At 72.6% G+C, this 112,900-nt stretch carries 100 protein-coding genes and 1 pseudogene (1 of these 101 cut by a window edge); 47 read left to right on the top strand and 54 right to left on the bottom strand.

The window, feature by feature from the left end; genetic code table 11:
* Positions 1-231: 231 nt before the first annotated feature.
* From ACFV88_RS21255 to ACFV88_RS21265, 3 genes are all read left to right on the top strand, one after another.
* Positions 232-2,454, top strand: a complete 2,223-nt coding sequence (locus ACFV88_RS21255) for an alpha-N-acetylglucosaminidase (RefSeq protein ID WP_385493248.1) — start codon at positions 232-234, stop codon at positions 2,452-2,454.
* A gap of 159 nt (positions 2,455-2,613) precedes the next feature.
* Complete coding sequence (locus ACFV88_RS21260; protein WP_385493249.1) at positions 2,614-4,059, top strand: glyceraldehyde-3-phosphate dehydrogenase; 1,446 nt, start codon at positions 2,614-2,616, stop codon at positions 4,057-4,059.
* 352 nt (positions 4,060-4,411) lie between these two features.
* Positions 4,412-5,206 carry a hypothetical protein gene (locus tag ACFV88_RS21265; protein WP_385493250.1) on the top strand — a complete coding sequence of 265 codons (795 nt, stop codon included), beginning with the start codon at positions 4,412-4,414 and terminating at the stop codon, positions 5,204-5,206.
* 84 nt (positions 5,207-5,290) lie between these two features.
* Here ACFV88_RS21265 and ACFV88_RS21270 read toward each other — a convergent pair whose 3' ends face one another.
* Together ACFV88_RS21270 and ACFV88_RS21275 are read right to left on the bottom strand one after the other, a co-directional pair.
* On the bottom strand, positions 5,291-6,934 hold the full coding sequence (locus ACFV88_RS21270) for an AMP-binding protein (RefSeq protein ID WP_385493251.1): 1,644 nt from the start codon (positions 6,932-6,934) through the stop codon (positions 5,291-5,293).
* The gene (locus tag ACFV88_RS21275) at positions 6,931-8,607 is read right to left on the bottom strand and encodes an AMP-binding protein (RefSeq protein WP_385493252.1); all 1,677 of its coding nucleotides are present in this window, start codon (positions 8,605-8,607) and stop codon (positions 6,931-6,933) included. The genes ACFV88_RS21270 and ACFV88_RS21275 overlap by 4 nt, the downstream gene beginning before the upstream one ends.
* 175 nt (positions 8,608-8,782) lie before the next feature.
* On the opposite strand from ACFV88_RS21275, the gene ACFV88_RS21280 reads away from it, so the two are divergent.
* Positions 8,783-9,643 (top strand): response regulator transcription factor, encoded by an 861-nt coding sequence (locus ACFV88_RS21280; protein ID WP_385493253.1) that lies wholly within the window; start codon positions 8,783-8,785, stop codon positions 9,641-9,643.
* A gap of 22 nt (positions 9,644-9,665) precedes the next feature.
* Here ACFV88_RS21280 and ACFV88_RS21285 read toward each other — a convergent pair whose 3' ends face one another.
* Positions 9,666-10,931: a winged helix DNA-binding domain-containing protein gene (locus tag ACFV88_RS21285; RefSeq protein WP_385493254.1), complete on the bottom strand. Its 1,266-nt coding sequence runs from the start codon at positions 10,929-10,931 to the stop codon at positions 9,666-9,668.
* 253 nt (positions 10,932-11,184) lie between these two features.
* Here ACFV88_RS21285 and ACFV88_RS21290 point away from each other — a divergent pair, with 253 nt between their 5' ends.
* Both ACFV88_RS21290 and ACFV88_RS21295 read left to right on the top strand, forming a co-directional pair.
* Positions 11,185-12,267, top strand: coding sequence for an FAD-dependent oxidoreductase (locus tag ACFV88_RS21290; protein WP_385493255.1), 1,083 nt, complete (start codon positions 11,185-11,187; stop codon positions 12,265-12,267).
* A gap of 58 nt (positions 12,268-12,325) precedes the next feature.
* Complete coding sequence (locus ACFV88_RS21295; RefSeq protein WP_385493256.1) at positions 12,326-12,997, top strand: DsbA family oxidoreductase; 672 nt, start codon at positions 12,326-12,328, stop codon at positions 12,995-12,997.
* A gap of 128 nt (positions 12,998-13,125) precedes the next feature.
* Here ACFV88_RS21295 and ACFV88_RS21300 read toward each other — a convergent pair whose 3' ends face one another.
* Both ACFV88_RS21300 and ACFV88_RS21305 read right to left on the bottom strand, forming a co-directional pair.
* Positions 13,126-13,317, bottom strand: a complete 192-nt coding sequence (locus ACFV88_RS21300; protein ID WP_385493258.1) for a hypothetical protein — start codon at positions 13,315-13,317, stop codon at positions 13,126-13,128.
* A 103-nt stretch (positions 13,318-13,420) separates the two neighbouring features.
* Entirely contained in the window at positions 13,421-13,942 is a 522-nt protein-coding gene (locus ACFV88_RS21305; protein ID WP_385493259.1) for a winged helix-turn-helix transcriptional regulator, read from the bottom strand.
* 24 nt (positions 13,943-13,966) lie between these two features.
* Between ACFV88_RS21305 and ACFV88_RS21310 the strand changes: the two genes are divergently transcribed.
* Complete coding sequence (locus ACFV88_RS21310; RefSeq protein ID WP_385493260.1) at positions 13,967-14,275, top strand: hypothetical protein; 309 nt, start codon at positions 13,967-13,969, stop codon at positions 14,273-14,275.
* On the opposite strand, the gene ACFV88_RS21315 is transcribed toward ACFV88_RS21310, so the two are convergent.
* Positions 14,260-16,644 carry an ATP-binding cassette domain-containing protein gene (locus ACFV88_RS21315; RefSeq protein ID WP_385493261.1) on the bottom strand — a complete coding sequence of 795 codons (2,385 nt, stop codon included), beginning with the start codon at positions 16,642-16,644 and terminating at the stop codon, positions 14,260-14,262. The two genes, ACFV88_RS21310 and ACFV88_RS21315, sit on opposite strands and share 16 nt — an antisense overlap.
* Positions 16,645-16,800: 156 nt before the next feature.
* Here ACFV88_RS21315 and ACFV88_RS21320 point away from each other — a divergent pair, with 156 nt between their 5' ends.
* Positions 16,801-17,559 (top strand): TioE family transcriptional regulator, encoded by a 759-nt coding sequence (locus ACFV88_RS21320; RefSeq protein WP_385493263.1) that lies wholly within the window; start codon positions 16,801-16,803, stop codon positions 17,557-17,559.
* A gap of 75 nt (positions 17,560-17,634) precedes the next feature.
* Here the strand turns inward: ACFV88_RS21320 and ACFV88_RS21325 are convergent, their stop codons facing one another.
* Positions 17,635-18,396 (bottom strand): helix-turn-helix domain-containing protein, encoded by a 762-nt coding sequence (locus tag ACFV88_RS21325; RefSeq protein ID WP_385493264.1) that lies wholly within the window; start codon positions 18,394-18,396, stop codon positions 17,635-17,637.
* A gap of 166 nt (positions 18,397-18,562) precedes the next feature.
* On the opposite strand from ACFV88_RS21325, the gene ACFV88_RS21330 reads away from it, so the two are divergent.
* From ACFV88_RS21330 to ACFV88_RS21350, 5 genes are all read left to right on the top strand, one after another.
* Positions 18,563-19,603 carry an ABC transporter substrate-binding protein gene (locus tag ACFV88_RS21330; protein ID WP_385493265.1) on the top strand — a complete coding sequence of 347 codons (1,041 nt, stop codon included), beginning with the start codon at positions 18,563-18,565 and terminating at the stop codon, positions 19,601-19,603.
* A 94-nt stretch (positions 19,604-19,697) separates the two neighbouring features.
* Positions 19,698-20,786 (top strand): FecCD family ABC transporter permease, encoded by a 1,089-nt coding sequence (locus ACFV88_RS21335; RefSeq protein WP_385493266.1) that lies wholly within the window; start codon positions 19,698-19,700, stop codon positions 20,784-20,786.
* Positions 20,783-21,910: a FecCD family ABC transporter permease gene (locus tag ACFV88_RS21340; RefSeq protein WP_385493267.1), complete on the top strand. Its 1,128-nt coding sequence runs from the start codon at positions 20,783-20,785 to the stop codon at positions 21,908-21,910. The genes ACFV88_RS21335 and ACFV88_RS21340 overlap by 4 nt, the downstream gene beginning before the upstream one ends.
* A gap of 23 nt (positions 21,911-21,933) precedes the next feature.
* Entirely contained in the window at positions 21,934-22,884 is a 951-nt protein-coding gene (locus tag ACFV88_RS21345) for an ABC transporter ATP-binding protein (RefSeq protein ID WP_385493268.1), read from the top strand.
* Between the two features lie 6 nt (positions 22,885-22,890).
* Complete coding sequence (locus ACFV88_RS21350) at positions 22,891-24,756, top strand: SIP domain-containing protein (protein ID WP_385493269.1); 1,866 nt, start codon at positions 22,891-22,893, stop codon at positions 24,754-24,756.
* 85 nt (positions 24,757-24,841) lie between these two features.
* Here ACFV88_RS21350 and ACFV88_RS21355 read toward each other — a convergent pair whose 3' ends face one another.
* The gene (locus tag ACFV88_RS21355; protein WP_385493271.1) at positions 24,842-25,483 is read right to left on the bottom strand and encodes an NAD(P)-dependent oxidoreductase; all 642 of its coding nucleotides are present in this window, start codon (positions 25,481-25,483) and stop codon (positions 24,842-24,844) included.
* A gap of 164 nt (positions 25,484-25,647) precedes the next feature.
* On the opposite strand from ACFV88_RS21355, the gene ACFV88_RS21360 reads away from it, so the two are divergent.
* Entirely contained in the window at positions 25,648-26,565 is a 918-nt protein-coding gene (locus ACFV88_RS21360) for a helix-turn-helix domain-containing protein (RefSeq protein WP_385493272.1), read from the top strand.
* Here the strand turns inward: ACFV88_RS21360 and ACFV88_RS21365 are convergent.
* The 6 genes from ACFV88_RS21365 to ACFV88_RS21390 form a co-directional block, all read right to left on the bottom strand.
* Positions 26,556-27,314 carry an ABC transporter ATP-binding protein gene (locus tag ACFV88_RS21365; RefSeq protein WP_385493273.1) on the bottom strand — a complete coding sequence of 253 codons (759 nt, stop codon included), beginning with the start codon at positions 27,312-27,314 and terminating at the stop codon, positions 26,556-26,558. The two genes, ACFV88_RS21360 and ACFV88_RS21365, sit on opposite strands and share 10 nt — an antisense overlap.
* The gene (locus ACFV88_RS21370) at positions 27,311-28,351 is read right to left on the bottom strand and encodes an iron chelate uptake ABC transporter family permease subunit (protein WP_385493274.1); all 1,041 of its coding nucleotides are present in this window, start codon (positions 28,349-28,351) and stop codon (positions 27,311-27,313) included. Before ACFV88_RS21370 ends, ACFV88_RS21365 begins: the two co-directional genes overlap by 4 nt.
* Positions 28,344-29,306, bottom strand: a complete 963-nt coding sequence (locus ACFV88_RS21375) for an ABC transporter permease (protein WP_385493275.1) — start codon at positions 29,304-29,306, stop codon at positions 28,344-28,346. Before ACFV88_RS21375 ends, ACFV88_RS21370 begins: the two co-directional genes overlap by 8 nt.
* Before the next feature lie 80 nt (positions 29,307-29,386).
* Complete coding sequence (locus ACFV88_RS21380; RefSeq protein ID WP_385493440.1) at positions 29,387-30,367, bottom strand: ABC transporter substrate-binding protein; 981 nt, start codon at positions 30,365-30,367, stop codon at positions 29,387-29,389.
* Positions 30,368-30,581: 214 nt separating this feature from the next.
* Positions 30,582-30,983 carry a hypothetical protein gene (locus tag ACFV88_RS21385; protein WP_385493276.1) on the bottom strand — a complete coding sequence of 134 codons (402 nt, stop codon included), beginning with the start codon at positions 30,981-30,983 and terminating at the stop codon, positions 30,582-30,584.
* A gap of 123 nt (positions 30,984-31,106) precedes the next feature.
* A complete protein-coding gene (locus tag ACFV88_RS21390; RefSeq protein WP_385493277.1) occupies positions 31,107-31,949 on the bottom strand; it encodes an aldo/keto reductase in 843 nt (280 codons plus the stop codon).
* Positions 31,950-32,117: 168 nt separating this feature from the next.
* Between ACFV88_RS21390 and ACFV88_RS21395 the strand changes: the two genes are divergently transcribed.
* Entirely contained in the window at positions 32,118-32,939 is an 822-nt protein-coding gene (locus ACFV88_RS21395) for an NmrA family NAD(P)-binding protein (RefSeq protein ID WP_385493279.1), read from the top strand.
* 81 nt (positions 32,940-33,020) lie between these two features.
* On the opposite strand, the gene ACFV88_RS21400 is transcribed toward ACFV88_RS21395, so the two are convergent.
* Positions 33,021-33,485 (bottom strand): MarR family winged helix-turn-helix transcriptional regulator, encoded by a 465-nt coding sequence (locus ACFV88_RS21400; protein ID WP_385493280.1) that lies wholly within the window; start codon positions 33,483-33,485, stop codon positions 33,021-33,023.
* A gap of 143 nt (positions 33,486-33,628) precedes the next feature.
* Between ACFV88_RS21400 and ACFV88_RS21405 the strand changes: the two genes are divergently transcribed.
* The 3 genes from ACFV88_RS21405 (at position 33,629) to ACFV88_RS21415 (ending at position 36,392) form a co-directional block, all read left to right on the top strand.
* On the top strand, positions 33,629-34,990 hold the full coding sequence (locus tag ACFV88_RS21405) for an MFS transporter (RefSeq protein ID WP_385493281.1): 1,362 nt from the start codon (positions 33,629-33,631) through the stop codon (positions 34,988-34,990).
* Between the two features lie 54 nt (positions 34,991-35,044).
* Entirely contained in the window at positions 35,045-35,692 is a 648-nt protein-coding gene (locus ACFV88_RS21410; protein WP_385493282.1) for a nitroreductase family protein, read from the top strand.
* Positions 35,693-35,780: 88 nt separating this feature from the next.
* Positions 35,781-36,392 (top strand): disulfide bond formation protein DsbA, encoded by a 612-nt coding sequence (locus ACFV88_RS21415; protein WP_385493283.1) that lies wholly within the window; start codon positions 35,781-35,783, stop codon positions 36,390-36,392.
* A gap of 16 nt (positions 36,393-36,408) precedes the next feature.
* Here ACFV88_RS21415 and ACFV88_RS21420 read toward each other — a convergent pair whose 3' ends face one another.
* Entirely contained in the window at positions 36,409-38,112 is a 1,704-nt protein-coding gene (locus ACFV88_RS21420; protein WP_385493441.1) for a bifunctional serine/threonine-protein kinase/glutamate ABC transporter substrate-binding protein, read from the bottom strand.
* 272 nt (positions 38,113-38,384) lie between these two features.
* On the opposite strand from ACFV88_RS21420, the gene ACFV88_RS21425 reads away from it, so the two are divergent.
* Positions 38,385-38,819, top strand: a complete 435-nt coding sequence (locus ACFV88_RS21425; RefSeq protein ID WP_385493284.1) for a cold-shock protein — start codon at positions 38,385-38,387, stop codon at positions 38,817-38,819.
* Positions 38,820-38,896: 77 nt separating this feature from the next.
* Here the strand turns inward: ACFV88_RS21425 and ACFV88_RS21430 are convergent, their stop codons facing one another.
* The 7 genes from ACFV88_RS21430 to ACFV88_RS21460 all read right to left on the bottom strand — a co-directional run bounded on the left by ACFV88_RS21430 (position 38,897) and on the right by ACFV88_RS21460 (position 43,750).
* On the bottom strand, positions 38,897-40,006 hold the full coding sequence (locus ACFV88_RS21430) for a WD40 repeat domain-containing protein (protein WP_385493285.1): 1,110 nt from the start codon (positions 40,004-40,006) through the stop codon (positions 38,897-38,899).
* 160 nt (positions 40,007-40,166) lie between these two features.
* The gene (locus ACFV88_RS21435; RefSeq protein WP_385493286.1) at positions 40,167-40,814 is read right to left on the bottom strand and encodes an isochorismatase family protein; all 648 of its coding nucleotides are present in this window, start codon (positions 40,812-40,814) and stop codon (positions 40,167-40,169) included.
* Positions 40,815-41,022: 208 nt separating this feature from the next.
* On the bottom strand, positions 41,023-41,481 hold the full coding sequence (locus ACFV88_RS21440; protein ID WP_385493287.1) for a MarR family winged helix-turn-helix transcriptional regulator: 459 nt from the start codon (positions 41,479-41,481) through the stop codon (positions 41,023-41,025).
* 83 nt (positions 41,482-41,564) lie between these two features.
* Positions 41,565-41,939, bottom strand: a complete 375-nt coding sequence (locus ACFV88_RS21445; protein ID WP_385493288.1) for a 6-carboxytetrahydropterin synthase — start codon at positions 41,937-41,939, stop codon at positions 41,565-41,567.
* Between the two features lie 260 nt (positions 41,940-42,199).
* On the bottom strand, positions 42,200-43,033 hold the full coding sequence (locus ACFV88_RS21450) for a hypothetical protein (protein WP_385493289.1): 834 nt from the start codon (positions 43,031-43,033) through the stop codon (positions 42,200-42,202).
* Positions 43,026-43,559 (bottom strand): RNA polymerase sigma factor, encoded by a 534-nt coding sequence (locus tag ACFV88_RS21455; RefSeq protein WP_385493290.1) that lies wholly within the window; start codon positions 43,557-43,559, stop codon positions 43,026-43,028. Before ACFV88_RS21455 ends, ACFV88_RS21450 begins: the two co-directional genes overlap by 8 nt.
* Positions 43,560-43,600: 41 nt before the next feature.
* On the bottom strand, positions 43,601-43,750 hold the full coding sequence (locus ACFV88_RS21460) for a hypothetical protein (RefSeq protein ID WP_385493291.1): 150 nt from the start codon (positions 43,748-43,750) through the stop codon (positions 43,601-43,603).
* Between the two features lie 428 nt (positions 43,751-44,178).
* Between ACFV88_RS21460 and ACFV88_RS21465 the strand changes: the two are divergent.
* Both ACFV88_RS21465 and ACFV88_RS21470 read left to right on the top strand, forming a co-directional pair.
* Positions 44,179-44,595: pseudogene (locus tag ACFV88_RS21465) on the top strand (DUF1062 domain-containing protein); the annotation flags it as partial.
* 108 nt (positions 44,596-44,703) lie between these two features.
* Positions 44,704-45,996: an erythromycin esterase family protein gene (locus ACFV88_RS21470; protein WP_385493292.1), complete on the top strand. Its 1,293-nt coding sequence runs from the start codon at positions 44,704-44,706 to the stop codon at positions 45,994-45,996.
* Positions 45,997-46,045: 49 nt separating this feature from the next.
* Here the strand turns inward: ACFV88_RS21470 and ACFV88_RS21475 are convergent, their stop codons facing one another.
* Positions 46,046-47,725: an SIP domain-containing protein gene (locus ACFV88_RS21475; RefSeq protein ID WP_385493293.1), complete on the bottom strand. Its 1,680-nt coding sequence runs from the start codon at positions 47,723-47,725 to the stop codon at positions 46,046-46,048.
* Between the two features lie 646 nt (positions 47,726-48,371).
* On the opposite strand from ACFV88_RS21475, the gene ACFV88_RS21480 reads away from it, so the two are divergent.
* Both ACFV88_RS21480 and ACFV88_RS21485 read left to right on the top strand, forming a co-directional pair.
* Positions 48,372-50,057, top strand: coding sequence for an ATP-binding cassette domain-containing protein (locus tag ACFV88_RS21480; protein WP_385493295.1), 1,686 nt, complete (start codon positions 48,372-48,374; stop codon positions 50,055-50,057).
* Positions 50,047-51,741, top strand: a complete 1,695-nt coding sequence (locus tag ACFV88_RS21485; protein ID WP_385493296.1) for an ABC transporter ATP-binding protein — start codon at positions 50,047-50,049, stop codon at positions 51,739-51,741. The genes ACFV88_RS21480 and ACFV88_RS21485 overlap by 11 nt, the downstream gene beginning before the upstream one ends.
* Positions 51,742-51,820: 79 nt before the next feature.
* On the opposite strand, the gene ACFV88_RS21490 is transcribed toward ACFV88_RS21485, so the two are convergent.
* The 4 genes from ACFV88_RS21490 to ACFV88_RS21505 are packed head-to-tail and all read right to left on the bottom strand — an operon-like array spanning position 51,821 to position 55,885.
* Positions 51,821-52,873, bottom strand: a complete 1,053-nt coding sequence (locus ACFV88_RS21490; RefSeq protein ID WP_385493297.1) for an ABC transporter substrate-binding protein — start codon at positions 52,871-52,873, stop codon at positions 51,821-51,823.
* Positions 52,870-53,736: an ABC transporter ATP-binding protein gene (locus ACFV88_RS21495; RefSeq protein ID WP_385493298.1), complete on the bottom strand. Its 867-nt coding sequence runs from the start codon at positions 53,734-53,736 to the stop codon at positions 52,870-52,872. The genes ACFV88_RS21490 and ACFV88_RS21495 overlap by 4 nt, the downstream gene beginning before the upstream one ends.
* Positions 53,733-54,833 (bottom strand): FecCD family ABC transporter permease, encoded by a 1,101-nt coding sequence (locus ACFV88_RS21500; RefSeq protein WP_385493299.1) that lies wholly within the window; start codon positions 54,831-54,833, stop codon positions 53,733-53,735. Before ACFV88_RS21500 ends, ACFV88_RS21495 begins: the two co-directional genes overlap by 4 nt.
* A 5-nt stretch (positions 54,834-54,838) precedes the next feature.
* Complete coding sequence (locus ACFV88_RS21505; RefSeq protein ID WP_385493300.1) at positions 54,839-55,885, bottom strand: FecCD family ABC transporter permease; 1,047 nt, start codon at positions 55,883-55,885, stop codon at positions 54,839-54,841.
* 156 nt (positions 55,886-56,041) lie between these two features.
* On the opposite strand from ACFV88_RS21505, the gene ACFV88_RS21510 reads away from it, so the two are divergent.
* Complete coding sequence (locus ACFV88_RS21510) at positions 56,042-56,800, top strand: AraC family transcriptional regulator (protein ID WP_385493301.1); 759 nt, start codon at positions 56,042-56,044, stop codon at positions 56,798-56,800.
* A 202-nt stretch (positions 56,801-57,002) separates the two neighbouring features.
* Here ACFV88_RS21510 and ACFV88_RS21515 read toward each other — a convergent pair whose 3' ends face one another.
* Positions 57,003-57,995, bottom strand: coding sequence for an ABC transporter substrate-binding protein (locus tag ACFV88_RS21515; protein ID WP_385493302.1), 993 nt, complete (start codon positions 57,993-57,995; stop codon positions 57,003-57,005).
* Between the two features lie 208 nt (positions 57,996-58,203).
* Entirely contained in the window at positions 58,204-58,824 is a 621-nt protein-coding gene (locus ACFV88_RS21520) for a TetR/AcrR family transcriptional regulator (RefSeq protein ID WP_385493303.1), read from the bottom strand.
* Between the two features lie 247 nt (positions 58,825-59,071).
* Between ACFV88_RS21520 and ACFV88_RS21525 the strand changes: the two genes are divergently transcribed.
* From ACFV88_RS21525 to ACFV88_RS21540, 4 genes are all read left to right on the top strand, one after another.
* Positions 59,072-62,329: a cytochrome P450 gene (locus ACFV88_RS21525; RefSeq protein WP_385493305.1), complete on the top strand. Its 3,258-nt coding sequence runs from the start codon at positions 59,072-59,074 to the stop codon at positions 62,327-62,329.
* A 555-nt stretch (positions 62,330-62,884) separates the two neighbouring features.
* Positions 62,885-63,223, top strand: a complete 339-nt coding sequence (locus ACFV88_RS21530) for an RNHCP domain-containing protein (RefSeq protein WP_385493442.1) — start codon at positions 62,885-62,887, stop codon at positions 63,221-63,223.
* Between the two features lie 41 nt (positions 63,224-63,264).
* Positions 63,265-63,714 carry an RNHCP domain-containing protein gene (locus ACFV88_RS21535; protein WP_385493307.1) on the top strand — a complete coding sequence of 150 codons (450 nt, stop codon included), beginning with the start codon at positions 63,265-63,267 and terminating at the stop codon, positions 63,712-63,714.
* Between the two features lie 280 nt (positions 63,715-63,994).
* A complete protein-coding gene (locus ACFV88_RS21540) occupies positions 63,995-65,602 on the top strand; it encodes a M48 family metalloprotease (RefSeq protein ID WP_385493308.1) in 1,608 nt (535 codons plus the stop codon).
* A 20-nt stretch (positions 65,603-65,622) separates the two neighbouring features.
* Here ACFV88_RS21540 and ACFV88_RS21545 read toward each other — a convergent pair whose 3' ends face one another.
* The 12 genes from ACFV88_RS21545 to kdpF (ACFV88_RS21600) all read right to left on the bottom strand — a co-directional run bounded on the left by ACFV88_RS21545 (position 65,623) and on the right by kdpF (ACFV88_RS21600) (position 79,099).
* Entirely contained in the window at positions 65,623-66,312 is a 690-nt protein-coding gene (locus ACFV88_RS21545; protein ID WP_385493309.1) for a response regulator, read from the bottom strand.
* Positions 66,309-67,439 carry a sensor histidine kinase gene (locus tag ACFV88_RS21550; RefSeq protein ID WP_385493310.1) on the bottom strand — a complete coding sequence of 377 codons (1,131 nt, stop codon included), beginning with the start codon at positions 67,437-67,439 and terminating at the stop codon, positions 66,309-66,311. The genes ACFV88_RS21545 and ACFV88_RS21550 overlap by 4 nt, the downstream gene beginning before the upstream one ends.
* A 129-nt stretch (positions 67,440-67,568) precedes the next feature.
* The gene (locus ACFV88_RS21555; protein ID WP_385493311.1) at positions 67,569-68,021 is read right to left on the bottom strand and encodes a cupin domain-containing protein; all 453 of its coding nucleotides are present in this window, start codon (positions 68,019-68,021) and stop codon (positions 67,569-67,571) included.
* 194 nt (positions 68,022-68,215) lie between these two features.
* On the bottom strand, positions 68,216-70,741 hold the full coding sequence (locus ACFV88_RS21560; protein ID WP_385493313.1) for a DUF4118 domain-containing protein: 2,526 nt from the start codon (positions 70,739-70,741) through the stop codon (positions 68,216-68,218).
* A gap of 10 nt (positions 70,742-70,751) precedes the next feature.
* Entirely contained in the window at positions 70,752-71,435 is a 684-nt protein-coding gene (locus ACFV88_RS21565; protein ID WP_385493314.1) for a response regulator, read from the bottom strand.
* A gap of 85 nt (positions 71,436-71,520) precedes the next feature.
* The gene (locus ACFV88_RS21570; RefSeq protein WP_385493315.1) at positions 71,521-72,186 is read right to left on the bottom strand and encodes a potassium-transporting ATPase subunit C; all 666 of its coding nucleotides are present in this window, start codon (positions 72,184-72,186) and stop codon (positions 71,521-71,523) included.
* A 5-nt stretch (positions 72,187-72,191) separates the two neighbouring features.
* Complete coding sequence (gene kdpB / locus ACFV88_RS21575) at positions 72,192-74,345, bottom strand: potassium-transporting ATPase subunit KdpB (RefSeq protein ID WP_385493316.1); 2,154 nt, start codon at positions 74,343-74,345, stop codon at positions 72,192-72,194.
* Complete coding sequence (gene kdpA, locus ACFV88_RS21580) at positions 74,345-76,006, bottom strand: potassium-transporting ATPase subunit KdpA (RefSeq protein ID WP_385493317.1); 1,662 nt, start codon at positions 76,004-76,006, stop codon at positions 74,345-74,347. Before kdpA ends, kdpB begins: the two co-directional genes overlap by 1 nt.
* Before the next feature lie 8 nt (positions 76,007-76,014).
* Complete coding sequence (gene kdpF, locus ACFV88_RS21585; RefSeq protein ID WP_385493318.1) at positions 76,015-76,104, bottom strand: K(+)-transporting ATPase subunit F; 90 nt, start codon at positions 76,102-76,104, stop codon at positions 76,015-76,017.
* Positions 76,101-76,331, bottom strand: coding sequence for a hypothetical protein (locus ACFV88_RS21590; protein ID WP_385493319.1), 231 nt, complete (start codon positions 76,329-76,331; stop codon positions 76,101-76,103). Before ACFV88_RS21590 ends, kdpF (ACFV88_RS21585) begins: the two co-directional genes overlap by 4 nt.
* 37 nt (positions 76,332-76,368) lie before the next feature.
* A complete protein-coding gene (locus ACFV88_RS21595) occupies positions 76,369-78,981 on the bottom strand; it encodes an ATP-binding protein (protein ID WP_385493320.1) in 2,613 nt (870 codons plus the stop codon).
* 28 nt (positions 78,982-79,009) lie between these two features.
* A complete protein-coding gene (gene kdpF, locus ACFV88_RS21600; protein WP_385493321.1) occupies positions 79,010-79,099 on the bottom strand; it encodes a K(+)-transporting ATPase subunit F in 90 nt (29 codons plus the stop codon).
* A 308-nt stretch (positions 79,100-79,407) separates the two neighbouring features.
* Here kdpF (ACFV88_RS21600) and ACFV88_RS21605 point away from each other — a divergent pair, with 308 nt between their 5' ends.
* From ACFV88_RS21605 to ACFV88_RS21625, 5 genes are all read left to right on the top strand, one after another.
* Entirely contained in the window at positions 79,408-80,253 is an 846-nt protein-coding gene (locus tag ACFV88_RS21605) for a polysaccharide deacetylase family protein (RefSeq protein WP_385493322.1), read from the top strand.
* A gap of 53 nt (positions 80,254-80,306) precedes the next feature.
* Positions 80,307-80,747, top strand: coding sequence for an SRPBCC family protein (locus ACFV88_RS21610; RefSeq protein ID WP_385493323.1), 441 nt, complete (start codon positions 80,307-80,309; stop codon positions 80,745-80,747).
* A gap of 41 nt (positions 80,748-80,788) precedes the next feature.
* Entirely contained in the window at positions 80,789-81,673 is an 885-nt protein-coding gene (locus ACFV88_RS21615) for a hypothetical protein (RefSeq protein ID WP_385493325.1), read from the top strand.
* A 172-nt stretch (positions 81,674-81,845) separates the two neighbouring features.
* Positions 81,846-83,642: a PucR family transcriptional regulator gene (locus tag ACFV88_RS21620; protein WP_385493326.1), complete on the top strand. Its 1,797-nt coding sequence runs from the start codon at positions 81,846-81,848 to the stop codon at positions 83,640-83,642.
* A gap of 152 nt (positions 83,643-83,794) precedes the next feature.
* Positions 83,795-84,607 (top strand): hypothetical protein, encoded by an 813-nt coding sequence (locus ACFV88_RS21625; RefSeq protein WP_385493327.1) that lies wholly within the window; start codon positions 83,795-83,797, stop codon positions 84,605-84,607.
* A 43-nt stretch (positions 84,608-84,650) separates the two neighbouring features.
* Here the strand turns inward: ACFV88_RS21625 and ACFV88_RS21630 are convergent, their stop codons facing one another.
* Positions 84,651-85,514, bottom strand: a complete 864-nt coding sequence (locus ACFV88_RS21630; protein WP_385493328.1) for an FCD domain-containing protein — start codon at positions 85,512-85,514, stop codon at positions 84,651-84,653.
* A gap of 144 nt (positions 85,515-85,658) precedes the next feature.
* On the opposite strand from ACFV88_RS21630, the gene ACFV88_RS21635 reads away from it, so the two are divergent.
* On the top strand, positions 85,659-86,591 hold the full coding sequence (locus ACFV88_RS21635; protein WP_385493329.1) for a (2Fe-2S)-binding protein: 933 nt from the start codon (positions 85,659-85,661) through the stop codon (positions 86,589-86,591).
* A 187-nt stretch (positions 86,592-86,778) separates the two neighbouring features.
* Positions 86,779-87,834, top strand: coding sequence for a DUF2637 domain-containing protein (locus ACFV88_RS21640; protein WP_385493330.1), 1,056 nt, complete (start codon positions 86,779-86,781; stop codon positions 87,832-87,834).
* A 107-nt stretch (positions 87,835-87,941) separates the two neighbouring features.
* Here ACFV88_RS21640 and ACFV88_RS21645 read toward each other — a convergent pair whose 3' ends face one another.
* Positions 87,942-88,361, bottom strand: a complete 420-nt coding sequence (locus tag ACFV88_RS21645; RefSeq protein WP_385493332.1) for an ATP-binding protein — start codon at positions 88,359-88,361, stop codon at positions 87,942-87,944.
* A gap of 240 nt (positions 88,362-88,601) precedes the next feature.
* Between ACFV88_RS21645 and ACFV88_RS21650 the strand changes: the two genes are divergently transcribed.
* The 3 genes from ACFV88_RS21650 (at position 88,602) to ACFV88_RS21660 (ending at position 91,387) form a co-directional block, all read left to right on the top strand.
* A complete protein-coding gene (locus ACFV88_RS21650) occupies positions 88,602-89,435 on the top strand; it encodes a hypothetical protein (protein ID WP_385493333.1) in 834 nt (277 codons plus the stop codon).
* Positions 89,436-89,535: 100 nt separating this feature from the next.
* The gene (locus tag ACFV88_RS21655; protein WP_385493334.1) at positions 89,536-90,363 is read left to right on the top strand and encodes a hypothetical protein; all 828 of its coding nucleotides are present in this window, start codon (positions 89,536-89,538) and stop codon (positions 90,361-90,363) included.
* A gap of 184 nt (positions 90,364-90,547) precedes the next feature.
* A complete protein-coding gene (locus ACFV88_RS21660) occupies positions 90,548-91,387 on the top strand; it encodes a hypothetical protein (RefSeq protein ID WP_385493335.1) in 840 nt (279 codons plus the stop codon).
* A gap of 37 nt (positions 91,388-91,424) precedes the next feature.
* Here ACFV88_RS21660 and ACFV88_RS21665 read toward each other — a convergent pair whose 3' ends face one another.
* Together ACFV88_RS21665 and ACFV88_RS21670 are read right to left on the bottom strand one after the other, a co-directional pair.
* Complete coding sequence (locus ACFV88_RS21665; RefSeq protein WP_385493336.1) at positions 91,425-93,167, bottom strand: pyruvate dehydrogenase; 1,743 nt, start codon at positions 93,165-93,167, stop codon at positions 91,425-91,427.
* 133 nt (positions 93,168-93,300) lie between these two features.
* Positions 93,301-94,488, bottom strand: a complete 1,188-nt coding sequence (locus ACFV88_RS21670; protein WP_385493337.1) for a protein phosphatase 2C domain-containing protein — start codon at positions 94,486-94,488, stop codon at positions 93,301-93,303.
* 980 nt (positions 94,489-95,468) lie between these two features.
* Here ACFV88_RS21670 and ACFV88_RS21675 point away from each other — a divergent pair.
* Both ACFV88_RS21675 and ACFV88_RS21680 read left to right on the top strand, forming a co-directional pair.
* A complete protein-coding gene (locus ACFV88_RS21675; RefSeq protein WP_385493339.1) occupies positions 95,469-96,473 on the top strand; it encodes a helix-turn-helix domain-containing protein in 1,005 nt (334 codons plus the stop codon).
* 36 nt (positions 96,474-96,509) lie between these two features.
* Positions 96,510-96,992, top strand: coding sequence for a DUF456 domain-containing protein (locus ACFV88_RS21680; RefSeq protein WP_385493340.1), 483 nt, complete (start codon positions 96,510-96,512; stop codon positions 96,990-96,992).
* Positions 96,993-97,073: 81 nt separating this feature from the next.
* Here the strand turns inward: ACFV88_RS21680 and ACFV88_RS21685 are convergent, their stop codons facing one another.
* The 3 genes from ACFV88_RS21685 to rsgA all read right to left on the bottom strand — a co-directional run bounded on the left by ACFV88_RS21685 (position 97,074) and on the right by rsgA (position 100,265).
* Positions 97,074-97,598 (bottom strand): methylated-DNA--[protein]-cysteine S-methyltransferase, encoded by a 525-nt coding sequence (locus ACFV88_RS21685; RefSeq protein ID WP_385493341.1) that lies wholly within the window; start codon positions 97,596-97,598, stop codon positions 97,074-97,076.
* A 5-nt stretch (positions 97,599-97,603) separates the two neighbouring features.
* Positions 97,604-99,040, bottom strand: a complete 1,437-nt coding sequence (locus ACFV88_RS21690; protein ID WP_385493443.1) for a DNA-3-methyladenine glycosylase 2 family protein — start codon at positions 99,038-99,040, stop codon at positions 97,604-97,606.
* A 127-nt stretch (positions 99,041-99,167) separates the two neighbouring features.
* Positions 99,168-100,265, bottom strand: coding sequence for a ribosome small subunit-dependent GTPase A (gene rsgA / locus ACFV88_RS21695; RefSeq protein ID WP_385493342.1), 1,098 nt, complete (start codon positions 100,263-100,265; stop codon positions 99,168-99,170).
* Between the two features lie 445 nt (positions 100,266-100,710).
* On the opposite strand from rsgA, the gene ACFV88_RS21700 reads away from it, so the two are divergent.
* Positions 100,711-101,259, top strand: coding sequence for a hypothetical protein (locus tag ACFV88_RS21700; protein WP_385493343.1), 549 nt, complete (start codon positions 100,711-100,713; stop codon positions 101,257-101,259).
* A gap of 48 nt (positions 101,260-101,307) precedes the next feature.
* On the opposite strand, the gene ACFV88_RS21705 is transcribed toward ACFV88_RS21700, so the two are convergent.
* The gene (locus ACFV88_RS21705) at positions 101,308-102,675 is read right to left on the bottom strand and encodes a radical SAM protein (RefSeq protein WP_385493344.1); all 1,368 of its coding nucleotides are present in this window, start codon (positions 102,673-102,675) and stop codon (positions 101,308-101,310) included.
* Between the two features lie 216 nt (positions 102,676-102,891).
* Complete coding sequence (locus ACFV88_RS21710) at positions 102,892-104,436, bottom strand: carboxylesterase/lipase family protein (protein ID WP_385493346.1); 1,545 nt, start codon at positions 104,434-104,436, stop codon at positions 102,892-102,894.
* A gap of 191 nt (positions 104,437-104,627) precedes the next feature.
* Here ACFV88_RS21710 and ACFV88_RS21715 point away from each other — a divergent pair, with 191 nt between their 5' ends.
* A complete protein-coding gene (locus ACFV88_RS21715; RefSeq protein WP_385493347.1) occupies positions 104,628-105,020 on the top strand; it encodes a VOC family protein in 393 nt (130 codons plus the stop codon).
* A gap of 96 nt (positions 105,021-105,116) precedes the next feature.
* Here the strand turns inward: ACFV88_RS21715 and ACFV88_RS21720 are convergent, their stop codons facing one another.
* The 3 genes from ACFV88_RS21720 to ACFV88_RS21730 all read right to left on the bottom strand — a co-directional run bounded on the left by ACFV88_RS21720 (position 105,117) and on the right by ACFV88_RS21730 (position 108,449).
* A complete protein-coding gene (locus tag ACFV88_RS21720) occupies positions 105,117-105,800 on the bottom strand; it encodes a helix-turn-helix domain-containing protein (RefSeq protein ID WP_385493348.1) in 684 nt (227 codons plus the stop codon).
* Between the two features lie 10 nt (positions 105,801-105,810).
* Complete coding sequence (locus ACFV88_RS21725) at positions 105,811-106,806, bottom strand: AraC family transcriptional regulator (RefSeq protein ID WP_385493349.1); 996 nt, start codon at positions 106,804-106,806, stop codon at positions 105,811-105,813.
* Between the two features lie 161 nt (positions 106,807-106,967).
* Positions 106,968-108,449: a YihY/virulence factor BrkB family protein gene (locus ACFV88_RS21730; RefSeq protein ID WP_385493350.1), complete on the bottom strand. Its 1,482-nt coding sequence runs from the start codon at positions 108,447-108,449 to the stop codon at positions 106,968-106,970.
* Between the two features lie 17 nt (positions 108,450-108,466).
* Here ACFV88_RS21730 and ACFV88_RS21735 point away from each other — a divergent pair, with 17 nt between their 5' ends.
* From ACFV88_RS21735 to ACFV88_RS21755, 5 genes are all read left to right on the top strand, one after another.
* Entirely contained in the window at positions 108,467-110,128 is a 1,662-nt protein-coding gene (locus tag ACFV88_RS21735) for an acyl-CoA dehydrogenase family protein (protein ID WP_385493352.1), read from the top strand.
* Between the two features lie 242 nt (positions 110,129-110,370).
* The gene (locus tag ACFV88_RS21740; protein WP_385493444.1) at positions 110,371-111,726 is read left to right on the top strand and encodes a GAF domain-containing protein; all 1,356 of its coding nucleotides are present in this window, start codon (positions 110,371-110,373) and stop codon (positions 111,724-111,726) included.
* Between the two features lie 58 nt (positions 111,727-111,784).
* The gene (locus tag ACFV88_RS21745; RefSeq protein ID WP_385493353.1) at positions 111,785-112,354 is read left to right on the top strand and encodes a GNAT family N-acetyltransferase; all 570 of its coding nucleotides are present in this window, start codon (positions 111,785-111,787) and stop codon (positions 112,352-112,354) included.
* 115 nt (positions 112,355-112,469) lie between these two features.
* Positions 112,470-112,553: a putative leader peptide gene (locus tag ACFV88_RS21750; protein ID WP_353961789.1), complete on the top strand. Its 84-nt coding sequence runs from the start codon at positions 112,470-112,472 to the stop codon at positions 112,551-112,553.
* Positions 112,554-112,755: 202 nt separating this feature from the next.
* Positions 112,756-112,900: the start of a nitrite/sulfite reductase gene (locus ACFV88_RS21755; protein ID WP_385493354.1), read on the top strand. Its footprint extends 1,565 nt past the window's final position; only the first 145 of its 1,710 coding nucleotides appear in the window; its start codon is at positions 112,756-112,758; its stop codon lies beyond the right edge, outside the window.

Genomic DNA, 112,900 nt, shown 5'->3' on the forward strand with positions numbered 1-112,900 from the left:
CCACCCCCCAGGTCATGCCCTCGACAGGGGGACACAGTCATACCGGGCCCGGAGGCCAGCGGTCCCGTTGCAGGACCGCGAAAAAGATAACGGGGGGGGGACGGCCGCTCCGCGTCTTCACGACACGATCAGTCACACAAAACCGTATGGTCCTCCTATATGGGGGTGCACCGGCTAAACATGGTCCCGCCGTCTCGGACCGCCCGCCGGGCCCCACCCCTTGGAGGCGCCATGCCGCTGCCCCGCCGCACCCTGCTCGCCGCCGTCGCCGGGTCGGCGGGCGCATCCGTGGCCGCCCGGGCCAACGCCGCCCCTGCGGCGCACCGACCGGCCGACACCGATAACGCCGGGGCCGCCGGGGCCGCCGCACGCGCGGCCCGACGCCTGCTCCCCCGGCATGCGGACCAACTCCGCTTCCGGTCGGCGCCCGGGACGTCCGACGCCTTCACCGTGTCCGGCGCCCGGGGCCGGATCGTCCTCACCGGCAACACCCCCGCGGTCCAACTCACCGCGCTCCGCTGGTACCTGAAGCACACCGCGCACGCCAACGTGACCTGGGCCGGCGAACAACTCGCCCTGCCCGCCACCCTCCCCGCGCCCGCCGCCGAGACGGTGCGCACCGCCCGGGTACCCCACCGCTTCGCCCTCAACGACACCAACGACGGCTACACCGGCGCGTACCGCACCTGGGCCTCCTGGGAACGCGAGGTGGACGTGCTCGCCCTGCACGGCTACAACCGGGTGTTCGTCCAAGTGGGCGCCGAGGCGGTGCACCACCGGGTCTTCCAGGCGTTCGGCTACGACGAGGAGGAGGTACGGCGCTGGGTCCCGGGTCCGGCGCACCAGCCCTGGTGGCTGCTCCAGAACCTCTCCGGGTTCCCGGCGCCCCCGTCCGGCCGGTTGATCGCGGCACGTGCGGCGCTGGGTCGGCGGATCTGTGGACGGCTCCGCGAACTGGGCATGACCCCCGTACTGCCGGGCTGGTTCGGCATGGTTCCCCCGGGGTTCGCGGACCGCAACGCCGGCGCCCGCACGGTCCCCCAGGGCGAGTGGTACGGCTTCGACCGGCCGGACTGGCTCGACCCGCGCGGCGAGGTGTTCGACCGGGTCGCCGCGGCGTACTACGACGTCCAGCGGGAGGCGTTCGGCGCGACCACGCTGTACAAGATGGACCTGTTGCACGAGGGCGGCAGCGCGGGGGACGTCCCGGTGAAGGACGCGGCCCGGGCCGTGGAAGGGGCGCTGCGCAGGGCGCACCCGACGGCGGTGTGGGTGACCCTGGGCTGGCGGACGAACCCGCCGCGGGAGCTCGTCGAAGCCGTCGACCGGGAGCGGATGGTGGTCCTCGACGGCATCGCCGACCGTGCTGCCTCGGCCGACGACCGGGAGGGCGACTGGCTCGGCACGCCGTACGCCTACGGTTCGATCTGGAACTTCGGCGGGCACACCGCGCTCGGTGCGAACGCCCGGGAGTGGGCGCGCGCGTTCCCGGAGCGCCGGGCGCGGCCGGGGAACGCGCTGCGCGGCATCGCATTGCTGCCGGAGGCCGCCGACAACAACCCCGCCGCCTTCGAGTTGTTCTCCGAACTCGCCTGGTCGGAGGGGCCGCTCGACCTCGCCGACTGGTTCGCGCGCTGGGCGCACGCCCGCTACGGCGCACGGGACGCGCACGCGGCGGCGGCCTGGGACCGGCTGCGCAGGACGGCGTACGGGACGACGCGCGAGGACGGCTGGAGCGAGGGTGCCGACGGGCTGTTCGGTGCCCGTCCCGCACTGACCGCGGTGCGGGCGGCCCGCTGGTCCCCCAAGTCGGTCCGCTACGACCCGGCGGAGTTCGAGCCCGCGCTCGACGAACTCCTCTCGGTCAGCCCGCGGCTGCGGTCCTCGTCGGCGTACCGGCACGATCTGCTGGACGTGGCGCGCCAGGCGCTCTCCAACCGCGGCCGGGTCCTGCTGCCCCGCGTCAAGGCCGCCTACGACACCGGGGACGCCAGCCGGTTCCGCCGGCTGACCGCCCACTGGCTGGACCTGATGGACGTGCTGGAACGGCTCCTGGCGACGGACGGCGCCCATCTGCTGGGGCGCTATCTCGCGGACGCCCGTTCGTGGGGCGCCGACGCCGCGGAGCGGGAGCGCCTGGCCTACGACGCGCTGTCGCTGCTCACCGTGTGGGGGACCCGCAAGGGGGCCGACGCGGGACTGCGCGACTACGGCAACCGGGAGTGGGCCGGTCTCGTGGGCGGGCTGTACCGACGTCGTTGGTCGCGGTACTTCGAGACGCTGGGCGAGGCGCTGCGCACCGGCGGTGCGCCGGAGCGGATCGACTGGTTCGCCGTGGAGGACGCCTGGACCCGCGCACCCGGGCGGCTCGCCACGACCCCGCGCGGCAAGACCCACACGGTGGCGATCGAGGTCCGCAGCCTACTGCGCGCACAAGCGTCATCGATGACCTGACAGTACATATCGCTATCAATCAACACAAAAAGGTCACAATTCATGCGCTCTCCGGCGGATCGTGACCCTAGTCACGGCACTTCACCCCCCGATATGGCTTGATCGATCAAAGCCCGGCAGGGTTACATATGAGCGCCGCCTAGCTCGAAAGATAAATCTGTGACTGTCAACGAGGACTCGTTCACCAACTGGAAGACCCGCGAGGAGATCGCGGAGTCGATGATTCCGATGATCGGGAGGATGCACCGGGAGCGGGACGTCACGATCCTGCTGCACAGCCGCTCGCTGGTGAACAAGTCGGTGGTCAGCATCCTCAAGACCCACCGCTTCACCCGGCAGATCACGGGCGAAGAGCTCTCGGTCACCGAGACGATGCCGTTCCTGCGGGCGCTCACCACGCTCGACCTCGGGCCCTCCCAGATCGACCTCGGCATGCTGGCCGCGACGTACCAGACCGATGACCGCGGCCTGTCGGTGGAGGAGTTCACCGCGGAGGCGGTGGCCGGCGCCACCGGCGCCAACAAGATCGAGCGCAGCGCGCCGCGCGATGTCGTGCTCTACGGTTTCGGCCGCATCGGTCGACTGCTGGCCCGGCTGCTGGTGGAGAAGGCCGGTTCGGGCAACGGTCTGCGGCTGCGCGCCATCGTGGTCCGCAAGGGCGCCGGCCAGGACATCGTCAAGCGCGCCTCGCTGCTGCGCCGCGACTCGATCCACGGACAGTTCCAGGGCACGATCACCGTCGACGAGGCGAACGGCACGATCATCGCCAACGGCAACGAGATCAGGGTGATCTACTCCGACGACCCGACCACGGTCGACTACACGGAGTACGGCATCAAGGACGCCATCCTCATCGACAACACCGGCCGGTGGCGCGACCGCGAGGGGCTGTCCAAGCACCTGCGGCCCGGCATCGCCAAGGTCGTGCTGACCGCCCCCGGCAAGGGCGACGTCCTCAACGTCGTGCACGGCGTGAACCACGACATGATCAAGCCGGACGAGCAGATCCTGTCCTGCGCCTCCTGCACCACCAATGCCATCGTGCCGCCGCTGAAGGCGATGGCGGACGAGTTCGGCGTGCTGCGCGGCCACGTGGAGACCGTCCACTCGTTCACCAACGACCAGAACCTGCTGGACAACTACCACGCGTCCGACCGTCGCGGCCGGTCCGCGCCGCTCAACATGGTCATCACCGAGACCGGTGCCGCCTCCGCCGTCGCCAAGGCGCTGCCCGACCTCGACGCGACCATCACCGGCAGCTCGATCCGGGTCCCCGTGCCGAACGTCTCCATCGCGATCCTCAGCCTGCGGCTCGGCCGGGAGACCACCCGCGAGGAGGTCCTCGACCACCTCCGCGACGTGTCGCTGACCTCGCCGCTCAAGCGCCAGATCGACTTCACCAACGCGCCCGACGCGGTCTCCAGCGACTTCATCGGTTCGCGTCACGCCTCGATCGTGGACGCCGGGGCCACCAGGGCCGACGGCGACAACGCGATCCTCTACCTCTGGTACGACAACGAGTTCGGTTACTCGTGCCAAGTCATCCGGGTGGTCCAGCACGTCTCCGGCGTGGAGTACCCGACCTTCCCCGCTCCGGCGGCCTAGACCGCGGGTCCCCGACCAGGTTCCCGCTGGACGGGGTGGTAGGACGCTGTGCGGCGTCCTACCACCCCGTCCCCTTTTTTTCGTCATGAGGACGTCGGGTTCGCCCTCGCCCCACGGACCACAGGGCTCACGGGCCCGTCCGCCTCAGCTGCGCCGTCCGGCGTACCGAGGCGTACACCGGCGCAGTCGATAGGCCGCTGGCATAAGCAGAACGGCTGCGCGAGCGGGGGCGGTTGGAGGACGATGGGCGTGCTGTCGAGGCGCCGTCCACGAGCCGTCCGGGCCCGGTCCCGCCCCCGGTGCGGCCCGACGGCGCCGTTCACGGACCACCGAGCCCAGTCCTGGAGAGGTCATGTCCGAGAGCGTGCCGGTGCGGTGCCCGGTCTGCCGCCGCGATCACCAGTTCACCCCGACCTCCTACCCCTGTCCGTGCGGACAACCCGTCGCCCCGACGGTGGCCGCGCACGGGACGCCCGAGAACGTGACCGACCGTGCCTGGTCCGCGGACTGGGTGACGGTGCCCTGCACCTCCTGCGGGCGGGCGGACCCCTGGCCGCGGCCCGAACTGGGCTGTAGCTGCGGAGCGGTGTTACGGGTGCCGCTCGCCGCACCCGAGGACGGGGCACCGGACGGTGGTGCGGCGGCGGGTGGCACTGCACCCGGCGCGCCCCGGCCGACCGCCCGCAAGGGCGGGGAACCCGCCGGGCGCACCGGATCGCCCGCGTTCCCCGCGCACATCCCGCTGCCCGCGACCGCGTCCGTGCCCCGGCCCGCGTTTCGCCCCACGGTGATCCGCACCCCCCGGGACGCCGTCACGGTCACCGCGCTGTACCTGCGCTGGCTGGGGTACGGGGAGATCCGCCGGGCCGAACAATCCCTGGCCTCCGGAGTGGGGCTGGCTGCGGACGGACTCGTCGTCGCGGTCGAGCCGACCATCCGGGTGACCTCCCTCAAGGACGTGGAGTGCCTGTGGCTGGTCTCCCTCACCGGGGCGGAGCGCTGCGCGTACTTCGCCCTCGCCGGCTACGAGGACGGGGTGCGCGAAGGGGCCGACGCCCTGGGCGTACCGCTGTTCGTGGTGGACCTCGCGGGGATGCCCCAGCCGGTCAACGGCGTCGCCGAGGAACTGGTGTCCACCGGCGCGTGACCCGGCGCACCACCGCCGCACCCGTCCTCCCCCGTTCCCCGAGGAGGGTCCGGGCCCCGCGCCGACACGGGGCCCGGACGTGTGTCAGTCCGCGTAGCGCTCGCGGAGTTCGATCTTGCGGACCTTGCCGCTGACCGTCATGGGGAAGGCGTCGAGGATGCGCAGCCGGCTCGGGATCTTGTAGTGGGCGAGCCGCTCGTGGCAGTACGCGCGCAACTCGTCCAGGGTGAGGGGGTCGTCCTGGTCCCGCGGGATCACGCAGGCGAGTACCTCCTCGCCGTACCGCTCGTCGGGGACGCCGACGACCTGGATGTCCGCGATCTTCGGATGCCGGTGGAGGAACTCCTCGATCTCCCGCGGGTAGATGTTCTCGCCACCGCGGATGATCATGTCCTTGATGCGGCCGACGATCCGCACGTACCCGTCCGGCCCCATGACCGCGAGGTCCCCCGTGTGCATCCACCGCCCCGGGTCGATGACCTCCGCGGTGCGCGCGGCGTCGTCCCAGTACCCGAGCATCACGCTGTACCCCCGGGTGCACAGTTCCCCGGCCTCGCCGCGCGGCAGGGTCACTCCGCTCACCGGGTCGACGACCTTGACCTCGATGTGCGGCAACGCCCGGCCGACGGTGCCGGTGCGCCGTTCGAGGTCGTCGTCGCTGCGGGTCTGCGTGGAGACGGGTGAGGTCTCGGTCATCCCGTAACAGATCGACACCCCGGCCATGTTCATCTCGGCGACGACCCGCTTCATCACCTCCACGGGGCACGGCGAGCCGGCCATGATCCCGGTGCGCAGCGAGGAGAGGTCGTACAGCGCGAAGTCCGCGAGGTTCAGCTCGGCGATGAACATCGTGGGCACCCCGTAGAGCGAGGTGCAGCGCTCCCGTTCGACGGCCTGGAGGGTGGCCACCGGATCGAAGGAGGGCGCCGGGATGACCACGCAGGCGCCGTGGGTGGTGGCCGCGAGGTTGCCCAGCACCATGCCGAAGCAATGGTAGAAGGGGACGGGCAGACAGATGCGGTCCTGCTCGTCGTAGCCGACCGTACGGCCCACCCAGTAGCCGTTGTTGAGGATGTTGTGGTGCGAGAGGGTGGCGCCCTTGGGGAAGCCGGTGGTCCCCGAGGTGTACTGGATGTTGACCGGGTCGTCGCAGCTCAACTCCGCCGCCCGGGCGCGCAGCCGGTCCTGGAGGTCCGGATGCCCGGCGGTCAGCAGGTCCTCCCAGGAGGCTTCGCCGATGAAGACCGCCTGCCGCAGCTCCGGGCAGCGCTCGCGGACCTGTGTGACCAACTCCCGGTAGTCGCTGGTCCGGTGGCCCGTCGAAGCCACCAGCACCGACACCCCGGCCTGACGCAGCACGTACTCCAACTCGTGCGCGCGGTAGGCGGGGTTGATGTTCACCATGACCGCGCCGATCCGGGCCGTGGCGTACTGGACGAGCAGCCACTCGGGGCAGTTGACCGCCCAGATGCCCACCCGGTCGCCCTTGAGGACGCCCCGGGCGAGCAGTCCGCGGGCCACCCGGTCCACCTCGGCCGCGAAGCCCGCGTACGTCCAGCGCCGGCCCGAGGGGACGTCGACCAGTGCCTCCCGGTCCGGGAAGGCGGCCACGGTCCGGTCCAGGTTCTCGCCGATGGTGTCCCCGAGCAGCGGGGTCGTACTGGTGCCGTGCGCGTAGGAGGGCGGGGGCCCGCCGGTGGTGTCCCGGTCGGGGGCGGGGGTGGTCATCGGAAGTCCTCCTCCCGGTACTCCGCGGTGGAGCCCTTCGCGGTGGCCTCCCGCAGGGCGACGCGGCGGATCTTGCCGGACACCGTCTTGGGCAGCTCCGCGAACTCCAGCCGGCGCACCCGCTTGTAGGGGGCGAGGACCGCCCGGGAGTGCGCGAACAGCAGGGCCGCGGTGTCGGGTCCCGGCGCGAACCCCTCGGCGAGCACCACGTACGCCTTGGGGACGGCGAGCCGCAGCGGGTCGGGCGCCGGGACGACCGCCGCCTCGGCGACCGCTTCGTGTTCCAACAGCGCGCTCTCCAGCTCGAAGGGGCTGATCTTGTAGTCGGACGCCTTGAAGACGTCGTCGCTGCGACCCACGTAGGTGAGGTGGCCCTCGGCGTCGACGGAGCCGATGTCCCCGGTGCGGTAGTAGCCGCCGGCCATGGCCGCGGCGGTGCGCTCCGGGTCGCCGTGGTAACCCGCCATGATCCCGACGGGCCGGTCGGCGAGGTCGACGGCGATCTCCCCCTCGGTGGCCCCGGGTTCACCGGTCGCCGGGTCCAGCAGGACGATCCGGTATCCGGGGCCGGGCCGGCCCATGGACCCCGGTTTGACGGGCTGACCGGGGCTGTTGGCCACCTGTACGGCGGTCTCGGTCTGCCCGAACCCGTCGCGGATGGTGACCCCCCAGGCCCGCCGCACCCGCTCGATGACCTCCGGGTTCAACGGCTCCCCCGCGGCGACCACCTCGCGCGGCGGGGTCCGCAGCGCGCCCAGGTCCGCCTGGATGAGCATGCGCCACACCGTGGGCGGCGCGCAGAAGGTGGTGACCCCCGCGGCGTCCATCTCGGCCAGCAGACGGGCCGCGTCGAAGCGCGCGTAGTGGTGGACGAACACGGTCGCCTCGGCGTTCCACGGGGCGAAGAGGTTGGACCAGGCGTGCTTGGCCCACCCGGGCGAGGAGATGTTCAGATGGACGTCACCGGGGCGCAGCCCGATCCAGTACATGGTCGTCAGATGGCCCACCGGGTACGAGACGTGGGTGTGTTCGACGAGTTTGGGGCGGGCCGTCGTCCCCGAGGTGAAGTACAGCATCAGCGGGTCGTCGGCCAGCGTCTCCCCGTCGGGGACGAAGTCCGCGGGCGCCGCCCGGCCGTCCCCGTACGACGACCAGCCCGGCACCGGGTCGCCGACCGCGATCCGGGTGAACGCGCCGGGTACGTCGGTGAACTTCGCGGTGTCGTCCGATCGGGCGATCACATGGCGGACCCGCCCCCGGGCCACCCGGTCCGCCAGGTCCGCGGGGCCCAGCAGCACGGTGGCGGGGATGACCACGGCGCGCAGCTTCATCGCGGCGAGCGCGACCTCCCACAACTCCGTCTGGTTGCCGAGCATGACGAGGACCCGGTCACCGGCGGCCACCCCCTGGGACCGCAGCCAGTTGGCGGTCCGGGCGGAGCGGCGGGCCATCTCGGCGAAGGTGGTCCGCTCGTGGCTGCCGTCCTCCTGGACCAGGTGCAGGGCGACCCGGTCGTTGTCCCGGGCGATCACATCGAACCAGTCGAGGGCCCAGTTGAAGCGTCGCGGCCGGGGCCAGCGGAAGCCTTCACGGGCGGCGGCCAGGTCCGTGCGGTGCCGCAACAGGAAGTCCCGCGCGGCACGGAACTCCCCGGTGGCGCTGGTCGGGGTCATCCGGCCTCCTCGGTCACGGTTCTCGGGCGTCACGGACGTGCTGGCTCGCCGCGGGCTCCACCGCTGCGTGCGGACCCCTGCCTACCATCGTGGAATCCGTGATACAGGTCTCACTACCCCCGAACGGGGGTAGCGGCGGGCTACGCGCGTGAACGGCTGAGCGGGAGGCGGACCGGTGACGTCGGAGAGGGCGGATGCGGCCGAGATCGGGGCGGCGTTGCTGAGGCTGCGTCGGACGACCGGGCTACCGGTGGCGTTCGGCGGGCTGATCGAGGCGGGCGGGCGGCAGGTCCGCATCCAGCAGCTCTCGGGGACGTCGACGGCCTCGCTGCGGGCACTGGTGGTCTCGCTGGGCAACGGCCTGGGCGGCAAGGCACTGGCCAGGTCCCACCCGTGCGCGGTGACCGACTACCGCTCCTCCCGGCAGATCAGCCACGAGTACGACGAGCCGGTCCGGGTGGAGGGGTTGCGGTCGGTGCTGGCGGTGCCGATCGTGGTGCGGCGCCGGGTGCGGGGCGTGCTCTACGGGGCGTTGCGGGCCGCCCAGCCGTTGGGCGACCGCACGCTCGGAGCGGCGGTCGCGGCGGCGCGCGACGTGGAACAGGCGCTGGTGGTGCGGGACGAGGCCCGGGCGCTGCTGGCCTCGGCGGAACCCCGAACGGGTGACGAGGGCGCCAGGGCGGCGGCGTGGGAGCAGGTCAGGGAGGCGCACGGCGCCTTGCGCGCGCTGGCACCGCGCATCGGTGATCCCGTGCTGCGCGCCGAACTGCTCGCCGCGTGCGGACTGCTCGCCGGTGCGCCGGGCGCCGCCGCCACCAAGACCCCCGCGGCGAGCGCCCCGGTGACGTTGACTCCGCGGGAGGTGGACGTGCTCACCTGCGTGGCGTCGGGGGTGACCAACGCGGTCGCCGGGGAACGTCTCGGGCTGCGACCGGAGACGGTGAAGGCGTACCTGCGTTCGGCGATGCGCAAGCTCGGGGCGGCCACCCGGCTGGAGGCGGTGGTCGAGGCGCGGCGGGCCGGGCTGCTGCCCTGAGGCCCGCGCCCCGGGCGGGGCGTCACGGGTGTCGTACGGCCCCGAAGCGCACGTCCTGGTCGGCGGAGGGGTCGGCGAGCAGCCCGAGCAGGCGTGCCCCCTCCGCGAGCACGCCCGCGCGCTGCGTTTCGGTCAGCGGGGCGAAGGGTTCGACGGTGAGCACCGCCGCGGCCCCCGTCTCCTCCAGCTTCCACACGCCCGCCACCAGTCCGTCGACCATCAGCACGCAGTACGCGTGGTTGCCCCGCCAGGTGAGGCCCTTGACCTCGGCGGGCACCAGTCGGGTGCGGTCGGCGTGCGAGAGCAGCAGGTTGTCGTACTCGGGCAGCAGCCGGGGCGGGGCCTCGGTGTCCTCGTCGGGGCGGGGGGCGTCGGGCAGGTCGAAGAGTTCGGTTCCCCGTGCGTCGCGGAAGGTCAGCAACGCGGGCCGGAGCCGTTCGAAGGCGTCCCGCAGTCGGGTCACCCCGGCCCAGGTCTGCATGTCCTTGACCGAGGCGGGCCCGAAGGCGGCGAGGTAGCGGCGGACGACCTCCTCGACCGGCGCGGGCTCGGCGGCACGGCCGAGCCACTGCTCGACGGTGGTGAGCGCGACCCGGCCGCTGCGGCGCCACAGGCCGCGCGGGGTGACCTGGACGAGTGACAGTCGGCAGCGCGCGGCGATCGTGAGCGCCAAGGGGTCGGCGTCCGGCCAGTGCACCCGTAGTTCCGCGCGCAGTTGGGCCGGTGTGCGGGGCTCCGTCTCGACGAGTTCCCGGCTCAGTGCGGTCAACCGGTCGAGGTCGACCCCCACGAGCCCCTTGCGGAAGGCGGCCAGTTCCCGGTCGAGGGCGCCCTGGGCGAAGGGTCGCAGCGCGAGCGCGTCGGCCGCGGTGTGGGTGTGGACGGTCGAGCGCAGGGTGACCATCCGGACGGCCGCGCGGTCGGCCATCAGGGCGGACAGTTCCCCGGGGTCGAAGCCGTCGATCCGGGCGGCGAGGCCGTAGTAGGGCGGCTTGACGTTCTGGGCCTGGAGACCGAGGAGGTGGGACAGGGCGTCGGCGGTGCCGAGGGTGTCGGGGGCGGCCGGGGTCAGGAGGTGCTGACGGGCGAGGGTGGCCCGGTTGAGCGCGCGCTCGCTCAGCACGGGTGCGTCCACCGTGCGGCGGCGGCCGGTGGGGCGGGGGCGTCGGGCCGCTCCGGACGCCGTCGCGGGTGCGCTGCCGCGGTCCGTGCCGGCGGGTGCCCGTCGGGGTGTGCCCGCCGCGCCGCCCCGGACGCTCGCTGCGCCGCTGTTCCTCGTCGTCGTCATGGCGGCACGTTAACGCGACTTGCGGACAGCTACTGTCCTAGAGGGGGCGCCTCGCCGTGCGGCGGCCGTGCGGTGGCCGGTTGCCGACCCGCCGGGACGACGCCGAAGGGTCAGCACCGGAATAAAACTCAACACTCGTAGAGTTTTCTCGATGCCGTAGGGAGGAACCCGGCCCCGGAGCCCTCGGGCCCCCTCCCGACGGCACGCAGCCCCTCTCCGAGCGACCACCCTCGAACCCCGTACTGGAGATCCCATGTCCCCCAGAGTCGTGATCATCGGCGGCGGATACGGCGGCAGCGCCGCGGCCAAGGCGCTGGACGACGTCACCGATGTGACCCTCGTCGAGTCCAAGGACGCCTTCCTGCACAACGTGGGCGCCCTGCGCGCCGCGGTCGACGCCGATTTCGCGCCGCGGATCTTCCTGCCGTACGACAAGCTCCTGAGCAGGGGACGCATCGTGCGGGACCGTGCCGTGCGCGTCGAGCCCGGGAAGGTCGCACTGGCCTCCGGTGCGACCCTGGACGCCGACTACCTCGTCCTGGCCACCGGCTCCGGCTACCCCTTCCCGGCCAAGAGCGACCTGGACGACTCCTCCGCCACCCTGGCGAAGTTCGGCGCCACCCGGGCACAGCTCGCGCAGGCGGACCGGGTGCTGCTCCTCGGGGCGGGGCCCGTCGGCCTGGAGTTCGCCGGTGAGATCAAGGCGAAGTGGCCGGGGAAGCAGGTCGTCCTCATCGACCCGGCACCGGCCCTCCTCAGCGGCTACTCCGAACCGTTCCGCGCGGAGATCCTGCGCCAGCTCGACGAGCTCGGCATCGAGCTGCTGCTCGGGGACTCGCTCGCCCAGGAACCGCCGACCCCGGCCGGCACGGCGAAGGAGTTCACCGTCACCACCCGGGCGGGCACCGAGGTGACCGCCCAGACCTGGTTCCGGACCCACGGGGTCACCCCCGCCACCGGGTACCTCGCCGGGGCGCTCGCCGACGCACGGCTCGTCGGCGGCCAGGTGGAGGTGACGCCCACCCTCCAGGTGAAGGGCCAGCGCACGGTCTTCGCCCTCGGTGACATCACCGACGTGGCCGAGCCCAAGCGGGCCGGCGCCGCCATGCGGCACGCCGAGGTGATCGCGGAGAACATCACCTCCCTGATCGAGGGCGGTACGGACCTGACACGCTACGAACCCGGTCCGCCCGTCCTCCTCCTGCCGCTCGGCCCGGACGGCGGCGCGACCGAAATGCCCGGCGGGGAACTGCTGGGACCCGGGACGACCGCCCAGTACAAGGGCGCGGACCTGATGCTCGGCCGCTTCTCCGAGACCTTCGGGCTCGGGAAGTGAGAACGACGCACACGACGCACACGAAGTACACGAGAACATGAGAGACCCGAGGAACACGATGAGCACGCACCCCCGCCCGTCCGACGCAACGATCACCGTCGAGGTCTACGCCGACCTCGTCTGCCCCTGGTGCTACATCGGCAAGCGCCGTCTGGACCGGGCGCTGGACTCCTTCCCGGGGGCCGACGACGTCCGGGTCGTCCACCGGGCGTTCCAGCTCGACCCCGGTGCCCCGCGCAGCGGCACCCTGGCGCGCGACTACCTCGGTGAGCGGTTGGGGCCGCGGGCCGAAGCCGTCCTGACCCACACCACGCGGGTGGCCGCGGACGAGGGCATCACGATGGACTTCGACCGCGCGCTGATCGGCAACACCTTCGACGCCCACCGGGTGCTGTGGCTGGCCGGGACCGAAGGGGCCGAGGCGGCGGTCAAGGAACGTCTGTTCGCGGCCTACTTCACCGACGGCCGCGACATCACCCGGCCCGAGGTGCTCGCCGCGGTGGCCGCACCGGACCTGGACGCCGAGCGGGTGCTCGGCATGTTGGCGGGCCCCGAGGGCGTACCGGAGGTGACGGCGCAGCTCGACGCGGCGCGGGCGAGCGGAATCCGTTCGGTGCCGACCCTCGTCATCGACGGCCGGCACGCGGTGGAGGGGGCGCAGGAGAGCTCCGCGCTGCTCGCCGCGCTGACGCGGGCCCGTGCGGAGGCCGGCACCGGTTCGCCGCGGTGACCGGTTTCGACGGGTACGGCCCCGCCCGCGCAGATCGTGCCGGGCGGGGCCGTTCGACCCGTGCGTCACACGGTGGGCCCTGGCTGGTGGGACGGCCCGGGGACGCGATGCCGACCGGTCGGCTCCACTCAGCCGAACGGGGAGAACGCGCGCTCCTCCCTCTCTGCCTGGGAGCGCCGCAGTCCGCTCCAGTCCAAGGCCTGCCGCGCCGTGCGCTGGGCCTCCTCGGCGGCCTTCCGGGTCTCTAACAGGACGTCACCACGTTCCTGAACCAAGCGCTCGTAGATCGGTGGATGGCCGGATGTCTCTGCGGTGTTCATGACGCCGATCTTCCCCCGTCCGTCGGAAATCCGTTAGGGCGGCCCCCTGACTCGCCCCTGACGACGGGAGGACCGTCCGGGTTGCGCGGGTGTTGACCTGATTTCACGGTGGGCCGGGCCGGCTCCTGGCAACGGGTCGCGATCCGCTCGACCCGGCCGGCAGCTCCTTCGCCTCGTCCGCCCGTCGTGCGCGCAGCGCCTGGACGTTGGCCCCGGTGCTGTACAGCTCGACGAGCAGGGGTCGCAGGGCCCTTCCCGCGGGGGTGAGGTGGTAGCGGGTGCGGACGGGGAACCCGAGCAGCCGGTCCTGGACCAGGAGCTCCCGCTCGCCGAGCACCCGCAGTCGTTCGGCGAGCACCTTGGGGCTGATGCTGGGTAACCGGTCGCGCAGGTCACCGAAGGAGTGCGGACCGTGCATCAGCTCGCGCAGGATGAGCGTGGTCCAGCGGCCCGCGATCGCGGCGAGGGCCACCTCGACCGGACAGTCCGCTTCCGGGGCCTCGGTGCGACCTCGTTCGTCCGGGACCAATTCCTCGTCCCAGTCCCCGTCCCCGTCCCTGTCCCGGGGCCGTGCGGGCCGGTCCGCCGAGGGGGGTCGGGCGTGGGTTTCCGTTTGGTGAGCCACGCCGGGCCCGGGTTCACTGTCGACATGAGCATCGAGTCGAACACCCGTTGGATTCATGTCTCCACTGTCCCCCTGGCCGCCGTCCCGGAGCAACACCCCGCGGCCTTCGCCGAGTCCTCGAACACGGGGAGCCCCGGGGCGACGGCCGACTTCCCGGACCCGGGGCTGCCGAGGCCCGTACGGGTGCAGCACCCGTACGCGGTCGACGACACCGTCCCGCTGGTCGTGGGCGGTCGATGGCGCCCCCTCATCGACGATCCGTTCGCAACGGCCGGGCGGGCCCCGGAACCGGGGTGGTCGAGCACGCCGGCGCGGTCTCAGCCGGCGACGTAGTCCGCGAGGTGCGCGCCGGTGAGGGTGGAGCGGGCGGCCACCAGCGCGGCCGGGGTGCCCTCGAAGACGATCCTGCCGCCGTCATGGCCGGCGCCGGGGCCGAGGTCGATGATCCAGTCGGCGTGCGCCATCACGGCCTGGTGGTGCTCGACGACGATGACCGACCTGCCCGAGTCGACCAACCGGTCGAGCAGGCCCAGCAGTTGTTCGACATCGGCGAGGTGCAGTCCGCTGGTCGGTTCGTCGAGTACGTAGACCCGGTCCCGGGCCGTGCCCGACATGTGGGTGGCCAGCTTGAGGCGCTGCCGCTCGCCGCCGGACAGGGTGGTGAGCGGCTGGCCGAGGCTGAGGTAGCCCAGACCCACGTCGGCGAGCCGGGTGAGGACCGCCCGGGCGGCCGGCGTGCGGGCCTCGCCCGCGCCGAAGAACTCCTCGGCCTCGACCACCGACATCGCGAACACCTCGCTGATGTCGCGACCGCCGAGGCGGTGCCTCAGCACCGACGGCGGGAACCGCTTCCCCTCGCAGTCCTCGCAGGTGGTGGCGACCCCGGCCATGATCGCCAGGTCGGTGTAGATGAGGCCGGCGCCCTTGCAACCGGGGCAGGCGCCCTCGGAGTTGGGGCTGAAGAGCGCCGGCTTCACCCCGTTGGCCCTGGCGAAGGACCTGCGGATCGGGTCGAGCATGCCGGTGTAGGTCGCCGGGTTGCTGCGCCGGGAGCCCTTGATGGGCCCCTGGTCCACCGTCACCACCCCGTCCCGACCGGCCACCGAGCCGCTGATCAGCGAACTCTTGCCGGAGCCCGCGACTCCGGTGACCACCGTGAGCACTCCGAGCGGGATGTCGACGTCGACGTCACGCAGGTTGTGGGAGTTCGCGCCGCGCACCTCCAGCACCCCACGGGGCGTGCGCACCGACGGCTTCACCGAGGCCCGGTCGTCCAGGTGTCGTCCCGTCAGCGTGCCGCTGGTGCGCAGTTGCGCGACGGTGCCCTCGAAGACCACTTCGCCGCCCGCCGCACCGGCCCCCGGTCCGACGTCGACCACGTGGTCGGCGATCAGGATCGTCTCCGGCTTGTGCTCCACGACCAGAACGGTGTTGCCCTTGTTCCGCAGTCGGACGAGCAGGTCGTTCATCCGCTGGACGTCGTGCGGGTGCAGACCGACGGTGGGCTCGTCGAAGACGTAGGTGACCTCGGTGAGCGCGGAACCGAGGTGGCGCACCATCTTGGTGCGCTGGGCCTCGCCGCCCGAGAGGGTGCTCGACGCCCGGTCGAGCGAGAGGTAGCCCAGCCCGATCCCGACGAAGGAGTCGAGCGTCCCGCCGAGCACCTTCAACAGGGTCGCGACCGACGGCTCGTCGATGCCGCGGACCCAGGCGGCCAGGTCGCTGATCTGTAGGGCGCAGGCGTCGGCGATGTTGATGCCGTCGATCTTCGACGAACGGGTGGTCTCGCTGAGCCGGGTGCCGTGGCAGGCGGGGCAGACGGAGAACGCCACCGCGCGGTCCACGAAGGCGCGGACGTGGGGTTGCAGCGTCTCCTTGTCCTTGGTGAGGAACGACTTGCGCACCCGTGGGAGCAACCCCTCGTAGGTGGTGTTGAGCCCGTTCACCTTGACCTTGACCGGGTCGCGGTGGAGGAAGTCGTGGAGTTCGTCGGCGGTGTAGTCGCGGATCGGCCGGTGCGGGTCGAGGAAGCCGGATTCGGTGAACGACCGGACCACCCAGCTGTCCGGCTTCCAGCCGGGGACGGTGATCGCGCCGTCGGCGAGCGACAGCGCGTCGTCGTAGAGCTCGGCGGGGTCGATGTCGGTGACGGTGCCCAGGCCCTCGCAGCGCAGACACATGCCGCCGACGACGCTGAAGCCCTTCTCGGTCTTCTTCCCGTTCACCACCACGGTGCCGGTCGCCTCGGCGGAGGCGATGTTGAAGGCGAACGCCCGCTGGGAGCCGATGTGCGGCTCGGCGAGCCGACTGAACAGGATGCGCAGCAGGGCGCCCGCGTCGGTGGCGGTGCCGATCGTGGAGCGGGGGCTGGAACCCATCGGCTGTTGGTCGACGATGATCGCGGTCGTCAGTCCGTCGAGGTGGTCGACGTCGGGCCGGCCCAGGGTCGGCATGAAGCCCTGGACGAAGGCGCTGTAGGTCTCGTTGATCAGCCGTTGCGACTCCGCGGCGATCGTGTGGAACACCAGGGAGCTCTTGCCCGAGCCGGACACCCCGGTGAACACCGTCAGTCGGCGCTTCGGGATCTCCACGGTGACGTTCTTGAGGTTGTTCTCACGTGCGCCCTGCACGCGGATCAGGTCGTGGCTGTCCGCGATGTGCAACGCGGGCGGCTGTGGGTCGATCCTCGTGCCGACCGTCATGGTCCCTCCCCGGTGAGTCGCGCGGTGCGCCCCGCTCGTACGGGGGGGGCGGCGCGGTCCTGATCTGCCCTGTTCGTGACTTCAAGCGTAGACCTGCAAGAACGGTTGATACTTGGCGGAGAAAGACGCTGGAAGGGTCCGTGAGAGTCTCAAACCATGGACTATCTACGCCCGTCCGACCTGGCCCGTGAACACGGGATCTCGACCCAGGCGGTCCGCAACTACGAGCGGGACGGATTCCTCCCGCCGGCCGCCCGCACCCCGACCGGGTACCGGATCTACACGGCGGTGCACGCCGCGGCCCTCCGCGCCCATCTGGCACTCGTCGCGGCACACGGTCACACCGTGGCCGGGCAGATCATGCGGTCGCTCAACGCGGGTGACCTGGACGCCGCGCTGACGGCCGTGGACCGCGGTCACGCCCAACTGCTCCGCGACCGGGCGACGCTGGACGCGGTCGGCGCGGCGGTGGAGCACCTGACCTCCGCCCCCGGCGCCGCTCCGCCCGCGCCCGCGCACCGCGAGCCCTTCAGCATCGGTGCGCTCGCCCACCGACTGGGGGTCACCGCGGCGACCCTGCGCAACTGGGAGGCGGTGGGCGTCCTGGCCCCCGACCGCGAGCCGATCACCGGGAACCGCACGTACGGCGCCCCCGACGTCCGGGACGCCGAACTCGCCCACCTCCTCAGACGGGGCGGCTACCCGTTGGACCACATCGCCACCGTGGTCCACCAGGTCCGAACGGCCGGCGGCACCCAGGCGCTGTCGGCCGCCCTCGACGACTGGCGGGGCCGGCTCACCGGCCGGGGCGTCTCGATGCTCCACGCGGCCACCCGGCTCGCCCGGTACGTGGCCCTCCTCGACCTCGCCCCGGCAGGAAGCCTCGCCCCAGCCACCGGCCCGGCGACGGACTGAACCGGGCGGCCCGCAGCGGCGGTCGGCGTCGGCGATCGCCGCGGTGTTCGCGTTCGGGGACGCGCCGCCCGGCCCTCACCGTGCGGTGTACTCGGTGGGGCTCATGTCGTAGAAGTCGCGGAAGGCGCGGGCGAAGCTGCTGGGGTCCTCGTAGCCCACCCGTTGGCTCACCGAGACCACCGAGGAGCCCGCGCGCAGCAGCCGGGCCGCGGCGTACATCCGGCTCCTGGTGCGCCACTGCCCGAACGTCAACCCGGTCTCCGCGACGAAGGCCCGTTCCAGGCTGCGACCGCTGGTCCGCACCTCGCGCGCCCAGTCGAGGATGCGCCGGTCGTCACCCGGGTTGAACAGCAGGGCGCCCGCCACGGCCGCGGCGCCGGGACTGGTCGGCAGCGGCAGGTCGTCGGGGGCCAGCACGCGGCGTTCGAGGATCGACAGCACCTGCCGCTGGATGTTCGCGGACGGCTGGATGATCGTGCTCTGGCTCTGGTGGAGGGCGAGGAAGTAGATCTTCTCGTCGTTGCGGATCGACACGACCGTGATGTCCGTGAGCACGGTCGCGATCTCGTCCACCGAGATGGAGAGCGGGAACAGCACGGAGTTCGCCCGGACCTCCAGCGCGTGTCGGGTGCCCGCGGGCAACCAGATGACCTCGCCCTCGGTGATCTCGACGGTGCTCTCCCCGCACTGTACGAGGGTGCTGCCCCTGATCTGCCACAGCGCCATGTGCTCGTCGTGGTGGACCTGCTCGGGGATGTCGACGCCCGGGATGTGCAAGGGGAAGTCGAGCGAGGAGAGGCTCGCGTGACCTCCCGTCTCCCTCCTGCGCACCGTCACCCGTTCACCCCGCTTGTCAGGATCCGCATCGAGGTTGTCGCTTTTCGCACTGGAGCCATCACATAGGTAAGGCTAACCATAGTTGGCAGCCCCCGCCGTCCTGTCCGGCCGGCCGTCGCACCCATCCGACCCGGGGCACCCGCACGTGAAAGGCCCCATGAAAGTCATGCGCACGCCCCGTACCCGCACCTCCCGCCTGATCGGCGCCGTCATCGCCGGCCTGGTCCTGGTCACGGGGTGCGCGACCCCGGACGACCGGGGCGCCGACCGGGCCCCCGAGAGCGCGGGCGCCGCCGCCGTCCTCCCCGCCGCCGAAGGCGCGACCACGTACCCGCTCGCCCTGAAGACGCCGTTCGGTGACACCTCGCTCGACCGGCGCCCCGAACGCATCGCGATCGTCACCGCGAACACCCTCGACACCGATGCACTGATCGCACTCGGCGGCACGCCCGTCTTCGCGCCCTCGACCGTCGACCGCAACCCCTGGCTCGATGACGACGCCGTCACCGGCATCGCGAAGCTCTGGGACGCCGAAGCGGGTACGGAGGTGTCGGCCGAGTCGGTGGCCGCCGCCTCGCCCGACCTCATCGTCGCCCTCGCCGCCTACGAAACCTTCGACCAGGCGCGGTTCGACAAGCTCAGCGCCATCGCCCCCGTGCTCTACGCACCCCAGGGCGAACTGACCTGGCAGGAGCTCACCCGGAAACTGGGCGACACCCTGGATCTGAGCGACGCGGCCGTCAAGGCCGTCGAGACGGCGGAGCGGAGCGTGGCGAAGACCCGCGCCGAACACCCCGAGTTCCAGGGCAAGAGCGCCACGCACATCATCGTCTACGACGAGAAGTACGGCCCGTACTACGCCAGCTCCCCCGGCTCCGACACCGCCCACCTCTTCGAACAGCTGGGCTTCGTGCTGCCCGGTGCCGCCGCGAAGTTCGCCAAGGACGGCACGATCAGCGACGAACTCGTCGGGCTCATCGACGCCGACTTCCTGCTGCTCAGCACCTCCGCCAGCCCCGCGTACTTCGTTGACGCGCCCCTGGTCAAGGCGGTCCCCGCGGTGGCTGACGGACGTGCCGTGATCAACCCGCAGGACAAGGAAGCGGGCACCAACCACTTCGCCTGGGGCCTCAACGTGCAGAGCGTGCTGAGCGTGCCCTGGCTGATCGACCAGCTCGCCGAGTTCGGTGGAAAGGCGATCCGTTGAGGCAGGCCGTGGCGGGAGGCCGCTCCACGGTGACCGACCTCCCCGGAAGCCGCGGCACCGGTTCCGCGGCCCCTCGTCCGGCGGTTCCCCCCGCATGACGACCGTCCACCGGCCCGCCCCCCGCACCGCCGCCGGCCGGGCCCGGGCCCACCCGCCCCATGCCCCGCTGCGCCCCGGGCCCCGGGCCGACACCTCCCGCCGCGCCCCCGGTCTCGTACTGCTCCTGCTGGTCCTGACGGTGACGGTGCTGGCGAGCCTGGCCCTCGGCGCCAATCCCCTCTCCGTGGAACAGGTGTGGCGGGGGCTTCGGCACCGCGACGGGTCGGAGGCATCGGTCGTCGTCTGGTCCCTCCGGGTCCCGCGCACGGTCGCCGGCATCGCGGCGGGCGCGGCGCTGGGAGTGGCGGGAGCGGCGATCCAGGCGCTGACCCGCAATCCGCTGGCCGACCCCGGCATCCTGGGCGTCAACGCGGGTGCGGGGTTCGCCGTCACCCTCGGGGTGGGACTCTTCGGGCTTTCCGGGATCACCGGGTACGTCTGGTTCGCGTTCCTGGGGGCGGCGGCCGGAACGGTCCTGGTGTACCTGATCGGCTCGGCCGGACGGGGCACCGCCTCGCCCGTGACCCTCGTGTTGGCGGGAGTCGCGCTGGGCGCGGTGCTGAACGGGTTCAGCACCTTCCTAACCCTGATCGACCCGGAGACCTTCCGTTCGATCCGCAACTGGGGGCTCGGCTCCCTCGCTCGCACCGGCCTGGACGACACGGCCGCGGTCGCCCCGTTCCTCGTCCTCGGCCTGCTGATCGCGGTGGTGGTCTCGGGTGCGCTGAACTCGATGGCCCTCGGCGACGACCTCGCGGTCTCGCTGGGGGCGAAGGTGCTGCGCACCCGGGTGCTGGGCGTCCTCGCGGTCACCCTGTTGGCCGGCGGCGCAACGGCGTTGACCGGGGGCATCGCCTTCGTGGGTCTGATGGTGCCGCACGTGGTGCGGTGGTTCGTCGGACCCGACCAGCGGTGGATCACCGTGTACTGCGCACTGGCCGGCCCGGCCCTGGTGCTCGCCGCGGACGTCCTCGGGCGGGTGATCGCCCGCCCCGGGGAGATCGAGGCCGGCATCCTCACCGCGGTGATCGGCGCGCCCGCGCTGATCGCCCTGGTACGGCGTCGGAAGGCGAGCGGGCTGTGAACAGGGACACCGTACGGGAACCCGCCGGAACGACCCGGGGGGCCGGCGTGCGCGGCCCGGGACGCGTGGACTTCGGGTACGCGAGCCGGAGCGTGCGGTGCCGGTGGTTCTCGGCGCGCCTGGGGGTGCGGCAGACCGCGGTGACCGCGACCCTGTTCCTCGTCGCGCTGGTGCTGGCCGTGGTGGCGCTGCGCTTCGGCGACTACGAGTTGACGATCGGCGAGGTCGTCGCCGCGCTCACCGGTTCCGGTGCGGAGTTCCCCCGGACCGTCGTGGTGCAGTGGCGGTTGCCGGTGGTCACCGCGGCCCTCGTGTTCGGTGCCCTGCTGGGCGTCGGCGGGGCGGTCTTCCAGTCGCTGACCCGCAACCCGCTGGGCTCCCCGGACGTCATCGGTTTCGACGCCGGCTCCTACACCGCCGTGCTCCTGTCCCTCCTGGTGTTCGGCGGCGGGGCCTACTGGTCCGTCGCCGGCGCTGCGGTGGCGGGCGGACTGGCCACCGCCTTCCTGGTGTACGTACTGGCCCACCGGCGCGGGGTGCAGGGCTTCCGACTGATCATCGTGGGCATCGGCGTGTCGGCGCTGCTCGGCTCGGTCAACGCCTATCTGATCTCCCGGGCCGACCTCACCGACGCCATGACCGTCGGGTTCTGGGGCGCCGGGTCCCTCACCCGCGTGACGTGGAACGGCATGGCCCTCTCGCTGGCCGTCACCGTACTGATCGTGCTGGCCGCGGCCCTCCTCGCCCCGTCGCTGCGCCACCTGGAGCTCGGCGACGACGCGGCCGTCACCCAGGGCATCCGGGTCGGAGCCGTCCGACCGGCCCTGCTGGTGGTCGGCGTCGCGACGACGGCACTGGTGACCGCCGCCGCCGGACCGATCGGCTTCGTCGCCCTGGTCGCCCCGCAGTTGGCCCGGCGGCTCACCCGCTCGCCCGGAGTGCGGCTGCTCCCGGCAGCCGCGATGGGGGCGGCCCTGTTGAGCGCGGCCCACGTCCTGGCGCTGCTCGTGGCCCGGTCCTACCGGCCCGTCCCGGTCGGTCTGATCACCGTGTGCCTGGGCGGGCTGTACCTGATCCGCCTCCTGGTCCACGAGTCCCGGCGTCAGTACGGCGCGCCCCGATGACCCCACCCCAAGAGAACGAGCACATGCCCCCCACACCCGACCGTGAACGCCCCGCCGGTCCCGCCGGCCCCGCCGGTACGGCCCTGACCCGGTCCAGGGTCCTCGTCGACGAGGCGACGATCGGCTACGACAAGGCGGTGGTCTCCGAGCGCCTCTCGGTGCGGATCCCGGACGGGTCGTTCACCGCGATCATCGGTCCGAACGGCTGCGGCAAGTCCACCCTGCTGCGCACCCTCGCCCGGGTGTTGACGCCCTCGACGGGGCGCGTGCTGCTGGACGGGAAGGCGATCAGCACCTACCGGTCCAAGGAGGTCGCCCGTCGGATGGGCCTGCTGCCGCAGACCTCCCTGGTGCCCGACGGAATCCGGGTCGCGGACCTCGTCGCCCGGGGCCGCGCACCCCACCAGGGCCTGGTGCAGCACTGGCGCCGGTCCGACGAGGAGGCCGTCGAAGCGGCACTGCGGGCGACCCGGCTGACCGAACTGTCGGGGCGGTTGGTCGACGAGTTGTCGGGCGGGCAGCGCCAGCGGGTGTGGGTGGCGATGCTCCTCGCCCAGCAGACGCCGATCGTGCTGCTGGACGAGCCGACCACGTTCCTGGACATCGCCCACCAGTACGAGCTGATGGAGCTGTTCCGCACCTTCCACGACGAGGGCAAGACGATCGTGGCGGTGCTGCACGACCTCAACCAGGCCGCCCGCTACGCCGACCACCTCGTCGTCCTGCGTGCCGGCGGCGTCGTCACCACCGGCACCCCGGACGAGGTCATCACCGAGGAGCTGGTCGAGCGGATCTTCGGACTGCGCTGCCTCGTCGTTCCCGACCCCGTCACCGGCACCCCGACGGTGGTGCCGCTCGACCCGCGCACGGCGCCCCTCCGCCCGACCGGACCCGCCGGACCCGCAGCAGTGGACGGACCGGGCCCGGTTCCGTCCCGCGGCACCACCGCCGCCGACACCCGTCCAGAGAAGTGAGAACCCGTGGCACAGAGCCTGAGGCAGCTAGAGGTCTTCCCCATCACCACCCGTACCCTGGACGTCCTGCGCGTGACGGACGTGACGCCCGGGATGCGCCGGGTCACCCTGGGCGGCCCCGAACTGGCCGCCCACACCGCGGCGAACGGCTACCCGGTGGCGGCGTTCCGCTCGGACGGGTTCGACGACGAGTTCAAGGTCCTGCTCCCCCACCCCGACGCCGAAACGGTCGTCGGACCGACCCAGGCCGACGGGCTGCTGCGCTGGCCCCGCGACGACGCCCACATGGTCTCCCGCACGTACACCGTGCGGCGCTGGGACCCCGTCGCCGGTGAACTGGACGTCGACTTCGTCAAACACGGCGTCGGACCGGCGTCGACCTGGGCGTCCCGGGTGCGGCCCGGTGAACGGGTGCAGATCGCCGGACCCAAGTCCTCCTCGCTGCACCCCGAGGGGGCCGACTGGACGTTGGTGGCCGGTGACGAGACCGCGCTGCCGGCGATCGGCCGGTGGCTGGAGCAGTGGCCGGCCGGCGCCCGCGGCCAGGTGTTCATCGAGATCGGCCACCCCGACCACCGGCAGGACCTCCCCCTCCCGGACGGGGTGACGGTGACCTGGCTCAGCCGCGACGGCGCCGAACCGGGCACGACCACCCTGCTGTTCGACGCCGTCCGCAAGGCCCCGTGGTGGGACGGGACGGTGTTCGCCTGGGTCGCCGGCGAATCGCGCACCCTCACCCCGATCAGACGGTGGCTGAGGAACGAGAAGGCACTGACCAAGGAGCAGGTCGACGTCACCGGGTACTGGCGCCGCCAACAGGTCACGGTCAACGACCCGGACTCCGCGCAGCCCGGCGGCTCACCGGTGGACGCCGAAGGGAGCGGGAGCGAGGCGCAGCGGCTCCACGAACTCACCGAGGTGCTCCCCGCGTTCGCCGCCCGGATCGCGGTGACCGTCAAACTGGCGACCGCGTTCGGCGAACGACCGTGCACCGTCGCCGAACTGGCCGCGGCCACCGGCACCGACCCGGTCGGACTCGGCAAACTGGTGCGCTTCCTGGCCGCCGTCGACCTGACCGAACGGCTCGACGACGGCCGCTACCGGCTCACCGACCTGGGGCGCGCACTGGAGGACGAACACGTCATCGACACCCTGCACCTCGACGGACTGCCCGCCCGGCGCGAACTCGGCGGCGCCCTGTCGCTGCTGTCCGCGGTGCGCACCGGTCGCGGCGACCACGCCCGCTGGTTCGGCGCCGACTACGCCCGGCACGTCCAGGACGATCCCGCGCTGCTCGCCGCCCGCACCGCACACGAGGCGCGGGAAGCCGTGTACGTCGCGGGCGCCCTCGCCGCCGCCTCCGCGTTCGTCGGGCTGTCCACGGTGACGGTCTCGGGTCCGGCCCCCGGCAGCTTCGCCGCCGCCCTGGTCAGGGTCCACCCCGCGCTGCGGGCCACGGTGGTCGCCGCCCCCTCGGAGATCGATGCCTTCCGTCGGGCCCACCCGGCGCACGAGCGCATCGCCTACGAGGCGGGCAGCCTGTTCGGCCCCCGCCCGGTGCCCACCGACGCGGTGCTGCTGGCCGATGCGCTGCGCTCCCTCACCGACGTCGACGCGGTCCACGTACTGCGTCAGGCGTCGGCCGGGCTGCACCCCGGCGGCCGGGTCCTGGTCTTCGGTGACGTGCTCGACCCGGAGGTGGCGGACGAGCACGACTACGAGGACGACCTGATCGACTTCGCCCTGCACGGCGGCGGTGCACGGGACCGCGAGGGGCACCGTGCCCTGTTCGACGCCGCGGGCCTGTGCCTGGTGGAGCGCACCACGATCGGTTGGGGCTACACCCTCCACGCCCTCGGGCCGCGGGACTGATCCGGCGGTCCGGCGGTCCGGCGGTCCGCCCGGACGGTCGCTCACACGGCCGGACGGGTGGCCGGGTGGCGCGGACCGTGCCGGTTCAGTAGGCGACGCTGATGCGGGCCCTGGGGTGCTCGGCCTTCTCGATCTCGTCGACGAAGGCGGCGGCGAAGTCCTCCGCGCTGATGTGACTGTTGCCCTCGGCGTCCGTGAGGAGGCTGTCGCCGCCGATGCGGAAGTCACCCGTGCGCTCGCCGGGGGCGATGAGCGCGGCGGGCGACACGGAGGTCCACTCCAGGTCCTCGACCGTGCGCAGGCCGTCCAGCAGAGCACTGTGGGCCCCGGCCTCGGGCCGGTACGCGACGGGGAAGCCGGGGGTGTCCTTCAGCGCGGTGTCCTCGGCCACCCGGAGCGATCCGGCCCCGCCGACGATCACCACCCGGGTGACGCCACCGGAGCGCACCCCGTCGAGGAAGGCCTCGTACAGCGCGGTGAACGGCGCGAGCGGATCGGAGCCGTCGCGGAGCGGGACCAGCGCGGAGGCCACCGCGTCGGCTCCCCTGACCAGGCCGGCGACCGTCCCGGCCGAGCCGGCGTCCGCAGCGACGGCGGTCAGGTGCGGGGCGTCGAGCGGGGCCCGCCCGGAACGGGACACGGCGACGACCCGGTGTCCGCGGCGGACGGCCTCGGTGGCTATGCGGCTTCCGATCATGCCGGTGGCACCGAACAGAACGATCTTCATGACGAGCTCCTCCAGATTCCGGTCCTCGACCGCCCTGGCCCGAGGGGAACCCGGGCGGCGTTGAGGTTCGGCCCGCTGTTTTCCGTCATCGCGGTCGGACGGATCGGGCCGATGCCTCCACGCTAGGCCCACCAGCTGGGACCTTCTGGGTACGCTGGGGACTCATGATGGCCAAAAACCGACAGGCCGGTACAGCCGGCATTGCGGAGGTGTCCTTCGCCGCACCGGCCGGGACTCCCCCCGGCATCGAGGTCCTGTCCCTGGCCGAGCTGCGCGCCCGCGCCGGTCCGGACCGTCTCACGGCGCCGCAACGCGTCGGCTTCCACCACCTGCTCACCGTCGCCTCGGGCACCCTGCGGCACACCGTGGACTTCACCGCGCACACCCTGCGACGCGGGTCCTGGCTGTGGGTGCGCCCGGGTCAGGTCCAGCAGTGGGGTGACCTCACCGGGGCGGACGGCGCCCTCGTCCTCTTCCAGCAGGACTTCCTGGACGGGGCCACCGCGGTCGGTGCCCGGCTGGACGACGTCCACGGCCCCGCCGTCCGCACCCCCGCCACCGCGGACGTACCGGCCCTGGACCTGGCCGTGGCCCACCTCGACCAGGAGTTCCGCTCCTTCGGGCACCTGCCGCTGGCGGTGCACACGGCGACGCTGCGCCATCTCCTGGCCGTCCTCGTGCTGCGGCTGTCCCACCTCGACGGAGCCGACGACGCCCCCTCCCCCGGACCCGACGAGACCCATCTGCGGTTCCGCAACGCGGTCGAGGAGCACTTCGCGCGCACCCGGCGGGTGGCGGACTACGCGGGCCTGCTCGGCTACTCGCCCCGCACCCTGTCCCGGGCCGCCCTGGCCGCCACCGGAACCGGCGCCAAGGAGTTCATCGACCGTCGGGTCGTCCTGGAGGCCAAGCGCCTCCTCGCCCACAGCGACGAACCCGCGTCCCGCATCGCCGACCGGTTGGGCTTCCCCAGCCCCACGCACTTCAGCAAGTTCTTCCACCACCGCACCGGGCAGACCCCGAGCGACTTCCGGGTCGCCGTCCGCAGCGGTGCGACCCGGGGACCGGGGTCTCACCGGTAGTAGACGGCGGTCCGCTTCCCGTCGACCTCGTGGACCTGCACGGGAGTGTCGAACACCTCGGTGAGCACCTCGGCCCGCATCATCGCGTCCACGGTGTCGGAGGCCGCGATCCGGCCGTCGCGCAGGGCGATGATCCGGTCGGAGTAGGTGGCGGCGAAGTTGATGTCGTGCACGATCAGGACCACGGTCTTGCCGAGTTCGTCCGCCGCGCGCCGCAACTGGCTCATCATCCGCACGGAGTGCTTCATGTCGAGGTTGTTGAGCGGCTCGTCGAGCAGCACGTACCGGGTGTCCTGGGCCAACACCATCGCCACGTAGGCACGCTGGCGCTGGCCGCCGGAGAGCTGGTCGAGGTAGCGGTGCTGGAGGTCGCCGAGGTGCAGGAAGTCCAACGCGTCGTCCACCTGGGCGACGCACTCGGGGGTCAGCCGTCCGCGGCTGTGCGGGAAGCGTCCGAAGGAGACCAGTTCCCGCACCGTCACCCGGGCGGTGAAGTGGTTCTCCTGGCGCAGGATGGACAGGGTCCGGGCCACGTCCTGCGACTTGGCGCGGTGCACGTCGAGGCCGTCGACGGTCACCGTGCCCGAGGTCGGCTCGGCGAGCCGACCGATGATGGTCAGCAGGGTGGACTTGCCGGCCCCGTTGGGGCCGACCAGCGAGGTGATGCCGCCCGCCGGGATCTGCCCGGACACCGGACCGAGCACGGTGTCGTCGCCGTACGTCTTGCGGATGTCGGTGAACTCGATCACAGGGTGCCCTTCCTGAGCAGGTGGACGAGGAAGATCGCCCCGCCGAGGAACTCGATGACGACGGTGAGCATGCCGGAGGCGTAGAAGACGTGTTCCATGACGAACTGCCCGCCCGCCAGGGTGATCAGCCCGATCAGGAACGCCATCGGCAGCACGATGACGTGCCGGTGGGTGCCCGACATCTGGTAGGCGAGCATCGCCGTGACGAAGCCGAAGAAGGTCATGGGCCCCGCGAGCGCGGTCGACATCGCGACCAGCAGGGAGATCAGCAGCAGCAGCAACGAAAGCTCGCGCTTGTGCGCGATGCCCAGGTTCGTGGCGGCGTCCCGACCGAGCAGCAGGGTGTCGAGCCGGTAGCGGCGCTGCCAGACGATGGCGCCGACGATCAGGCACACGCCGCCCGCCAGGGGCAGGTACTCCGCCTCGGCGCTGCTGAGCCGGCCGAACAACCGCGCCGACAGCACGTCGTACTCGGCGGGTGACAGCAGCCGTTGGAGGAAGTCCGACAGGCTCCGGAAGGCGAGCCCCAGCACCACGCCGACCAGCAGCAGGACGTGGATGCTGCCCTTGCGCCCGTTGAAGAGCCAGCCGAACAGCAGCATCGTGAAGCCGACCATCAACAGGGTCTGGGTGATCAGCTTCGGCATGCCGTCCGTCGCGGCGAGCACGCTTCCCCCGAAGACCGACACCAGCAGGGTCTGCATCAGGATGTAGACGGAGTCGAACCCCATGATCGAGGGGGTCAGGATGCGGTTGTGGGTGATGGTCTGGAACACCACCGTGCCCACCGCCTGCGCGAACGCGACCACCGTCATCGTGCCCAGCATGGTCAGACGCCGCTCGAAGGCGAAGTCGAAGGACCCCTTGATGAAGAGGAAGAGGAAGCAGAACACCGCAATGGCGGCGAGCACGCCCGCGATGGCCAGCCGGGCGGCGGCGGGCAGCTTCGGCCGGGCGGGTGGGGCGGCCTTCGCCGGGCGACGGTCGCCGGCGGCGGCGCCCACCGGGGGCGCGGTCTGTGGGGGACTCTCAGACATGGACCTTCCCTCGCTGACGCAGGATCATCGCGACGAAGACGACCGCACCGACGGCCCCGAGCACCACCGTCGCCGGGATCTCCAGGGGGAAGACGACGACCCGCCCGACGAGATCGCAGGCGATCATCAGGGCGACGCTGCTGAGCACCACCCACGGCAGGTTGCTGCGGACGTCGTCGCCGCGTGCCATCGAGACCAGGTTCGGCACGATCAGCCCCAGGAAGGGGATGAACCCGACGACGACCGTGGTCACGCCGGTGGCGAGGGCGACCATGACGAGCCCGATGAACATGATGCGCCGGTAGGGCAGGCCCAGGCTGGTGGCGGTGTCCCGGCCGAGTCCGGCGATGGTGAAGCGGTCGGCCGCCAGGTACAGGCCGATGACGATGGCGCCGACCACCCACAACGGCTCGTAGGTGCCGCGCACCACCGAGCTGAATCCGCCCGAGCGCCAGGTGGCGAGCATCTGGAGCAGATTGGTGGACGAGGCGATGTACAGCGTCACCGCGCTCACCAGGGCGCCCAGCATGATGCCGACGATCGGCACGATGACCTGCGATTTGAGCGCGATCCGGCCGAGGACGAACAGGAAGACGACCGCACCGACGAAGGCGAACGCACTGGCGGCGCCCATCTTCACCATCGGCGACGCGGCCGGCACGGTGATCGTGAGCAGGAGGACGCCCAGGGCCGCCCATTCGCTGGTGCCCGTGGTCGTGGGCTCGACGAAACGATTCTGCACAAGCATCTGCATGATCACGCCGGAGACCGCCATCGCGGCGGCGGCGAGTACCAGGGCGAGCGTGCGCGGGACCCGGGAGATCAGGAACATCCGCCGGGCTTCGGGGTCGGTGAACAGGGCGCGCAGATCGATGTCGTACCCACCGATGAACAGCGAGGCCGTGATCAGGGCGAGCACGCAGAGCGTGGCCAGGAGCAGGGGAAGTCGGCGCATGGGGCTTCCGGGATGAATGGGCCGGGGGAAGGGGACGACGCGGCCCCGGGGGAAGGCCGGGGCCGCGTCGCGGTGGAGTGTCAGCCGGCCGCGTTGAACGCGGTCGCCACCATGTCGAACGCCTCGGTGTACGCCTGGGCGCCCTCGGTCACGTAGAAGTCGCTCGCCAGGTAGACGACCTGGTCCTGCTTGCGGAAGGTGGTCTTGTCCCACGCCTCCATGCCGTCCACGACCTTCTTCGCGGCAACGGCCTCGGAGCCGTCCTCGGTGCCCACGGCCGCGTCCCGGTCCAGCATGATGACCCAGTCGGGGTTGAGCTTGGCGACCGTCTCGGGGGCGAGCCCGGAGTCGTTGTGCACGGAGGTGCTGTCCTCGCCCTCGGCGCTGATCACGTTCTTCAGGTTCAGCGGCTCGGCGAGGCGGCCGATGCGGCTGGCACCGTTGTCGATCTTGCCGGCGCTGGCGACCGCGAGGAACACGGTCTCGCCCTTGGTGGCGTCGGCAGCCGACTTCTCGGCCTTGTTCAGGGCCGCGACGATCTCCTTGGCCTTGGCCTCCTGGCCGAAGATCTTGCCGAGGGTCTCGGTCTGGGTCTTCAGCGAGGCGACGTAGCCGCCCTTCGCCTCGTCGGACGGGGCGACGTCCACCGTCTTGGCGATCTTGGACAGCTTGTCGTGGTGGTCGGTGAACCGGTAGCCGCCGATGATCAGGTTCGGCTCGGCGGCGTTCAGCTCTTCGAACTTGGGCTCGCGGTGGGTGCCCACGTCCTTGATAGAAGAATCGTTTTTCCAGTCCTCGAAGCCCTCGTTCGGCAGCAGCGCCTTCGGCACCGCGACGGGCTTCACGCCGAACGCCTTGAGCGTCGCGAACGAGGTGTTGTCGAGCGCGGCGACCTTGGCGGGCTTCAGGGGAACCTTCAGCTCGCCCTTCGCGGTCGTGACGGTGACGTCACCCTCGCTCTTGCCCGAGTCGGAGCCCCCGCCGGACTCTCCACAGGCACTCAGCACCACACCTGCACACAGGACCGCGCTGGTCACCACGATGGACTGGCGGAAACGCATGGAACGCACGACGAACGACTCCCAGGACCACATAGGCAGCCGCATCGCCCGGCGATGCGGCTGCGAAGATTCAAAACTTCACTTAGCCTAACCTAACCTCATCCCACTTCTCCCCCACCTCCCCCCTAAGGGGCGCCACGACCAGCTACGTCCCCATAAAGAGCTGGAAATCGGGCGAAGGGCGACCCGACTTCGGCGTGGTGGCGCCGTCGACTCAGACGGGTTCCGGCAGCGGACCCAGGTGCCTGCCGACGCGCTCGCGCAGCAGGAGGTAGTCGTCCCAGCGGCGGGGCAGCGGGCCCGGCGGGCGGACGATGACGCGGGGGACGGTGACGGTCTGACCGTTGCGGAACTGCTCACGCGTCAGGTCGAGTTCCACCCCGCTGGGCAGCCGGTTCCACCAGTGGTAACCGCGCGGGGTCCCGTCTTCGAGGGCGACCTCGCCGCAGAGGAGGTCACCGCCGAAGACGTCGTTGACGATCAGGGACGTGATGTCACAGTGCCCGCAGGCCGGGTTCTGCGGCTGCCAGTCCGCCAGGTCGTCGGGCGAACAGGTGTCGGCGGCCCAGCTGTCGCGCAGGGCCCGGTCGAGGTCGAGCAGGGTCAACGGGTGCATGGCGCCAGCGTCGCAGCCGCCACTGACACCGGCACGGGCGTCGACCGCCGCGCCGGGACGCCGACTTCGGGTCAGGCTCCGGTGCTCGGGTGCTCCGGCGTCCAGGTGTCCCCGTTCGCGCCCTCAGTCGGTCGGGGAGGCCAGTCGGTCGAGACGGGTGCGGTGGGCCGGGGACAGCACCAGCCGTTCCGCGGCGAGGTTCTCCTCCAGGTGGGCGATCTTGGAGGTGCCCGGGATCGGGAGGACGACCGGGGAGCGGCCGAGCAGCCAGGCCAGGGCCACCTGGGTGGGCGTGGCGTCGAGCTCGGCCGCCACCGCGGCGACCTCGGCGTGCTTCCCGGAGTCGCCCCAGGCGACCGTGCGCCAGGGCAGGAACGCGATGCCCGCCGCCTCGCAGGCGGTGAGCACGGGCTCGTGCTCGCGGTCGAGCAGGTTGTAGCGGTTCTGCACGCTCGCGATGTCGACGACCTGCCGCGCCCGGTCGAGCTCGGCGACCGTCACCTCGGACAGCCCGATGCGGCCGATCTTGCCCTCGGTCCGTAGCTCGCGCAGGGTGCCGAGTTGCTCGGCGAGCGGTGTCTTTGGGTCGATGCGGTGCAGTTGCAGCAGTTCGATCCGTTCGACGCGCAGTCGGCGCAGCGCCTGCTCCACCTGCTCACGCAGGACGGTCGGGCGTCCGTCGTACTTCCAGTCCCCTCCGGGCCCGGTCCGGGCGACGCCGATCTTGGTGGTGAGGAGCAGTCCGTCCGGGTACGGGTGCAGGGCCTCGGCCAACAGTTCCTCGTTGGCCCCTTCGCCGTACAGGTGCGCGGTGTCGATCAGGGTGACGCCGAGTTCGACGGCCCTGCGGGCGACGGCGAGCGAGGCGTCCCGGTCCGGGCCCGGCTCCGTCGACAGGTGCATGGCCCCGAAGCCGAGGCGTCGTACTTCCAGGTCCCCGCCGATGCGATACGTGGTGGATGTCATGTGCCGCGTTGGTCCTCTCGGTCAAGAGCCCACGCTATCAACGGAGTTGATGGAGAAGGGGGATTCAGGCGGGTGCGGATCGGGTCCCGTGGACCCCGGCGCCGGTCGCGGACACGACCTGTCCGCAACTGCTTCTAGCGTGGGCGGCACGACCTAAGGAGATCCCTCATGACCATCGTTGTCTCCGGCGCCACCGGCAAGGTGGGCCGCCCCCTGGTGGAACAACTGCTCACCGCCGGCCACCGGGTCCGCGCCCTGACCCGTGACCCCCGGCGGGCGAACCTTCCGGACGGTGCGGAGGTGGTGGCCGGGAACCTGTCCGTCACGGCCGGCCTGCCCGGGGTCTTCACCGGGATGACGGCGGCCCACCTGATCAGCTTCGGCGACGACTACGCCCCGTTGGGCAACGGGGCGGAGATCGTGGGCGCCGCGGTGCGGGCCGGCGTGCGCCGGGTGACCGTCCTCAAGGGCGGCACGGAGAAGACGGAGTTGGACGCGGCCGTCGAAGCGAGCGGCATGGAGTACACGTACCTCGCGCCGGTGGAGTTCATGTCGAACGCCCTGGAGTGGGGCGAGTCGGTGCGGACGGAGGGCGTCGTCCGCGAGGGGTTCCCGGACATCGAGAGTGCGATGGTGCACGAGGCGGACATCGCTTCGGTGGCGGCCACGGCCCTGACCACCCAGGGACACGCCGGGAAGGAGTACTGGCTGACCGGCCCCGAGGCGTTGACGGCACCGGAGAAGGTGCGGGTGATCTCCGAGGTGCTGGGACGTGACGTCCGGTACGTCGAGTTGAGCAGGGACGAGATCGTCACCGGCTGGCGCGAACAGGGTTTCTCCGAGGAGGACATCGCGTTCTTCGTGATGATGCGGACCCGGCCGCCGGCGGCCGGTCGCACCGCGCTGCCCACCGTGGAAGAGGTCACCGGCAGGCCGGCCCGCACCTTCGCCCGGTGGGTCCGGGAGAACCGGGCCGCCTTCGGCGGCTGACGACCAGACCCCGCACTCCCGGGGCGCCCCGCGGCGCCGCTTCGGGGCCCACAGCCGGGTGCGCCGGGGCGGCGCACCCGCTCAGGGGTGGATCTGAAGCAACTTGCGCAGGAGGAAGGAGAGTTGCTCGCGCTCTTCGGGATCGAGCGCTTGGAAGGTGCCGTCCAGGAATCCGGGGAGGGCGCCTTCGGCGCGGGCCAGCACCTCGCGCCCCGGGTCGGTGAGGGTGACGGCGTAGGCGCGACGGTCCTCGGCGTCCCGCTCGCGCCGTACGTGGCCGGCCTGCTCCAGGGTGTCGCAGAGGCCGACCATGACGCTGCGGTCGATGCGCAGTTCGTCGCTGAGGACGCGCTGCGAACAGGGGCCGACCTCCGCGAGCATCTTGAGCACCAGGTGGTGCCCGACTCCGAGGCCGAGTTCGTTCGCCCGGGCGTCGGCGGCCCGGGCCACCGCCGCGGAGGCCCGGCACAGCGCGATGTCCAACCGCTGGGCGGCGAGCCTCGGGAAGTAGGCGACCTGCGCGCGGTCCGCGGTCCTGGGCACCATGCGGTCTCTCCTCCTGTGCTCCCCGTTCGCGGCGACCCTACCAGGAACCGTCTGTCCACAGATCGTTTGCGCGCCACGCGTCATCTTCGTATGATCGCCAATCATCTTCCCGCAGATGATTGGCGCTCAGATGGAGGTCGACCATGAACGGACCCGGCGGCAACGAGCGGGCGGTCCTGACCCTGCTGTGTACCGCGGTGTTCCTGGACGCGATGGACCTGTCGCTGATGGGGGTGGCCCTGCCCGCCGTGGGACGGGACCTGTCCCTGTCCGAGGGGACGCTGCAATGGCTCGTGTCCGGGTACGCGGTCACCTACGGCGGTTTCCTGCTGCTGGGCGGCCGGGTGGCGGACCTCCTGGGCCGTCGCCGGGTGTTCCTGCTGTCCCTGGCGGTCTTCGCGGGCGCGAGCCTGGCCGGGGGACTCCTCTCCGAGGGGTGGTCACTGGTCGTCACACGGGTGGTCAAGGGGCTGGCCGCCGCGCTGACCGCCCCCGCCGCCCTGTCCCTGATCACCACCACGTTCACCGAGGGCGCCGGGCGCAACCGCGCGCTGGGCGCCTACGCGTTGGCCGGCGCCACCGGGTACAGCGGCGGGCTCGTCGCCTCCGGGCTGCTGACCGAGGTCAGTTGGCGGCTGGTGTTCTTCGTCCCGGTGCCGATCGCCCTGCTGGTCCTGCTCCTCGCACCGAGGGTGCTGCCGAAGGACGGACCGATCCCCGCCGAGGCCCGGCGCTTCGACGTGGCGGGGGCGGCCACCGTCACCGCGGGAGTGCTGCTCCTGGTGTACGCGCTGACCGAGACCAGTGGCGGGGCGGGTGTGCTCGCCGCCCTGTTCCTGGTCGCCTTCGTGGCGGTCGAGCACCGGCAGCGACTCCCTCTGGTCCCGCTGCGGGTGTTCCGGTCGCGCACCCTGGCCACCGCCAACCTGGCCGCAGCGGCCTGGGCCTGCGCGACGATCGGCTGGCAGTTCGCCGCCGTCCTGCACCTTCAACAAGTGCAGGGTTACGGGGCCCTGTCGACCGGCCTGGGCATCGTCCCGATGGGGCTGGCCATCGTGGTGACCGCCCGCTTCGCCGGACGACTGATCGACCGCTGGGGACTCGGACGGACGGCGGCGGTGGGGATGCTGGTCCAGGCCGCCGGCATCCTGCTCTTCCTCCGGGCCGACGCCGAGGCCGACTACGCCTCCGTGCTCCTACCGGCGCTCCTGGTGCACGGGGTGGGCAACGGGCTCTCCTTCCCCAGCCTCAACATCGCGGCCGTCGGCGCCCTGCCCGACGAACAACAGGGCCTGGCGTCCGGGTTGATCACCTCGTCCGTGCAGATCGGCGCCGGCATCGGGGTGGCCGTGCTGGCCTCGCTGCTCGCCACGGGCGGTCCGGGCCCCGACGGCTACCGGCTCGCCTTCCTCGCGGCCGGCGGCTTCTCCCTGCTCGGAGCGGCACTGGCGCACTTCGGCCTGCGGGTCCGCACCACTCCCACCGGGGCCCGGGCCGCCGGCTGACCGGCCGCCACCACCCGCGCCGGCACCGACCGGCGCATCACCGAGGAGACGACCATGACCCTGGAACTCACCCCCGACGAGCTGCTGTCGACCACCCGCGCCGTGCGCAAGCGGCTCGACCTGGACCGCCCGGTCCCGCGCACCCTGATCGAGGAGTGCGTGGACCTGGCGACGCAGGCACCGACCGGCCGCAACCGACAGCGCTGGCACTTCGTCGTCGTCACCGATCCGCAGCGGCGTCGCGCGGTCGGGGACATCTTCCGCCGGGCACTGACCACCGCGAGCGGGCAACCGCTGACCGAACGGGACGTGCAACGCATGTACGCCCACCCCGACTCCATGGAACGGATCTCGGAAGGCCTGCGGCACCTCTACGAGAACGTCCACCGCGTACCCGCGTTCGTCATCCCGGCGATCGAGGGACGCACCGACCACGCCTCCGTCCTCGACCAGTCCGGCACCTGGGGGTCGATCCTGCCGGCGGTGTGGAGCTTCATGCTCGCCGCACGGGCGCGCGGGCTGGGCACCGTCTGGACGACGGCGCAGGGGCCGTTGGAGGAGGAACTCGCCGACGCCCTCGGGGTGCCGTACGAGGAGGTGATGCTGGCCGCGTTCATTCCGCTGGCCTTCACCCTGGGAACCGACTTCAAGCCGGCCCGTCGGGTCCCCCGCGACCAGGTCCTGCACTGGGACCGGTGGTGACCGCGCCCGGCACGGTGGGGCGTGCAGCGCGGCGGTAGCCTCGGCAGGGGGCCGCGGGGGCCGTCCCGGAACACGAGGAGCCGCTCGGATGACCGAACCGCGCACCGTCGACTTCTGGTTCGACCCGGTCTGTCCCTACACGTGGATCACCTCGCGTTGGTTGGTGGAGGTGGGCCGGGTGCGCCCGGTGACCGTCCGCTGGCGGGTGATGAGCCTGTCGGTGCTCAACGAACACCGGGACGACGACCCGGAGGGCGACTGGGGGGACTACCTGTGGGCGTCCGTACGGGTGTGCGCCGCGGCCGAGCAGCAGTACGGGCCGCAGGCGCTCGGCGCGTTGTTCACCGCGATGGGTGACCGGTTCCATCTGCACGGGGACTGGGGGAACCTCGCGGGCGCCCTCACCGACGCCGGCCTGCCCCCGGAGCTCGCCGACGCGGCCTGGTCCACCGCGTACGACGGGGCCGTCCGCTCCTCGCACGCCGAGGCCATGGCGCTGGTCGGTCCCGACGTGGGCACCCCCGTGCTGGCGGTCACCGGGGCGGACGGTCGACGCACCGGGTTCTTCGGCCCGGTCGTCTCACCGGCCCCCACCGGAGAGGCCGCGGGACGCCTGTGGGATGGCTACCTGCTGTTGGCGGGGGTTCCCGGGTTCCACGAGTTGAAGCGCGCGTACCCCGACGGGCCCCGGTTCGACTGAGCGGGCGCGGTCCCGCTCAGAGGGACGGCCGGGTGGCCGTCGTCAGCAGCGGGAGGTTCCTCTTCAACGACTCCTCCCAGTATCCGTCGTTTACCATCTCCTTCAACGCGGCCTGAACCCTCGGCTTGTGGGGGCTGTCCTTCGGGAGGCCGACGCCGTAACGCTCCTCGGTCAGCCGGAAGCCGCCGAGCCGGAAGGCGTCCGGTGTCTCGGCAGCGTATCCGGCGAGGAGCACGTCGTCGGAGGTGACCGCGTCCACGATCCCCTGTGCCAGGTCCGTGAGGCAGTCGTCGTGGTCCGGGCGGGTCACGACCTGCGCCCCGGGGGCGATCTGCGTCTCCATGTTCCGCGCGGAGGTGGAGCCGGTCACCGAGCAGATCTTCTTGCCGTTGAGGGCCGATGCCGAGCTGATGGAGGGGTCGTCGGCGCGGGTCAGCACGTCCTGGTGGGCGATCAGGTACGGCCCCGCGAAGTCGACGACCTCCTCCCGCTTCTCGCTGATGGTGATTGCGGCGACGACCAGGTCGACCGAGCGGTCCTGGAGCGACTCTTCACGCTCGGCGCCGGACAGGCTCACCCACGTGATCTCGTCCGGCGCGTAGCCCAGTTCCTCGGCGATGTACTTGGCCGTGTCCACGTCGAAGCCGGTGGGGTCTGCGTCCGGCTCACGGAATCCGATGCCGGGCTGGTCCGTCTTGATGCCGATGTTGATCTGCCGGTGGCTGGACTCGGGTGGCTTCTCGCCCTCCGTCCCGCCCCCGCCCAGGGGTAACTGCGCCCACAGCAGGGCGCCGGCCAGTGCGGTGGCGCCGAGCGCCGAGGCGTAGAGCAGCGCCGGCCTGCGCCGGACCGCGGACGGCGGCCCCTGCTCCGCGGCCTGCGCCGAAGGGCGTGCGGTCGACCGGGGCGGGATCAACTGGTAGGTCGCGCGATCCTCTGCGGGGGCCACCGTAGGAGCGTGCTGTGCCGTGGCCAACATCCGGTCCAGCGCTGCCGCGTCGGGTCGCTGCGACGGGTCCCGCACGAGTACGGAGGTCAGGGCCTCGGTCAGCGCTCCGGCGGCGCGCGGCGGCGGTACGTCCTCGCTGAGCACCGCCGCGAGGGTGGCCAGGGTGCTGCCGCGCCGCAGCGGATGGTGCCCCTCGACGGCGACGTACAGCGTCATGGCGAGCGACCAGAGGTCGGCGGCGGGGCCGCCGTCCTCGCCCGCGACCCGTTCGGGCGCCATGTAGTCGGGGGTGCCGATGAAGGAGTCGGCGGCGGTGAGCACGGTGGCGCCGGTGACGGCCGCGATGCCGAAGTCGGTGAGGACCGGGCTCCCGTCGGGCCGCAGCAGGATGTTGGGCGGCTTGATGTCCCGGTGCTGGATGTCCGCCGCGTGCGCCGCCCGCAGTCCCGCCAGGACACCGCGGCCGATGCCGGCCGCCTCGGCGGGGGCGAGGGGGCCGCGGTCGAAGCGGTCCTGGAGCGAGCCGCCGGTGACGAGTTCCATCACGAGCCACGGATACGTGTCCTCGCCGCCGTCCACGATGTGGTGGATGGTGACCACGTGCGGGTGCACGATGCGGGCGAGCGCCCGGGCCTCGCGGAGCACCCGGGCGCGCCGGACGCGGGCGATGCCCGGGTCATGGGCGGCGAGCGCGGGGTCGGGCGGACGCACCTCCTTGAGCGCCACCTCACGGTGGAGGGCCAGGTCACGCGCCCGCCACACCAAGCCCATGCCTCCACCACCGAGCCGGTCCAGCAGTTCGAAGCGGTCGTCGATCACCCGCGCCACATGGCCCCCTCATCGCCCCCGCGGAACGCCTCCGGACCGGGTCGGCGCCGTGCCGGGCGGGCCCGGTCGGCGCCGCGCTCGACTCTGCCACACGGGTGGGGTGCGCACACCCGGTTCTCCCGCGCTCTGTGTACACGTCGCCGCCACTCGCGTACGCTCCCTCACCTGTGGTGTTCGCCCGGGCACGTGGCCCGGTCTTCTGTGGGGGTGACGGCATGGTTGCCGGTAATGTGGTGCGTTTCGACGGTTTGCGCGGGTACGGGTTCATCGCGCCCGACAACGGCGGCGAGGACGTTTTCGTACACGTCAATGACCTACTGATCCCGGAGCAGCAGATGCGCCCGGGGCTCACGGTCGAGTTCGTGATCGAGGAGGGGGAGCGCGGTCCGAAGGCCTCGGACGTGCGGCTCGCCGAGGGAGCGGTCGTCCCGGCCCCTCTGCGCAGCGCAGGGTCGTCCGGTTCGGGTGTCACCCGCCAGGTCCAGGTGGACGACGACACGCTGTGCGACGTGCTCACGGCTGAGGAGTTCGTCCATGACGTCACCGAGGTGCTGCTGTCCTCGGCGCCCTCGTTGACCGGGGACCAGATCCTCCAGATCCGGCGCGGCCTGCTCCAGTTCGGCAAGAACCACGGCTGGACCGAGGGCTGATCGATCGCGGTGCCGTCGGGCCGGGTGCGGTTCTCCGCACCCGGCCCGACGTGCGTCGTACCGCCGGCCGGGCACCGTCAGGTCGTGAGGTGCCAGGTCTCCACCCGCTTGTCGTACCCGCCGGTCGCGATCCGGGGGACGCCGTCGACCTCGATCTGGCACAGCGTGCGGACCCAGCCGCAGCCGAACGGTCCGAAGAGGTGGGCGGCCCCGCCGACGGTGCCGAGGTGTTCCCCGGTGTCCGGGTCCCAGAGCTTCACCCCGGGGCCGTCGCCGCCGGAGGCGAGGAGGGGACGGCCGTCGACGGTGACCTCGCACAGCGCGTGCAGCCAGCCGAAGTCGTCCCGCATCGAGCGCACTTGTTCGCCGGTGGCGGGGTTCCAGAGTCGTACCGTCTGGTCGGCGCCGGCCGAGGCGAGCAGAACGCCGTCGGCGGTCCGGATCGGGCACAGGGCGTTGGGCCAGCCCTGGTGTCCGGTGAGGACCCGGACCTGCCGGCCCGCGTCCGGGTCCCACAGGCGTACCGTGCCGTCCGCATGGGCGGAGGCGAAGAGTTCCCGCCCCTCGGACTCCACCGCGCAGACGCTCAGGATCTCGCCGGCCCCGGACGGCAGGGAGTGGACGATCTCACCCGTGTCCGGTCGCCACACATGGAGGGTGCCGTCCTGGGCGCCGCCCACCACCAGGGACCGGCCGCCGGACCGGGCGCGGCACACGCCGACCACCGCGGCTCGGGCGCCCTGGAGGACGGCGACCTGTTCCCCGGTGTCCGGGTCCCACAGGCGTACCGTGCGGTCGTTCCCGCCGGAGGCCAGCAGGGTCCGGTCGTCGATCTCGACCGCGCACAGGGCGTTCACCCATCCCCGGTGGCCCCAGAGCATCCGGTGGACGTTCCCGGTGGCCGGGTCGCCGACCCGGATCACCCGCTGTGCGCCGGCGTAGGCGAGGAGCGTCCGGCCGGGCGCCGGGACCCGGCACACGGCACTGAAGTTCGGCGCCAAGGCCTTTCGGATGCGCCACCGGACGACCATCAGCGCGACCGCGACGCCCAGTGCGCCGAGCACGGCCTGGGTCACGGTGAGCACGCGGAACAGGGCCAGCGCCAGGATCAGGGCCCAGAGCAGGCGTACCCGGAAGATCCGGAAGGCCAGTACGTGCGCCCCTTGCAGCAAATTCGGGTTGGCCACTACGGTCGCTACTCCCTCAGCAGGTCTGACGTGACGTCATGTGTAGTGCCCCTGGAGGGATTTGGGCAACCCGCCGACTCGCAGTGGATGCGAAGGCGGGCGGCCCGGCGCTTCCCGTACGGACTTCGTCGGCCGTGCGGGAAGGCGCCGGGCGTCGGGTTCAGCCCTGGTTGCCGCTCGCAGAGGAGTGGCTGGCCATCACCGCGCCGTAGAACGGCATGGCCAGGTTGCTGAAGATGTCGGCGGTGCCGGGGCCGCCGGGGTTCTTCCAGTCGCGCAGCAGCTCGGAGATGACCCCGACCGTGCTGTTGAGGGTCGCGCCCGCGTTCTGGAGGCGGAGCAGCGAGGTCTCACGGGCCAGCTTGTTCGTGGTGCCGGAGGCGTCCGTCACCGAGTGGACCTGGTAGCCGCGACCGAGGGCGGACAGCGAGGCGAACATCAAGCAGACGTCCGTGATCACACCGGCGATGACGAGGTTGGGCCGGTTCATGGCCCGAACGGCCTCGTCGAACCTCGGGTCGTCGAAGGCGTCGACCTCGCCGCTGCGGTGGATGATCGGGGCGCCCTCGGGCAGCTCGGCGACCAGTTCGGGCAGGAGGGGGCCGTTGGGTCCCTGCGGGGCGGAGGTGGTGGCGACGACGGGGAGGCCGAAGACCTTGGCCGTGCGGGCGAGGGCCTGGGCGTTGCGGCGGACCTCGTTCTGGTCGTGGTCCTGCACGCCGAGGATCAGGCCCGCCTGGTGGTCGACCAGCAGGATCCCGGTGTTCTCGGGGGTCAGGCGGTGGGTGAGGTAGCTGTTGCTGCTCATGGTGTCCCGTTCCTTGGGTGGGGCCGCCGATGCGGTCCCGGCTTGGCGCTTTTTGTTGCTTGCGCAAGCACCATAACCCTGAAGGGTGGGCAGTCATTCCCGCGGTCGATCGACATCGCTGGGTGATCTGGGTCACACACGGCGCGTCACGCGGTGGACCTGCCGAGCGTCGGACGTGCCAGAGGTCGGGGGGCAGGCGTCGGGGGCGTCAGGCGTCGGGGGCGTCCGTCCCCTTCAGCCGGGTCACGATGCCGTGCAGCGCGCGCAGCTCCTCGGTGGACAGCTTGCCGGCGAAGGTCCGCTCCACCACCTCGGTGTTGGTGCGGACGGCGGCGCGCAGCACCTTGCGCCCCTCCTCCGTCAGCTTGACCACCGCCCCGCGCTGGTCCTCGGCCAGCGGGCTGCGGAACACCAGGCCCCGTTCGGCGAGGCGGTCGAAGAGACGGCTGATCGCGCTCTGGGTGAGGACGACCCGCTGCTTGAGGTCCTTGAGCCGGGTCCCGTCCAGCGGGATGTTCACCAGGACGTCGAACTCGCTGACGGACAGCCGGTGCCGCTGCGCCAACTCCCGTTCGATGGCGGACAGCACCTCGTTGTGGACCTCCATGTAGGCCCGCCACACCCCGACCTTGAACCCCCGGGACACCACCGGCTCCGCACCCGACACTGCTGCCTCCTCCTTGCTTGCGTACGCATCATCCTCGCAGACGGGAGGCCGGGGGGCGCCTGAGTGTCCGGGGGGCCGCTCGGTCAGGAGGCGAGGACCGCGGCGCCGTAGCTCCCGCTGTACGGGCCCTGGACCCGGACCTCCCGCACCGGCAGCCGGGCCGACCACTGCCGGTACACCCAGCGGGCCAGCTCCTCGGGGCCCGCCCGGTGGCACAGCTCGACGGCGACGGCATTGAGATGGGTGCCGTCCAGACATCGCTGGGCCCATGCGGCGAACTCGGCGCACCCGGCCCGGTCCCGGTCGGTCAGGTCCTCGGCGGAACCGTTCGGGGACACGGCCTCCAGGGTGACGGTCCACAGGTGACTGTGCGCCACGCCTGCGCAGGGATGGCCGGGCGGGAGATCACGCTCCGTGTGCGTCGCGCTGAAGTACGCCGTCTCGGTACCTGCCGCCATCGGGCGCTCCATCCCTTCCGTAACCGGCCGCGGCCGGGGACGTCCCGCCGTCCTCGGCGAGTTGACCCGACCACGCTGCCACGACCGACCCGTGCAGGACCAGTGGCACGACGTCGGCCGGGTGATCAGGCGACTGGCCGCCGCCCGTCCGGACCAGTCCCGGCCCGGGCCCGTCGCCGGGGAGGAGTCCGGGTGGGCCATCGGGACGGAGCTGTCGTGGACGGGGGGGCACTCGACCTGGCCGCACCGGGCGCCGGGGGCTACCGGGCGCACCGCCGGCGGGCCGCCGAGGCGATGCCACCGGGCAGGGACCGGGGCCGGGCCGGGAGGTCGGACTCCCCGCGGGTGGCGTCGTCGGACCGGGGCGATTCACCGGTCAATCTGCGGATGCGTTCGGTGAACCCCGGTTCCGGCAGCGGGAGTTCGACGTCCTCGTCGACCCAGGCCACTGCGGCGGGTATGTAGTCCAACACCGCGCAGACCATCGCGGGCACCCGCCAACCCGCCCTGACCCGGAGCGCGTTCAGGACGCGGAGGGTGGTGTCCAGACTGGCGTCCGCCGCCCCGAGGTCGCGCAGCACCTCGGACAGTTCGGTGGGCAGCCGGGCGGCCGGCTCGCGGACGGGTTCCGCCGACCGGGCCGGAGCCTTCTGCTGGACGTACCACCAGCTGGCCGGCGCGACCTCGCCGAGGGACAGGTGGTGCAGGTAGAGGCAGTACCCGGCGGTGCGCTCCCCCGCTCCGGCCGCGTACTGCCACCAGAACCGGGCGGCCTCGTCGCCGTCGGTCAGTTGCAGTAAGCACCCGAGGAGCAGCGCCCCGTCCGGTTCGGGCATCGCCTGGGCGAGGAACTCCTCCAGCCGGTCGAACGCGGCGTGGGTGACGACCGTCTCGCACAGGGTGGTCAACTGGCCGGAGGCGGCCCGTCGGTCGTCGTCCGTCCGGGTGGCGCAGGTATCCGCCGCCGCGGTACCGGACCGGTCGATGGCGCGGGCCACGATCCGCGCCTCGGCGGCGGCGATCTCCGCACGGGTGCAGGGCCCGTCGTCGACGAGACGGGCCCGGGACAAGCGGTCCAGTAGGTCGTCACGCATCGGAGCCTCCCCCCATGGTGGAGCGGTCGGGGCCCAGTATCTCCCGCAACCTGCGCCGGGCGTGCCGGTCGCTGGAGCGCACGGCTGCCTGGGAGATGCCGAGTTCGTAGGCGATGCGGTCGGTGGGCAGGTCGAGGAGGTAGCGCAGGACGGTGACGTCCTGTTGGCGTTCGGGCAGTTGGCGTACGGCCCCCATGAGGGTGAGGGATTCCTCCAGCTGGGCGAAGCGGTCGATGCTGGTGCGCAGGGCGACCGTGTCGAAGGCCGCCTCGTCGAGGGGCTGGACGTGCCGGTGTCCGCGCCGCAGGTGGTCGGCGACGTGGTTGCGCAGCACGGCCCAGGCGTACCGGTCGGGGTTGTCGCTGCTCAGGACCTGGGCCCATTTGGTCAGCAGTCGCTCGAAGGTGGCGTCGACGGCCTCCTCCGCGTCCGCGTGGTTGCGCAGGAAGGCGCGTGCGTAGCGGAGGTAGGACGGGCGGTGCATCTGGTGGAACGCCGAGAAGTCGATCGGCGGGGGCTGGGGCATCGGCGTGACGCGTCGAGGGGTACGGGGGCCGTGGTTCTGTATCACCGGCCTTCCCCTCCGTCCCGGTCACGGCCGGCGTGGGTCACGCCGCCCGCCGGTGCGGCCTCGTGGAGCGGGGCCGTGGTGCGAGGTCGCGGCACCGCGACCGGGTCGGCCGCCCTGCTGGTGTCCGCGGCAAGTCTCGTGGTCATGAACGGTTCTGTTCCCCTCACCTGTCGACCGGCGGTCGCTCCCTGTTCGCCCTGGAGTCGTCCGTCGGGGGTGCGCTGCACTGCGCACGTCACCATGCAGGACTGATCTGAACAGCGAGGTGTGCAAAGGCAATTCGAATTTGCCATGGGGATCTTCCGGGTTTTGCCCATTACTGATCGGCATCCGGGGTTTGCCCTGCAACGTTGATCTTCGCCGCCCCTCGGATGCCCGGGCTCCGACCAGCCGGTCGGCGGACGGCCCGGGCAACTCCGGTGCGTTTGCGCAATGTTCACTCACTTTCCCTTCCAATGAGGGAGTGATCTGAATCACAGTCAGAGGAGGCGGCCGTTCCGCTCGCGGGGCTGCCTCGCCCGCCCGAAATCCCGTGGAACCGCACCCTCGTGAGCCGCTACCGTGCTGCCGCCGGTGCACCGAGTGCGGGGACACCACCAAGATCACCGTGCTGGAACGGGTCAACGTGCGTTCCGTACGCCCCGACCTCCTGAACCTGCTGCACGTCAACGATGCGGCCCTGACAGCCGAGTTGCTCCAGGACCCCGCCGTACTGCGGCGTAATCGCCTCGCCCTCGGCTGGGACGGCGCCTGGCGCCTCGACGGCAGCGGGCCGGATCGACCGGAGGGCGAGGCGCCGGAGGGCGAGGCGATCGAGGTCGCGGTCCGCTTCGCCGCACGGATACCCGTGCGGCCGGTACGACTGATCGCCGAAGGCTTCGGTCTTCCGCGAGCCGAGGTCGAGCGGCTGATCGCCGTGGGGAAGCTCGTGTCGACGGTTCGCCTGAGCGGCAAGCTCTCCCACGACTTCACCTTCCTGCTCAAACACTGAGCCGTTCCGCCCAGGGGCCCGTCCGGCCGTACCGAACCGCCGGGCGGGCCCCACCCCACTCCCGACGGGGGTTGACCTCAACCGATCTTGAGGTCCGAGAGTGGCCCCATGACGACCCCGCCGGAACAACACACCGCGGTGCGGCGCTGGATCAGGGAGACGGCGCGCCCCCTGACCACCGTGGACCTCTTGGCACCCCTGGACGACCTGCGACCCCTCCTGGACGTGCTCACCGAGCGGACGGCCGTGGTGGGCTACGGCGCGGGGACCCGCGGAGCGCACGAGGTCTTCGCGCTCCAGGCACGCATCGCCGCCCTGCTGATCGGTACGGCCGGGTTCCGTGCCGTCGCCTTCGACCAGGACTGGACGCTCGGCGTCCGGCTCGACGCCTACGTGCGCACCGGCGCCGGGGACCCCGAGGCGCTGCTGAGCGCCGCGGAGCCGTTCTCCCGGACCGAGGAGGTGCTCGCCCTCGTCCGGTGGATGCGCGCCTTCAACGAGGGCCGTCCCCAGAACCCCGTCCGCTTCGTCGGGGTCAGCCCGCACGAGACGGGGCCCTCGGCCTACGACACGGTGACCGACTACGTACGGCGGGCCGCCCCCGAGCTGCTGGACGCGTTGGCGTCCTGTTACGCCGACCTCCGCCCGCGGGGCGAGGTGTCGGCCCACACCCGGCGCTTCCGGGCCCTGCCGGACCGAGGGGCGTGGGTCGACCTGGCCCGAGCCGCGCACGCCCTGGTGGCGGGGGCGCCCGGCCACGACGGACATGCGTGGGCCCTGCACCACGCCCGGGTGATCGTCCAGTACTACGAACTCCACGACCACGACGACGATCCGCTGGACCCGCACAACATGGCCGCCTACGAACGGGCCTTCGCCGAGAACGTCCAGTGGTGGCACCGGCACACGGGGCACGCAGCGCTGTTCTGGACCTCCGGCTCGCACGCCGCCAAGGCGCCCACGCGGACCATCAGCTTCCCGCCGAACCCGGCGAGTGCGTCCCGCAACGCGGGCAGCCACCTCCACGACGGACTCGGGGACCGGTACCTGTCGATCGGGTTCACCTTCGGTCGCGGCGAACTCGCCACGTACACCGACGCCCCGCCCCACCGGGTGCCCGAGCCCGGACCGTCGCTGGTGGAGTCGGTGCTGGACGACGACACCACGGGTGACTACCTGCTGGACCTGCGCGCGCAGGCTCCGCAGCCGGTCGCCGACTGGCTGGCCGGGACCGTGACGTTGCGGACCGTCGGCCCGGCGTACGACCCGGACGACGACAGCGGGCACCACATGACGGGCGGTTCGCTGGCGGAGTGGTTCGACGTCCTGGTCCACCGGCGGCACGTGACGCCCGCCCGCCTCCTCGGCCACCGGGAGCCACCGGCGACGGCGCTCCCGTGACGACCGGCACCCGGCGCCCGGGTGGTGGCCGCGCCCGGGCAGCGGTGTCCTACGCCTCGCCGGCCGGGTCCAGGACCAGCAGGCGGTGGTCCCAGCCCACGTCGTGACTCGCGCGGACGCCGAGCCCGGCGCGGGCCGCGAGCGCGGACAGGGCGCTGGCCGTGCGCACGCCCGAGCCGAAGGCGCAGGTCAGCCGGAGGTGGTGCAGGGCCGTGTCCAGATCGGCGAAGGCCGCCGGGTCGCCCGCAGTGCCCTCGGGCCTGACCTGCTCGACCAGCACCAGGGTGCCGCCCTCCGGCAACCCCTCGGCGGCCTCCCGCAGGGCGTGCACGGCGTCCTCGTCGGGCAACCAGTCCAGCAGCCGCGACAACAGGACCGTGTCGCTGCCGCCGGGCACCGGCCCGGTCTGCGGGACGAGATCGATCCGGGCCAGGACGTCCGTGTCGAGGACCTGCTCCCTGAGCACGCGCAGCGCCGAGGGCAGCGCCGCGATCCGCATCCGCAGCCCCGGCACCGCCTTGAGCAGCGCGTTCGCCAGGGAACCGACTCCGTGACCGGCGGCCGTGAGGGTGCCCGCAGCGGCCCAGTCATGCGCGGTGACCACCCCGGGCGCGAACCACAGCGCCTCCTCCTCGACGAGGGTCCGCGCGGAGCCGCCGAGGCGTTCGTCCTCGCGCATCGCCTCGGCAAGCGGGACACCGGACGCCGTCAACTGCCGCCCGCCCCTGCCCCGGACGGCGTCGAGCAGGCCGGACAGCGAGAGGTCCAACGCGGCCTGCGCCCCGTCGAGCCGGTACTCGTCGGCCGAGTGGTCGTCCTCGACGAGTTCCTCGCCGACCTCCGTGAGCCGCACGCCGTCCGGGCCGAAGTCGAGGACGTCGATGCCCACCAGATAGGCGAGCAGCGCGGAGAACACCTCCGGATCGGCCTCGCAGCGGCGGGCCAGTTCGGCGGGGTCCCGCAGCCCGTGGTGCACCAGGTCGAACAGTCCGAGGGTCACCGCCGCGCGGATCGCGTACCCCGGGGCCAGGTCGGTGAGTTCGTGCAGCCGCTCGTGCGCCTCGGGCTCGTCGGGCTCCGTGACGGCATCGGCCGGCTCGGCGTCACCGACGGCGTCCGGGGCCCCTTCCGGTGCGGGTACGGGGGCGGTCCGGCGCCAGTAGCCGGTGATGTGCAGCTGCTCCCGGGGAACCTGCCGCTCCAGGGTGAGGTGGCGGCGGATGCCCTTGAGCGTCAGCGTCTCCCCCGCCACCCAGACGAACACGGTGCCCGGCAGCCACTCCAGGTCCCGCAGCGCCCGTTCCAGGAGGTCGGTGCTGCCGGCCGGGGCGCCCCCGCGGGACAGCCAGGTGATCTCGGCGTCCGCCCGGGTGGGCAGCTCCTGTCGATGGCTGTCCTCGCCCACCTCCACCAGGACCCGGGCGCGGGTCCCCGCCGGCATCTCCGCGAGCCAGCGGCCGATCGCGGGGAGCGCGGTCTCGTCACCGATCGCCAGCAGCCAGTCGCTGTTCTCGGGGTGGCCGTGGGACATCTTGGGTCCCGCGATCCAGGTGACGGAGCCGGGCTCGACGTGCTCCGCCCAGGTGGAGGCGATGCCGCCCTCGTGGCGGACGAAGTCGAAGTCGATCTCCCCCGCCTCCGGGTCGAACCGGACCGGTGTGTAGTCCTTGGCGATCGGCCGCTCGTCCTCGGGCCAGTCGAGGCTGCCGACCTTCTGTCGGGGCAGCACCGGCCGCGCGTCGGGCGCGTCGGGCTCGCCGGGCTCGCCGAAGAAGAACTTCGTGGTCGTCGAAGCCCTCCGTGCGCAGCGCAGGCAGTTCGATGTCGCCGCTGCGGAACGCGCCGAGCTGCGGGCCGCCCAGCGTCACTCGACGCATCCCGGGGGTGAGGTCCCTGACCCGCAGCACGGTCAGTTCCCTGAGCACGATGGGGAAGGTGGCGACCGGACGGGGGCTGCGCGCTGGCATTCGGGGCTCCTTGGCCTGGGTGGTGGGGCGCTGTCGAACGGGGGCCGTCGCGATACCGGTGCGGCCCGGGGGCCGGCCGTCTCCGCGGGACGGGCGGGCCGGCGTCCCGTAACGGACGGCCCCCGCCGCGGTGACCGCAGGGCACCGGGGGGACGGGGGCCGTCCGACCCGCCGACCAGGCTAGGCGCGGCGGGGGCCGGCCGATCCAACCGGCGGGTCCGGTCCGTGCCACCCGGGTGCCTACGGCGGGCCCGGCCGACGAGTCGGCCGCCCGCTTTCACGGGCCGGCGCTGTCCCTTGGACCACGGCGAACGGCCCGCTCCTACGGTGAACGGCGGTGGCCCCGGCCCGTGACACCGCCGGGTGGCACCCGTACCCCGTTCCCGCGCCCCGAGGATGATCACCCACGTGAGCCAGCGTCCCGCCGTGCCCCCGCCCCGACTGTTGCGGCAGTGCCTGTCACGGGTCCGCGGCGACCTCGTGCGATCCGTCTGCTGGGCGGCGCTGCGCCAATGCGCCTTCCTGGCCCTGCCCTGGCTGCTGGGCCGCTCCCTCGACGCCGGAGTCGAAGGAGCGGTGGGGAGCGCGGCCTGGTGGGCCGCCGCGTTCGTCGCGGCCGCCGGCGTGGAGTACGCGGGGATGCGGGGCTGGCAGCTGTGGACCAACCTCGCCGAGGCCCGGGCCGGGACCTGGCTGCGGGTGCGGCTGCTGCGGGCGATCCTCTCCCTCGACACGGACACCGTGCGGCGCCGCACCGACGGCTTCGGCGACCTGACGGACCGGGCCACCCGGGACGTGGACACCGTCCTGACGTGGGTGCACGGACTGACCGCCTGGGTGGTGATCGGGATCACCGGGGTCGTCCTGGTGCCGGCGATCGCCGGGCTCGACCCGTTGCTGCTGCTGGTGGCCGCCCTGACCGTGCCGGTGCTGCTGTTGCTCAACCGGGTGTTCCCGCCCCGCTACGCGCGCCGCGCGCGGGCCCTCGCCGAAGCGCACGGACGGCGGTCATCGGCGGCCGAGGAACTGTTGTCGTCGCTGCTGCCGCTGCGCGGGGTCGGCGCGGAAGGGCACCTGGTGGACCGGCACCACCGGCACAGTGCGGAGGTCACCCGGCGCACCCGGCGGCTGGCCGCGGTCGGCGCGCCGTGGGAAGCGGCGGCGACCGTGGTGCCGTTGCTCGCAGTGGCGGCCGGACTGTGGGCGGGCGGCCTCGCGGTCCAGGACGGTCGGCTCACCGTCGGCGCGCTGACGACCTTCGTCCTGTGGATGGGCACGGTGTCCGTGGCCGTCACCGTGATGACCGCACGGCTGGGCGAGCGCGCCGAAGCACTCGTCGCGGCGGGACGCATCGGTGAGGTCCTCGCCCTGCCGCCCCCGCCGCGCCGGTGCCCGGCGCTGCCCCGCTCCGGCGGGCTGCGGGTGCGCGGGCTGACGGTCCGACACCCCGGGCGGGCACCGATCGGGCCGCTGGACCTCACGGCGGTGCCCGGCGAGTGGATCGCGCTGACCGGGCCCACCGGCTGCGGCAAGAGCACCCTGCTGCGCGCGATGGCCCGGCTGGTCCCCGCCGACGGCACGGTGGAACTCGCCGGGGTCCCGCTGGACGACGCGGACCCGGACGACCTGTACGCCACCGTCGGTCTGGTGCCGGAGGGGCCGCTGCTGCTGCACGGCACCGTCCTGGACAACCTGCTGCTGGGCGGCGACCACCCGCGCTCCGCACTCGACGCGACCGCCCACGACTGCGGTCTCGACCGGGTGCTCGACCAGCTCCGCGACGGGTGGGACACCGAGGTCGGCGAACGGGGTCGGGGCCTGTCGGGCGGTCAGCGCCAACTGGTGGCGCTGACCCGGGCGCTGCTGCGCCACAGCCCGGTCCTGCTGCTCGACGACGTGACCTCCGCACTGGACGGGGCCACCGAGAAGGAGGTCCTGGCCCGGTTGCGCCGGGCGACCGGGGGCGCCGTCGTCGTGTTCGCCACCCACTCCCCCGCCGTGCGGGCGCTCGCCGACCGGGAGGTCCGGCTGTCGTCCGGGCCGGTCGCCGGCGCGTCCGCACCCGACGCCGAGGAATCCACCCGTGTCCACTGATCCCTTCCTGCTGAGCGAACTGCCGGACCAGCGGCGGGTGTTCCGACGGGCCGCGCCCTTCCTGCGGGGACACCGCCGGGCGCTCGCGGTGGCCGTGGTCCTCCATCTGGCCACTGCGGCGCTGGCCGTCGCGGTGACCGCGGTGATCGGGCGGGTCGTGGACGCCGCCGGGTCCGGCGACCGGGGGTCGCTGACCGCGCGGGTGCTGCTCCTGCTGGTGCTGGTGCTGGCGACCGGGCTGCTGACCTGGGCGTCCCGCCTCTGGCTGATCCGCGTCGGTGAGGCGGTGCTGGCGGGGCTGCGGGAGCGGGCCACGGCGGTGGTGGCCGGGGCGCCGCTCAGGTTCGTGGAGGCGCACCGCGGGGGCGAGTTGCTGCGCCGCCTCACCGGGGAGCTGAACGGCTTGGCGTCGTTCGTCGGGGGGACGCTGCCGGACCTGGTGTCCGCGGCGCTGGTGCTGGTGTTCACGGTGGTGATGCTGGCGGCGCACTCGCTGGTGCTGACGGCCCTGCTGCTGGTGGCGTTCCTGCCGCCGGCGGTGCTGATCGTGCGGCGGTTCCACCGCCGGGCCGGACCCGCCTACGCGGCGGTGGCGGAGGCGGAGACGGAGGTCTCGGCCCGGTTCTCGGAGTCGCTGCCCGCACAGGAGCAGCTACGGATCACGGGGGCGGTGCCCCGGTGGCTGGAGCGCTTCCGGGCCGACAACGAGCGGCTGCGGGCCGCTCGGGAGCACCAGGTGCGTACCGAACTGGTCCTGGACTACCTGGCGTTGATCCAGGCGGTCTGTCTGGCCGGGCTGCTGGTGGCGGGTGCGGTCCTGGTGGGTCAGGGGCGACTGAGCGTGGGGGTCGCCGTCGTGTTCGTGCTCGCCACCCGGGAGCTGCTGGGCCGTTTCGAGGACCTCGCGGGGTCGGTGGGCGAGGGCAGGGAGGCCCATGTGCGGCTGGCGCGGCTGCTGGACCTGCTGCGGGCGACCGCGCCCCGGAGCGTGCGGGTCGCGCTGCCCGGGCAGCGGTCGGAGCCCGCCGGGCGCGGGGCGCTGGTGCTGTCGGAGGTCGCGTTCGGCTACGGGAGCGGGGCTGCGGTGGTGGACGGGCTGTCGCTGACCGTGGCGCCCGGGGAGCGGTTGGTGGTCGTCGGACCGACCGGGGCGGGCAAGTCGACGGTGGGCAAGCTGCTCGCCGGACTGTACGCACCGGATCGCGGTGCGGTGACGTTCGCCGGGCAGGAGTTGGCCGTACTGGACCCGGCGGCGCTCCGGGCGGCGGTGGCGCTCGTGCCGCAGGACGTGACCCTGGTCGCGGGGACGGTGGGCGAGAACCTGGCGATGGTCCCGGGGCGGCCGGACCCGCAGCGGGTCCGTTCCGTACTGGCGGAGTTGGGGCTCGTGGAGTGGGCCGATGCGCTGCCCGAGGGCCTGGACACCCCGGTCGGGCCGGGCTCGCTGTCCGGCGGGGAGCGCCAGTTGGTGGCGCTGGCCCGGGCGGTGCTGGCCGATCCGGCGGTGCTGGTGCTGGACGAGGCCACGGCGGGGGTGGACCGGGAGACGGCCGCACGGATCGAGTCGGCGTTGGCCGCCGCTGCGGGGGACCGGGCGCTGGTGGTGATCGCGCACCGGGCGGAGACGATCGCCCGGGGGCGCCGTGTGCTGACGATGCCCGCGGGTACGGTGGCGGACCGCTGACGGGGGGGTGCAACGGAAACCCCGGGGGGAGCGGCTGAGGCCGCTCCCCCCGGGGTTTCCGTACCCGGGGGTGCCGGGGTCACTTCTTGCCTTCGGCTGCCTTCGCCAGGAGCGGGGCCAGTTCCTCGACGACCCAGGAGGCGCTGAGCGCGTCGGGGTAGGCGATGGAGGAGGACAGGAGGTTGTCCGACGGGATCACGGTGAAGTTGCCGCCGCGCACCGCGTCGAGGGACTTGAACAGCTTGTTGTTCTCCAGTTCGGAGGCGCTGAGCAGCCCCTCGTCCCCGAAGGGGTAGGTGACCAGGAGGATGTCCGCCTCCAGCTGGTCGATGTTCTCCAGGCTGACCCCGTTCTTGGTGGCGGTGTAGTTCTTCGCCTTGTCGGTCTTGCGCAGACCCAGTTCCTCGAAGACGCCGGGGTCCTGCTCGGCGTAGGACATGAAGGTCAGTTGCTCGGGGTGGACCACGGCGTAGGTGTAGGTCTTGCCCTTGAGCACCGAGTGGGTCTTCGCCGCGTCCTTGATCGCCGCGCGGTTGGCCGCGATCACCTTCTCCGCCTCGCCGGTGAGCCCCAGGGCCTTGGCCGCGGTGGTCAGTCGCTCCTGCCAGGTGAGGGTGTCGGCGTGCTTCTTGTCGCTGAAGGTGACGACGGGGGCGATGGGCTTGAGCTTCGCGTGGTCCGCGTCCATGTCCCAGGTGTTCATGCCGAGGATGATGTCGGGGTCGGCCGCCGCGACGGCCTCGTAGTCCGTGCCGTCGGAGTCGTCGTACGTCTCCAGCTTGTCGACGCCGAGCTTGTCCAGCGCCCGCTGCTTGTACTCGCCGACGGGGTCGCCGTCCTCCACGTCCGGGGTGATCACGGGGACGAGGCCGAGGGCGAGGGCGATGGATGTGTCCCCGTCGGAGACGGTCGCGACCCGCACGGGACGCTCCTTGACCTCGTCGGGGCCCCATGCGCTGGTGAGCTTCACCGGGAAGCCCTGGCCGCCGGCCGCGGCGGAACCCTCGGCGCCGTCCGCCTGGTCGTCGCCGCCGGAGCTGCCGCAGCCGGTGACCAGGGCGAGGGCGGTCGCGGAGGCGAGCAGCAGCCGGACGGCGCCACGGCGGCGCAGCGGGCTGGTCGGGCGGTTCATGGTGTCTCCTGAGGGTGAACGGTGAGAACGGTGGAGCTGTCCCCGGTGGGCCGGGCGCCGATGTGGCGTCCCAGCGGGAAGATCTGTGGCCGCGCCGAACGGGGGTGGGGCACGACGACGCAGGGCATGCCGAACACCTCGGCGACGGTCTCCTCGGTGAGGACCTCTTCCGGGGTGCCCTGCCGGACGATCCGTCCGTCGCGCATCGCGACGATGGACGAGGCGTACAGGGCGGCCTGGTTGAGGTCGTGGGAGACGAGGACGATGGTCTTGCCGGTGCGCTCGTTGAGGTCGGCCAGCAGGTCCATCACCTCGATCTGGTGGGCGATGTCGAGGTAGGTGGTGGGTTCGTCGAGGAGCAGGGTGGGGGTGTCCTGGGCCAGGGCCAGGGCGATCCACACGCGCTGGCGCTGACCGCCGGACAGTTCCTCGACGGGGCGGTCGATCAGCTCGGCGGTGCCGGTGGCGGCGAGGGCGTCGGCGATGACGACCTCGTCGGCTTCGGTGCGTCGCTGGCCGAACCTGCGGTGCGGATGGCGTCCGCGCCAGACCAGGTCGCCCACCGTGATGCTCTCGGGGGCCAGCGGCGCCTGCGGCAGGATGCCGAGACTGCGGGCGATGTCCCGGGTGGACAGGGTGTGCAGGTCGGCGCCGTCGAGGAGCACCGATCCGCCGGCCAGCGGCAGCAGCCGGGCGATGGACTTCAACAGGGTCGACTTGCCGCAGGCGTTGGGGCCGACGAGCGCGGTGATCTGTCCCTCGGCGATCCGCAGGGACAGCTCCCGGATGATCAGCGACTTGCCGTAGCCGGCGCTGACCGCGCGGGCTTCGAGCCGGGGCTCCTGGAGTTTCTCGGTGGTCACGTGACGGCTTTCTGCCTGCGCCGAAGGATCAGCCAGACGAAGTAGGGCGCGCCGATCAGCGCGGTGAGGGCCCCGGTGGGCACCGGGCTGATGAGGGGGGCGTTGCGGGCGAGGACGTCGGCGGCGAGCACGATGACCGCGCCGACGAGGGGCGCGAGGCCCAGGGAACGATCGGCGCCGACGAGTCGCACCGCGAGCGGACCGCTGATGAGGGAGACGAAACCGATCGGTCCGACGACGCTGGTGGCGAGTGCCGCGGCGGCGGCCCCCAGCAGCAGTGCGGCGACCCTGGCCCAGGAGACCCGGGCGCCCAGTCCGGTCGCGAGCCCGTCGCCGAGGTCCATGGCGTAGAGCGGACGGGACAGCAGCGCGGCGCACAGGACGCAGCCCACCAGGGCGGCGGCGAGGGTGCCGACGCCGTCCCAGGTGACGTCGTTGACGCTGCCGACGAGCCAGCGCAGGGCGACGGCGATGCTGTGCTGGTCGGCGACGGTGAACAGGTAGTTGGTGTAGGCGGTGCAGACGCCGCTCAGTCCGATGCCGACGAGGACGAGCCGGTAGGTGTCGATGCCGCCGCGCCAGCTGAGGAGGTGCACCAGGCCCACCACCAGGAACGATCCGGCGATCGCGGCGAGCGGTGCCCCGTACGGCAGGGTGGGTGCGAACAGCAGCACGGTGGTGGCCCCGGCTCCGGCGCCCGCCGAGATGCCGACGATGTCGGGGGTGGCCAGCGGGTTGCGGACGAGCCGCTGGTACAGCACTCCGGAGAGGCCGAACAGGGCGCCGGAGAGCATCGCCGCCAGGGCGCGGGGCACCCGGTTCTGGAAGATCACGTAGTCGGCGAGCCCGGTGCGCATCCCGAACGCGGCGGGCAGGACGTCGGCGGTGTCGATCCGTCCGACGCCGCCCAGCAGGACGGAGGCGCTGAACAGGGCGAGCATCCCGACGACCAGGGCGGCGCAGATGGTGGCCAGGCGCCGGCCCTGGAGCCGGTGGGCGGTGCGGAGCGCGGCGATGGTGGCGGAGTTGTCCGTCGGTTTCGCGGGCGGGGTCGCGGTCGGCTCGGCGGTGGCGGTGGTGGTGGGCCAGTGCGTCACGGCGGTCACACCTTGACCAGGTCGCGGCGGCGGGCCAGCCAGATGAAGAAGGGGGTGCCGACGGCCGCCGTCATCACGGCGACCTGGATCTCGCCGTGGTCGATGATCAGGCGCCCCGCGGTGTCGGCGGTCAGCAGCAGGACCGCGCCGAGGGCCATCGACAGCGGGAGCGACCAGCGGTGGTCGGCGCCGACGAGCAGCCGGGCGCAGTGTGCGGCGGCGAGACCGACGAAGGCGACCGGTCCGACGGCGGCGGTGGCGGCGGCGCAGAGCAGGACGGCGATGGCGGCGGAGGCCAGTCGGGCGCGTTCGACGCGGACGCCGAGTCCGCGGGCTGCGTCGTCGCCCATGCCGAGGATGTTGAGGGTGCGGCCGAGGGGCAGCGCCAGCAGGAGTCCGACGATCGCGAACGGGGCGATCTCGTCGAGGACCTTGGCGCGTCCGGTGAGCTGGCCCACGGACCAGAACCGCAGATGGGCGAAGACGGCCTCGTCACGGACGACCAGCAGGGTGATCAGCGAGGACATCACGGCGGCGACGGCCACGCCGGCGAGCACGAGTCCGAGGGTGGAGCTACCGGTGTTGCTGCGGGTGCCGATCAGGTAGACCAGGGTGGCGGTGAGCGCCGCTCCGACGAGCGCCAGCCAGAAGTACGCGGTGACTCCGGTGATGTCGAGGAAGAGGATGCCGACGACGACGGTCATGGCGGCGCCCTGCTCGATGCCGAGGATGCCGGGGTCGGCGAGCGGGTTGAGGGTGAGCGCCTGCATGATCAGCCCGGAGGCTCCGAGCGCGGCGCCCACGGCGAGGCCCAGGAACGTCCGGGGTACGCGTTCGGTCCACAGGACGTGCGCGTTGTAGGCGCCCCCGTCCGGGTCCAGCAGGATGCGGACGACCTCCGGTGGGGAGATGGAGCGCGCTCCTAGTCCGATACTGGCCACGGTCACGGCGACCAGCGCGAGGACGGCGAACACCAGCACGGCGGTACCGCGCGAGGAGCGGGTCCTTGCCGGTGAAGGGGGTGTTGTCGCCCTCGGAAGGGTGTCTGTCATGGATGTTCCTCGGGCTTCTCACCTGGGCAAGCGTCGACTTAGGTTACCCTTACCTGCCCGAAGGGTGGTCCAATGTCGGGGCCACATCACTCACAACCAGGGGTCAACCGGACCCGAGACACGGGAGGGCCGTTGCCCTGGGAGAGGACCGCAGACGTGACCGGAAACAGTACCTTGACCCCGGACACCGCCCTCGTGGACGACGACTTCATCGCCGCCGGGGGGCACCCGACGCACGCCCATGACTTCCACCAGTTCCTGTACGTGCCGGTGGGCGGGATCGTGGTGCACGCGCAGGGCCGCGACCACGAACTGTCCGCGTCGGTGGCCCTGTGGGTTCCGGCGTGGCTGCCGCACAGTGCCCGGTTCGGCAGCGAATCGGTGATCGTCGTGGAGACCTTCGACCCCGACGACCACCTGCTGCCGTACACCGCCGCCACCCCGGTGAACGTCACCGACGCGCAGCGGCGGCTGCTGCTCGGGCGGATGCGCAGTTCGGACCCGTCGGAGAACGACCCGGCCGTCTTCGCGGCGCTGTCCGCAGGTCACCGCGACTGCCTGCCGCTGCCGCAGCCGACGAGTGAAGCGGCGCGCAGCGTGGCGCTGGCGCTCGGGCGGGAGCCGGGCGATCCCCGGACGGCGACCGAGTGGGCGGAGGAGCTGTACACCAGTTCCACGAGTCTGCGGCGGGCGTTCCGCACGGAGACGGGGCTCGCGTTCTCGGAGTGGCGGACCCGGCTACGGCTCAACCACTCGCTGCCGTTGCTGGCGCAGGGCCAGTTGGTGAGCGCGGTCGCGGCGCGGGTCGGCTTCGTCAGCACCAACGGCTACATCCTCGCGTTCCGCCGGCACTTCGGGCGGACGCCGGGCGCGTACGTCCGGGAGGCGGAGGGGTCCCGAGCGCCGGCCGCGTGACGCGGCGGCCGTCCCCGCCGCACGGAAGAGCCCCGTGACCTGGAGGTCACGGGGCTCTTCGCTGGGCACTGGCTCCGGCACCGGCCCGGCTCCGGCTTGACGGGACCGGAACACCGGCGTGGCACGCTCCCGCTCCAGCCGGTACCGCCCGGTGCGGGCGCTACTACTTGGCGCGGGCGGTACGACGTGCCGCCGGGAGCGACTACTTGGCGAGGGCGGCTTCCAGCTCGTCCAGGATGTCGGCGGCGCCGGTGTAGCCGATCGCCTGGATCCACAGCTCGTCCTTGACGGCGTGGGCGTTGCCCTTCTTCACGGCGTCCATGTTCTTCCACAGCGGGCTGCCGAGCACCTGGGTGGCCTTGGCCTTGGCCGGGTCACCGATGGTGGAGTGGAAGATGACGTCCGTGTCGGCCATGTCGATCTTCTCGGGGCTCACGTTCAGCATGAAGCCGTCCACGGCCTTCTCGGTGACGGCCGGACGACCGAGGCCGACGTCCTTGAAGATCGTGCCGAGGTAGTTCTCCTTGCCGTAGATGCGGATGTCCGCACCCTCGATGAAGCGAACCATGTTGACCTCGATGGCGGCGGCCTTGTCCTTGCCGCCGAGCGCGGTGGTGACCTCCGCGGTACGCGCCTGGTACGCCGCGACCGCCTTCTGCGCCTCGGTCTTCTTGCCCAGGGCATCGGCGTGGACGAGGAAGTTCTCCTTCCACGGCAGACCCGTGGACTCCGTCATCACGGTCGGCGCGATGGCCTTCAGCTCGTCGTACTTGTCGCCGTGGCGAACCTTGCTGGTGAGGATCAGGTCCGGCTTGAGGGCCGCGATGGCCTCCAGGTTCGGCGTGGTCATCTCACCGACGATCTTGACGCCGTCGACCTTGTCGGCCGGGATGTGGGACGGGAATCCGGTCTTGGAGTCGGTGCGGGTGGCACCGACCGGCTTCACCCCGAGGGTGATCAGCGAGTCGAGCTCGGCGGTGTCGAGGGCGACCACCCGCTGGGGCTCGGCCTTGACCTTGACGTCGCCCATGACCGTCTTGATCGTGCGGTCCTGCGCGGTCGCCGCGGACTCCTTGCCGCCTTCGGCCTTCTTCTCCCCGTCCGAGTCGGAACCGCACGCGGTCAGAGCGAGGGCTCCGGCGACGGCGGAGGCGAGGGCGATGCTCACGCGGCGGGATGCGGTCATGGCAGTCATGGTTCTTCTGCTTTCACATACGGGAGCCTGGGGAGGCGAACACGCACAGCATAGTTCGGTAAGGCTTAGCTAAGTCCATATGGGTTCCGTCTCATTCGACCCGTCAGGTCCGCCCGCACGACACCCCGCCCACCTGCGCACCTTGCGCGGCATGCACCACTTCCGCCCAACACGCCTGCCCCGCAAGGACGTTGCGCGCCGGGCCGGGCTAACGTCCGTTCACCGGAGGCGGACCGGCCAGCGCCACCGTCGCCTGGACGAGCCGGTCCAACATCCCCCGGGCCTGCGGACCGGGCACGGCCTCACCCCGGATCAGATGACTCACGGACACCCCGTCGAGCCCCGCGAGGAGGAAGTCCGCGAGCTCTTCGGGCGGCACCGCGTAGGACCGACCGGTGCGACGCCCCGTCTCGATCAGGGCGTCGGTCGCGATCTCGGCGATGTCCCGGTAGTGCCGCTCCACCACTTCCCGCAGCTCCGTGCTGCGCAGGGAGAGGGTGATCAACTCGAACCACACGAGATTCAGCTCCGGGCGGTCGTTCATGTCGATCCAGTACGCCTCGGCGGTGGCCCGCAGGGCCTCCTCCAAACTGGCCGCCCGCGCCACGGCCCGTTGGGCTCCGACGACGAGTTCCCCGGACAGCGATTCCAGCACCGCCCGGTACAGGTCCGCCTTGGTGCCGAAGGTGTAGTGCACGGTCGCCTGGGCGACCCCGAGTTCGGCCGCGATCGCCCGGGTGGAGCCCGCGGCCACCCCTTCGCGGGCCATGAGTTCGATGGCCGCGGCAATCAGCTGGGGTCGACGCTCGGCGGCGGTTACATGAGCCATACAAGCCACTATAGCGACATAGTCCTACGTCCACGTCGATCGACTTTGTCACGTGACCAAGTCGTGCGTATGGTGGAACGGCGGGAGGCTCCACCGACAGCCCGCCGACAGCCCGCCCGACCCGTCACCGGCCACGCGCCCGAGCGACGCCCGGACCTTCCCCACGAAGCCCGCCGCAGATCGCCTACACCGCCGCCGAGCACGCAGACCACGCAGACCACCGAGGACCACCGAAGGGGCAAGGTCAATGAACCCGACAGCACTCCGCCACGCCGCGGGCACCTCCACCGTTCCCGAGCGCACCCCCCTTCCCTTCTTCGGACACGCCCTGAGGGTGCCGACCGACACCTTCACCCAGTGGGCGATGCGCGAGGCGCGGGCCCTGGGCCCGATCTTCAACCTCCGCGTGTTCGACGAGGACACCCTGATCGTGTCGGGCGGCGAACTGGTCGCCGAGGTCTGCGACGAGAACAGGTTCCGCAAGTCGGTGGCGCCCCTGGTGACCGTCCGGGAGTTCACCGGCGACGGACTCTTCACCGCCTTCGGCGACGAGCCCAACTGGCGCAGGGCGCACAACGTCCTGCTGCCCGCGTTCTCGTTCTACGCGCTGCGCGCCTACCACCCCACGATGGTGGAGGTCGCCCGGCGGCTGCTCGCCAAGTGGGACGCGCACGAGGGCCGGACCGTCGACGTCGCCGAGGACATGACCCGGCTCACCCTGGACACCATCGGACTGTGCGGTTTCGGCTTCGACTTCGCGTGCTTCGCGCGCACCGAACCGCACCCGTTCATCACCTCGATGGTCCGCGCGCTGGACCACGCGCAGAAGAAGACCGGCTTCTTCCCCGGCCTCGACCTGTTGTACGCCGGCGCCGAGAAGCGCCAACGGGCCGACGTCCTCGCCATGAACCGCCTCGCCGACGACATCGTGCGCCGCCGCCGGGCCGCCCACGACCCGAACGGCGAGGGGGACGGCAACGGGCCGGCCGACCTGCTGTCCCTGATGCTGCACGCCCGGGACAAGGAGACGGGCGAGCGCCTGGACGACACCAACATCCGTTACCAGTTGCTCACCTTCCTCATCGCGGGCCACGAGACCACCAGCGGAGCGCTCTCCTTCGCGCTGTACTACCTGTTGAAGAACCCCGCAGTGCTCGCCGCGGCGCAGGCCGAGACGGACGCGCTGTGGGGCGACGCCGCCGACCCGGACCCGTCGTACGAGGACGTGGGCCGACTGCGGTACCTGCGGCAGGTGCTCAACGAGAGCCTGCGGCTGTGGCCCACGGCGCCCGCCTTCGCCGTGGAACCCCTGGCGGACACCGTCATCGGGGGCCGCTACCCGGTCCGCGCGGGGCAGGCCGTCATGGTCCTCACCCCGATGCTGCACCGCGACCCGGGCTGGGGCGACAACCCCGAACTCTTCGACCCGGCACGCTTCACGCCCGAGGCCGTGGACGGCCGACCCGGCCACCTCTACAAGCCCTTCGGCAACGGCGAACGCTCCTGCATCGGCCGCCAGTTCGCGTTGCACGAGGCGACGCTCCTGCTGGGCCTGATCGTGCACCGCTACCGTCTGCTCGACCGGGACGGCTACCGGCTGAAGGTCAAGGAGACCCTGACCCTCAAGCCGGACGGCTTCACGCTCGCCCCCGTGCGGCGCGGCACCGCCGACCGGCACCCGCTCGCCGCCCCGGTCCAAGCCCCGGCCCCGGACCCGGCCGCGAACACACCCGGCACCGCACCCCGCACCACGTCCCGCGCCACGGACGACGGCCCGACCGCGCCCGACGGGCTGCGCGCCCCGGGCACCACCCTCACCGTGCTGTACGGCTCCAACCTCGGTACGTCCCGCCAGATCGCCGCGGACCTCGCCGACGAGGGCGCCCGACACGGCTTCGCCACCGCCCTCGCCCCGCTGGACGACGCCGTGGACGCACTGGACCCGGACGGTCCGGTCCTGATCGTCGCCTCCTCCTACAACGGCCGCCCCACCGATGACGCGGGCCGGTTCGTCGCCTGGTTGGAGCACGGCGGGGCGCCGGCCGGGCTGCCCTACGCGGTCCTCGGGGTCGGCGACCGCAACTGGTCCGCCACTTACCAGCGCGTCCCCACCCTCATCGACGACCGGCTCGCCGCCGCGGGGGGTACCCGACTGCTGGACCGGTACGCCCTCGACGTCTCCACCGACGTGCCGGCGGAGGTCGGCACCTGGAGCGACCGGGCGTGGACCGCGCTGCTGGACCGCTACGGCGTACCCGCCGACGAGGCACCGGACAGCGCACCGCCCACCGCCCGGTACACCGTCGAGGACAGCGAGGTCACCGCACCCGCACTGCCGACCGTCGACGCACTCGTCCCGTTCGTCGTCGTCGCGAACGAGGAACTCGTCGACGTGGGGCACGCCCTGGGCCGTTCCAAGCGGTTGCTGCGCCTCGGACTACCGACCGGCGCCGCGTACCGCACCGGTGACCACCTCCTGGTCCGCCCGGTCAGCCCACCGGACCTGGTGGAGCGGACGATCGCGGTCCTCGGCCTCGACCCGGACCGGGTGATCGTGCTGCGCGCCCCCGCGGGCGGCCGGTCCCCGCTGCCGGTGGACCAGCCGATGACGGTACGCACCCTGCTCACCCACTTCGTGGAGCTGGAGCGACCCGCCACCGCACGGCAGCTCGCCGCACTGGCCCGGCACGCCCCGTGCCCGCCCGAGCAGGCCGCCCTGACGGAACTCGCCGACCGCACCGCGCCCTGCCGTGACACGGTGGTGGAGCTGCTCGACCGGTACGCCTCCTGCCGACCCGGACTGGCCGCACTGCTGGACGTGCTGACCCCGATGAACCTGCGGTACTACTCGGTGTCCTCCTCCCCCGCCCGGGCACCCCGCACGGCCGACCTCATGATCGCCGCGCACCCGACTCCGCACCGCGACGGCGAGGGCACCTTCCTCGGCACGGGCGCCGCGTTCATGGCCTCCGCGGAGCCCGGTGACACCGTGTACGCCCGGATCTCGCCGTGCCGCGAGGCGTTCCGCGTCCCGGCGGACCCGTCGGTCCCGCTGGTCCTCGTCTCCGCGGGCACGGGGCTGGCGCCCTTCCGGGCGGCCGTCGCCGACCGGGCCGACGCGGCAGGCGACGGCGACGCCGCGCCGGTGCTGGTCTACTTCGGCTGCGACCACCCCGAGGTGGACTACCTGCACCGCACCGAGTTGGAGTCGGCCGCGGCCGGTGGCGCCGTCCGTCTGCGCCCCACCTTCTCGCGGGCCCCCGAGAACGGCGCACGGTTCGTCCAGGAGCGCCTGCTGAACGAATCCGCCGAGGTGTGGGAACTGTTGGAGTCCGGGGCGCACGTCCGGGTCTGCGGTGACGGTCGGGCGATGGCCCCCGCCGTGCGGGACGCGCTGCGCGCGGTCCACCGCCGGCACACGGGCTCGACGCCCGAGGAGGCGGCGCAGTGGCTGTCCGGGCTGACGGCCGAGGAGCGGTACGTCGAGGACGTCTGGGCGGGCTGACCCCCACGGGGGCCGTCGAAAAACGGGTGGCCCCCGTTGCCGCACCGCTGTTAGCGTGCCGAAGTGCCCCACCAGTGGGCACCCCGTGGTCGCGCCGAGCGCGCGCCGCGGCCCCTCTCCGGGCTCCCCCCGAGCCCTAGAAAAGCGGTGTTGTATGCCCCGGCCCGTGCCGAGCGCGCCTCGTCGAAGCGTGAGCGCGTCCGGCTGCTGACCCCGTTCGGCCCGCCGAACGCCCCCGGTTGACGCCCGTCGTCCACCGGAGGTTCCGGCGACCTCCGCGCCCGGGGTCCCCCGCCGTGCGCCCCGGTGTTCCGGGTCCCGCCCGCGCCCGTCCGTACCCTCGTCGTACGGTGCCTTCCGGCATCGTGCCGCCCGGGGGTGCCCACGGGCCGGCACCCCCGTCGCACCGACGTTTCCCCGTGCTTCCCCGACGCCGCTCGGCGCCTCCTGCTGTCCTCGCCCCATCCCCAGCCAGGAGAACCCAGGGTGTCCACCCTTTCGAACAGTCGCAGCCATGGCCACAGCAACGCCGAGAACCACCAGCCCAGCCCCGTACTGCGCACCAGCACCTTCACCTGCGTCCGCTGCGGCCTCACCGTCGGCACGCTCGACCCCGCCGGCGCCGTCCGCAACCACTGCCCGAGCTGTCTGCACTCGCAGCACCTCACCGACCACGTGGAGGGCGGCGCCTCCGACTGCACCTCGCGGATGACCCCGATCTCCATCGCCGTGCTGCGCACCGGTGACTGGATGGTCATCCACCGCTGCACCCGTTGCGACGAACTGACCTCCAGCCCCATCAGCCCCGACGACAACCAGCTCATCCTGATGCGGATGGCCGTCCGACCACTGGCCCAACCCCCGTTCCCGCTCGAAGTCTTCGCCGAGCTGTGACGGTGACGGAACCCGGTCGACCAGAATCAGGAGGAAGAACCATGCCACGACGGACGAGACGAACGGACGGCGGCACCCCGGGGGGCCGCGAACGACGACGCGCAGCACGGCCCCAGCGCCACAAGGACGTGCTGCACGGCAGGGGCGGGGAGCGCGGGGAGTCATTCCGCTGCGTGGGCTGCCGCCTCGACGTGCCGCTGCGCGCACCCGGCACCGTCCACCGCAACCACTGCCCGCACTGCCTCGCCAGTCTCCATGTGGACGCGCGGGTCCCGGGCGACCGGGCTTCGCAGTGCCGGGGCCGGATGGTCGCCCTCAGCCTGTCGGTGCGCGCCGACGGGGAGTGGCTGGTCATCCACCAGTGCCTGTCCTGCGACGAGTTGAGCGTCAACCGGATCGCCGGGGACGACAACCCGTTGCCCCTGATCCGGCTCGCCACCCGCCCGCTGGGCGATGTCAACGCCCCCGTGCGCGCACTGCTCACGCTCTAGCGCCCGACCCGGGCGGCGCCGCCGCACGGCCCCTGGGGGCCGTGCGGTTCGCGGCCGGTCCGCGCCCGCCACCGTCGCCTCGGGGCCGTGACCCCGAGACCGGTGACCGTACCCCCGCACAGAGGGCGCGGTCACCATCGCCGGACGCGGCCCGGCTGCGATACCCGATTGATGTTGACCCATCCGTGGGCGATACTCCACAAGCCCTGCCACCTTTTGCCCTGCCCTGATCAGCTTTTTAGATCGCTTTTGGTGATCCCGCTCTGGAGAAGACCATCCGATGCGCGCCCTCCCCCACGCCGTCCGCGCCGTGTTCCTCCTGATGGGCTTCTACCTGCTGGGCGCCGCGCTCCTGACCGCCTGCGCCATTGCCATGTACGTCCTGCTCCACTGGGCGCCCGTGCTCAGCAGCATCCCGGTGATCCTCTCGGTCCCGGTGCTGAGGGGCCTGTTCGTGCTGCGCGTTCCCACCGGGACCCGACCGGGGTTGCTGCTCACCGAGGCCGAGGAGCCCCGGCTCTGGCACACCGTCCGGGAACTGGCCGAGCGGGTCGGCACCGACCCCCCGTCCGAGATCGTGCTGACCGCGGACCCGGGAGCGTCCGTCACGGAGGACGCCCGGTTCCTCGCCCTGGTCCCGGGCACCCGGCGGCTGCACCTGGGGCTGCCCCTGCTGCTCGGACTGGACGAGGCACAGGTGCGGGCGGTGCTCGCCCACGAACTGGGGCACTACGCGCACCACGACACCCGGCTGGTCTCCCTCACGGTCCGCGGGCGGACCCATGTCCTGCGGACCATCCAACACAGCGAGTCGTTCGCCCGCTGGCAGCGTAAGAAAGCGGTCGACGGGCACCTCAGGAAGGCGGCCAAGGCCGCGGCCCGGGGCAGGGCCCGCAAACGGCGCAAACACCTCAGGCGGGTGGTCCTGCTGCGCCGTTACTCCGGCACCAGCCTGCGGATGCTGATCCGCCTCTACACCGCCTACGGGAACCACTACCTGCGCAGCACCCTGGCCGTCTCCCGGCGCCAGGAGTACGCGGCCGACCGGGCCGCGGCACGGATCACCGGCCGGGCCGCCACCGTCTCCGCCCTGCGCGAGGTCCCCGTCCTGGAGACCGCACACGAGCAGTACCTCCACGGGTACGCCCTGATGGGGGTGGAGGCGGGACTCCTCCCGCCGCACGGCGAGGTGTTCGGCGGCTTCGGTGCGCTGCTCGCCGCGCGGGCCCCCGAACTGGCGGTGCTACGGGCCGAACCGCCGCTGTCCGACCCCTCCCCGTACGACTCGCACCCGCCCGTGGCGGACCGGATCGAGCGGATCGAGGAACTCCCCGCGGACGCACCGGGTGACGAGGACGCCCGGCCGGCCACCGCCCTGCTGACCGACCCGGGGCGAACGGCCCGAGCACTGGAGGGCGTGGCCCTCGCCGCGGACCTGCGCGGGCTGCCCCGCGCCCCGGGGTGGCCGGAACTGCTCCAACACACCATGGAACACGGGGCACGGACGTTCACCTCCCCGCTGCGCCGTGCCCTCGCCGCCCACACCGGCGGGCCCGCCACGGCCGGTGCGCTGCTCACCGTGATCGACGCGGGCGGGCTGGACGCACTCGCCGCACGGCTTCCCGCTGCGACCGGGGAACCCGCGGTCGCCCGGGGTGCGGTGCGCGAAGGGCTGCACGAGATGGTCCTCGCCGAGCTGACCGAACGGGGCCTGGTGCGCTGGGAGTTCTCCTGGCGGCGGGCCGCCCGCCCCGTTCTCGCGCACCCCGTCGTAGGCTCGGCCGACGGTGCCGACGCACTCGCGTCGGCCGTCACCGCGGCGGTCGCCCGGCCACCCGACACGGCCCCGCTGCGGCTGCTGTTGGCCCACGCCGACGCCGGTCGGTGAGCCCGCGCCGCAGCAGAGCGTCAACGGGGGCCGAACCGGCCCTCACCCGCGGCGACCAGACCCGTCTCGTAGGCGATGACGACCAGTTGCGTGCGGTCGTGCGCCCCGAGCTTCGCCAACAGCCGTCTGACATGGGTCTTGACGGTGGCGACGCTCACGCCCAGATGGTCGGCGAGGACCGGATTGGGCAGCCCGCGGGCCACCAGGCGCAGGATCTCCACCTCCCTCGGGGTGAGACCCGACAGGTCCTCCGCGAGCGCCGGGCGCGGCTCGTCCCGTCCGGCGAACTCCCGGATGAGCCGCCGGGTGACCGCGGGGGCGAGCAGGGCGTCACCGGAGGCGACGACCCGGATCGCCGTGAGCAGGTCGGCGGGGAGGATGTCCTTCAGCAGGAAGCCGCTCGCTCCGCCGCGCAGCGCCGCGTACACGTACTCGTCGAGGTCGAAGGTGGTCAGGATCACCACCCGGGTCCCGGCTGCCGCGTGGTGGGCGCAGATCCGACGGGTGGCTTCGAGGCCGTCGACCCCGGGCATCCGGACGTCCATGAGGACGATGTCGGGGAGCAACCGCAGGGTGAGGTCGACGGCTTCCTCACCGGTCACGGCCTCGCCGACCACCGTGAGGTCCGGGACGCTGTCGATGAGCAGTCTGAAGCCCGTCCGTAGCAGGGCCTGATCGTCGGCTATCAGTACGCGCACCGGCCCGCTCATCGCGCTCCCCCGTCCGTGCCGGGCAGTCGGGCGTGGACCCGGAACCCGCCGTCCGCCAACGGCCCGGCGGTGCAGGTGCCGCCGCACATCGTCGCCCGTTCCCGCATCCCGACGAGCCCGTGTCCGCCGCCCGCCCGACGGCCGGTGAACCGCGCGGCCCGGGGCGGTGGCGCGTTGACGATGTCGACGTCGACACCGTCCGGTGCGGTACGGGACACCGTCACCCGGCAGTCGGCCGACTCCGCGTGTCGGACCACGTTGGTGAGGGCCTCCTGGACGATCCGGTAGACGGTGAGTCCCGTGGTCGGGAGCAGTTCCACCTCCGGGTCCATCCAGAGCTCCACCCGGGGTCCGGCGGTCGCGACGAGGGCGGGCAGGTCCGCGAGGCCGGGCACCGGCCCCAACTGGGCCTCCTCCAGCGGGGTGCGCAGCACCCCGAGCATGTGGCGCATGTCGGCGAGCGCGGTCCGGCCGGCGGCCCCGACCAGGGCGAGGGTCTTCTCGACCTCCCCGGGGTTGGTGGCGGCGACCGCGCGGGCGACCTCGGCCCGTACGGTGATCACCGTCAGGTGGTGCGCCACCATGTCGTGGAGTTCCCGGGCGATGCGCAGCCGTTCGTCGGTGACGGCCTGTCGGGCGAGGACCCGTGCGTGCAGTCGTTGGTCCCGCTGGGCCGTGCCGATCAGCCAGGGCACGGTCAGCAGCAGCGCGACGAAGACGATGCCCGAAATCGTTTGGCCGGGGGTCGCCGGCCGTATCAGGGTGGTGGTGACGGCGACCGCCGCCAGTGCGCTGACCAGCGCGGTGACTGCGCGGCGCCGGGGCTCCTGGGAGGCCACCGTGTACAGCGCCAACGGCACCACGAGCCATGCCTCCTCCCAGTGGAGGCTCAGTACGGAGACGACCGTCCCGGTCAGTACGGCGTACAGCACGGGCACCGGCCATCGGCGGCGCACCGCGATGGGCAACCAGAGCAGTACGGCCGCCGTGGCGGGGGCCCAACCGGTCAGCGCCTCGCCCGTCCCGAAGGCGGCGGCGAGCAGGACGGCGGCGCCCGCGTCCACCCACCGCCAGAAGTCCGTGCGCAGCCTCCCCGCCAGCAGGGGTCGGGGCTCCCGTTCGTCCATGGCAGCAGGCTACGCAGCGCGGCGGGGCGGTTCGGTCCGTCCCGAGGACGTGATGCGCACGGCGAAGTCCTCCGTACGGCCGACCTCCGGCGTACCCTCCTGGGCTGACGGGCAGGGAGGGGGCCGTGTTCAACCCAGTCGGGTGCCGCAGTCGCAGCAGAAGCGGGCGCCCGGGTCGCGCGGGGGTCGGCCGCACCCGGCACAGGGGCCGCGCGTCGCCGCCGGGCGGGCCGTACGGCCGGGGCGTCTGCGGTGGACGGTGAGGTAGGTGAGTCCGGTCGGGTCGGCACCGATCCCGTGCGGGGTGCCGCGCGCGAGCCACACCACCGTGCCGGGGGTCAACTCCCGTCGGGTGCCGTCGGCCACCACCCAGCCGTCGCCCCCGGTGACGTACAGCAGCACGTCGAGGTCGGGTTCGACGTGCGACGCGACCTCGGCGCCCGGACCCAACCGGACGATGTGGGCGTCGAGTTGCCGCGCCCCGGCCACCAGTCGCCACAGCGCCCCGCTCTGCTCCCGCGAAGCCCCGCGGATCAGTTCGGGTACCCGTGCGAGCACTCCGGTCGACGAAGAGGACGTCATGCCTACCACCTCCGGCCAGGACGGGGGACGTCGGCCACGGCGGACCCGGGACCGTTCGGCGACGGGAGGCGCGTGCTGTCCGCCCAGTGGTCGAGGAGCCGTGGTGCCCTGCGGTACGTCCGGCGGACGCCGTCCGTTCAGCGCGCGGCGCCCGCGCTGTCGAAGTCCCCGCGGGCGCCCGGTCGGTGCGGGTGCTACGCGTCCGGTGCGGACCGGCCGGGGAGGCACCGCAGGGACAGGACCATGGTGAGGCCGCCGCCGGGGGTGTCCTCCGCGGTGAGGGTGCCGCCGATCGCCTCGGTGAAGCCGCGGGCGACGGCGAGGCCGAGGCCGACCCCGGCGCCCCGGGGCACGTCCCCGTAGCGTTGGAAGGGTTCGAAGATGCGGTCCTTGGCCTCGTCGGGCACCCCGGGGCCGCGGTCGACGACGCGGATCTCGACGCGGTCGGCCATGGCGCTGGCCGCGACGAGGACCCGGGCGGTGGCCGGGCTGTACTTGACGGCGTTCTCGACGACGTTGGCGACCGCCCGTTCCAACAGGCCCTTGTCGACGGAGACCATCGGCAGTCGCTGGGGGATGTCGAGCAGCACGCTCGCCTCCGGGTCGGGCAGCCCGCCCAGCGCCATCGGGACGACCTCCTCCAGATCGATCGCCCGGATCAGGGGTTGGACGGTGCCGGTCTGGAGGCGGGACATGTCGAGGAGGTTCCCGACGAGGTTGTCCAGCCGGTCGGCGCCCTCCTCGATCGCGGCCAGCAGTTCGGCCTCGTCCTCCTCGGACCAGGCGACGTCGTCGGAACGCAGCGAGGACACGGCGGCCTTGATCCCGGCGAGCGGGGTGCGCAGGTCGTGGCTGACGGCGGCGAGCAGCGCGGTGCGGATGCGGTTGCCCTCGGCCAGGGTGTGCGCCTGGTCCGCCTCCTCCTGGAGGCGTCGGCGGTCGAGGACGACGGCGGCCTGCGCGGCGAAGGCGGCGAGCACCCGTCGGTCCTCCGCGGGCAGCACCCGCCCGGACAGCGCCAGCGCCATGTCGTCCCCGACCGGCATGTCCACCTGGGCGTCCTCGGGCCGACACACGGGGGCGGGGCCGACGCTGCCGGCGCAGGTCCAGGGAGCGACCTCGTCCTCGCGTTCCAGCAGGGCGACGGATTCCATGGCGAAGGTTTCGCGGACCCGGTCGAGCAGCGCATCGAGGGAGGTCTCCCCGCGCAGGACGCTACCGGCGAGGAAGGAGAGGATCTCCGACTCGGCGCGCAGCCGGGCCGCCTGGTGGGTGCGGCGGGCCGCCAGGTCCACCACCGAGGCGACCGCCACGGCCACCCCGATGAAGATGACGATGGCGACGATGTTCTTGGGGTCGGCGATGGAGAAGTGGTGCAGCGGTGGGGTGAAGAACCAGTTCAGCAGCAGTGAACCGAAGACGGCGGAGGCCAGTGCGGGCCACAGTCCGCCGAGCAGGGCCGCGCCCACGGTCAGCGTGAGGAACAGCAACATGTCGTTGGCCAGGCCCACTTCGGGGGCGGCGAGGTCGAGCAACAGGGTGAGCAGGACCGGGCCGAGGATGCCGACGAGCCAGCCGCGGACGACCCTGGCCCGTCCGAGGCGTCCGCCGTGGGCTCCGGGCAGACCGCGGCCCTTGCCCATCTCGTCGTGGGTGACGAGGTGCACGTCGAGGTCGGGCCCGGACTCCCGGGCGACCGTGGCGCTGACGCCCGGGCCGAAGACGTACTGCCAGGTCCGGCGGCGCGAGACGCCCAACACGATCTGGGTGGCGTTGACCCCACGGGCGAACTCCAGGATGGCGGTGGACACGTCGTCGCCCACCACTTGGTGGTAGGTGCCGCCGAGGTCCTCCACCAGGGTGCGTTGGACGGTGAGTTCCTTGGGGGAGGCGGCGGTGAGGCCGTCACTGCGGGAGATGTAGACGGCGAGCACCTCACCGCCCGCACCCTTCTCCGCCAACCGCGCGGCACGCCGTATCAGCGTGCGCCCCTCCGGCCCGCCGGTCAGTCCGACGACGATGCGTTCGCGCGAACCCCAGATCCGTGAGACGCGGTGTTCGCTGCGGTACTCCTTCAGGTACTCGTCGACGCGGTCGGCGACCCACAGCAACGCCAACTCCCGCAACGCCGTCAGGTTCCCCGGCCGGAAGTAGTTCGACAACGCCGCATCGACCTTGTCCGACTGATAAATGTTCCCGTGCGCCATCCGCCGCCGCAACGCCTGCGGCGACATGTCCACCAGCTCTATCTGATCCGCCCGCCGCACCACCTCATCCGGCACCGTCTCCCGCTGCCGCACCCCCGTGATCGACTCCACCACATCACCCAACGACTCCAAATGCTGGATGTTCACCGTGGAAACCACATCGATCCCCGCCGCCAACAACTCCTCCACATCCTGCCAACGCTTCGCATTCCGCGACCCCGGCACATTCGTATGCGCCAACTCATCCACCAACGCCACCGCAGGACGCCGCGCCAACACCGCCCCCACATCCATCTCCGAAAACACCGCACCCCGATACCCCAACTCCACCCGCGGCACCTGCTCCACCCCGTGCAACATCACCTCCGTACGAGGCCGCCCATGATGCTCCACAAAAGCCACCACACAATCCGTACCCCGCTCCACCCGCCGATGCGCCTCCGACAACATCGAATACGTCTTCCCCACACCCGGCGCCGCACCGAGGTAGATCCGTAGCTTGCCGCGTCCCATCCGTTGGTCCTCACCTCTCGAAGCGGTAGCCCATTCCGGGCTCCGTGATCAGATAGCGGGGGTGTGAGGGGTCGGGTTCCAGTTTGCGGCGCAACTGGGCCAGGTACACCCGCAGGTAGTTCGATTTTCCGCTGTGCGAGGGGCCCCACACTTCGCGCAGCAGTTCCCGCTGGCCGACCATGCGGCCGGGGTTGGTCACCAGGATCTCCAGGATGTGCCATTCGGTGGGGGTGAGCCGGATGTCACGGCCGGCGCGGGCGGCCCGTTTGGCGACGAGGTCGACGGTGAAGTCGTCGGTGGTGACCAGCGGCGGGTTCAGGCCGCCGACGACGCTGCCGCCGCGTCGTACGGCCGCCCGTAACCGGGCCAGGAGTTCGTCCATGCTGAACGGCTTGGTGACGTAGTCGTCGGCGCCGGCGTCGAGGGCGGCGACCTTCTCCTCGGGCGTTCGGCGGGCCGACACCACCACGACGGGGACCGGGCTCCGTCCGCGGAGCACCCGGAGCACGGCGACGCCGCTCATGTCGGGCAGCCCGAGGTCGAGGAGCACGGCGTCCGGAGGTCGGTCGGCGGCCCGGCTGAGGGCGGTGACGCCGTCGGTGGCGGTGTCGGTCTCGTAGCCGCGGGCTCTGAGGGTGATGACCAGTGCCCGTACTAGTTGCGGATCGTCCTCCACCACCAGGACCCGGGTCATCGGTGTGCGGCCTCCTTGGTCGGGGCGCCGTGCGGGTGGTTCGGGTCCGGCGCCGCGCTGGGCGGGCCGGACCCGGGTCCCGACATCAGCGGCGGGTGAGTTCCTTGAGGGCGATGTTCAGTTCGAGGACGTTCACGGTGGGCTCCCCCATGAAGCCGAGCAGTCGGCCCTGTTCGTGTGCGTCCACGAGCTTCTGGACCTGCTCGACGGACAGCCCGTTGCGGGCGGCGACCCGGCGGACCTGGAGGTCCGCGTACGCGGGGGAGATCGCCGGGTCGAGGCCCGATCCCGAGGAGGTCACCGCGTCGGCGGGGACGTCACCGGGGGCGACCGGGTGGCCGGGCACCGAGTTGTCCTTGACCACCGCGGCCTGCGCGGCCTTGACCTGCTCGATCAGCACCGGGTTGTCGCCGGCCAGGTTGGTCGCACCGGAGAGGATCAGGCTGTACTGGGTGTTGACGGAGTTGGTGCCGAGGCCGTTCTGGGGCCGGCCCTGGAACCACTTGAGGTCGGCCGTCGGGGTCTCCTCGCCCTCCTTCAGCGGCAGGTTGTACGCCTGCCCGATGAGCGCCGAGCCGACCACCTTGCCGTCGGACGTGATCTCGGAGCCGTTCGCCTTGTCCCGGAAGAGGCCCTGGGCGACCCCGGTGACGGCGAGCGGGTAGAGCACGCCGGTCACCAGGGTGAGCACCAACAGGGCGCGCAGTCCGGCGGCGAGCAGCCGGGCGGTGTTCGATACGGAGGTGTTCATGGCGGTCAGCCGATCCCGGGGATGAGGGAGAGGAGCAGGTCGATGGCCTTGATGCCGATGAAGGGCGCGATCAGTCCGCCGAGGCCGTAGATGCCGAGGTTGCGGCGGAGCAGCTTGTCGGCGCTCACCGGTCGGTAGCGGACGCCGCGCAGGGCGAGCGGTACCAGCGCGATGATGACGAGCGCGTTGAAGATGACCGCGGACAGGATGGCCGAGTCGGGCGAGTGCAGCCGCATGACGTTGAGGGTGTCGAGGCCCGGGTACACGGCGGCGAACAGCGCGGGGATGATCGCGAAGTACTTGGCGACGTCGTTGGCGATGGAGAAGGTGGTGAGGGCGCCCCGGGTGATGAGGAGTTGCTTGCCGATCTCCACGATCTCGATGAGTTTGGTCGGGTTGGAGTCGAGGTCGACCATGTTCCCGGCCTCCTTGGCGGCGGAGGTGCCGGTGTTCATCGCGACGCCCACGTCCGCCTGGGCGAGGGCGGGGGCGTCGTTGGTGCCGTCCCCGGTCATGGCGACGAGTTTGCCGCCGGCCTGTTCCCGTTTGATGAGGGCCATCTTGTCCTCGGGGGTGGCCTCGGCGAGGAAGTCGTCGACTCCGGCCTCGTCGGCGATGGCCTTGGCCGTCAGCGGGTTGTCCCCGGTGATCATGACGGTCTTGATGCCCATGCGACGCAGTTCGGCGAACCGTTCGCGCATGCCCTCCTTGACGACGTCCTTGAGGTGGATGACACCGAGGACGCGGGCGCCGCGGTCGTCCTCGACGGCGACCAGCAGGGGCGTTCCGCCGGCTTGGGAGATCCGTTCGGCGGCGGCGTCGGCGTCCGGGGCGGGGGTGCCGCCCTGGTCGCGGACCCAGGTGAGGACGGAGCCGGTGGCGCCCTTGCGGATCTTGCGGCCCTCGACGTCGACGCCGGACATCCGGGTCTGGGCGGTGAAGGAGATCCATTCGGCGCCCGTCAGTTCGCCCTGGTGGCGTTCGCGCAGTCCGTACTTCTCCTTGGCGAGGACGACGATCGAGCGGCCCTCGGGGGTCTCGTCGGCGAGTGAGGACAGTTGCGCCGCGTTGGCGACCTCGGACTCGGTGGTGCCGGCGACCGGGACGAACTCGGCGGCCTGGCGGTTGCCGAGGGTGATGGTGCCCGTCTTGTCGAGGAGCAGGGTGGAGACGTCGCCCGCGGCTTCGACCGCGCGGCCCGACATGGCGAGGACGTTGCGCTGCACCAGCCGGTCCATGCCGGCGATGCCGATGGCGGAGAGCAGGGCCCCGATGGTGGTGGGGATCAGACAGACGAGCAGTGCCACCAGGACGACCATGGACAGTTCGGTGCCGGCGTAGTCGGCGAACGGGGGGAGGGTGACGACCGCGAGCAGGAAGACGATGGTGAGCGAGGCGAGCAGGATGTTGAGCGCGATCTCGTTCGGGGTCTTCTGTCGGGCGGCGCCCTCGACCAGGCCGATCATCCGGTCGATGAAGGTCTCGCCGGGTTTGGTGGTGATGGTGACGACGATGCGGTCGGAGAGGACCTTGGTGCCGCCGGTGACGGCCGAACGGTCGCCGCCGGACTCCCGGATGACGGGGGCGGACTCGCCGGTGATGGCGGACTCGTCGACGGAGGCGACGCCTTCGACGACGTCACCGTCCCCGGGGATGATGTCGCCGGCCTCGCACACCACCCGGTCCCCGACGCGCAGTTCGGTGCCGGGCACCTGCTCCTCGCCGTGACCGTCCCGGGTGAGGCGGCGGGCGACGGTGTCGGTCTTGGCCTTGCGGAGGGTGTCGGCCTGCGCCTTGCCGCGGCCTTCGGCGACGGCTTCGGCGAGGTTGGCGAAGAGGACGGTGAGCCACAGCCAGGCGGAGATGGTCCAGCCGAACCAGTCGCCGGGGTCCGCGACGGAGAACCCGGTCGTCAGGACGGAGCCGACGAGGACGACGAACATGACGGGCGACTTGACCATCACGCGGGGGTCGAGCTTGCGGAAGGCGTCGGGCAGCGACCTCAGCAGTTGTGCGGGGTCGAAGAGTCCGGCGCCGACCCGTCCGGCGTCCTGGTGCCCGGTCGGGACGTCCTGGTGAGGCGCCCGGCTCGGGGAGGCACTGGGGGGCGCGGGAACGGTCATGGGGTCACCTGCGGGGTTGTCGGTGCGCGGGGTCATCAGGCCAGCCCTTCCGCGAGCGGGCCGAGGGCCAGGGCGGGGAAGTACGTCAGCCCGGTGATGATGAGGATGGTTCCGGTGAGGAGCCCGGTGAACAGCGGCTTCTCCGTGCGGAGGGTGCCGGCCGTGACGGGCACGGGCTTCTGCTCGGCGAGCGAGCCGGCGAGGGCGAGGACGAACACCATCGGGATGAACCGGCCGAGCAGCATCGCGAGGCCGATCGTGGTGTTGTACCACTGGGTGTCCGCGGTGAGTCCGGCGAAGGCGGAGCCGTTGTTGTTGGCGCCCGAGGTGAAGGCGTAGAGGACTTCGGAGAAGCCGTGCGCGCCGGGGTTGAGCATGGAGTCGGGCGGGGTGGGCAGGGCCATCGACGCGGAGGTGAAGACCAGGACCAGGGTCGGGGTGACCAGGAGGTAGCAGGCGGCGAGTTTGATCTCGCGGGTGCCGATCTTCTTGCCGAGGTACTCGGGGGTCCGGCCGACCATGAGTCCGGCGAGGAACACGGCGATGACGGCCATGATGAGCATGCCGTACAGGCCGGAGCCGACGCCGCCGGGCGCGATCTCGCCGAGCATCATGCCGAGCATGGTGATGCCGCCGCCGAGGCCGGTGTACGAGGAGTGGAAGGAGTCGACCGCGCCGGTCGAGGTGAGGGTGGTGGACACCGCGAAGATCGCCGAGGCGCCGACGCCGAACCGGGTCTCCTTGCCCTCCATCGCGGCGCCCGCGATCTCGTAGGCGGGCGAGCGGTGGGCGAACTCGGTCCACCACATCAGGGCGATGAAGGCGACCCAGATGGTGACCATCGTGCCGAGGATCGCGTAGCCCTGGCGCACCGAGCCGACCATGACGCCGAAGGTGCGGGTGATCGAGAACGGGATCAGTAGGATCAGGAAGATCTCGAAGAGGTTGGAGAACGCGTTGGGGTTCTCGAACGGGTGGGCGGAGTTGGCGTTGAAGTAGCCGCCGCCGTTGGTGCCGAGTTCCTTGATGACCTCCTGGGAGGCGACCGCGCCACCGTTCCACTGCTGGCTGCCGCCGGTGAACTGGCCGACCTCGTGGATGCCGGCGAAGTTCTGGATGGCTCCGGTGGCGACGAGCACGATCGCACCGATCACCGCGAGGGGCAGCAGGATGCGCACCAGGCCGCGCACCAGGTCGGACCAGAAGTTGCCGAGTTCACCGGTGCGGGAGCGGGCGAAGCCGCGGACGAGGGCGACGGCGACGGCCATGCCGACGGCGGCGGACACGAAGTTCTGCACCGCCAGACCACCGGTCTGGACGACGTGGCCCATGGCCTGTTCGCCGTAGTACGACTGCCAGTTGGTGTTGGAGACGAACGAGGCGGCCGTGTTGAACGCCTGGTCGGGGTCGATCGAGGCGAAGCCGAGGGAGCCGGGCAGGCTGCCCTGGAGCCGTTGGAGGAGGTACAGGAAGAGGACGCCGACGGCGGAGAAGGCGAGGACGCCGCGGAGGTAGGCGGGCCAGCGCATTTCGGCGCTCGGGTTGGCGCCGATGCCCTTGTAGATCCACTTCTCGACCCGCAGGTGGCGGTCGGAGGAGTAGACGCGGGCCATGTGGTCACCCAGCGGGCGGTAGGCCAGGGCGAGCGCGGCCACCAGCGCCAGGAGCTGGAGCACTCCAGCGAGTTCGGGGCTCATGACCGGGCTCAGAACCTCTCCGGGTAGATGAGGGCGAGGACGAGGTAGCCCAGCAGGGCGACGGCCACGATCAGGCCGATGGTGTTTTCGACGGTCACAGCTTCGTCACCCCCTTGGCGACGAGCGCCACCAGTGCGAAGACCGCGATCGTGGTGACGACGAAGGCCAGGTCGGCCATCGTGAGCTCCTGGGTTGAGATCGGTCGACCAGGTCGGCCGAATGCAGTCGGATGAGCGGACTGTTCGAGGAAACCTGCTATCCCGCCTCCGACCGCCGCCGTTGACGCTCCTCTTACGGCGCCCCGCACGGTATTGACGGCTCCCATACGCCTCCCCGGCCTGCCGCTCTGACCTGCGGAAAGATCACCTGAACGGCGGCCGGTCGACGACGCGGTCCGGCTGCGGTGCGCTACGCGCGACGGGCAGGCGGAGCACCATCGTCAAACCGCCGCCCGGGGTGTCCTCCGGGGTGAGGGTGCCGTCCATGGCCTCGGTGAGCCCCCGCGACAGGGCGAGGCCGAGACCGAGGCCGCTGGTGTTGTCGGTGTCGCCGAGCCGTTGGAAGGGCTCGAAGATCCGCTCCCGTCCGGCCGCGGGCAGCCCGGGTCCCCGGTCCGCGATCCGCAGCTCGACCCGGTCGGCGAGGGCGCTGGCGGTGAGCAGCACGGGGTGCGCGGGCGGACCGTGGCGCACCGCGTTGGCGACCAGGTTCGCGAGGACGCGTTCCAGCAGCGGTGGGTCGGCCAGGACGTCCGGGACCCGTTCCAGGTTGCGGACCTCGACCGTCGGCAGCCCGCCGGGCAGGGACTCCAGGGCCGGGGCGATGACCTCCTCCAGGGCCGTGGGGCGCAGACACAGGGTGAGCGCCCCGGCCTCCAGCCGGCTCAGGTCGAGCAGGTTCTCCACGAGGGCGCTGAGCCGGGCCATGGAGGTGTCGGCGGTGGCGAGGAGTTCTTCGCGGTCCCGGGCGCTGAACTCGACGTCCCGGCTGCGCAGCGAGGTGACGGCGGCCCAGCCCGCGGCCAGCGGGGTCCGCAGGTCGTGTCCGACGGCCCGCAGCAGCGCCGTCCGCATCCGGTCCGCGGCCCGTACCGGCTCTATCTCGGCTGCGGCCCGGGCGAGTCGGTCCCGTTCGACGGCGGCTCCCGCGTGCGCGGCGAACGCGACCAGCACCCGCCGCTCGGAGGCCGCCAGGGTGCGTCCGCGCAGCACCAGCTGGGTGTCGGGCCCCGCGGCGACGGTGGTGACGGCTTCTTCCGCTTCTTCCGCCTCCTCCGGGGGGGCGGAGGGGTCCCGGACGCCCGTCGGCGGGGCGGTCGTGGTGTTCGCGAGCAGGAGTCCCCGGGCCGCCGGGCGGGTGTCGACGAGTTCCACCGAGGTGACGCCGAAGGTCTCCCGGGCCCGGTCGAGGAGGGCCGGGATGGTGGCGTCGCCGCGCACGATGCTGCCGGCGAGGGAGGAGAGGGTCTCGGCCTCGGCGGTGGCGCGGGCCGAACGTCTGGACAGCCGTAGCGAGCGGTCGACGACGGCGGCGACGGTCGCGGCGACCACCGCGAAGACGGCCAGGGCGATGAGGGCGTTGGCGTCGTGGAGGGTGAAGCGGCCGACGGGCGGGATGAACCAGTAGTTGAGGAGCAGGGAGGCGGTGACCGAGGCGACGACGGCGGAGGTGACCCCGCCGATGCAGGCGACGGCGACCACCGCGAGCAGGAACAGCAGGGCCTCGCTGGTGAGGTCGAGCGCGGCGCGGGCGGGATCCAGGTCGAGCAGCAGGGTCAGCAGGACGGGGAGCAGGAGCCCGGCGACCGGTCCGGCGGCGGTGCGCGCCGGGGGCAGGGTCCGCCGTCGGGAGGGCAGCAGGGTGCCGCGTCCGGCACGTTCGTGGGTGACGATGTGGACATCGATGTCGCCGGAGAGCGCGACGATGGTGTCCCCGGTGCCGCGTCCGGTGAGGAAGCGTTCGACCCGGCCCCGGCGGCTGGTGCCGAGCACCAGCTGGGTGGCGTCCTCGGCGCGGGCGAACTCGACCAGGGCGGTGGGCACGTCGTTCCCGACGACCGAGTGGTACGTCCCGCCCAGGCTCTCGACGAGTCGCCGTTGCCGGGCCAGCGCGCCGTGCGAGGTGCCGGCGGCGAGTCCGTCGCTGCGCGTCACGTGGACGGCGAGCAGATCGCCCCCGGCGGACCGGTCCGCGATCCGGGCGGCGCGCCGGATCAGGGTGTCGCCCTCGGGGCCGCCGGTCAGGGCGACGACGACCCGTTCGCGGGTCTCCCACACGCCCCCGATGCCGTGCGCGGTGCGGTAGTCGTGCAGGGCCTGGTCCACCTGGTCGGCGAGCCAGAGCAGCGCGAGTTGGCGCAGGGCGGTGAGGGTGCCGGGCCGGACGTAGCTGGCGAGCACGGCGTCGACCTCGTCGGGCGGGCAGATGTCGCCGTGCACCAGTCGGCGGCGCAGGGCGTCCGGCGGGACGTCGACCAGTTCGATCTGGTCGGCGCCGCGGACGAACTCGTCGGGCACCCGCTCGGGTTGCGCTACGTCGGTGATCTTCTCCACCACGTCGCTGAGGGACTCCAGGTGGCGGACGTCGACGGTGGTGGCGACGTCGATGCCGGCGGCGAGCAGGGCCGCCACGTCCTGCCAGCGGTGGGCGTGGGGCGAGCCGGGCGGGTTGGCGCGGGCGAGGTCGTCCACCAGGGCGAGTCCCGGGCGGCGGGCCAGCAGGGCGCCGAGGTCGAGGCCGGGCGCGGCGCCGGGGGGCAGTGCGGTCAGGCCCTCGGTCAGGGCCAGGGTGCGGGGGCGGCCGTGGGACTCGACGATTCCGATCACGACGTCCGTGCCGCGGGCCGCCCTGCGGTGGGCCTCCTCCAGCATCCGGCAGGTCTTGCCCGCACCGGGCGCGGCGCCGAGGAACACCTTGAGACGGCCGGGGCCACTGCTGCGGCCCGGGGGTGCGGGGGGTGCGGGGGTGTGATTCATGGGCGGGGCGCGAGGGGACCGGGCCGGCTCAGAACCGTTCCGGGAAGATCAGGGCGATCACGAGGTAGCCGATCAGGCTGAGGGCGACCAGCAGGCCCACCACGTTCTCGACGGTCATGGGATCGACTCCTTCGGCGGTGCCGCGGACGCACTCGCAGCGGGTCCGGCGGGCGGGGGTGGTGCTTCCACGGAACCCCGGGCGGGGTGCACGCGTACCGGTCTTGACGGGGCCTTGTCGGCCGGGCCGGTGACGTTGACACCCTGTTGACGCACGGACGCGGGAGGGTTCCGCCGGACGGGTGGAGTCACTCACCGCTCGCGGCAGGGCCTCGGCAACGGGGGCGGAGCGTGGCCCCCACCGCTCGGTGCACCCAGCACCTACCCCGCTATGAACCCCGTGTATACACCGTGCGTATAGTGACGGCCATGCACGAAACCGATCAGCCCGACGCCACCACGGCGCCTCAGGAATCCCCTACGGCCGACAAGACGGAAAAGCGACGTTTCAGGTTGCGTCCGCGCACGGTGGTGATCGCTGTGGCGGTCCTCACAGCCGGGGCGCTCGCCGCCGTGGGAATCGCCGACTGGCTCCGCATCGACACGGAGTCGCCCGCCGACGTCCGCTCCGCCGCGGGCGACGACGGCAAGGGCGTCTTCGGCTCCGTCGACTGCCGCGAGAAGAAGTGCATAGCCCTGACCTTCGATGCGGGCCCGGGCAAGTACACCCCGCGACTGCTGCGCATCCTGAAGGAGGAGAAGGTCCCCGCAACCTTCTTCCTGCTCGGCCGCAAACACATCGACACCTACCCCGAACTGGTCAAACAGATGGCCGCGGAGAAGCACGAGATAGCCAGCCACACCTGGACGCACCGCAACCTCACCGACCTCTCCTCCGACGAGGTGCGCGAGGAACTGGAGCGGACCAACACCGCGATAGAGAAGCTGACGGGCCGCAAGCCGACCCTGATGCGACCGCCGCAGGGGCGGACCAACGACGACGTGAACGAGATATCCCGCGACCTCGGGCTCTCCGAGGTGCTGTGGACCGTCACGGCGAAGGACTACAAGACCAACGACTCGGACCTGATCGAGGAGCGCGTCCTCGACCAGGCGGGCCGCGACGGCATCATCCTGCTGCACGACATCTACCGCGGAACGGTGCCCGCCGTGCCCGGCATCATCACCGAACTGAAGTCCCGGGGGTACACCTTCGTCACGGTGCCCCAGCTCTTCGCACCGGGGGTCCCGGAACCGGGCAAGGTCTACCGCTGAGCCCCGCGGCCGACCGGCCGGGCGACCCCCGTCAGCGGACCTACCATCGGGGCATGGCCCTCGTCGCGCTGGAACGCACCACCCCTCTCGGGCCCGTCGAGGCCTGGGAACGGCTGGTGGACTGGGAACGGCACGGTGCGTTCGTCCCGTGCACCCGGCTCACCGTGACCACCGCCCCGCCCGTGGGCCGGGGCACCCGACTGGTGGCCAGGACCGCGATCGGCGGGCTCGGGATCGACGACCCGATGGAGATCGTCGAGTGGGTGCCGCCGCAGGAGGACCGGGCGGGGCACTGCCGGCTGGAGAAGCGGGGGACGTGGGTGCGCGGCTGGGCCGAGATCCACGTCCGGCCCGACCCCCGCGGCAGCCGGGTGTCGTGGCGGGAGGAGATCGGCGTCCGCGGAGTGCCCTCCTGGGGCGACCCGCTGCTCGCGGCGGCCGGCCGCTCGATGTTCGGGCGCACCGTCAACGGACTGCTACGCGGACGGCGTTAACCCGCCACCGTCCCCGCACCACACCCACATATCATCCGTTCATGTCACCGCGCAGCAACTCGACCGCCCCGGAGACCGTCCTCGTCCACGACGGCACGACCGCGCGGTTCGACGGGGCGCGACTGCTCATCGTGCGCCAGCGCACCACCTGGACCATTCCGGTGCGCGCCCTGCGCTCCACGGACCTGCGGTCCGACGGCACGGTGCGGGTGGAGATCAGCGGCCCGGCCGACGCCGCCGAACACGGCCTCGATCCCGTCCTGGAACTGCGCGGACCCAACCGCCGGGCGGCCGAGGCATTCTTCGAACAGCTGCGGCCCGCCATCGCCCGGGCGGCCACCCGCTCCAACGGCCACGCCCTGGTGGACCGGTACGACGCGTCCGAGACCCGCCGCGAGCTGTCGCCCGGGGTGCGCCGCGCGCTGCGCATCACCGGCCTGCTCCTGCTGTACTACGCGGTACTCGTCGTGACCGACTGGTTCGTGACCCGGACCCTCTGGCTGACCATGGTCCTCACCTTCGTGAGCGGCACCGCCGGAATCGGTGGCGGGACCGCCCTGTGGCGGGTCGGGCGCCGGTTCCGGTCGCTGTGGCTGCTGCGCCGACGCGGGATCACCGTGGTCGGCACGGCCACCGGCCGGGTGCGGATCTGGAGCGACGGGCTCCACCTGTGGGAGTTCTCGCTGATGGACTTCACCACGGTCGACGGGCGACGGATGAAGGGCGTGCACTCCGTCGTCACCGTCTGGTGCCTGTCCGAGGCGGCACGGGGGCCCGTGGAACTGACCTACGACCCGGAACACCCCGCCCGGGCCAGCCGGCGCCCCACCGTCGGCTTCGTCGGACGGACGCTGCTGCTCGCCGTGGTCGGCCTGGTGGCGTCCGGGGCCTTCGTCCTCGCCCACCTCGTGGCGTTCACCGTCTGAGCGACCGCCGGAGCCCGACCCGAGGCCCCCGACGGTTGGCTGGCCCGCGCCCCGGTCTTGTAGATTCGTATGAAGAACAGGACACGGGGTTCCCACGGCTCCCGGACGTTCGACCGGAACCACGGGGCGCCGGTCACCTCGGAACACAGACGGACGGATCGGCGGCGACACCATGCGGCTGCGCGCACTGTTGGACACGGACGCGCTGGGGCTGCGGCTACTCGGCGGCGAGGACGAGCTGGACCGCACGGTGCGCGGCGTGATGACCACCGACCTGCGGGACCCCAGCCGCTACCTGTCGGGCGGCGAGCTGGTGCTCACCGGGCTCGCCTGGCGGCACGACCCCGACGACTCCGAACCGTTCGTCCGCATCCTGGCCACCGCAGGGGTCGCCGCACTGGCCGCCGGCGAGGCCGAGCTCGGGGACGTGCCCGATGACCTCGTACGGGCCTGCGCCCGGCACCGGATACCACTGTTCGCGGTCAACGAGCGGGTGGCCTTCGCGACCATCACCGAACACGTCGTCCGGCAGGTGTCCGGCGAACGGGCGGGCGACCTCGCGGCCGTGGTGGACCGGCACCGACGGCTGATGACCCCCGGCCCCGCCGGCGGCGGCCCGGACGCGGTGCTGGAGCTGCTCGGCACCGACCTGGACCTACGGGCCTGGGTGCTGTCGCCGACCGGTCGACGGATCGCGGGGCCGCACGCCGCCGGACGCACCCTGTCCGAGGAGGCGTGCGCCGCACTCGCGACGGCCCACCTGGCCGCGGCCCGCACCGGCCGGCGCGGACCGTACCGGACCCGGGTCGGCGACGCCCCCTACGCCCTGTTCCCGGTGCGCGGCGGACGCGGCGGCGCACCTGGCGGCGGCCCGGGCGCCCACGAAGGGGCACTGGCGGAGTGGGTGCTCGCGGTGGCCGCGGACACCTCGGACTGGCCCGAGGAACGGCTCGACCTGCTGCACGGGGTGACCCAGCTGATCGCGGTGGAGCGGGACCGCAGGGACGCGGCGCGCACCGTGCGGCGCCGGCTCGCCCACGAGGTGCTGGAACTGGTGCGCTCGGACGCCGCACCGACCGAGATCGCGGCGCGGCTCCGGGTGGCCGCCCCGGTCCTGCTGCCCAAAGTCGCCGGAGCACCGCGCTGGCAGGTGGTGGTGGCCCGGGTCCAGTGGGCGGGGGCCCGGGGCGAACGGGACCAGCGCGACGAACGCGAGGAGCGGAGCACCGAGGCGGCCGACGGCGAGCGCAAGGGCGCCGAGGAGCGCGGCCGGCTCGCGCGGGCCCTGCTGGAGGAGATCCTGGTCGACCCGCTCGCCACCGGCACCGAGCCGGCCGACCGGATCGCGGTCGCGTACACCGGGGACGAGGCCGTCGCCCTGGTGCCGCTGTCCTCGACCGCCTCCGGACCGCCCGAGCCGACCGACGCCACCGACCCCGTGGAATCCGATGCGGGTGACGGTGCCCGGGGCGGTGAGCTGGTGGCCGACCTGCTCCTGCGGTCGGTGCGGGAGCCGCTGGCCGCGGGGCTCGGCACGGACGGGCGGCTCACGCTCGGGGTGAGCGCGGCCGTGCACTCGGCCGAAGGACTGCGCGGGGCGCTGGAGGAGGCCCGGCACGCGCGGCGGGTCGCCGCGGCCCGCCCGGGACCGGTCAGCGCGGCGGGCCACCAGGAACTGGCCTCGCACGTCCTGCTGCTGCCGTTCGTCCCGGACGACGTGCGTCGGGCGTTCACCGCACGGCTGCTCGACCCGTTGCGGGAGTACGACCGTCGGCACCGGGCGGACCTGGTGGAGACCCTGGAGGCGTTCCTCGACTCCGACGGCTCCTGGACCCGCTGCGCGGCCCGGCTCCACCTCCACGTCAACACGCTGCGCTACCGCGTCGGGCGTATCGAGCAGTTGACGGGACGGGACCTGTCCCGGCTGGAGGACAAACTCGACTTCTTCCTCGCCCTGCGGATGAGCTGACGCCCCAAGGGCCCCGTCCGTTCCGCGGCGTCGCTTCTACCCCGGTCGAGCGGGTTTCGCACCCCGAGGCTTTGTGAAAACTTTCACCCACCCCCTTGGCCCGACCCGCCGATCCGTGCTGAGATTCCGCATCGGCTCTGGAAACGCGGGACATGCTCGGGGAGGGCAATGTGGCGTTTACCGCCATGTCTGGTTCAGGAACGACCGAGGGTGACGATCCGCTCCAGATCGCCGTATGGCGGTTGCGTTCACGCGCCTGCTGGAGCGACGCCGCGGCACTGCTGGAACGACGGGCCCGGGCGGACGCGGGAGCCGCGCTCCAGCGGGTCGGCCTGTTCGTCGAACGGTGCCTCTACACCGAACAGGGATGGGCGGAGGCCGAGGACGCACTGCGCACCGCCGAGGCGCTCGCCCGCAGCGACGACGAACGCGGCGCCGCGGCCTGCGAACGCGGACAACTCGCGTACGCGGCGACCCTCCTCGGCGTCCGGGACCGCGCCGACGAGGCCCGCTCCGCCCTGGGACGGGCCGCCGCGCTGATCGCGCCCGGAGCGCCGGCGCGCGCCCTGCTGGACTACCGGCGGGGCCTGATCGCCGAGAACCTGGCGGACTCCCCGCAGGCCGCCCGCGCCGCCTACCGGCGCGCCCACGCCGGAGCCACCGCCGCCGGGGACGCGCTCCTGCTCTCCTTCACCTGGCGCCAGCTCGCGGGGCTCGCCCTCCAGGACGGCGAACTCACGGAGGCCCGGCACGGCTTCGCCGAATCGCTGCGCATCCGCGAAGAGCTCGGCTACCTGGTCGGCACCGCGCCGGCGCTCGCCTCCCTGGCCACCGCCGAAGCGGAGCCGGAGGCGACCCGACTGCGCCAGGAGGCGGGACGCCTGCTGCGGCTGCTCGGGGGCGTGCCCACCTGGTTGGCGCAGCAACTGGCGACGGCCCAGGTGGCCGCGGCGAAGCCGGTCTAGCGGCGGGCGGGACCCGACCCGTCAGCGGGCGGCGGGCGCGGGGTCAGCCGCACGCGAAGTGGGCCCGGACCAGCGCCCCGACCGCGGCGGCGTCACGGGCCGTGAGGGCGTCGAGGAGCGCGGCGTGCTGGGCCGCGTCGGTCATCAGGTCGACCCTGCGCATCGACTGCGGCCCGCTGAGCAGGGGCCACTGCGCCCGGCGGTGCAGGTCGTCGACGACCTGGATGAGCTGCTGGTTGCCGGACGGGGCGAGGAGGGCGCGGTGGAAGGCGCGGTCGGCCTCCGCGTAGGCCGCCAGGTCGCCGTCGGCCGCCGCGACCGCCGTCGCGTCCGCCAGGGGGCGCAGTGCGACCCAGTGGGACGCGGGCACCACGGCGATCAGCCGCAGCATCACGGGCACCTCGATCAGCGCCCGGACCTCCGCCAGTTCGGCGAGTTGGCGGGCGCTGCGCTCGACGACGCGGAACCCCCGGTTGGGCACCACCTCGACGGTGCCCTCGGCGGCGAGTTGCTGCATGGCCTCGCGCACGGGGGTGGCCGAGACGCCGAGGCGTTCACCGAGGGCGGGCGCCGAGTACACCTCGCCGGGAACCAGTTCCCCCTCCACGAGGGCGACCCGCAGCGCGGCGAGCACCTGCCCGCGCACGCTGGCCCGGACCACCGGCCTGGGGCGCCGGGGCAACGGGGGCTCTCCGTGGGTGTGCTCGCCCCGGGCCGTCGGGTCCGGGGCGGGGGAGCGCGGCTGCGGGGGGACCCGGGCGGGCGGGGCGGCGCGCTCGGGGCGGGGGCCCGGCGCCGGGTTCGCTAACGGGCGCGGGGCAGTACCGAACGGCGGGCAGGACGCATCGTCGCCCGCCGCGCCGGGGCCGGTCGAGCCCCATGCGGGGAGTGGTCCGGGACGGGTCATCGTGGTCCTCCTCCGGCACTCGTGCGCTGCGGCGGCCACTCGGCCGCACCCGGAGAACGATAGGGGGCGGGCCGTCACTTCACACCACGATCATATCGGGTAAGGTTACCCTAACCTGTAGGCATTCGTGATTCGGTGGTCCCCATGAGCGCACCCGCAGCGGCCGCGGACGCCTCCCGTCCCGGTGACGCGCCCCGGGGCGCCCCGACCGAGGACTGCCTGCTCGGTGGGGGTCGACCGGCCGCCCCGCCCCCTCCCTCCCCCGTCGCCGCGGCGTACGCCCGACTGACCGAGGTGTTCCCGGGGCTGCGGATCGACGAGCTCGCGCCCGATGAGCGGCAGCCGGAGGGCGGCGGCTGGGTGTCCGCCACGCGGCTGGCCGAGGGCGGCAGCGCTCTCGACGCCTTCCTCGCCTGGGACGAGGCACAGGTCCGCAAGGACTACGGCCAGCCGGCCCGCCCCGATGTCGTGGCGACGTTCGGGCTCCACCGCTACGCATGGCCCGCCTGCCTCCTGGTCACCGTGCCGTGGTTCCTGCACCGCCGGGTCCCCCGGTTCCCGGCCGGACGGGTCTCCTTCCAGCGGGCGCTGGGCCGGATGTCGGTGCGCACCGGGGCGTTCGCGTGCCTGCCCGACGACCCGCTGTCGGGCCATCCCGACGCCCGGGTCGTGGCCGACGAGGAGGCCCTGCGCGAGGAGGTGCGGGCGGCGGTCGCCGAGCACCTGGAGCCGCTGCTCGACGGGTTCGGTCCGCGGATGCGCCGCCGGGGTCGGGCGCTGTGGGGCATGGCGACCGACGAGGTCGTCGAGGGCCTCTGGTACGTCGCGCACCTGATGGGCGAGGAACAGCGGGCCATGCGCGAGCTGGAGGCCCTGCTGCCCGGCGCGACGCGACCGTTCGTCGGGGCGGCCGGATTCCGGACGTTGACGGGTCTTCAGGGCCAGTCTTTGCCAACCCGCGACCGCGCGAGCTGCTGTTTGTTCTATACGCTGCGGCCCGAGGAAACCTGCGTCACGTGCCCCCGGACGTGCGATGGCGATAGGGTGTCAAGGCTCAGTGAGGCAGCTTCCTCCTGAACGACCCGTACCGGTACTGTGATGCGAACTCAACTCACATCACTCGCGCGGGAGTTCGGGTGGGCGGCGGCACGTGGCGGTTCCCCACACCCCCTTGGCGTTCTCTTGCACCGAAACCTCCTGAGCAACCCCGGGTTTGAGGAACGATGGCGCCCGAAAAGCCCTACTGCGACGCAAGGGACGCGTGATGAGATTGACCGACATATCGCTTAACTGGTTGCTTCCGGGCGCCGTACTGCTCCTGGGCATACTGGCGGCGGTTGCGGTAATGACGCGGTCCAAGCGGGCCAAGGACCCCGCCAACAAGGCCGTGGACGACTCCTGGGAGCGCAGCGAAGAGCGCCGCAGGCGCAAGGAAGCGATGTACGCCACCGCTTCCTACGTGTTGTTGTTCTGCTGTGCGGCGGTCGCCGCCGCCCTGTCCTTCCACGGGCTGGTGGGCTTCGGCCGGCAGAACCTGAACCTGACCGGCGGCTGGGAGTACCTCGTTCCGTTCGGTCTGGACGGCGCGGCCATGTTCTGCTCCGTCCTCGCCGTGCGCGAGGCCAGCCACGGTGACGCGGCCCTCGGTTCGCGGTTGCTGGTGTGGACGTTCGCGGGCGCGGCGGCCTGGTTCAACTGGGTGCACGCACCGCGCGGCCTCGACCACGCGGGCGCTCCGCACTTCTTCGCCGGGATGTCCCTGTCGGCGGCCGTGCTCTTCGACCGCGCGCTCAAGCAGACCCGTCGTGCTGCGCTCCGCGAGCAGGGCCTCGTGCCCCGTCCGCTGCCGCAGATCCGGGTGGTCCGCTGGCTGCGTGCGCCGAGGGAGACCTTCGCCGCTTGGTCGCTGATGCTGCTCGAAGGCGTCCGCACCCTCGACGAGGCCGTGGACGAGGTGCGCGAGGACCGTCGCCAGAAGCTGCACAACCGTCAGGTCCGGCGTGAGCAGGAGAAGCTGAAGCGTGCTCAGCTCAAGGCCATAAGCCGTAGCCACCACCGGGGCGTCCTGACCCGCGGTGGCCGCCAGGTGGAGGTGCAGCCGGCGGTGACGGCGGGCACGGGGTCGGCCCAGTCCGGCGCGGACCCTGCTATACCGGAGGAACAGCTGCCCTCTCCCACGTCCCCGCGTTCCCTCGCCCCCGTCCGTCGCGGCGGTGAACCCATCACCGTCGATCTGACGGCCGAGGACGACACCCAGGCCCTACCGAGGCTCGATTCGCTGGAGCGCAAGCTCAAGGACCTGGAGCAGCAGTTCGGCTGAGGACCTTTCACGGGTTCCGGCCGGTCCGGGAACGGGCGCCTTCCGGGGCGGTGGCACACGGCGCGAGCCGGGGCCACCGCCCCGGCGTCGTTCCCGCCACCGCCGGCTCAGGGGTGGCCCGTCTCCAACTCGAACCAGACCGTCTTGCCGATGCCGAGGCCCCGGACGCCCCACCGGTCGGACAGCGATTCCACCAGCATCAGCCCCCGGCCGCCCGTCGCCTCGTGCGGCACCGGCCCCCGGGGGCGCGGGCGGTAGCGGACGAAGTCCCGCACCTCGACCCGTAGCCGCCGCGGTCCGGCGGCCACCCGTAGGACGGCTGCGCGGTCCGTGTGGACCAGCGCATTGGTGACCAGCTCGCTGGTGAGCAGTTCGGCGGTCTCCGCCTGGCCGGGGCGCCCCCAGTGACCGAGGAGTTCCCGTACCGCGCGGCGCGACTCCGGGACCGCCCGTAGGCCGTCCGTCCGGGAGAACCTCCGCTTCAGCCGTCGCACCCTCGCCCGCCCCGCCATGGCCCCCGCCCCCATGCTGTGTCCGCCTCGCCTTCCGCGCGTCGTTCGTTCGAACGCGTCCACCGGAATGCATGCCCGCCACGGTCGTCAGCACACCTGGGGGACGCCCGCCCGCGCCCGGCTCACCACGGCGATTACCTGACGGGTAATCGCCACGCCCCCGGGGGGTGGAACAGACTTCGGGCATCACGACGGAGCGCGCGATGCAGGCGCTCGTTGTTGTCCGAGCACCTGCCCACCGGGAGAAGAACCACAGTGAAGCGTCTCGTCTCCACCGCCCTCGTGACCGCCTTCGGCGCCGCAGTACTCGCGGTCCCCGCCTCCGCCGCCACCACGGACGGGGTGCCGACCACCGACTTCAGCGTGACGGCCACCGGACCCGAGCGGGCCACGCCGGGCGAGACGGTGGAGTACGTCGTCACCGTCACCAACAAGGGTCCCGCAGCCGCCCCCGTGATGGTCAACGCAACGCTGCCCAAGGGCTCCAGCGCGATCACGTACGCCTCCCGGCCCGTGACGGGCCGACTGATCATGCTGAACACCTTCAACCCGGGCGAGATCCGGACGCTGAAGATCACGGCGAAGATCGGCAGCCACGGCGGTGAGATGGCGCTGCCCGCGGGCTTCGGGGTACACCGCGGCTACCCGAACCACCCCTTCTTCAACGAGTCGAACTACGGGGACAACTACGCCTACGTCGACACCGTCAACGAGAAGGGCGACCCCTTCCAGGGGCCGGACGCCCGGCTCGGCTTCACCGGGGAGATCGGCGCCGGGGACCAGGAAGGTGACCTGGTCACACAGCGGCTCACCTTCACCAACACCGGTCGCCACCGCACCTCGGTCCTCGAACTGTCGGGCCGCGTGTACCCGGGGTCGGGCACCATCGTCGGGGTGACCGGGCTGGAGGACGCCCGCGGGGTGACCTCGTCGGTGGGCCTGCAATACACGGTGCCGGCCCTCGACCCCGGCAAGACCCGTGTCGTCACCATCACCACGAAGATCACGCCCAGCGCCGGGGGGATCGGCGGCAGGTACTTCGTGGGCGCGGCCAAGGGCGGCGACCAGGAACTCGACCTGCGCCGCTGACGCGCCCCACGTCCCCGCCCCTTGACCGGGGCCACCGAGACGCGCTCCGGGGCCCGTCCCACACCCGGGCCCCGGAGCGTCCTTCCCACTGGAGCACATCGTGCGACGCCTCACCTCCACCGCCATCGCGACCGCCCTGGGCGCCACCGCGCTGCTGGTCCCCGCCACCGCAGCCCACGCCGACGAGTACGAACCCATCCAGACCGACATCGGCGTGACGGCCGTCGGCCCCGACTCGGCGACACCGGGGGAATGGGTCACCTACACCCTGAAGGTCACCAACTGGGGCAACTCCGCCGCCTCCTCGATCGTGCGGCTCGCCCTGCCGACCGGGACCACTGACGCCACCTACGAGGAGCGTCCCGTCGTGACCAGCCAGGTCCTGGTGAACAACCTGCCCCCCGGCGAGACCGACACACTCAAGATCACCGCCAACATAGGCAGCCACGGGAACGCCAAGAAGCTGCCCGCCAGCTTCCGGGTCAGCCCGGGCGAAGGTGACTTCCCCCTCTACCGGGACACGAACCCGAGCAACGACACCGCCAACATCGTCACCGAGAACACGAAGGAGGTCGTAGGTGCCCGGCTCAGCCTGAAGGGTGTGATCAGGGGCGCCCAGTGGGTGGGGCGGACGCACCTACAGAAGGTCACCATCACCAACACCGGCGACAGGCCGACGCACGAGTTCCGGTTGCGCGGCTCGATGCACCCCAAGTCCAAGGGCATCGTGCATGTGAAGGGAGTGCAGGGCGCCAACGGGTCGTTCCACGCGGCGGGGCTGAACTACTCGTTCCCCGCGCTGAAGCCGGGCGCCTCGCGGGTCATCACCCTGGCGATACGGACGGTCAAGCAGCCCGGAGGGTTCGGCGGAAAGTACCAGGTGGGTGGCGGCCGTGCCCCGCTGGCCGAGCTCGACCTGCGCGGCTAGGCCCTCCTCCCCCGTGGGCCCGGCCGGGCCCGCGGGCCGGTGTTCCTGTCGGGCCGGGGGGCTCGGCAGGAACACCGGGCCGTCGGAAAGAACGTGATCACCGCGCAGGACCGTGGACGGAGGGGCTCCGGCCCGCACCGACTCCAGCCGTCCGCGCCCTTCCCCTTCGAACAGGAGCAACACCATGAAGCGCCTCGCTTCCGCCGCCGTCGTCACCGCTCTGGGCGCCGCCGCCCTGGTGGCCCCCGCCGGTGCGGCCCACGCCGGTGCACGGAGCCTCCCCACCACCGATCTGAGCATCACGGGCACGGCACCGGACCGCGCGGTCCCCGGCAAGAAGGTCACCTACCGTCTGACCGTCACCAACAAGGGACCGGTGACCGCCGCGCCGTACCTGAGCGTGGGACTGCCGTCCGGCTCCCAAGAGGCCACCTACAACCGCTCCCCCATCAAGAACGCCACCGTGCGCATGGACCCGATACGGCCCGGCGAGAGCAAGCAGGCCGTCGTCCAGACGAAGATCGGCAGCGATCTCGGCGCCACGCTCCTCAACGCGGACTTCGAGGTCAGCCAAGGGCCCTACGACAGCCCGGTGTACCGGGACACGTTCTACGCGAACAACATCCTCAAGACGAAGACGGTGAACGTGACGGCGGCCCCGACCCCCGGGGACCACGGCAGCGTCCAGCTGACCGGCAGGGTCACGGGCGGCAGCGAGCCGGGCCAGCCGGTCCGTCAGCGGTTGGTCATCCACAACACGGGGGCGAAGCCCACGGGTGAGATCGGGCTGGTGGGGATGGTGAGCCCGTCGTCGGGCGAGATCGTCAAGGTCACGGGCATCGAGGGGGGCCGCGGTGTGATCACGAAGGTCGGGCTGAACTACACCCTGCCGCCGCTGGACGGCCGTAAGCACCGTGTGGTCACCATCGTGACGACGCGCGGCGAGCAGGCCGGCGACCTCGGCGGAAGCTACTTCGCGGGCGCCGACTCCGCCGGCTACCCCGAGCTGGAACTTCGGGGCTGAACCGGCCGCCCGGCCGTGGGCGAGCGGACCGGTTCGCTCACGGCCGGGGCACGTTGCGGAGGTTGGAACGTGCCATCTGGACCATCCGGCCGACCCCGCCGTCCAGCACCATCTTGGAGGCGGAGAGGGCGAAGCCGGTGACCATCTCGGCGCTGATCTTCGGGGGGATGGACAGCGCGTTGGGGTCGGTGACGACGTCCACCAGGGCCGGCCCTTTGTGACGGAACGCCGACTTCAGCGCACTGGGGAGGTCCTTGGGCTTCTCCACCCGTACCCCGTAGGCACCGCAGGCCCGGGCGACGGCGGCGAAGTCCGGGTTGACGTTGTCGGTCCCGTACGAAGGCAGTCCGGCGACCAGCATCTCCAGATCGACCATGCCGAGCGACGAGTTGTTGAAGAGGACCACCTTCACCGGCAGGTCGTGTTGGACGAGGGTCAGGAAGTCGCCCATCAGCATGGTGAACCCGCCGTCCCCGGACATCGACACCACCTGACGGTTCCGGTCGACGAACTGCGCACCGATCGCCTGCGGCAGCGCATTGGCCATCGAACCGTGCGAGAACGAGCCGATGATGCGCCGGCGGCCGTTGGGCGAGAGGTAGCGGGCCGCCCACACGTTGCACATTCCGGTGTCGACCGTGAACACCGCGTCCTCGGCGGCCAGGTCGTCGAGGACGGAGGCGACGTACTCGGGGTGGATGGGAACGTGCTTGTCCACCTTGCGGGTGTACGCCTTGATGACGCCTTCGAGGGCGTCGGCGTGCTTCTTCAGCATCTTGTCGAGGAAGCGGCGGTTGCGCTTCTCCGCGACCCGCGGCAGCAGGCACCGCAGCGTCTCCCGGACGTCCCCCCACACCGCGAGGTCCAGTTTGGAGCGCCGCCCGAGCCGCTCGGGGCGCACGTCGACCTGGGCGATCCGCGCCTTGTCCGGCAGGAACGCGTTGTACGGGAAGTCCGTACCGAGCAGGATCAACAGATCGCACTCGTTGGTCGCCTCGTAGGCCGCCCCGTACCCGAGCAGACCGCTCATGCCCACGTCGTACGGGTTGTCGTACTGGATCCACTCCTTGCCGCGCAGAGCGTGGCCGACCGGGGCCTTGATCCGTCCGGCGAACTCCATCACCTCGGCGTGCGCCCCCGCGGTGCCGCTGCCGCAGAAGAGCGTGACCTTGTCGGCGGCGTCGATCATCCGGACCAGCTTGTCGATCTCCCCGTCACCGGGCCGGACGGTGGGCCGAGAGGTGACGAGCGCACTCTCGGCGGCCCGGTCCGGGGCGGGTTGGTCGGCGATGTCCCCGGGCAGCGACACCACGCTCACCCCGCCCTGCCCCACCGCGTGCTGAATGGCCGTCTGGAGCAGCCGGGGCATCTGCCGCGGGTTGGAGATCAGTTCGCTGTAGTGGCTGCACTCCCGGAACAGCTGATCGGGGTGGGTCTCCTGGAAGTACCCCAGACCGATCTCGCTGGACGGGATGTGGGAGGCGAGGGCGAGCACGGGCGCCATCGAACGGTGTGCGTCGTACAGACCGTTGATCAGGTGCAGGTTGCCCGGCCCGCAGGACCCGGCGCAGGCCGCCAACTTCCCGGTGATCTGGGCCTCGGCACCGGCGGCGAATGCGGCGGTCTCCTCGTGGCGGACGTGCACCCAGTCGATGTCCGAGCTGCGCCGAACGGCGTCGACCACCGGGTTGAGGCTGTCTCCCACCACCCCGTACAGCCGTTTGACGCCCGCGCGCGTGAGGATGTCGACGAACTGTTCGGCGACGTTCTGCTTGGCCATGGGTCCACGTGCCCCGTCCGTGCCGCGGGCGGCGGTCCGCGGAGCCGCACGCCCTGAGTTTCCGGTCGTCCACGCCGGCTTCCCGTTTCCGGTCGCGGCATGCGTTGGCTCCATGAAGGCACAGGTGACGGGTTCACGCCTCCCAGACCGCTGCCGCCGTCCTGTCGTCGGCGTAGCCCTTGACCCGGACGGTGGCGTCCGCGAGGAAGGCGGCGAGGCCCGGCGGTCCGTCCACCCAGCGTGCGGCGAGGTGGGTGGCGAGGGCTTCCTCGCCGCGCAGCGGTGCGGCGAGGCCCTCCGAGCAGAGCAGCAGGGCATCCCCCGGGCGAGCGACGGAGGCCCGGAAGCGGAAGGGGTCGCGGGAGGGTTCGGGGGCCGGCCGGTAGGGGCTCGGGGGCGTGCTGATCCCGAGGTCCATGGTCAGTCGGTCGTCCCCGGCGGGCTCCGCCGCGTCCTCGCCCGAAGACTCGGGCCCGCTGGCGGGATCGCTCGGGGGCGAGCCGAAGCCGACGACCGGCTCCCCCACGGTGTCGGTGAGCCGCGGTTCGATGTCCTGCCAGACGCCCTCGCGCAGCCGGAACAACCCGCCCTCCCCCGCGCCGAAGAACACCCGGACCCGGCATCCCGGGTCGGCCGGGAGCAGCAGGCAGCGCAGGCTGGCCACGGGCTCCTCGGCGGCGTCGGGGTCGCCGGTCCGGGCCCGTGAGGTGCCGAGGCTGCGGTCGGTGAGCCGGTGCAGTCCGGACTTCAGGTCGCCTCGACTGCCGGCGCGGATGTCCGCGGAGAGCCGCGCGTGGTTGCGGCCGACGGCCCGGGCCATCCGCTCGGTCGCTTCGGCGGCGGCCCGGTGGGCACCCGCCGCGGCCCGCGCCCCGGTCGCCACGGCGATCAGCACCAGGGCCTGCTGGCCGGTGCCGAAGCGGGCGGTCAGCAGGGCGTCCCTGCGGTGCTCGCCCCGGTACCGGGCGGAGTCGCCCCGGGTGGAGACGGCCCGTAAGGTGCTGGCGCCGTAGCGGGCTCCGTCCAGGACCGTGTCGGCGACGAGGTCCCGCAGGGTGTCCGGGTCGGCGGCGGGCAGTGCGGTCGGCTCGGCCTCGTAGGTGGGTGGCCGGTCGCCCAGGTGACCCACCTGCGGCGGGAGTGGAACGGCGGCCACCGTCTCGTCACCGGCGCGTACCGGTGCTCCGGAGGTGTCGCCCTTGCCGCGGCCGAACCGCCCCAGCCGGAAGGTGCGGGGTTCGGAGGCGGAGCCTTCTGGCTGCCAGGGCGGACGGGAGCTCCGCGGCACCCGGGGGTCCGCGGCGGCCGGTGGAGGGACCATCAGCGCATCCGGTGCGGGCGGCGCATCCGGTGCGGGCGGGGGTGACGCGGTTCGGGGCGCGGTGTTCGTCCGGGCGGGGGCCGTCGGGGCGGGGTCGCGGGGGGCGGGGGTCTTCTCGGGCGCGACTGCCGACGGGCGCTCGCGCGGCGCGACGGGAGGTCCTTCGTCCCCGGGGTCCGGGGCGGTGGCGGCCCCGGACGCGCCGGAACCTTCCGCAGCGGAGGCGGCGTCGGACGGGCCCTCGGATGCGGACACGGCGGCTGTACCGGCAGCTATACCGGCAGCGGTCGCGTCAGTGGTTGCGCCGGCGGTCGTGTCAGTGGCGCCGGGGGCGCGCGGCGGCGGGACCGGGCCCGCGGATTCCGCCGGCGCCACGGCTCGCGTCCCGGTGGTGCGCGAGGCCCCCGCGCCGCCTTGACCGTCCGCGGGGCCCGGGGCCACCTGCGGCCAGCCGGCGTACAAGTCGCCCCACCAGTCGTCGTCTTGGCGGTCCGACGGCCGCTCCCCCTGCTGGCTCATGCCGACATTGTCCATGGCTTCCGGCGCCCGAAAACGGTCATTCAGAAAATCAGCCGATCCATAAGAAGATGAATCGACAAAGCGAGCCGCTGCCGAGGGTGCGCCCCCGGGTGGGGGCGCACCCTCGGCCGTCGTCCCACCTCAGAGCGGTGCACCGACGGCCGACCGGCCTTCCGCCGCGCTCGCGACCCGCACCGGGCGCACCGCACGGAAGCCGGCGCGAACGCCGGCGCGGGCGTAGGGACGCCGTTCGCCCGGTCGCCCAGATTGGCCGAAGTGCATCCGTTCCCGATCTCACGGCACCCCGCGACACCCATCAGGCCCACGGCCATCGCACAACCCTCACAACCACCGCATTCCGGATGGGGGCGAGCAACCGCGTGGGGCCGCCTTGCCCCCAGGACGGGAAAAGCGGCGATGATGAACGCGAACGGTGAACGTACGGGGAGGAAAGCCGTCTCATGCTGTCCGCGTTGGGCCTGGACGAGGTGCACGAAACGGCGTACCGCGCCCTGGTTTCGGTGGGCGCCGCAGACGTCCCCGATCTGGCCCGCAGGCTGACCCTCGGCGAACCCGCCACCGACCGGGCGCTGCGCCAACTGGAGCGGCACGGGCTCGCCGCGCAGGCGACGGGGCGGCCCGGCCGTTGGGTGGCCGCGCCCCCCGAGGTCGCGCTGGGCGCCCTGCTGGCCCGACGGCGCCAGGAACTCGAACGCGCCGAACTGTCGGCGGCGTTGCTCGCCCAGGAGTACCGGGCGCGGGAGGTGGAACCCGCCGTGCACGACCTGGTCGAGGTGGTCACGGGGCGGGGCGCCATCGCCCAACGGTTCCTCCAGCTCCAGCTCGGGGCGACCGAGGAGGTCTGCGCCCTGGTGACCGGCGACCCGATCGCCGTCTCGGGGGCGGACAACGAGGCCGAGGCGGAGGCGGCGGGGCGTGGCGTGGCGTACCGGGTGGTGGTCGAGCAGGAGGTGCTGTCCCGGCCCACGGGGGTGCGTGACCTCTCCGCGGCGCTCGGTCGGGACGAGGAGGTCCGGGTCGCCGACCGGGTTCCCACCAAGCTGCTGATCGCCGACCGGTCGCTGGCGATGGTGCCGCTGACCGCGCGGACGGCGGAGCCCTCGGCGCTGGTCGTGCACGACTGCGGTCTGCTGGAGTCCCTGTCGGGACTTTTCGAAGCGGTGTGGCGGCACGCCCTGCCGCTGCGGTTGGGTCGGGGCGGCACGGTCGCGACGCACCCGCAGGGCACCGGCGAGGACCCGGACGGCCCGGACAGCACCGACCTGGAAGTGCTCTCCCTGCTACTGGCCGGCCTGACCGACGCGAGCGTGGCCAAGCAGTTGGACCTCGGGCTGCGCACGGTGCAACGACGGGTCCGACGGCTGATGGAACTCGCGGACGTGACGACCCGGCTCCAGCTCGGCTGGCACGCCTACGAGCGCGGCTGGGTGGCCCGCACCCGCTGACGGGCGCCGGGGGACACCCTCCGGCACGCTGGTCTGATGGGAGCGTGGGAACTCCTCCTGGTCGGTGTGGTGCTCCTGATCGGCCTGTGCGGAGTGATGGTGCCGGGCGTGCCGGGATCGTGGCTGGTCTGGGCGGGCGTGGCCTGGTGGGCCGTGCAGGACACCCGGACGGTGGCCTGGGGGGTGCTGGTGGGCGCGACGGTGGTGTTGCTGGTGGCGCAGGCGGTGCGCTGGCAGCTGCCGCCGCGCCGGCTGCGGCAGAGCGGGACCACCCGGCGGATGGCCCTGTGCGCGGGGGCGGGCTCGCTCCTGGGGTTCTTCCTGGTGCCGGTGCTGGGCGCGCTGCTCGGCTTCGTCGGGGGCGTCTACCTGGCGGAACGGGTGCGCCTGGGCAGCCACGGCGAGGCCGCCGCGTCCACCCGCAACGCACTGCGGGTGGGGGGCTGGAGCGTGCTCGTGGAGTGGTTCTCCTGTCTGTTGGTCATCGGGGCGTGGCTGGGGGTGCTGGTGTGGGGGTGACCTGCCGCGGGGTCCTGTCGTCGCGCTGCCGTCGTCACCCGGACGGCCCAACGGAGGGCGCTCGCGTGCGGTCGGGCCGCGTCACGCGTGCGGACGGGTGCCTTCGAGGTCCAGCAGGAACGTCTTGCGGTCGAGGCCGCCCGCGTATCCGGTCAGCGAGCCGTCGGCGCCGATGACCCGGTGGCAGGGGCGCAGGACGAGCAGCGGGTTGGCGCCGATCGCGCCGCCCACCGCGCGGACGGCGGCCCGGGAGGCGCCCGCCTCCGCGGCGATCCGCCCGTACGTGGTGGTGGTCCCGTACGGGACCGCGTCGAGGGCGTCCCAGACCCGCCGCCGGAAGTCGGTGCCCGCCGGGCGCAGCGGGAGCCGGAACGCGGTCAGTTCCCCGGCGAAGTAGGAGGCGAGCTGCTCGCGGGCCGCCCGGAACGGCTCGTCGACGCGCAGTCGTGCGGGCCCCGCGGACCGGCCGCCCTTCTGCCCGGGGACGGACAGGGAGGTGAGGGCACCGTCCTCGTCGGCGGTCAGGAGGAGCTCCCCGAGGGGGCTGTCGAACGTGGTCCACAGGGATGCGGTGGCCCGGAGGGATTCGGTCGTCGATGCGGTCATGGTGATCACGTACTCGCTTTCGCAGGAGCGGGGCACGGCTCGCCAGCGGTTCGGGCCGCGTGCAGGTGCCGTAGGGCGTAGGACCGCCAGGGGCGCCAGGTGTCCGGCACCGGCACGTCGGGCGGGGCGACGTCGGGGTCGCCGAGGGCACGGACCCGGATCTCCGCGACGGTCCGCGCGTCGAGTCCGGGCAGCCCGAGCAGCGTGCGGTGCGCGGTGTCCCGGTCGGCGCCCGCGTCGAGCCTGAGGGTGCCGTCGGCGAGCGCGGCGCACAGTGCCGCGAGCGCACCGTCCGGCTCCGCCGCGGTCAGCACGGCAGGCTCGGGGAAGAGGTGGGTGAGGGTGCCGCAGGGCGCGTCCAGCGGTTTGCCGTACCGCTCGACGAGGCGGGCCGCCGCCACCGGACCGACCAGGGCGCGCACCGCGGCCTCCTCCGGGTCGGCGCTGGCCGGTGACCGCAGACCCGGCCGGGCGGCGACCGCCGCGGCGAGCCGTGGATCGGCGCCGAGTCGTTCGTCGACGGCGTACGGGTCGGCGTCGAGGTCGAAGAGTCGGCGCAGGCGTTGCACGGCCGTGGTGAGGTCGCGGGGGTCGGTGAGCCGCAGACTCGCGTCCAGCCAGCCGCCGGGCCGCGTGGCACCGGTGCCCCGACCCGGGGCGGAGCTCCGCTCCTCGACGGTGGCGATCCCCGCACCGTGCGGTAGCCGCAGGGTGCGCCGATGGGTCCGACGCCCGGGCGCGCCCGTGACCTCCTCGACCCCGGCGACGGCCTCGGCCGCCAGCAGGTCGAAGACGGGGCCGGCCAGGTACGCGCCCCGGTACGCGAGGCGGAGCGGAATGTCCGGCGAACCACCCGATCCGGTGACGGCGGGCCGTCGGGCGCTGCGCGGGGCGACGGCCCGCAGCTTGCTCGGGGTCATGCCGTATCCGGCCCGCAGGGTGTCGTTGAACTGTCGGACGCTCGCGAAGCCCGCGGCGAACGCGACCTCCGTGACGGGGAGTGCGGTGGTCTGGAGGAGCGTGCGGGCGGTGTGCATGCGCTGGGCCCTGGCCAGGGCGATCGGCCCGGCACCCAGTTCGCCGGTGAGCTGGCGCTGCACCTGGCGGGGGCTGTAGCCGAGTCGGGCGGCGAGACCGGTGACGCCCTCGCGGTCGACGACACCGTCACCGATCATGCGGACCGCGCGGGCCACCGCGTCGGCCCGGGCGTTCCACTCCGCGGAGCCCGGTACGGCGTCCGGGCGGCAGCGACGGCAGGCCCGGTAGCCCCCGCCCTGGGCGGCGGCCGCGGTCGGGTAGTACCGGACGTTCTCGCGCCGGGGCGTGACCGCCGGGCAGCTCGGCCGGCAGTAGATGCCGGTCGTCCCGACGGCGAAGAAGAACTCCCCGTCGAAGCGGCCGTCCCTGCTGCGCACGGCCTCGTACCTGGTCTCGTCGTCGATCACACCACCGATTGTCCCCGGTCCCGGGGCCCGTCGCTGGCGGGAATCGGACACGGCGTCCGGACGGACCGGGGCCCACCGCACGGGGTGCTGCGCCCCCTGCGGTGGCCCCGGCGCCCGGCGGGGCTCAGATCCGTCCGGTGCGCTTGGCCCGGTGGGCGGCGCGCCCGACGGCTCCCTTCTGCTTCCACTCGCGTCGCAGGTCGGCCCGGGTCCGGGCGTCGGTCTTCGCCACGATGTACCGGTTCTCGCGCAGCAGCTTGCGGAAGCTGTCGAGCCGCCGCTCGGGCAGGACGCCGTCGGCCACTGCGGCGAGGACCGCGCAGCTCGGCTCGGCCTCGTGCGCGCAGTCGTGGAACTGGCAGCCCCGGGCCAGTTCCTCGATCTCGGAGAACACCCGCTCGACGCCGCTCCCGGCGTCCCAGAGGCCCACGCCGCGCAGTCCGGGCGTGTCGATGAGGGCGCCGCCGCCGGGCAGCAGGAGGAGGTTGCGGGTGGTGGTCGTGTGGCGGCCCTTGCCGTCGACGTCCCGGGCCGCCTGGACGACCTGGGCGTCCGTGCCGAGGAGCTCGTTGGCGAGCGTGGACTTTCCGGCGCCGGACTGTCCGAGCAGCACGCTGGTGCCCCCGGCGACCACGGCGGCGAGCACGTCGAGCCCTTCGCCGGTGGTCGCGCTGGCCGGCAGGACGGGCACGCCCGGGGCGCTGGTCTCCACGTCCCGGACGAGGTGGGACAGGGTGACCGCGTCCGGGACGAGGTCGGCCTTGGTGAGGACGACGACGGGCTGCGCACCCGACTCCCAGGCGAGGGCGAGGAACCGCTCGACCCGGCCGAGGTCGAGTTCCAGCGCGAGGGACACCGCGATGATCACGAGGTCGACGTTGGCGGCGAGGATCTGCCCCTCGGACCGCTTGGAGGAGGTGGAGCGCACGAACGACCGGCGGCGCGGCAGATAGGCCCGGACGTACCGGGGGTCAGCGCCATCGGGCTCGACGGCGGCCCAGTCCCCGGTGCAGATGACCTTCAGCGGGTCGCGCGGCACCACGAACTCGGTGTCGGCCCGCACGGTGCCGAAGGGGGTGACGACGTCACAGAGCCCGCGGTCGACGCGGACGACCCGGCCGGGCACCAGTCCCTGTTGGGCGTACGGGGCGAAGGCGGCGGCCCAGTCGTCGTCCCAGCCGTAGGGGGCGAGGGCGCGCTGTGCGTCGTCGGGGGAAGACATGCTGTTGAGCAGGGTGTGGAACAAGGGGAACCCTTCGAGGGGCGGCCCCGGCAGCGCGCTCGGCGCGCGGACTGCGTACGGGTGTCAGCCGGAGACCACAGGGGTGGAAAGGATGAACTCCTGAGTGCGGGCAGCGCCCGTGACCATGACCGTCACCACTGACCTCACCTCCTGTTTCCTCAACGAACCGACGGACCGAACCGGGTACGACGCACAGCCGCTTCCCGGCGGAACGGGATGAAGCCTAGACCCGCCCCTCGACCGGGTGCCAGTCATTTTGTCGTCGGACGCTCGCGGTCCCCGCCACCGATGTCGACCTCGTCGACGAGCCGTCACATGCGTAGCCGCGCAACTGACGATCACGAGAACGTCACTTCGTCGGACCGGCAGGTGGCGGTGTCGCATCATGGGGCGGGGGACATCCGTCGCACACTGGGGGGAAACCGTGCACCGTCGTGCCGTCGCCGTACTGGTCACCGTGGGGCTGACCGCTCTGTCGGGCTGTGGCAGCATCGAGGAGAAGACCGCGAAGTTGCCCGACATGAAGGGCAAGGGGCTCCAGTCCGCACAGGACCAGGCCCGGGAGGCGGGCTTCGACCGGCTGAGCTCGCACGACGCGCTGGGTCGCGGGCGGCTCCAGGCGATGGACCGCAACTGGAAGGTGTGCGGGCAGACCCCGAAGCCGGGGACCCACCCCGAGAAGACGAAGGTCCGCTTCGCCACGGTCAAGCTCGACGAGAAGTGCCCGGCGAAGGACGGCGCGCTCCAGGAGACCAGGAGCACCCTGCCCGACTTCGTCGGCAAGTCGGTGCGGGCGGTCCGGCAGTCGCTGGACAGTTCCACGAGCATCTCCGTCAACGACGCCTCCGGCGAGGACCGGTTGGCGATCGTGGAGTCCAACTGGAAGGTCTGCAAGCAGAAGCCGAAGGCCGGCACCGATTTCGACGGGCAGCCGGTCACCCTCGACGCGGTGAAGTTCGGCGAGCGCTGCTGAGGTGCGGGGCCCCCGGGGCTCTTCAGTTCCGGGGACCCCGCGAAGTGTTCAGCTCTCTTCGGCCGCTTCCTGCGGGGCCAGGCTGTCCATGAAGGAGCTGACGGAGAAGACCGCCCGCCCCGGGCCGGCCGGGCCGTAGCCGGGGGGCGAGGACAGTCCGAACTCGTCCATGGTGGCGCGGTAGGACTCCAGCAGCCGGATGTGGTACTCCAGCGGGGCGCCCTGCGGATTCGCCTTGCCCAGCGGCGTGGTGGGCTCGGGGCACCAGGTGGTGAAGCGGGGCGTGATGCCGTGCGACATGAAGAAGCGCAGGCCCTCGGTGGTGGAGGCGATGGCCTCGTCGACGGTGGTGAAACCGAAGGGCTCCGCCATCTCGACGCCCGCGACGAAGTTCGGGATGACGTTGCGGGCGCCGAACACGTCCGCCGAGTCGAGGATGCGGCGGTGCCACTCGTCACGGCCGACGTAACGCTCCTTGCCGGGGCAGTAGAGCTCGAACAGACGACGGTCCCACACCTCGTAGTTGGGGTGGTAGATCTGCACCCCGTAGTCCTTGAAGCGCTGGACGTCGTCCTTGGGGAGGGCCTGGGCCACGACCTTGCCGATCCACCGGCCCGGGAAGCGCTCCTCGATGGCCTTGGCGTAGTGGCCGTAGAAGTCGGCCTCGTCGCGGCCGGCGACCTTCGAGGTGACGGCGCCGCCGGTGAGCGTGTAGGCGGTGGAAGTGCGGGTGGTGTCGTACTTGTCGATGATCTCCAGGGCCTCCAGCACCTCCTCGACGTCCTTGACGCCGGTGTAGGGGCGTCCCGCGGCCTTGTGCTGGCGCCAGTTGTGGTTGATGTCGCAGTACTGGCACTCCTCCTTGGCGCCGAAGTACTGGCAGACCCGGAAGACCGTCAGATAGACGAGGTAGCCCCACTGGATGGTCGGCGCGACCTCCATCACCGACTTGCCGTTGGCGAGGGTGTGACGGTAGTAGTCCGGCATCGGCGGCAGGCCGACGTCGGCGATCCGACGGCCGTCCAGGTACAGCCCGAGCATCCCGTCGGCGTCGGCGGCGACCCGGTACGGGGACGCCGGGTTGACCCGGACGGAGACCACGGTGCGACGCAGGTCGTACGGGCCGCCGGTGAGGACGATCTCCTCCGGCGGTCGGCGCAGCGCGGCGGCGCCCAGCTCCGGCAGGGTGCCGTGGTCGAAGGAGAAGATGAAGTACGACTTGGGCTTGACGTCGCCGGTGGCCTCGTTGGTGGTGTCGCTGAGGGCCGACTCGTCGAAGGCGATGCCGCCGCGCAGCAGGTCCTCCTTGAAGACCGCTTCCCTCGGTACGTGCGGGAACCGTTCCAGCAGATCCTCGACCAGCGCGGTGCGGCGCACCGTACCGTCCGTGGTGTCGGTGCCGTCCGTGGTGCCCATCGTGTGTCTCCTCGCTCCCCCGGCCGCGGAGGGTGGGTCCGGCGGGGCCCGGGGTGTCGGTGCCCGCCGCTCGCGGTGTGTGCGTCCGGCCCTCCACCGTATGCCCCCGTCCGGGGCGGCCCGACCGGGGCCCGGGGACGGAGGGCTTAGGTCAGCGGACCGACCCCGCCGTACGGTGCCGGCTCGGGTGCTTCGAGCGGGTTCGGGCCCGGGCCGTCAGCGGTCGGCGGCCCGGGAGAGCGGGGCTCCGGCGCGCACTTCGGCGGGCGCGGCGGGCCACAGCGCGAACGCACGGTCGCGGGGGCCGTGCAGCACCGTGGCCCCGGGGCCGGGACCGAACCTGCGCACCGGGTGCCGTGCGTCCCACGCGGGCCATCCGGGGTCCCCGTCGACGACGAACCGCACCCACGCCCCGTGCATCTCGTCGGCGAGCCACTGCGGCGCCCCGGGCCCGGCCAGCATCGCCGTGGCCGGCGAGGAGACGGTGTCGAAGACGAACCCGAGTTCCAGTGCGTGGCAGGCCCCGAGCCCGGCGATCGAGGACGGCCAGGCGAACTCGTACAGGTAGGTGCCGCCGGGAACCGGGGACGCGACCCTGCGGGCTTCCGCCAGCCGGTGGACGGGCAGTCTCAGCAGGTGGTCGGTGACGAGTTGGCCGACGACCTCCGCGGGGCCCGCCCCGGGGTGCAACGCACGGTAGCCGCGGACCGTGCCCGGGCCGCAGCGGGTGCGGGCCCGTGCCCAGGCCAGGGCGAGCGGACCGAGCCGGTCGACCCGTTCCGAGAGCCCGTTCGGTGCGAGCCACAGCCGGTGCTCCTGCGTGGTCCACCCCGTCAGCAGTTCGACGTCCGCCGCCCCGTCGCCGCGGGTCAGTGCCTCCATCGGCTCGGTGGGGACCAGGTCGCCGTCCACGACCACGCCGAATGCGGGGCCGTCGAGCAGCGGATTCGCCCGTCGCCCGGCCTCGTGCTGGGCGGCCAGCAGCGCGGCCGGCTCCACTTCGGCGAAGGCCGCGGCCGTGGCCGGGACCTTCAACCGGGTGGCCATCCGCCGCACCATGCGGCGGGCCCGGCCACGCTCGACGGTCTGCGGCGGCCCGCTCTGGAGCACCGCGCGCCGGAACAGCCCCCGGGCCCGGGGGCTGGCCAGCAGGACGCCCGCGCTGATCGCCCCCGCCGACGCGCCGAACAGCGTCACCCGGTCCGGGTCTCCGCCGAACGCCGCGATGCCGCCGCGGACCCACTCCAGGGCGGCGAGTTGGTCGTGCAGTCCCAGGTTGGGCGGGGCGTCGGGGAAGAGGCCGTACCCCTCCACCCCGAGGCGGTAGTTGAAGGACACCAGGACCACGCCGTCGCGGGCGAAGGCACCGCCGTCGTACACCGGCACCGCGGACGACCCCCGGGTCAGGGAGCCGCCGTGGGCCCACACCGCCACCGGGAGGCGGGCGGCCGGGTCCGGGTCCGGGGTCCACACGTTCACGGTGAGCCAGTCGTCCCCCGTGATCGCCGGATCGGACAGGATGCGGGCGAAGGGCGCACTGTACGGGGGCTTGGGCGGGGTGGCGCCGAAGGCGGTGGCGTCCCGCACGCCGTCCCAGGGCTCGGGGGGTCGAGGGGGTCGGAAGCGGAGGGCGCCCCGCGGCGGCGCGGCGTAGGGGACGCCCCGGAAGACGGCCACCCGCCGCCCGTCCCCGTCTGCGAGGTCTTCATGACGTCCGCGCACCGTTCCGTACGCGGTCCGGACCCGTGGGCCTGACACCATCGCTGCCTGCACTCCTCCGCATCGTCGCGCGGACCCGGAGGGCGACCGGGCGCGCGTGCGTCGTCACGTCGCCCCAGGGTGTACCAGGTCCCCCGGTGGAGCCACCCGGACGGGTGCGGTGGGCCGGCGCGGCCGGGGTGCTGTCCGATTCCTTCAAGACCGGGGCGGTGCGGTGTGCCTACGCTCCCGTCATGAACGCACGATTCGATCTGGTGAGCGTGGTCGTCTCCGACATGGCCGCGTCCGTCGCCTTCTACCGCCGTATCGGCCTCGACTTCCCGGAGGGGGCCGAGTCCCAGCCGCACGCGGAGGCCGAACTGCCCGGGGGCCTGCGGTTCGCCCTCGACTCCGAGGAGGTCATCCGGAGTTTCCTGCCCGACTGGCACGGCGTACCGGAGGGGCGGGTGGGGCTCGCCTTCCTCTGCGACGGGGGTCCGCGGGGCGTCGACGACCTGTACGCGGCGCTGCTCGCCGAGGGGCACCAGGGGGTGCGCCCGCCGTGGGACGCCCCCTGGGGCCAGCGGTACGCCCTGGTGGCGGACCCGGACGGCAACGGGGTGGACCTCTTCGCTCCCCTGCCCTGAGCTGCGGATGTCCTGACCGGCGGATGTCCTGAGCCACGGATGTCCTGAGCCACGGACCGACCCGTCGCGGGCGACCGACCCGGCCGCGGGCTCCGGTCAGGGGGCCAGACGACCGAGGGTGGTGCCCGCCAGGGCGCGGGTCTCACGGGCCAGGTGCGCCTGGTCGGCGTATCCCGTGCGCTGGGCCGCGTCGGCGTGCCCCGTTCCCGAGCGGACCAGGGCCAGGGCGCGTTGGAAGCGGAGGACCCGGGCCAGGGTCTTGGGCCCGTAGCCGAACGCCTCCAGGGATCTGCGGTGCAGGCCGCGCGCGCCGAGCCCCACCTCGTCGGCCACCGCGCCGACGGTCCGTCCGACGCGGAGCCCGGCGACGATCCGCGCCACCAGCGGGTCGGCGCGGCGCGCCGCCCATCGTCGGGCGGCCAGGGCCTCCAGGGCCGCGGCGGGGTCGGCCGCCGCCGCGATCCGGGCCGCGAGGGCACCGACCTCCCGGGCGGACCAGAGTTCCGCGAGGTCCACCCGCCGGTCGCGCAGGACGTGGGCGGGTACGCCCAGGACCGGTGCCGCGGTTCCGGGCGCGAACCGCACTCCGGTGTACGGGGCGGAGCCGTCCGGCCGGTGGGCCCGGGTGTCGGGTCCCGCGACGAGCAGCCGGCCCTCGCTCCAGAGCAGGTCCATGCAGCCGTCGGGCAGGACGGTGCCGCCCCCGCCCCCGCCCGGCTCCGGCTCCGCACTCCACACGACCGCCCCGGGCACCCGGGAAGCCCTTTCGACGTACCCCATGCGGCCCAGGCTACGGCGCAGGGACAGGCACAGGGACAGACGTAGGGGCAGGGGCAGACGTAGGAGCAGGTCGCGGGCGGTGCTCGCGGTGTTCCTGGGGGCTGACCCCGTAGACCCGTTTGAAGGCGCTGGACAGGGCGAAGGCGCTGCCGTACCCGACCTGTCGGGCGATCGCGCCGATGGTGAGGTCGGTGTCGCGCAGGAGGTCCGCGCAGTGGGCGAGGCGCCATCCGGTGAGGTACGCCATCGGGGGTTCCCCGACGAGCGCGGTGAACCGGCGGGCGAGGGCCGCCCGGGACACCCCGGTCTTCGCGGCGAGTGCGGCGACGGTCCACGGGTGGGCGGGTTCGTCCTGGAGGAGTCGTAGGGCCGGCCCCACGACCGGGTCGCCCAGGGCCGCGTACCAGGCGGGGGCCTCGGCCTCCGGCCGGGAGAACCAGGCCCGCAGCGCTTGGATGACGATGAGGTCGAGCAGTCGGTCGAGCACGACTTCCTGGCCGGGCTCGTCTCGGGCCATCTCCGCGGCGAGCAGCGTCAGCAGTCCGCGGTCCCAGTCCCCGGCCGTGAGGGTGAGCAGCGGCGGCAGTGCGTCGAGGAGTCGTCCGCTGATCTCGCCGCGCAGGTGGTACGTCCCGATGAGCAGCGCGACGGAGGCGTCCGTGCGTTCCCCCCAGGTCCGTAGCCCGAGGTCCATCACGCCGTGCAGCAGCTCGCCGTCGGGCGTCGCGCAGATGCCGCCGGGCAGACAGCGGACCAGGGGGACGGTGTCGGGGGCGTCGGCGCAGGTGTAGTGCTCGGGGCCGCGGGCCAGTGCGATGTCCCCGGGACCGATGCGGATCGGAGCCCCGCTGGTGGGGACGATCCACGCCTCCCCGGTGACCACGACCATCAGGGAGAGGGGAGCCTGGTCCTCGACCCTGACCGACCAGGGCGGGTCGAAGCAGGCGCGGATGAGGAAGGCGCCACGGGCCCGTGGGCCTTCCAGCAGCCCGGCGAGTACGTCCATGCCGGTCAGGGTAGGGCAGTGGCGGCCGGAGCCCCGCTGCGGACCGACCGGCGGGCCCACGGGACCGGGACCTTCCGGACGGAACGCCCCCATGGGCGAACCCGTCGGCGGAGCTGGACCCCGGCGGCGAACCCGGCGGGGGTCGGGACCTGGTGGACCGGTCAGTCGCGGTGGCGTTCCCGCCCGGGTCCCTCGGCCGCGCGGGACCAGACGTCTCCCGCTGCGCCCGGGTCCTGTCGGTGTCGTCCGGGGAGGACCGCGCCGTGGTGGACGCCCCCGGCGACCTCGCCGTGGGGGGTTCCCGGGTGGTGGGCGGCCGGGGTGCGCAGGGCGGCCTGGGGTCCGGTGGGACCGCCCCCGTCGCGGCCCGTCGCCCGGGCCTCGCCGTCGCCGACCGCGGCCTCGCCGGAACCGTCCGCCGGTGGGCCGTCGGAGGGGCGCCACAGAGGGGTGCGCAGCCGGGAGCCGAGGTCCTCCGGGGGCAGGAACTTCGACCAGCGCTCGGGGAACTCGGACGGCATCTCCGGGTCGTCGGCCTGGTCCGCCCGGTCCGCCTGGTCGGAGTAGTCGGCGTAGTCCGCGTCGTCGGAGTAGCCGGAGGGCTCGTGGAAGTCGGGGAAGACGGAGTACTGCTCGCCGCCGTGGCGGCGCCAGGCCGCGGCGCGGGCCACGTACTCGGCGATCTGTGCCTGCTTCGCCCGTTCCTGTGCGGCGCGGGCCGCCGCGGTGGCGACGGAGGGCCAGACGCGGTCGATCGCCGCGTTCACCGCGGCGCCGACCAGCACGGCGAACGCCGAGACGCCGATCCACAACAGCACCGCGACGGGGGCCGCCAGCGAGCCGTAGATGGTGGGGCCCTCGACGGTGTTGGTCAGGTAGATGCGGAGCAGGAAGCTGCCGAGCACCCACATCCCGAGGGCGACCAGCGCCCCGGGCACGTCCTCCACCCAGGGCGAGCGCACCGGTACGGAGACGTGGTAGAGCGTGGTCAGGAAGGCCACGGACAGCACGATCACGACCGGCCAGTAGAGCACTTGGACGACGGTGGTCGACCAGGGCACCACCTTCACCACCGCGTCCGGCCCCGCGACTATCAGCGGGAGCGCCACCGAGCCGATCAACAGGGCGACGATGAACAGCAGGAAGGCGAGCAGCCGCGTCTTCACGATGCCGCGGGCGCCGTCGAGTCCGTACATGACGGTGATGGTGTCGATGAAGACGTTCACCGCCCGGGAGCCGGACCACAGGGCGAACAGGAAGCCGATGGAGATGATGTCGGGTCGGCCGCCCTCCATCACGTCGTCGAGGATCGGCCGGGCGATCTCGTTCACGCCCTTGTCCGACAGGACGGTGCGGGACGCCTCCAGCAGATTGGACTCGACGCTGGCGATGGTGGAGGCACCGGTCCAGGAGTCGACGTACCCGAGCAGTCCGATGAGGCTCAGCAGCAGCGGCGGCACGGACAACAGCGTGAAGAACGCGGCCTCGGCGGCGAGGCCGAGGATGCGGTACTCGATGCACGAGTTGACGGTGTCCTTGAGCAGGAGCCAGGCGGTCCTGCGTTTGGAGACATCCCGATACAGGGCTTTGGCCCGGTGAAGACGGCCGGCTGGCCGATCAGGTGTTTCTTTTGCCTCGTGCACCTCCTTACCGTATCGGCATGGCAGCGCGCACTCACACCGTGACCAACCAGCCTCCGCCCTTGACGGGGTATGACGTGTTTGCTGGTGACCTGGCCCTTTCTGAGGCGGTCGGCCGCCATCTGGACCCTGCCCTCAGGGACGCGGCGGAGGCGGAACTGTCGCTGCTGGGGCGGGCCGCCGGCTCGGCCCAGGTCCAGGAGTGGGGGGCGCTGGCGAACGAGAACCCGCCCGCGTTGCGCACCCACGACCGTTACGGCCACCGGATCGACGAGGTGGCGTTCCATCCGGCGTGGCACCGCTTGCTCGGCAAGGCGGTCGGGGCCGGGCTGACCGCGGCGTGGACGACGCCGGGCGGGCACGTCCGGCGGGCTGCCGGGTTCCTGGTGTGGTCGCAGGCGGAGGCGGGGAACGGCTGTCCGCTGTCGATGACCCATGCGGCGGTGCCCGCGCTGCGCGCCGAGCCGGCCCTGGCGGCCGAGTGGGTGCCCCGGCTGACCTCGCGCACCTATGACGCGGGGCTGCGGCCGGCGGCCCGCAAGGCCGGCGCCCTGTTCGGCATGGGCATGACCGAGAAGCAGGGGGGCAGCGACGTCCGCGCCAACGCGACGGTCGCCACCGCGCTCGCGGGCGACGGCGAGTACGCCCTCACCGGGCACAAGTGGTTCTGTTCGGCCCCCATGTCCGACGGCTTCCTGGTGCTGGCCCGGGCCGCGGAAGGGCTGACCTGCTTCCTGGTACCGCGCGTCGTCGGGGACGGCACCCGGAACGCGTTCGCGATCCAGCGCCTCAAGGACAAGCTGGGCAACCGGTCGAACGCCTCCGCCGAGGTCGAGTTCGACGGCACCTGGGCGCGCCGGGTCGGGGCCGAGGGGCGCGGGGTGCCCACCATCATCGAGATGGTCACGGCGACCCGGCTCGACTGCGTCCTGGGGTCCGCGGCACTGATGCGGCAGGCGGTCGCCCAGGCGGTGCACCACACGACGTACCGGGAGGCGTTCGGCGGGCCCTTGGTGGACAAGCCGCTGATGCGCAACGTCCTCGCCGACCTGGCCGTCGAGTCGGAGGCCGCGACCACCCTGGCGCTGCGGCTCGCGGCGGCGTACGACGCCGCCGAGGACGGGGCCGACCCCGCGGCGGCCGGTGAGCGCGCCCTGCTGCGGATCGCGGTGCCGGTCGCCAAGTACTGGGTCACCAAGCGCTGCACCCCCCTGGTGGCCGAGGCCCTGGAGTGCCTCGGCGGCAACGGGTACGTCGAGGAGTCCGGGATGCCGAGGCTGCTGCGGGAGGCGCCGTTGAACTCGATCTGGGAGGGGTCGGGCAACGTGCAGGCCCTCGACGTGCTCCGGGCGCTCCAGCGGGAACCGGAGGCGCTGCACGCGTTCCTGGTGGAGGTGGGGCGGGCCCGGGGCGCCGACGACCGGCTCGACCGCGCGATCAAGGACCTGCTCACCGAGCTGGCGGACCTGGAGGGCCTGGAGGCCAGGGCGCGGCGGGTGGTGGAGCGGATGGCGCTGGTGCTCCAGGGCTCGTTGCTGGTCCGGTTCGCACCGCCCGCGGTGGCGGACGCCTTCTGTTCCTCGCGCCTCGCCCGCGACGGGGGCGGCGCCTTCGGCACCCTGGCGCACACCCTGGACCTGGCGTCGGTGGTCGACCGGGCCCGGCCGGTACGGGCCGGGTGAGGTGCGGCGGGGGTGGTACCGCGCCGACACGGCGCCACCCCCACCCGGCCCCGTGATGCGGAGCGCGCGCCGAACGAACGGCGCCGGGCTCAGCTTTGAGCACCCCTCGCACCTCCGCCAGAGTTGCAGGGGGTTGCACCCCCGCACCGAACTGCGCACTTCCGGGGCACCATGGGGGCGGGACGGGCCCGCTCCCACCGGGAGTACGCGCGGGCGCTGCGTGAAGGGGAGGGCTCGTGGTGATGCCATCGGCCATCGAGGTGGCGAGACTCGCCGCCATGGACGCGGAGCGGGCGTCGCGGCTGCTGCGGGAGGTCCACGCGGCGAACCTGGCGGGGGACCGCACGGGAGCCGGGCCCCGGCCGGTGATAGGCGAGTCCTGGGCCCGGGCGGTGCGCGGCGGCATCGATCCGGACCGCGACCACCGGGGCACGTTGCTGGGCCTGGAGCGGTTGGCCGAACTGCGCCAGCGCTCGCCCTTGCACGAGCTGCTGCCGCTGCTGCGGGAAGCGGTGGAGCCGGTGACCGACGCCTCGCAGTCGATCATGATCGTCAGTGATGCGGCCGGTCGGGTGCTCTGGCGGGAGGGCCATCCCGCGGTGCTGCGCAAGGCGGACCTGTTGGGGTGCGAGCCCGGGGCGGACTGGAGCGAGGCCGCGGTCGGCACCAACGGGGTGGGCACCCCGTTGGTGATCAGGCGGCCGGTGCGGGTGCACGCCGCCGAACACTTCGCTCGGGCCCAGCACGCGTGGACGTGCGCCGGCGCGCCGATCACCGATCCCCGGGACGGGCGGCTGCTCGGCACCATCGACGTGAGCGGACCGCACGAGACCCAGCACCCGGCCACCCTGGCGTTGGTGTCGTCGGTGGCGAAGCTGGCCGAGGCGCGGCTGCGGGAGCGACATCTGACGGGGCTGGAACGGCTGCGGTCGGTGGCGGCGCCGGTACTGGCGCGGCTCGGCGGACGGGCGCTCGCCGTGGACGGGGACGGCTGGACGGCCGGGGTGACCGGAATGCCGCCGGTGGACCGGGTGGCGCTGCCGCGGGGGCTGGCGCAGGGCCGGACGTGGCTGCCCTCGCTCGGCGACTGTCTGGTGGAGGCGCTGCCCGGCGGCTGGCTGCTGCGGGTGGCGCAGACCGGTGAGGCCCCGGCCACCCGGGTCCTGTTGGACGTGTCCGAAGCGCGGCGGTGGCACGTGACCGTGACCGGTGGCTCGGGGGGCTGGACGCACGAGCTGACCCCCCGCCATGCCGAGTTGCTGTACCTGTTGGCGGTGCACCGGGCGGGGCGCAGCGCGTCCGAGTTGGCGGAGGCGATGTTCGGTGACCCGAGTCGGACGGTGACCGTGCGGGCCGAGGTCTCGCGGGTGCGGAGGTATCTGGGCGGGCTGCTGTGCCACCGGCCCTACCGGTTCCGGGAGGACGTGACGGTGGAGCTGAGCCTGCCCGCACGACGCCACGACCTCCTCCCCCACTCGGCGGCCCCGGAGATCCGGTCCGCCGCCCCGGAGGTCCGTTTCGCCGCCCCGGAGACCCGCTCAGCCGCGCCGGCCCCGGAAGTCCGCTCGACCGCCCGGGAGGCTCCGGTCCGCCCGTGAGCGGGAGGGGCCACCGGGCGGGGCGGGCGGGTTCGGGACGCTTTCGTACCCTGGGCCCATGAGCATCACCGTGACCACATGGTCCCTCGAACAGACCTCCCCGGCCGATCTGATCCCGGCCAAGGAGCCGGAGGGTGACGTCCGGGTCGTCCGGGCCGAGGTACCCTCGCCGGAGTTCAGCCGCTTCCTCTACACGGCGGTGGGCGGGGACATCCGTTGGACGGACCGGCTACCGCTGACGTACGCCGATTGGCGGGAGCGGCTGGAGCGTCCGGGGACGGAGACGTGGGTCGCGTACGACCGGGGCACTCCGGCGGGTTACGTGGAGTTGGAGGCCCAGGAGAACGGTTCGGTGGAGATCGTGTACTTCGGCTTGATCCCGGCGTTCCGGGGCCGCCGGATCGGCGGGCACCTGCTGAGCCTCGGCACGGCGCGGGCCTGGGACCTGGCCGGCCGCTGGCCGGATCTGGCTCCCACCAGCCGCGTCTGGCTGCACACGTGCAGCGAGGACGGGGCGCACGCGATGGACAACTACCTGCGCCGCGGCTTCCGACTGTTCGACACCAAGACGGCCCCGGAGCCCGAGGTGTCGACGCCGGGGCCCTGGCCGGGTGCCGGACCCGTCTGAGACGGACCGGCGGATCATGTGACCAAGACCACCCTTGTCTCACGATGCGGGACAAGGGTGTCCACATAGCGGATAACGCTAGACCGGTCCGACACCGTCGTGCCACGCTTCCGCCATGCCTTCAGCTGGAATCCCCTTGGTGAGTCGACGTCACGTCGACCTCGGCCGCGTGTCCAGCGCCATCTGTCCGGCGCGCTGACCGCCCTCAGCACCGCCGTCCCCCCAACCTCCTCAGCGCCTTCCGCCCTGTCGCACCTTCACGCCCCGGCGTGGTGCCCGGATCCGCGTCGTCGCCACCCATTCACTGCGCAGTGCCGCGCGCGGATGTCCCGCACCCTCCGCGCTGTTCCCGTATGCGCAGGTAAGAGCCGCTTTCCTGCCTGTCCGAAGGACGTATTCCCATGGTCTCCTCGGCCTCGACGCCGCCGCAGAAGCCCGCCGCAGCCGCGGCCCGCCGTAGGGTGACCCGTCACCGTGGCGAAGGCCAGTGGGCCAAGGGCCACTTCACCCCCCTGAACGGCAACGAGCAGTTCAAGAAGGACGACG

The organism is Streptomyces sp. NPDC059816 (genome assembly GCF_042732055.1).
Taxonomy (GTDB): Bacteria; Actinomycetota; Actinomycetes; order Streptomycetales; family Streptomycetaceae; genus Streptomyces.

Excerpts from the sequence above, each read along its gene's own strand:
- ACFV88_RS21255 (WP_385493248.1), top strand. The coding sequence starts at position 232 with ATGCCGCTGCCCCGCCGCACCCTGCTCGCCGCCGTCGCCGGGTCGGCG.
- ACFV88_RS21265 (WP_385493250.1), top strand. The coding sequence starts at position 4,412 with ATGTCCGAGAGCGTGCCGGTGCGGTGCCCGGTCTGCCGCCGCGATCAC.
- ACFV88_RS21270 (WP_385493251.1), bottom strand. The coding sequence starts at position 6,934 with ATGACCACCCCCGCCCCCGACCGGGACACCACCGGCGGGCCCCCGCCC.
- ACFV88_RS21275 (WP_385493252.1), bottom strand. The coding sequence starts at position 8,607 with ATGACCCCGACCAGCGCCACCGGGGAGTTCCGTGCCGCGCGGGACTTC.
- ACFV88_RS21285 (WP_385493254.1), bottom strand. The coding sequence starts at position 10,931 with ATGACGACGACGAGGAACAGCGGCGCAGCGAGCGTCCGGGGCGGCGCG.
- ACFV88_RS21290 (WP_385493255.1), top strand. The coding sequence starts at position 11,185 with ATGTCCCCCAGAGTCGTGATCATCGGCGGCGGATACGGCGGCAGCGCC.
- ACFV88_RS21295 (WP_385493256.1), top strand. The coding sequence starts at position 12,326 with ATGAGCACGCACCCCCGCCCGTCCGACGCAACGATCACCGTCGAGGTC.
- ACFV88_RS21300 (WP_385493258.1), bottom strand. The coding sequence starts at position 13,317 with ATGAACACCGCAGAGACATCCGGCCATCCACCGATCTACGAGCGCTTG.
- ACFV88_RS21310 (WP_385493260.1), top strand. The coding sequence starts at position 13,967 with ATGAGCATCGAGTCGAACACCCGTTGGATTCATGTCTCCACTGTCCCC.
- ACFV88_RS21315 (WP_385493261.1), bottom strand. The coding sequence starts at position 16,644 with ATGACGGTCGGCACGAGGATCGACCCACAGCCGCCCGCGTTGCACATC.
- ACFV88_RS21320 (WP_385493263.1), top strand. The coding sequence starts at position 16,801 with ATGGACTATCTACGCCCGTCCGACCTGGCCCGTGAACACGGGATCTCG.
- ACFV88_RS21330 (WP_385493265.1), top strand. The coding sequence starts at position 18,563 with ATGCGCACGCCCCGTACCCGCACCTCCCGCCTGATCGGCGCCGTCATC.
- ACFV88_RS21335 (WP_385493266.1), top strand. The coding sequence starts at position 19,698 with ATGACGACCGTCCACCGGCCCGCCCCCCGCACCGCCGCCGGCCGGGCC.
- ACFV88_RS21345 (WP_385493268.1), top strand. The coding sequence starts at position 21,934 with ATGCCCCCCACACCCGACCGTGAACGCCCCGCCGGTCCCGCCGGCCCC.
- ACFV88_RS21355 (WP_385493271.1), bottom strand. The coding sequence starts at position 25,483 with ATGAAGATCGTTCTGTTCGGTGCCACCGGCATGATCGGAAGCCGCATA.
- ACFV88_RS21360 (WP_385493272.1), top strand. The coding sequence starts at position 25,648 with ATGATGGCCAAAAACCGACAGGCCGGTACAGCCGGCATTGCGGAGGTG.
- ACFV88_RS21370 (WP_385493274.1), bottom strand. The coding sequence starts at position 28,351 with ATGTCTGAGAGTCCCCCACAGACCGCGCCCCCGGTGGGCGCCGCCGCC.
- ACFV88_RS21375 (WP_385493275.1), bottom strand. The coding sequence starts at position 29,306 with ATGCGCCGACTTCCCCTGCTCCTGGCCACGCTCTGCGTGCTCGCCCTG.
- ACFV88_RS21380 (WP_385493440.1), bottom strand. The coding sequence starts at position 30,367 with ATGCGTTTCCGCCAGTCCATCGTGGTGACCAGCGCGGTCCTGTGTGCA.
- ACFV88_RS21385 (WP_385493276.1), bottom strand. The coding sequence starts at position 30,983 with ATGCACCCGTTGACCCTGCTCGACCTCGACCGGGCCCTGCGCGACAGC.
- ACFV88_RS21390 (WP_385493277.1), bottom strand. The coding sequence starts at position 31,949 with ATGACATCCACCACGTATCGCATCGGCGGGGACCTGGAAGTACGACGC.
- ACFV88_RS21395 (WP_385493279.1), top strand. The coding sequence starts at position 32,118 with ATGACCATCGTTGTCTCCGGCGCCACCGGCAAGGTGGGCCGCCCCCTG.
- ACFV88_RS21400 (WP_385493280.1), bottom strand. The coding sequence starts at position 33,485 with ATGGTGCCCAGGACCGCGGACCGCGCGCAGGTCGCCTACTTCCCGAGG.
- ACFV88_RS21405 (WP_385493281.1), top strand. The coding sequence starts at position 33,629 with ATGAACGGACCCGGCGGCAACGAGCGGGCGGTCCTGACCCTGCTGTGT.
- ACFV88_RS21410 (WP_385493282.1), top strand. The coding sequence starts at position 35,045 with ATGACCCTGGAACTCACCCCCGACGAGCTGCTGTCGACCACCCGCGCC.
- ACFV88_RS21415 (WP_385493283.1), top strand. The coding sequence starts at position 35,781 with ATGACCGAACCGCGCACCGTCGACTTCTGGTTCGACCCGGTCTGTCCC.
- ACFV88_RS21420 (WP_385493441.1), bottom strand. The coding sequence starts at position 38,112 with ATGGGCTTGGTGTGGCGGGCGCGTGACCTGGCCCTCCACCGTGAGGTG.
- ACFV88_RS21425 (WP_385493284.1), top strand. The coding sequence starts at position 38,385 with ATGGTTGCCGGTAATGTGGTGCGTTTCGACGGTTTGCGCGGGTACGGG.
- ACFV88_RS21435 (WP_385493286.1), bottom strand. The coding sequence starts at position 40,814 with ATGAGCAGCAACAGCTACCTCACCCACCGCCTGACCCCCGAGAACACC.
- ACFV88_RS21445 (WP_385493288.1), bottom strand. The coding sequence starts at position 41,939 with ATGGCGGCAGGTACCGAGACGGCGTACTTCAGCGCGACGCACACGGAG.
- ACFV88_RS21450 (WP_385493289.1), bottom strand. The coding sequence starts at position 43,033 with ATGCGTGACGACCTACTGGACCGCTTGTCCCGGGCCCGTCTCGTCGAC.
- ACFV88_RS21455 (WP_385493290.1), bottom strand. The coding sequence starts at position 43,559 with ATGCCCCAGCCCCCGCCGATCGACTTCTCGGCGTTCCACCAGATGCAC.
- ACFV88_RS21460 (WP_385493291.1), bottom strand. The coding sequence starts at position 43,750 with ATGACCACGAGACTTGCCGCGGACACCAGCAGGGCGGCCGACCCGGTC.
- ACFV88_RS21470 (WP_385493292.1), top strand. The coding sequence starts at position 44,704 with ATGACGACCCCGCCGGAACAACACACCGCGGTGCGGCGCTGGATCAGG.
- ACFV88_RS21490 (WP_385493297.1), bottom strand. The coding sequence starts at position 52,873 with ATGAACCGCCCGACCAGCCCGCTGCGCCGCCGTGGCGCCGTCCGGCTG.
- ACFV88_RS21505 (WP_385493300.1), bottom strand. The coding sequence starts at position 55,885 with ATGACAGACACCCTTCCGAGGGCGACAACACCCCCTTCACCGGCAAGG.
- ACFV88_RS21515 (WP_385493302.1), bottom strand. The coding sequence starts at position 57,995 with ATGACTGCCATGACCGCATCCCGCCGCGTGAGCATCGCCCTCGCCTCC.
- ACFV88_RS21520 (WP_385493303.1), bottom strand. The coding sequence starts at position 58,824 with ATGGCTCATGTAACCGCCGCCGAGCGTCGACCCCAGCTGATTGCCGCG.
- ACFV88_RS21525 (WP_385493305.1), top strand. The coding sequence starts at position 59,072 with ATGAACCCGACAGCACTCCGCCACGCCGCGGGCACCTCCACCGTTCCC.
- ACFV88_RS21535 (WP_385493307.1), top strand. The coding sequence starts at position 63,265 with ATGCCACGACGGACGAGACGAACGGACGGCGGCACCCCGGGGGGCCGC.
- ACFV88_RS21540 (WP_385493308.1), top strand. The coding sequence starts at position 63,995 with ATGCGCGCCCTCCCCCACGCCGTCCGCGCCGTGTTCCTCCTGATGGGC.
- ACFV88_RS21545 (WP_385493309.1), bottom strand. The coding sequence starts at position 66,312 with ATGAGCGGGCCGGTGCGCGTACTGATAGCCGACGATCAGGCCCTGCTA.
- ACFV88_RS21550 (WP_385493310.1), bottom strand. The coding sequence starts at position 67,439 with ATGGACGAACGGGAGCCCCGACCCCTGCTGGCGGGGAGGCTGCGCACG.
- ACFV88_RS21555 (WP_385493311.1), bottom strand. The coding sequence starts at position 68,021 with ATGACGTCCTCTTCGTCGACCGGAGTGCTCGCACGGGTACCCGAACTG.
- ACFV88_RS21560 (WP_385493313.1), bottom strand. The coding sequence starts at position 70,741 with ATGGGACGCGGCAAGCTACGGATCTACCTCGGTGCGGCGCCGGGTGTG.
- ACFV88_RS21565 (WP_385493314.1), bottom strand. The coding sequence starts at position 71,435 with ATGACCCGGGTCCTGGTGGTGGAGGACGATCCGCAACTAGTACGGGCA.
- ACFV88_RS21570 (WP_385493315.1), bottom strand. The coding sequence starts at position 72,186 with ATGAACACCTCCGTATCGAACACCGCCCGGCTGCTCGCCGCCGGACTG.
- kdpB (WP_385493316.1), bottom strand. The coding sequence starts at position 74,345 with ATGACCCCGCGCACCGACAACCCCGCAGGTGACCCCATGACCGTTCCC.
- kdpA (WP_385493317.1), bottom strand. The coding sequence starts at position 76,006 with ATGAGCCCCGAACTCGCTGGAGTGCTCCAGCTCCTGGCGCTGGTGGCC.
- ACFV88_RS21590 (WP_385493319.1), bottom strand. The coding sequence starts at position 76,331 with ATGGGAGCCGTCAATACCGTGCGGGGCGCCGTAAGAGGAGCGTCAACG.
- ACFV88_RS21595 (WP_385493320.1), bottom strand. The coding sequence starts at position 78,981 with ATGAATCACACCCCCGCACCCCCCGCACCCCCGGGCCGCAGCAGTGGC.
- kdpF (WP_385493321.1), bottom strand. The coding sequence starts at position 79,099 with ATGACCGTCGAGAACGTGGTGGGCCTGCTGGTCGCCCTCAGCCTGATC.
- ACFV88_RS21605 (WP_385493322.1), top strand. The coding sequence starts at position 79,408 with ATGCACGAAACCGATCAGCCCGACGCCACCACGGCGCCTCAGGAATCC.
- ACFV88_RS21610 (WP_385493323.1), top strand. The coding sequence starts at position 80,307 with ATGGCCCTCGTCGCGCTGGAACGCACCACCCCTCTCGGGCCCGTCGAG.
- ACFV88_RS21615 (WP_385493325.1), top strand. The coding sequence starts at position 80,789 with ATGTCACCGCGCAGCAACTCGACCGCCCCGGAGACCGTCCTCGTCCAC.
- ACFV88_RS21620 (WP_385493326.1), top strand. The coding sequence starts at position 81,846 with ATGCGGCTGCGCGCACTGTTGGACACGGACGCGCTGGGGCTGCGGCTA.
- ACFV88_RS21625 (WP_385493327.1), top strand. The coding sequence starts at position 83,795 with ATGCTCGGGGAGGGCAATGTGGCGTTTACCGCCATGTCTGGTTCAGGA.
- ACFV88_RS21630 (WP_385493328.1), bottom strand. The coding sequence starts at position 85,514 with ATGACCCGTCCCGGACCACTCCCCGCATGGGGCTCGACCGGCCCCGGC.
- ACFV88_RS21635 (WP_385493329.1), top strand. The coding sequence starts at position 85,659 with ATGAGCGCACCCGCAGCGGCCGCGGACGCCTCCCGTCCCGGTGACGCG.
- ACFV88_RS21640 (WP_385493330.1), top strand. The coding sequence starts at position 86,779 with ATGAGATTGACCGACATATCGCTTAACTGGTTGCTTCCGGGCGCCGTA.
- ACFV88_RS21645 (WP_385493332.1), bottom strand. The coding sequence starts at position 88,361 with ATGGGGGCGGGGGCCATGGCGGGGCGGGCGAGGGTGCGACGGCTGAAG.
- ACFV88_RS21660 (WP_385493335.1), top strand. The coding sequence starts at position 90,548 with ATGAAGCGCCTCGCTTCCGCCGCCGTCGTCACCGCTCTGGGCGCCGCC.
- ACFV88_RS21665 (WP_385493336.1), bottom strand. The coding sequence starts at position 93,167 with ATGGCCAAGCAGAACGTCGCCGAACAGTTCGTCGACATCCTCACGCGC.
- ACFV88_RS21670 (WP_385493337.1), bottom strand. The coding sequence starts at position 94,488 with ATGGTCCCTCCACCGGCCGCCGCGGACCCCCGGGTGCCGCGGAGCTCC.
- ACFV88_RS21675 (WP_385493339.1), top strand. The coding sequence starts at position 95,469 with ATGCTGTCCGCGTTGGGCCTGGACGAGGTGCACGAAACGGCGTACCGC.
- ACFV88_RS21680 (WP_385493340.1), top strand. The coding sequence starts at position 96,510 with ATGGGAGCGTGGGAACTCCTCCTGGTCGGTGTGGTGCTCCTGATCGGC.
- ACFV88_RS21685 (WP_385493341.1), bottom strand. The coding sequence starts at position 97,598 with ATGACCGCATCGACGACCGAATCCCTCCGGGCCACCGCATCCCTGTGG.
- rsgA (WP_385493342.1), bottom strand. The coding sequence starts at position 100,265 with ATGTCTTCCCCCGACGACGCACAGCGCGCCCTCGCCCCCTACGGCTGG.
- ACFV88_RS21705 (WP_385493344.1), bottom strand. The coding sequence starts at position 102,675 with ATGGGCACCACGGACGGCACCGACACCACGGACGGTACGGTGCGCCGC.
- ACFV88_RS21710 (WP_385493346.1), bottom strand. The coding sequence starts at position 104,436 with ATGGTGTCAGGCCCACGGGTCCGGACCGCGTACGGAACGGTGCGCGGA.
- ACFV88_RS21715 (WP_385493347.1), top strand. The coding sequence starts at position 104,628 with ATGAACGCACGATTCGATCTGGTGAGCGTGGTCGTCTCCGACATGGCC.
- ACFV88_RS21720 (WP_385493348.1), bottom strand. The coding sequence starts at position 105,800 with ATGGGGTACGTCGAAAGGGCTTCCCGGGTGCCCGGGGCGGTCGTGTGG.
- ACFV88_RS21725 (WP_385493349.1), bottom strand. The coding sequence starts at position 106,806 with ATGGACGTACTCGCCGGGCTGCTGGAAGGCCCACGGGCCCGTGGCGCC.
- ACFV88_RS21735 (WP_385493352.1), top strand. The coding sequence starts at position 108,467 with ATGGCAGCGCGCACTCACACCGTGACCAACCAGCCTCCGCCCTTGACG.
- ACFV88_RS21740 (WP_385493444.1), top strand. The coding sequence starts at position 110,371 with ATGCCATCGGCCATCGAGGTGGCGAGACTCGCCGCCATGGACGCGGAG.
- ACFV88_RS21745 (WP_385493353.1), top strand. The coding sequence starts at position 111,785 with ATGAGCATCACCGTGACCACATGGTCCCTCGAACAGACCTCCCCGGCC.
- ACFV88_RS21750 (WP_353961789.1), top strand. The coding sequence starts at position 112,470 with ATGCCTTCAGCTGGAATCCCCTTGGTGAGTCGACGTCACGTCGACCTC.